The organism is Kitasatospora sp. NPDC001261 (assembly GCF_042896795.1).
GTDB lineage: Bacteria > Actinomycetota > Actinomycetes > Streptomycetales > Streptomycetaceae > Kitasatospora.
Genome location: NZ_JBIAXP010000007.1, coordinates 77,099 through 192,441, shown reverse-complemented (window position 1 = coordinate 192,441; position 115,343 = coordinate 77,099). Strand labels below are relative to the sequence as shown.

The following is a 115,343-nucleotide window of genomic DNA, read 5'->3' as shown; positions in this document are numbered from 1 at the left end:
CGTGCTTGATGATGCCGCCCTGCTCGTAGTCCTTGCCGACCATGTAGCCGGTGGTGTTGTGCAGGAACAGCAGCGGGGTGTTCCGCCGGTTCGCCAGCTGGATGAACTGGGCGGCCTTCTGGGACTCCTGGCTGAACAGCACGCCCTGGGCGTTGGCCAGGACGCCGACCGGGTAGCCGTGCAGGCGCGCCCAGCCGGTGGCCAGGCTGGTGCCGTAGAGCGGCTTGAACTCGTCGAAGTCGGAGCCGTCGACGATCCGGGCGATCACCTCGCGCGGGTCGAAGGGCACCTTGAGGTCGCCCGGGACGATGCCCAGCAGCTCCTCCTCGTCGTACCTGGGCGGCTCGGCGCTCCGGTCCGGGCCGGGGCCGGGCTTGCGGTGGTCGAGCCTGGCGACGATCCGGCGGGCGATCCGCAGCGCGTCCGCCTCGTCCGCCGCGACGTGGTCGGCCAGCCCGGAGACCCGGGCGTGCATCTCGGCGCCGCCGAGCGACTCGTCGTCGGCCTCCTCGCCGGTGGCCATCCGCACCAGCGGCGGGCCGCCGAGGAAGACCTTGGCGCGCTCCTTGACCAGCACGGTGTGGTCGGACATGCCGGGCACGTAGGCGCCGCCGGCCGTCGAGTTGCCGAACACCACGGCCACGGTGGGGACTCCGGCGGCGGAGAGCCGGGTGAGGTCGCGGAACAGGGCGCCGCCGGGGATGAAGATCTCCTTCTGGCTGGGCAGGTCGGCGCCGCCGGACTCGACCAGGTTGACCAGCGGGAGGCGGTTCTCCAGCGCGATCTCGTTGGCCCGCAGGGCCTTGCGCAGGGTCCAGGGGTTGCTGGCGCCGCCGCGCACCGTCGGGTCGTTGGCGGTGATCACGCACTCGACGCCCTCGACCACCCCGATGCCGGTGACCAGGGCCGCGCCCACCGGGTAGTCGCTCCCCCAGGCGGCCAGCGGCGACAGCTCCAGGAACGGGGAGTCCGGGTCGACCAGCAGCTCGATCCGCTCACGGGCCAGCAGCTTGCCGCGCCCGCGGTGGCGCTCCACGTACCGGGGGCCGCCGCCCGCCAGCGCCTTGGCGTGCTCGGCGTCGAGCTCGGCGAGCTTGGCGACCATCGCGGCGCGGTGCCCGGCGTACTCGGGCCCGGCCGGGTCGACGCGGGTGGGCAGGACGGTCACAGCAGGACCTCCGGGATGTCGAGGTGGCGGGCGCGCAGCCACTCCCCGAGGGCCTTGGCCTGCGGGTCGAAGCGGTGCCGGGCGGCGACGCCCTCGCCGAGCAGGCCGGTGAGGGTGAAGTTGACCGCCCACAGGTTCGGCAGCAGGTGCCGGGTGACGGGCAACTCCTCGGTCTCGGGCAGGAGTTCGCGCAGCTTCTCCACGGTGAGGACGTGCGCCAGCCAGCGCCAGCCGTCCTCCGAGCGGGCCCAGACGCCGAGGTTGGCATCCCCGCCCTTGTCGCCGCTGCGGGCGCCGGCCACCAGGCCGAGCGGGGCCCGCCGGGTCGGGCCCTCGGGGAGCGGTGCGGGCAACTCGGCTTCGAGCCGGTCGGGTTGGGCGGCGTGGCCGGTCACGGGCGCCGGCGGTACGGCGATCCGGCGGCCGTCCGGCAGGACGGCGGTGTGCTCGACGGCCTTCGGGTCGACGGACACGGCGCTGAACACCCCGTACGGCGTGCCCGGTCCGGGCGGGGCGGTGAGGTGGAAGCCCGGGTACCCGGACAGCCCCGATTCGACGGCGGCCTTGCCGAGTCGGCGCCCGACCTTGGCCGGGTCCTGGTCCCGGGCGGTCAGCCGCAGCAGCGCGGAGGCGGTCTCCTCGGTGGCGGCGTCCGGGTGGTCGGTGCGGACGAGGGTCCAGCGCAGTTCGGCGGGACGGGCGGCGGGCGGCAGCGCGTCGGCGAACTGCCGCCGCACCAGGGCGGCCTTGGCCTCGATGTCCAGGCCGGTGAGGACGTACACCACCTCGTTGAGGTGGCCGCCGAGCCGGTTGAGGCCCGCCTTCAGGGTGGGCGGCGGGGCCTCGCCGCGCACGCCGTCGATCCGGACCCGGTCCGGCCCCTCCTCGGTGAGCCGCACGGTGTCCAGCCGGGCCGTGACGTCCGGGCCGAGGTAGCGCGGTCCGCCGGTCTCGTACAGGAGTTGGGCGGTGACGGTGCCGGTGGTGACGGCGCCGCCGGTGCCCGGGTGCTTGGTGATCACGCTGGAGCCGTCGGCGCGCAGTTCGGCCAGCGGGAAGCCGGGGCGGGTCACGTCGTGCTCCTGGAAGAAGGCGTAGTTGCCGCCGGTCGCCTGGGCGCCGCACTCCAGGACGTGCCCGGCCACCACGGCGCCGGCCAGGGCGTCCAGGTCCTCCGGGGTCCAGCCGAAGCGGGCGATCCCGGGGCCGACGACCAGCGCCGCGTCCGTCACCCGGCCGGTCACCACCACGTCGGCGCCGCCGCTCAGGCAGGCGGCGATCCCGAACCCGCCGAGGTAGGCGTTGGCGGCCAACAGGCCGTCCGGCAGGCCGAGTTCGGCCCGGCGCGGGAGCAGTTCGTCGCCCTCGACGTGGGCGACGGCCGCCTCGACGCCGAGCCGCCGGGCCAGCGCGCGCAGCTCCTCGGCGAGCCGGGCCGGGTTGAGGCCGCCCGCGTTGACCACGATCCTCACGTCGCGCTCGCGGGCCAGGCCGAGGCACTCCTCCATCTGGCGCAGGAAGGTCCGGGCGTAGCCCAGCGACGGGTCCTTCAGCCGGTCCCGGGCGAGGATCAGCATGGTCAGCTCGGCCAGGTAGTCCCCGGTGAGCACGTCCAGCGGCCCGCCGGTGAGCATCTCCCGCACCGCGGCGAAGCGGTCCCCGTAGAACCCCGAGGCGTTGCCGATCCGCAGTACCGCGCCGTCGCGCACCAATGCGCCTCCCCTGCCGGTGAGTTGGGCGCACCCTTCGATGGGCGCCACCGCCAGCAGCGTGGCACCGCCCGCAGAAAAAAGCAATCACGCTTGCTTGTTTTCTGCGATCCGGTGTACCCCGCCCACGCCGCGCCCCGGTGTCCGTCCCGCGCCGGGCGCGCCCGCGGCGGCGGCGCGGGCGCGAGCGCGGGCGCCGGGGCGCGTCAGGCGGGCTGCACGGTGATCGTGCAGAGGCGCTTGGTGGCCCTGGTCAGGGCCACGTACAGGTCCCGCTCCCCGCCGGGGCGGGCCGCGGTGATCTCCTCCGGGTCCACGACGAGGACCCCGTCGAACTCCAGGCCGCGCGCCTCGGAGGCCGGTACGACGCGCGCGTGGTGGGCGACGCCCCGGGCCGTCAGCTCGCCCACCCTGGTGTCCGCGCAGACCACTCCCAGCAGCTCGCCCGGGTGCGCGGCGCCCTGGGCCTGGAGTTCCCGGAGGACGGCGGTGGCCAACCCGTCCGGGGGCGTGGTCACGGTGCGGGGGCTCTCACCGCCGCGCAGCGACCGGGTGGGCTTCTGCTCCGGGGCGATCCGCGCGAGCAGGCCCCGCACGCTCTCCAGGATCTCCTGCGTGGTGCGGTAGCTGACGGTCAGGTCGTGCAGCCTGAACCGCGGTCCGACGTGGGGGGCCAGCGCCTCCTTCCAGTCGCGTGCCGTCGCGACCGGGCCCGCCTGGGCGAAGTCGCCGACCAGCGTCATCGCCCGCGCCGGGCAGCGGCGGACGATCATCCGCCACTGCATGGCGGTCAGTTCCTGCGCCTCGTCGACGACGACGTGCCCGTACGTCCGCTCCGGAGGGCCGTCGACCAGGCTCGCCGCCTCGTCCAGCAGCGGCACGTCGGCGTCGGTCCACGGGGCGTCCGGACCGCGCAGCAGCAGGGACCGCTCCGGCGCGGTCAGCCGGGGCAGCTGCTCGGCGAGGGCGTCGGCGTCCGTCAGCAGCGCCCGCACCAGGTCGCCGGGCGCCAGCCGCGGCCACAGCGCCTCGACCGCCCGGTCGAAGCCGGCGTCGGCGAGGAGATCGGCCCGGAGGGCGTCCAGGTCCAGCTCGTGCGCCGGACCCGTGTCGGCCGCGCCCTCGCCTCGGTGCCGGCCGACCCCCGTGAACCGGTCGAGGTCCAGGCCCGTCATCGCGACGGTGTCGGCGTCGATCTGCTCCAGGACGTCGCCCATGTCCCGTTGCATCGCGTCGGTGACGGCGTCGACCAGGAGTTCCTTGAACACCTGGCGCGCGGGGTTGTGCCCCGGTACGGCCGCCGCGGCGGCGTCGCGTGCCGTGGCGACCTCCTCGTCGGACAGGTGGACCGGCTCCCGTCCGACCCGCACGGTGAAGTCGCCGGCGGGGGCCTGGTAGGCGCGCAGCAGGCCGGCCAGGGCGTCGGCGAGCTCGGCGCCGCCCTTGAGCCGCGCCGTGTCGAACCGGTCCGCCGCGGCCGGCGACACTCCGGCCAGCTCCCGGCAGGTCGCCAGGACGACGTCGTTCTCGCCGAGCGAGGGGAGGACCTGGGAGATGTAGTCGAGGAACCGGGCGTTCGGGCCCACCACCAGGACGCCCTCCTCCGCGGCGCGCGGGAACGCGTACAGGACGTAGGCCGCCCGGTGCAGGGCGACCACCGTCTTTCCGGTGCCCGGCCCGCCCTGCACCACGGTCACCCCGCGGTGGGCGGAGCGGACCACCTCGTCCTGCTCGGCCTGCAGCGTGGCGACGGCCGCCTCCATCCGGCCCGTGCGCCGTGCCGACAGCGCCTCGGTCAGCGGGCCGTCCCCCACGACGTCCTCCTCGGTCGGGGCGCTCCCGTCCAGCAGCTCGTCGCTCACCGAGACGACCGTGCGCTCCTCCAGGCGCAGGTGCCGGCGCCGCCGCAGGCCCATCGGGTGGACCGGCGTCGCCTCGTAGAACGGCCGCGCCGCGTTCGCACGCCAGTCCACGAGTAGGGGCAGGTCGTCCTCCTCCCGGTGCAGTCCGATCCGCCCGATGCGCAGGGCCGTGCCGTCCGCCCAGTCGATCCGCCCGAATACCAGGCCCTTTTCGGCGCCCGCCAGCCGGCCGATTTCCCTGGCCAGCCGATCGGCGGCGATTTCCCGCTCGTATGCCTCGCCGGCGCTTTCCGCCGGAGCCTTCAGCAGACCCGCCCGGTGCATTCGCGCCTCGGAAAGCCGCTCGGTGAGAAATTCATACAGGGAGGACACATAATTGCGCTCCGACGCAACCGCGCGCACAACGGGATCATTCGTATTCGACACGGGGGACTCCTTCGATTCGAGCCACACCCTACGGTCAAAGCCCCCTGAAGGTAAGTCTTGACTTACCTGGTGAAGCCATGGCCTCACCACCGATTCCAGGACGGCCGACCGTACGGCGCATTACGCATTCCACTGTTCCGCATATCGCCGATTTGCGTTCCCGATGCCCGTATGCCTTATGGGCGGGCCCGCCCCGGACACCGGTGACAGTGTGCCGCACCCGGGAAAAGGGGAGAAGATCCGGCGAGGCGGCCGGCGCCGAATCCCACGGACGGGCCGCGGCCCCGTTGACGGCCGCGCCGTACCCCTCTACAACGGAGCACAGGCCCCGGAGACGGTGGACCGTGCCCCGGCACGGCCCGCCCGGGGCACCCCGAGAGATCCTGAGGAGCAACACCATGGCTCCAGATCCAGACGTCAGCCGCTGCCCGGTGCTGGACATGACCGCCCGGGACCCGCACCGGCAGAACGCCGAGCTCCGCTCCGCCGGACCCGCCGTGCGGGTCGAACTCCCCGGCGGCATCATCGCCTGGTCCGTCACCCGCAGCTCGGTGATCCGCGCCCTCACCGGCGATCCGCGGATCTCCCGCGACCCGCGCAGGCACTGGCCCGGCCTGGCCTCGGTGCCCGAGGGCTGGCCGATGGGCCCGATCGCGTTCCAGCAGAACTTCTTCAACCTCTACGGCGGCGAACACCGCTCGGCCCGGCGCCGGATGGCGCCCTCGTTCGCGCCCCGCCGGGTGTCCGCGCTGCGGCCCGGGATCGAGAAGACCACCGCCGCCCTGGTCGGCGCGTTCCGCACGCTCGGCCCCGGCGAGGCCGTGGACCTGCGCCACGCCCTCTCGCGCCCGCTGACCATGACGGTGATCTGCGACCTCTTCGGCGTCCCCGCCGACATGCGGCCGCCCATCGGCACGGCGATGGACACCCTGCTGACGACGACGGCCACGAACGAGCAGATGACGCGCTCCCGCGCGGAGATCAACGTGGTGCTGACCGAGCTGCTGGCGCTCAAGCGGCGCGACCCCGGCCCGGACCTCGCCAGCGACGTGGCGGCCGTCGACACCGGCGACGGGACCGGCCGCAGCGAGGAGGAGTCCCGCGACATCCTCTTCCTGATGCTCGGCGCCGGGTACGAGACCGCGGTCAACCTCATCACCAGCGCCGTCCAGGCCCTCCTCGCCCACCCCCGCCACCTGGCCGAGGTCCGCGCGGGCACCCTCGGCTGGGAAGCCGTCGTCGAGGAGACCCTGCGCTACGAGAGCCCGGCGATGCACCTCCCGCTCCGCTACCCGCTGGAGGACGTCGACCTGGGCGAGGGCGTGGTCATCCGGCGGGGCGAGCCGATCCTGCTCGGCTTCGGCGCGGCCGGCCGGGACCCGGAGGTCCACCCGGAGCGGCCGGACGACTTCGACCCGACGCGCCCCGACAAGGAGCACCTGGCCTTCGGCTACGGCCCGCACTTCTGCCTCGGCGCGCCCCTCGCCCGGCTGGAGACCGAGGTGGCCCTGGAGGGCCTGTTCGGCGCCTACCCCGACAGCGCCCTGGACCCGTCCCGTCCGGCGCCGGCCCGGCTGGAGTCCGCCATCATCAACGGCCCCGCCGAGCTCTGGGTCGTCCCGACGCCCGCCCTGGCCGCCGGCGTGTGACGTCCCGCCCCGGTGCCACCCGGGGGCAAGCAGCCCGGCCCGGCGGCCGCTGCGGCACGTCCGCGCCGGGCTGCCCCCTTGTTGCCGGTAGTCGTGCCCGTGACCTGCACACCGGCAAGTGTGCGGACCACAGGAGGTATGGGGGACAGGACCATTGACCCGGAGTCAGCGGCTCCGGAAGTATTCGCGACCATGACTACGCGCGTAAACGTTCTGTCGCGGTGGCTGGTCGCCCCGCTGCGGTGGGCGGCCCTGCTGTCGCTGCTGGTGTCGGTCGGAGTGTTCTTCGCCGGTGCCGGGGCGGCCGAGGCGGCGCCCGCCTGCGGGGTGCTCTCCACCGGTGCGGCGCCGCAGGCGACCGCCGCCGTCCGCTCCGCCTGCGGGCTGATCGGCACCCCGTACTCGTGGGGCGGCGGCCACGGCTCGCAGCCCGGCCCGACGTACGGCCTCTGCGACCCCGCCAACGGCGCCCCCAACGACTGCAACGTCCGCGGCCTGGACTGCTCCGGCATGGTCCGCTACGCCTACGACCTGGCGGTCGGCGACGACGTCATCAACGGCACCACCCGGACCCAGTGGCCGACCTCCCGCGCCGTCGCCCGCTACTACCGGGCGGACGGCACCGCACCGCTGCTCCCCGGCGACCTGGTGTACTTCGGCAACACCGCCTCCACCATCCACCACGTCGCGATGTACCTCGGGCAGGGCTGGATAGTCGAGGCCCCCTACTCCGGCGGCTACGTCCAGGTCGCGGCGCTCTCCTCGCACGGCGACTACTACGGCGCCATCCGGCTGTACGGCCCCGGCTCCACCACCCCGCCGCCGACCACGCCCCCGTCGAACAGCGGCCAGTACTGGGTGGACACCCTCGCCAACGCGCCGGTGTACGGCTCCCCGACCTCCACCACCAGCACCGGGACGCTGTACCAGGGCACCAACTACGTCTACTGCAAGGCCTGGGGCCGCGAGGTCTCCAACGGCAGCGCCTTCAACCACTGGTGGCTGAAGACCGACCCGGACTCCGGCCCCGGCGGCCAGTGGGTGTCCGCGTTCTACCTCTCCCGCTGGGGCAACGACACCGCCAAGGACAACAACGGCACGACCATCCCCACCTGCCCCGGCGGCGGCACCCCGCCCGCCACCGGCAAGTACTGGGTGGACACCTTCGCCAGCGCGAGCGTCTACTCCTCGCCGACCTCCACCAACGCCACCGGGACGCTGAACCAGGGGACGAACTACGTCTACTGCAAGGCCTGGGGCCGTGAGGTCTCCAACGGCGGCAGCGTCAACCACTGGTGGCTGAGGACCGACGCCGACGGGGGCCCCGCCGGCCAGTGGGTGTCCGCGTTCTACCTCTCCCGCTGGGGCAACGACACCGCCAAGGACAACAACGGCACGACCATCCCCGACTGCTAGGAAGCCCCCTCCGCCCCGCGCCGGCCGTCTCCCCCGAGGCGGCCGGCGCGGTCGTTCCTCCCCGAGGAGCGCCCCGGGGAGCGCCCCGAGGAGCGCCGCGGGGAGGGACGGGAAGCGATCAGGATTCGAGAAGCGCGCGCCCGGGGTGCGCGCCTAGCGTTGCAGTCATGAGCGACCTCACCATTCACTGGACCTTCCTCCCGCACACCGACCCCGAGGCCTCCCTCGCCTTCTACCGCGACCTGCTCGGCTTCGAGGTGCGCAGCGACGTCGGCGGCGGCCCGATGCGCTGGATCACCGTCGGCCCGGCCGGCCAGCCGGACGTCTCCCTGGTGCTGGAGCCGGCCTCCGCCGACCCGGGCCGCACCGAGGAGGAGCAGCGGACCATCACCGAGATGATGGCCAAGGGCACCTACGCCCGGGTCGTCCTGGGCACCCGCGACCTGGACGGCGTCTTCGACCGGCTGAAGTCCGGCGGCGCCGAGCTGGTCCAGGAGCCGACCACCCAGCCGTACGGCGTCCGCGACTGCGCGTTCCGCGACCCGGCGGGCACCATGGTCCGCTTCAACGAGCTCAGCTGAGCCGGGCTGGGCCGGGACAAGCCCGGCCCGGCCCGAGGGCGCCGGGGCCCGTCCCTCCCCGCCGTCGGCCGCACCCGAAAGCCGTTCGATCCCGGCCGGATCGATGGTTGGATCGAAGGGTTCGAGCACACCGACGGCGGCCGCGGGGCGGGCCCGCCGGCCCCTCCCCCGGGAGAGACCCCGAGAGACCCCGAGAGACCGCCGAGAGCCAGGGAGCGAAGAGAACGATGCCCAAGCGGACGGACGCGCAGCCGCACGTCGCCGACAGCCACGACCTGATCCGCGTGCACGGCGCGCGCGAGAACAACCTCAAGGACGTCAGCATCGACATCCCCAAGCGCCGGCTGACGGTGTTCACCGGGGTGTCCGGCTCGGGCAAGAGCTCGCTGGTCTTCGACACCGTCGCCGCCGAGTCCCAGCGGCTGATCAACGAGACCTACAGCGCCTTCGTCCAGGGCTTCATGCCCACCCTGGCCCGGCCCGAGGTGGACGTCCTCGAGGGCCTGACCACCGCGATCATCGTCGACCAGCAGCGGATGGGCGCCGACCCGCGCTCCACCGTCGGCACCGCCACCGACGCCAACGCGATGCTGCGCATCCTGTTCAGCCGCCTCGGCACCCCGCACATCGGCTCCCCCAAGGCCTTCTCCTTCAACGTCCCGTCGATCAGCGGCGCCGGCGCCGTCACCGTCGAGCGCGGCGGCAAGACGGTCAAGGAGCGGCGCAGCTTCAGCATCACCGGCGGCATGTGCCCGCGCTGCGAGGGCCGCGGCAGCGTCTCGGACATCGACCTCACCCAGCTGTACGACGACAGCAAGTCGATCTCCGAGGGCGCGTTCACCATCCCCGGCTGGAAGACCGACAGCTGGTGGACGGTCGGCGTCTACGCCAACTCGGGCTTCCTCGACCCGGACAAGCCGATCCGGAAGTTCACCAAGAAGGAGATGCAGGACTTCCTGTACCGGGAGCCGACCAAGGTCAAGGTCAACGGCGTCAACCTCACCTACGAGGGCCTGATCCCCAAGATCCAGAAGTCGATGCTCTCCAAGGACAAGGAAGCGCTGCAGCCGCACATCCGGGCCTTCGTGGAGCGGGCCGTGACCTTCACCGCCTGCCCCGACTGCGAGGGCACCCGGCTCAGCGCGGCGGCCCGGTCCTCGAAGATCGCCGGGATCAGCATCGCCGACGCCTGCGCGATGCAGATCAGCGACCTCGCCGACTGGGTCCGCGACCTCGACGAGCCCTCGGTGGCGCCGCTGCTCGGCACGCTCCGGCAGGCCCTCGACTCCTTCGTGGAGATCGGCCTCGGCTACCTCTCGCTGGACCGCCCCTCCGGCACGCTGTCCGGCGGCGAGGCGCAGCGGGTCAAGATGATCCGCCACCTCGGCTCCTCGCTCACCGACACCACGTACGTCTTCGACGAGCCCACCACCGGCCTGCACCCGCACGACATCGACCGGATGAACCGGCTGCTGCTTCGCCTGCGGGACAAGGGCAACACGGTGCTGGTGGTGGAGCACAAGCCGCAGACCATCGCGATCGCCGACCACGTGATCGACCTCGGTCCGGGGGCCGGTGCGGCCGGCGGCACGGTCTGCTACGAGGGCGACGTGGCGGGGCTGCGCGCCGGCGGCACGGTGACCGGCCGCCACCTGTCCGACCGGACGGCGCTGCGCGAGGCCGTACGGAAGCCCACCGGCGCGCTGGAGATCCGCGGCGCGAGCACCCACAACCTGCGGGACGTGGACGTGGACGTCCCGCTCGGGGTGCTCACGGTGGTGACCGGGGTGGCGGGCTCCGGCAAGAGCTCGCTGATCCACGGCTCGATCCCGGTCGACGAGGGCGTGGTCTCGGTCGACCAGGGGGCGATCAAGGGCTCCCGGCGCAGCAACCCGGCCACCTACACCGGGCTGCTCGAACCCGTCCGCAAGGCCTTCGCCAAGGCCAACGGCGTGAAGCCGGCGCTGTTCAGCGCCAACTCCGAGGGCGCCTGCCCGACCTGCAACGGCGCCGGGGTGGTCTACACCGACCTGGCGATGATGGCCGGGGTGGCCACCACCTGCGAGGACTGCGAGGGCAAGCGCTACCAGCCGGCGGTGCTGGAGTACCACCTGGGCGGGCGGGACATCGCCGAGGTGCTGGCGATGTCGGTGACCGAGGCGGAGGAGTTCTTCGGCTCGGGCGAGGCGAAGCTCCCGGCCGCGCACCGGATCCTGGAGCGGCTGGCCGACGTCGGGCTCGGCTACCTGAGCCTCGGCCAGCCGCTGACCACGCTCTCCGGCGGCGAGCGGCAGCGGCTCAAGCTGGCCACCCACATGGCGGACAAGGGCGGCGTCTACGTGCTGGACGAGCCGACCACCGGCCTGCACCTGGCCGACGTCGAGCAGTTGCTGGGGCTGCTGGACCGGCTGGTCGAGTCCGGCAAGTCGGTCATCGTGATCGAGCACCACCCGGCGGTGATGGCGCACGCCGACTGGATCATCGACCTCGGGCCGGGCGCCGGCCACGACGGCGGTCGGGTGGTCTTCGAGGGCACCCCGGCCGAGCTGGTCGCCGCCCGGTCCACGCTGACCGGCGAGGCGCTGGCCCGGTACCTGGGCTGAGCCGTACCGACTCCGCGCCGCGCCTCCGCGGAGCCGGGGCCCTCCCGCCGGGCCGGTCAGTCCAGTGGGAGGGCCATCTCCAGGATCCGCGCCGAGGGGTCCAGCACGTACGGCGTGGACCCGCCGGTGTGGACGAACCCGCGCCGCAGGTAGAAGGCGGCGGCGCGGGGGTTGGCCTCGTGCACCCCGAGCAGCATCCGCCCGGCGCCGCGGACCCGCGCCCAGGCGAGCACCGCGTCCAGCAGGGCGTCGGCGACGCCGTGCCCGCGGCCGCGGTGCGCCGGGTCCACCCAGACGCCGATCAGGTCGAGCGCGCCGGGGTGCTCCCGGTTCGGGACGGACAGCATGGTGGCGACCCACTCCCCCGTGGCGTCCACCGCGACCAGGCCGAGCTTGTCGGGCTCGTTGACCCAGTTGCAGCGGGCCCGCCAGTTGCCCTCGCCCTGGTGGCTCGCGTACTCGTGGGTCTCGCCGAACGCCAGGGGCGTGTCGAGGAGTTGGGCCAGCCGTACCTTCCGCAGGCGCTGCCAGTCCTCGCGTCCGATCCGCTCGATCCGGTGGTCCATCGTCTCCCCGTCACACGGCGCTGCCTCCGCCGCCGGTGATCACCGGCGGCGGAGGCAGCGTAACCGGTGCCCGGACTACGGCTTGATGCGGACCACCTGCGGGTCGTGGTCGCTGGCCTGCTGGGCGAACTCGGCGTTGATGTGCACCACGTCGTACTTGGCGTAGCCGACCTCGGGGCTGACCAGGATGTGGTCCAGCACCTGCGAGTTGCCCTGGTAGACGTACGAGTACTGCTCGGTCTCCGGCAGCTCGTTCACCAGGTCGCGCAGCACGCCGTCCTTGGTGAGCGCGGCGAGCGCGGGCGAGAACTGGTAGTCGTTGAAGTCGCCGAGGGAGACGACCTTGGCCTCCTTGTCGGCGGCCAGCAGCTTGGCGACGAAGGACTGCTCGACGGTGGCCTGCTTGATCCGCTGCACCTCGGAGCTGCGGGTCGGCTGCTGGAAGCGGCTGTCGATGCCCTGGTCGCCGCCCTTGCTGTTGAAGTGGTTGGCGATGACGAAGACCTTCTTGCCGCGGAAGGAGAACTGGCCGACCAGCGGCTTGCGGCTGTTGGTCCAGGCCTCGTCGTTCGGCTCGATCCGGCCGGGCGAGGCGGTCAGCGCGGTGCCCGCGCCGGTGCCGGTCACGCCGACGGCGGTGGTGGCGCTGCCGCCGGGGATGTCGGTGAAGGACACCCGCTGCGGGTTGAACAGGAAGACCTGGCGGATGTTGCCGCCGGGCTCGCCGCCGTCCTTGCCGTCCTGCGGGTCGACCGAGCGCCAGTCGTAGGCCGGGCCGCCGGCCGCCTTGATCGCGGCGATGAACTTGGCGACGGTCTGGCTCGCGTCCACCGTGCCGTCGTTCTTGTTGCCGTTGTTGTCCTGGATCTCCTCCAGGGCGACGATGTCGGGCGAGCGCAGGTTGGTGACGACGCCCTGGGCCAGCTCTGCGAACTTGGCGTCCGGGTTGCCCGGGGCCAGGTTCTCCACGTTGTAGGTGGCGAGGGTGAGTTCGCGGTCGCCGGCCTGGGCGGTGACCTCGCGCTGGAGGTGGTTGTCCTTCAGGGTGCCCATGGTGCCGGCGACCAGGGTGTAGCCGCCGAAGTTGTTGTAGTCCAGCGGGCCGGTGGTGGTGCCGGTCAGCTCGTCGCCGACGTTGGCGACCGGGAAGGGCCGCTGGTTCACCGGGGCCTGCTGCTGGATCATCAGCCGGCCGACGTTGGGCTCCTTGTACGACTCGTACAGCAGGCCGCCGCGCTTGCTGCGCTGGTCCTGCTTGTCGGCGGCGACCCACAGCTCGTTGTACTTGTCGGTCGCCTGCACCACCCGGACGTCCTTGACCTGGACGAGCATGCCCTCCAGCGACTCGTAGAAGTCGAGGGTGTACTTCTCCGGCTGGAGCGTGCCGCCGTCGATGGAGCCGTCCGGGCCGGCCGGCGGGGCGTAGGTGCCGGGGATGTTGCGGGTGTCCACGACCACCGGGGCGGGCAGCGGGTTGCCGGCCGACAGGACGGTGATGCCGGGGGCGGTGATCTCGGTGATGGACTGCGAGCCGCCGCTGTAGTTCGGGTAGTACTCGGTGACCTTGCCGCTCACCAGCACCGAGTCGCCGACCTGCACGGTCGGGTTGCCGCCGGTGTAGACGAAGATGCCCTCGCTGGTGGCCGGGTCGGCGTCGGGGTTCGGGTCCTGGAGCCAGAAGCCCTTGACGCTGCCGTACGCGCGCACGCCGGTGACGATGCCGGGCACTCCGGTGACGGGCTTGCCGGCCTGCGGGGATATCCGGGTGCTGCCCTGGATGTCGTGGATCCGCAGCGGGCCGGCCTCGGTCGGGGCCGGGGTAGCGGGCGCGGCGGCGTTCGCCACCGGCAGCGGGACGAGCACCAGCGAGGCGGCCAGCGTGGCCGGGATCAGGGCGGCGCGCAGCAGGGTTCTGCGGGGGCGGGAGGCGGGGGCGGTGGTCACCGGGGCAGGGCTCCTAGCTCCGTCGTGCGGCACGGTCGTGGCACGGCGGTCCGGGCGGAGGCGCGCGTCGGGCGCGCGCTGCTCGCGTGGCGAAGAAGCGGAGGACGGTCTCCCGCCCCCCGCGGCGCCCCTCAAGATACGCGCGTAGAAAATGCCCCGACAAGACCCCGGCGGTGAACGGACGGTTCCCCGCAGGTGACGTGACGGCCGCTCAGCCCGGGTTTCTCACAGCCCGCTCCCAGCGGACTCCCAGGAAGCCTCGATCCGCTCCACGACCAGCTCGCACAGCTCGTGGGTGCGCAGCGCGTCGTGGGCGTCCAGGGTGCGCCCGGCGCGGACGGCCGCCAGGAAGGCGAGCACGCACTGCTCGATGCCGCGCTGACGGGCCACCGGCACCCAGTCGCCGCGGCGGCGGACGGTCGGCTGGCCGCGGTGGTCGACCACCTCGGCCAGGTTGTGCACCTCGCGCTTGGAGTCGCCGCCGGAGACCTCCAGCACCTCCTCGGTGGAGCCGGAGACCCGGTTCATGATGCCGAGGGCGGTGAAGCCCTCGCCGCCGAGGGTGAGCACCACGTGCTCGACCAGCCCGTCCCGGGTGCGGGCGCGGACGTCCACGTGCTCGATCTCGCCGGGGGCCAGGAACCGCAGTACGTCCACGACGTGGATGAAGTCGTCGAACACCAGGGTGCGGGCCGCCTCGGCCAGGCCCTCGCGGTTCTTCTGGAGCACGATCAGGTCGCGCGGGCGCTCCTTGGCCTGGGCGTAGCCGGGCGCGTAGCGGCGGTTGAAGCCGACCATCAGCGAGCGGCCGGTGCGGTCGGCGAGGTCGACCAGGCGGCGGGCGCCGTCCAGGGTGTAGTCGAGCGGCTTGTCGACGTAGACGTCCACCCCGGCGGTGAGCAGCTGCTCGACGATCGGGACGTGCTGGTCGGTGGCGGCGTGCACGAAGGCGGCGCGGATGCCGCTGCCGATCAGCGCGCCGAGGTCGGTGAAGCGGTGCTCGGGGGCGATCCGGTGGGTCTCGCCGAGCCGGTCGAGCTTGGCCGCGTCCCGGGTCATCAGCCGCAGGTCGAGCCCGGGCAGCGCGGTGAGCACCGGCAGGTAGGCCTTCTGGGCGATGTCGCCGAGGCCGATCACCCCGACCGGGAGCGGGGCGTCGGCGGCTGGCGTGCTGGTCATGAGGCCTCCCGGCATGCGGACGATCATCGGCGGACCCACCTTACGCACCGGCCGGCCCGGGCACGCCACCGCCCGCCGTCCGGTCCCGTCCGTGAACTGCTGACCATCCGTCACCAGTGGCTGATCACAGCCCCTTCGGACAACATGACATTGTACTGTCACATTGTCTGGGGTACGGTGATCGAGCGCTGACACCGGGGCCCGGTGTCACGGAACGGAGGGACGCGGCGGAAACCAGGGCTCCGAACGCCCCCGCGGCCGACCGCCCGTTCCACTCCTCGTGCCGCTCCACGCGTCCTCGCGGCCGAGACCCCCGCCGGACGTGTCCGCCGTGCCGCTCACGCGTCACGGCACCGCCGGCGGCCCCTCCGACGCCTCCACCGCACCAACGCCCCGCTGAACGCCGGAGGCGCGCGCACAGTCCTGTCCCGTCGCTTTCCCAGGAGCACGCTCATGACCGCCACCGCGCACGTCGTCAGGTCGGCAACGAACGAGATCGCCACCGAACTCACCGCCCGGACCCTGCTCCAGCTGGCCGAGCGCGAGATCGGCGCGATCCACGTACGCGGCTACTACCCCGTCGAGATCGCCGAGCAGGTCGCCCAGAAGGCGATCAACCACCAGGCGCTCGGGCACTACCACAAGCAGTACACCAGCAGTGTCGGACGGGTGTACATGCCGCACATCGACACCAAGTGGGACGCCGAGCTGACGAAGCAGTACCACGACAGCGCCCTGCCGGCCATCGAGGACGTCCGCTCGATGTTCCACCCGTACCTCTCGCCGATCGACCGGGTGCGCCTGGAGCTGCAGGAACTGTGGCCGGCCGGCGCCAACCTGCTGCGGCTGCGCGAGCGGGCCTGCTTCGTCGGCGCCTTCCGCGTCTTCCAGCCCTCGACCTCGAAGTTCTACCCGCACAACGACGCGATCGACCAGGAGACCGACGCCCCCGAAATCGCGGGCGTGCTCAACCAGTTGGTCGCCAACGTCTACCTCCAGGTCCCGAAGAAGGGCGGCGACCTGCACCTCTGGCTGCGCGAGCCGACCCCGGAGGAGACCGCGACGATCCTCGACGTCGAGGGCCTGCAGCCCGACTCCGTGGAGCCCCCGGTCCACGTGATCCACCCCGAGGCCGGCGACCTGATCATCTTCAGCCCCCGGATGCTGCACGCGGTGACCAGCGGCGAGGACGAACACCGGGTCGGCGCGGCCGCGTTCATCGCCACCAAGGGCCCGAAGGAACCGCTCGTCTACTGGAGCTGACGCCGCTCCCGCCACAGCCTTCGAATCGACCGTCGACACGCAGAGAGGACTTCGGCATGCTCCCGGCGCTCGTCCGCGCACACGCGCGAACCCACCCGCATCGAACGGCCGTCGTCGTGGGTCGGGAACGTCTGACCTACGCCCGACTCGCTTCCAGGGCGGACCGTCTGACGGACCTGTTGCGGGCGTCGGGCATCGGTCGCGGCTGTCTGGTCGGCATCCATCTCGACCGCACGGCCGACGCCGTGGTCGCCCAGCTGGCGGTCCTCGGCGCCGGCGCGGCCTTCACCCTCGTCGAGCCCACCGAACCGGTCGCCGAGGGGGCGAACCGGCTCGCCCTCGCCGCCCCCGACCTCGTGCTCGCCGAGCCGCGCCACCACGGCGAGCTGCGCCGGTCCGGACTGCGGGTGGCGGACGGGCACGAGGCCGGCGGCGGCCTCGTGCCCCCGCCGGCCCCCGCCGACGGGCCTACGGAACCCGGGCCCGCCGACGACGACACGGCCTACGTGCTCTACACCTCGGGCTCCACCGGGGTGCCCAAGGGCGTACAGGTCTCGCACGCCAACATCCGGCACTACACCGAGTCCCTGCTCCAGCGGCTCGACATCGCCGAACCGCTCTCCTACGCGCACGTCACCACGCTCGCCGCGGATCTCGGCAACACCTGCCTGTTCCTCCCGCTGTGGACCGGCGGCACACTGCACCTGGTGGACGACGCCACCCGGCGCGACCCGGCGGCGCTCCTGCGCTACCTCCAGGACCACCGGGTGGACGTCCTGAAGACCACCCCCTCGCACTGGAGCGTGGTCTTCCGGGCCTTCGGGCAGGACGGGACGACCCGGCCCGGGCTGCGCTTCCTGCTGCTCGGCGGGGAGTTGCTGGCGCTGCCGCTGGCCCGCCGGATCCTCGAATCCGGTGTCACCCGGAACCTCGTCAACCACTACGGGCCCACCGAGGCGACGGTGGGCGTCGCCGCGCACCGGCTGACCGCCGCGGGCGACCTCGACACCCTCGACGGCGCCTCCGTGCCCATCGGCACCGCGCTGGGCCGCACCCGGCTCCTGGTCCGCGCCGACGACGGGACCTTCCACGACCGTGACGCGGTGGGCGAGTTGTACATCGCCGGCCCGTCGGTGGCGCTCGGCTACCGGGACGACCCGCAGGCCACCGCGGCGGCCTTCACGGACGACCTCGCGCGGCTCGACCCGGCCCTCGGACGCGCCTACCGCACCGGCGACCGGGTGCGCGCCGACTCCCGGGGCGTACTGGAGTTCCTCGGCCGGGGCGACCGGCAGGTCAAGGTCAGCGGGTACCGGATCGAACTCGGCCACGTCGAGGCGGGCCTGCGCCGGCACCCGGCGGTCGCCGACGCGGTGGCCGTCCTGCTCACCAGGGACCGGGCAATGCTGGTCGCCGCCGTGGTGCCGGCCGCCGACGACCGTCCGGCGGTCCAACCGGCCGCGCTGCGACGGGAGTTGCGGGAGCTGCTGCCCGCGCACATGGTCCCCGACCGGATCGAGGCCTTCGACGCCTTCCCGCGCAACGCCAACGGGAAGACCGACCAGGCCGCCCTCCGGGAGCTGCTCGAAGCACGGCTCGCCGAGCGCACGCCCCGCCCGTCCGACCCCGCCGCCGACGGCGGCGACCCGGTGCTCGCCGACGTCCTCGCCTCCTGGCAACGGCACCTGGGCCACGGCGACTTCGCGGTCGACCAGGACTTCGACCAGGCCGGCGGCAGCTCGATCGACGCCATCCAGGTCATCGCGGACCTCCAGGCCAAGGGCTACCGGGTGTCGGCCGCGGCCTTCCTCGCCGAGCCGACGGCGGCCGCCCTGGCCACCCGGCTGCGGGAGGACCGCGGGGGCGACGACCACGGCCGCGCGTCCGCCGCCCGGGTCGTCGCGGACGACCGTGCGCTCTCCCCCGCCCAGACCTGGTTCTTCCGGCAGGAGTTCGCCCAGCCCGACCAGTGGAACCAGGCCCTGCTGCTGGAGACCGACAGCACGCCGCGGCCGGCCGAGCTGGCCGCCGCGGTCGCCGACGTGGTGGGCCTGCACCCCATGCTGCGCACCGCGTTCCGCCCGGGAGCCGACGGCCGGCGGCGCGAACTCGTCGATCCCGCCGACGCGTTCAGCTGGTCCCGGCTGCCCGAGGAGGACGGCCCGGCCGCCCGGACCGTCCGGGACGTCGCGGCCGCCCTCCAGCGGGAGATCCGCATCGCGGACGGCAACCTCTTCAAGGTGCACCTCTTCCTCGGCGACGGCCGGGCCGAACTGCTGCTGATCTGCCACCACCTGGCGATCGACGCGGTCTCCTGGCGCATCGTCGTCAGCGACCTCAGCCGCTGCTACAGCGAGCGGCTGCGCGGCGGCGAGCCCACCACCGCCCCCGGCCCGACCGGCTTCGGCCAGTGGGCCACCCACCTGCGCGACCGGACCGCGCAACTGCGCGGGGACCTCGCGCACTTCGACTCCCTGGCCCGGCTGCCCGCCGTCGCGCCACGGCCCGGCGCCCCCGGCGACAACCGCGAGGGCGACGCCCAGGCCCTCTGGTTCCGGCTGTCGCGCGCGCAGAGCGCCGCCCTGACCGAGGCCGCGGCCCGCTCCGGCATCCCCGCCCACGCGGCACTGCTGGGTGCCTTCGCCCAGGCGCTCACCGAGCAGCTCGGCACGGACGAACTCGTCGCGGACGTGGAGAGCCACGGCCGGATCTGCTTCGACGAGACGCTCGAAGTCTCCCGCGTGGTGGGATGGTTCACCTCGACGTTCCCCGTCAGCGTGCGCACCGTCGCCGGGGACCTCGCCGCCACCGGCAAGTCCGCGGCGGCGGCCCTGGCCGAGGTGCCCGCCCTCGGGGTCGCCTACGGCCTGCACGAGCAGCCGCAGCGGGCCGACGTCTGCTTCAACTACCTCGGCCCGTTCGCCCTGCCCTTCGGCGACGACCTGCACCTGCGGCCCTCGCGCCACCCGGTGGGGCCGGTCCGCGGCCCGGAGAACGACCGCGGCTACGGCCTCAAGCTCACGGCGCGCGTCCACGACGGGCAGCTGGTGGCCGACCTCTCCTACACACCCGCGCGCCACGACCCCGAGCGGATGCTCGACCTGGCCCGCGCCACCCGCGACCACCTGCTGCGCGGCGCTGGGCTCCCGCCCGCCGACGGCCGGTTCGTGCTGGAGTCGGGTTCGAGCACCGGGCTCCTCCCCCAGGTGCCGGGCGCCCTGGAGTGCGAGCCGCCCGCCGGGTCCGTCCGCGCGTACGGCACCGTCCTGCTCACCGGCGCGACCGGTTTCATCGGCGCGCACCTGCTCGACCTCCTGCTGGCCCGCACCCGGTCGAAGGTGGTCTGCCTGGTACGCGCGAAGGAGGGCCGGACACCCGCCGAGCGCCTGGCGGACGCCTACGCCTGGTACGTCCCGGACGGTCGCCTCGACCGGTACGCCGACCGGCTCACCGTGCTGGCCGGCGACCTCGCCGAGCCGGACTTCGGCCTCGCCGAGCCGGACTACCGACGGCTGTGCCACGAGGCGGAGGCGCTCTACCACCTGGCCGCCGACACCAGGCTGTTCGGCGACCGCGAGTCCTTCGACCGGCAGAACACCGAGCCGGTGCGGGCGATGATCCGGCTGGCGACCACCGGCCGGCCCAAGGACCTGCACTACGTCTCGACGCTCGCGGTCTGCGGCGCCGGCGCGCCGGGCGAGCCGGCCGTCTTCTCGGAGGACAGCCTGGACATCGGCCAGGAGTTCCTCAACGAGTACGAGCGCAGCAAGTACGACGCCGAGCGCCTCGTGCAGGGCTTCGCCACCCAGGGCGGCAACGCGTTCGTCTACCGCTCCGGCAACGTCAGCGGCCACTCGGTGTCCGGCCGCTTCCAGCGCAACGGCGGCGACAACCGGCTGGTCCAGCTGCTGCGGGCGTCGGTGCGGATCGGCCGGGTGCCCCGGGTCGGCGCCCTGACCCTCGCGCTGAGCCCGGTGGACGTGGTGGCGCGGGGCATCCTGGAGATCTCGCGCAGCGCGCTGGTGCGGGGCGGCACCTTCCACCTCGACACCCACCACGAGGTGTCCTACGAGCGGCTCTTCACGGTCCTGCGCGACCAGGGGTACGCCCTGGCCGAGGACGGGGCGGAAGGCTTCGCGGAGCTGTTCGGCCGCTACCTCGGCGACGGCGGGGAGCAGCTCTCGCTCGCGCACTTCTGGGCCGGCCGACCGGACCGCAACGTGCGGTACGACCACACCCGCACCCGGCGGCTGCTGGCCCGGCTGGGGGTGGAGTTCCCCGAGGTGACGGGCTCCTGGCTGCACGCCTTCTTCACCGGCCTCGGGCAGCAGGGCGAGCTCCCCTCCGCGGGCACCAGGTAACCGACATGGACGACAGACAGGGAACAGACATGGACGAGAAGCGGGTCGCCGTGGTCACCGGGGCCTCCTCCGGAATCGGGCGCGCGATCGCCGCGCGCTTCGCCCGGCAGGGCGTGCGGGTGCTGGCCACCGGCCGCGACGGCAGGAGGCTCGCCGACCTGGCGGCCGAGTCGGACCAGGCCCCGGGGGCGGTCCGGCCCTTCCCGGGCGACGTGACGACGCCCGGGCACGCGCGGGAGCTGCTGGCCGCGGCCGCGGCGGAGTGGGAGGCGGCGAGCATCTTCGTCGCCTGCGCCGGGCACGGCCTGCCGGGCACCGTGCTCGGCTCGGACCCCACCCGCTGGGAGCGGCTGATCGAGGTCAACGTCCTCGCCGTCCTCCACCAGCTCCGGGACGCCGCGGCCGAGTTCGTGCGGCAGGCGGAGCTGGACGGGGGGCGGCGGGTCCGCGACATCGTGGTCATCGGCTCGACCGTCGGACGGCAGGTCTCGGCCGCGAACCCGGTGTACGGGTCGACCAAGTTCGCCGTCCACTCGCTGGTCGAGGCGCTGCGCCAGGAGGTCTGCGCCCACAACGTCCGGGTGACCCTGATCGAGCCCGGTTTCGTCCGCTCGGGCTTCCAGGACGCCGCCGGCTACGACAGCGCGTGGTTCGAGGCGGTCGCCGCCGAGAGCGGGCCGCTGCTGACCCCGGAGGACGTCGCGTCGGTCGTCGAGTTCGCGGTCGGCCGCCCGACCCACGTGCACCTCGACGACATCCGGCTCCGCCCCACCCGTCAGAAGGTCTGAGTGCCCCGCACCACCCGGAGGAGCACGCCGCGGAGGCTTCCGCGCTGAGGCCGTCCGCCCGGCGGGCTCCGTCCGACCGACATGACGAGGAGGAACGTTGTCACAGCTCAGGCCGGTCGCCGTACTGGTCGACGCCTACACCTCCGGCGGCTACCTGCCACCGGAGTTCACCGCCCTGGGTGCGGACCTGGTGCACGTCCAGAGCACCCCCGGGCTGATGCCCTCCATGCCCGCCCCGGACCTGACCGTCTACCGGGCGAACATCGTCCACGAGGACCTCGACCGGACGGTGGCGGAGCTGGCGCGGTACGCACCGGTGTGCGTGCTCGCCGGACAGGAGCCGGGCGTGCTGCTCGCGGACCGGCTGTCGGAGCGGCTGGGCCTGGCGACCAACGGGACGGAGCTCTCCGAGGCCCGCCGGAACAAGTACCGGATGATCGAGGTGCTCCGCGCCGCCGGCCTGCACTGCGCCGACCAGTTCAAGAGCGGCGACCCGCAGGCCCTGGTGGACTGGGCGCAGCGCGCCGGGCGCTATCCGGTGGTCGTCAAACCGCTCGACTCCGCCGCCGGCGACGGGGTCGTCGTCTGCGCCGACGCCGAACAGGTGCGGTCCGCGGCGAAGGCCGTCCTGGACACCGAGACGATCTACGGCTCGCCCAACCGCGAGGCGCTCGTCCAGTCCTACCTGGAGGGGACGGAGTACGTCGTCGACATGGTCTCCCACGAGGGCCGGCGCTACGTGTGCGGCGTGTGGGAGTACCAGAAGCGCCTGCTGCCCTCGGGCCGCAACATCTACGACCGCGAGCGCCTGCTGTCGCCGGCCGAGCCGCCGGCGGCCGAGCTGACCGACTACGTGGACCGGGCGCTCGCCGCGCTGGGGGTCCGCCACGGGCCGAGCCACGCCGAGGTGATCGTCACCGCCGACGGGCCGGCGCTGGTGGAGGTCGGCTCGCGGATCGCCGGGAACATGCACCCCGGGTTCCACGACCGCTGCACCGGCGCCAACCAGGCGACGCTCAGCGCGCTCGCGTACCTGCGGCCCGAACGGTTCGCCGCCGAGTACGCGGGCCGCGGCTACCACAAGTTCGAGGAGGCCGTCTGCTGCACGACCTCCACCACGCTGTCGGGCGTGGTCGAGAGCGTCGACGAGCGTGCGGTGCGGCGGATCGCCGGGCTGGAGAGCGTGTTCGGCCTGAACCTGAAGCTCGGGCCCGGGGACCGGATCCGGCCGACCGTCGACCTCTACTCCAGCACGCTCAGGATCTTCCAGTGCGCCGGGACCGCGGACGCGATCCACCGCGACCACCGGCGCATCGAGGAGCTCAAGGACCAGGTCTACCGGTTGTCCGACACAGAGTCAGGTGAGAGATGAGCACCGTCGTCGTCGCTGTCGTCCCGGGCGCGGCCGTCGGCCCCGCCGCCATCGCCGCGGCGGTCCGGGCCCGCGGCCTCCGCCCGGTCTTCGTGGCCGTCGCCGGCGCCCTGGGGGCGCCGGAGCGGGCGGCGTACGAGGGGTTCGGGCCGGTCGTCGAGTGCGAGCCCGACGCGCCGGAGCCGGCGCTGGCCCTGCTGCGTCCCCACCGGCCCTGCGGCATCACCACGTTCAGCGAGCCGCTGGTCCCGCTGACCGCGCGGCTCGGCGACGGGCTGGGGCTGCTGTTCCACGAGGCCGAGACGGTCACCCTGCTCACCGACAAGCGGGCGCAGCGCGGACGGCTGGCGCGGGCCGGTGTGGACGCCGTCCGGTCGATCCCGGTGACGAGCCGGGAGGAGGCCCTGGCGGCGGTACGGGAACTGGCCGGTCCGGTGGTCGTCAAGCCGGTCCACAGCCACAGCAGCCGCGACACCCACCTGGTGGCGGACGCCGAGGGCTACCCCGCGGACCTGACGCCCACCGCCGAGCGCCCGTTCGTGGTCGAGGAGTACCTGCGCGGCCGGGACGAGGGCGACTTCGGCGACTACGTGTCCGTGGAGTCACTCGTCGCCGACGACGCGGTCCACACGCTCGGCGTCACCGGCAAGTTCCCGCTGCTCGACCCGTTCCGCGAGCAGGGCCAGTTCTTCCCCTCCCAGCTGTCCCCCGCCGAGAGCGGCGAGGTGGCCCGGCTGGCCACCGAGGCGGCCCGCGCCCTCGGCATCCGGCGGGGCCTGGTGCACACCGAGATCAAGCTCACCGCGCGGGGCCCGCGGATCATCGAGGTCAACGGGCGGCTCGGCGCCTTCATCGCCGACCTGCACCGGCGGACCACCGGCCTGGACCTGCTGGAACTGGGCATCGCGGTGGCCTGCGGACAGCCGGTCGAACCGTCGGCACCCGCCCCCGGGGACGTCGCCTTCCAGTACTGGAACCTGCCGCCGCTGGCCGGCGGCGCGCTCCGCCGGGTGGACGGGGTGCGGGAGGCCGAGCGGGAGCCGGGCCTCGTCGACTACGTCACCCGGGTGCCGGTGGGCAGCGAGCTCGAACCGAGCGTGATGACGATGCGGCTGGACTTCCTGCGCGGCGGCGCGGCGGACCACGCGGCGATGCTCCGGGCCCTGGACCGCTGCCTGGCCCCGCTGCGGTTCACCTTCGGGCAGCCGGACGGCACGGCCCGTACCTGGCAGGCCTCCCGGGGCGGGCTGTGCTCGCCCGCGTAGCGGCGGCGGCCCGGGTCAGGCCGCCCGAGCGGACCGGTGCGCTGCTCTCGGCCACCCTCGTGCTGTCCGTCGGCAAGGGGGCCTTCCTCGCCACCGTGATGGTCTACCTGCTGCAGATCGTCGGGCTGACGCCGCTGCTCGCGACGGCCGGCCTGACGCTCTGGGGGGCGGCCTCGGCGGCGGTGGCGGTCCCGACCGGCCTGCTCGTCGACCGGGGCCGGGGCCGCGCCGTCGGCAGCGTCGCCGCCGTCTGCGCGGCGCTGCTGGTCCCGCTCTCGGCCCGGGTCCACACGCCGTGGGCCCTGCTGCTCGTGCTCTGCGTGGCCGGCGGCTTCGACAGCGCGGGCAACGTGGTCCGCCGCGCGATGCTGGCCGGCGCCGGAGGCGACAGCGTCAAGGCGCTCGCCTGGGCGCGCACCGTCACCAACATCGGGTTCGCCCTCGGCGCGCTGTGCTCCGTACGGCTGCTGGCCTCCCGTTCGCCGTCCGCCTACGAGACCGCCTACCTGCTGATCGGCGGCGGCTACCTCGTCATGGCGGCGTGCTTCGCCACCACCTCGCTCGGCGCCGGCCGGCGCGGCTCCCCCTCCGTCCGCGCACCGGGGGTGGTCGGCGCGCGGAGTCTGCGCACCGGCGGCGCACTGGCCGCGGCGACGGGGATCCTGACGGTCCACACGACGCTGCTCAGCACCGTGCTGCCGCTCTGGGTCACCCGGCACGCCTCGGTGCCGGTGTCCGTGCTGGGCTGGCTGGTGATGCTCAACTCGCTGATCGCCGTGGGCGGTCAGCTGGCCGTGAGCAGGCGCGCGGCGACGCGCGAGGGAGCGCTGCGCTGCTTCCGGAACTCCGCGGTGTGGACCGCGGGCTGCTGCCTGCTGCTCGGCCTGGTCCGGTTCGCGCCGACCGGCTGGCAGGTCGTCCTGCTCGTCGCGGCCACGATCGCGCTGACCGGCGGCGAACTGCTGGAGGCCGCGGGCGAGTGGGGCCTGTCCGCCGTGCTCGCGGCGGCCGACGAGCACGGCTTCTACCAGAGCGCCTGCGTCCTCGGCGAGACCACCCAGGGCGCGGCCGGCCCGCTGCTCGTCGCCGGCCTGGTCACCGCCGCGCCGGTCGCGGGCTGGATCGTCCTGGTGGCGGTGCTCGGAGCCGGCCGGTACATCGCCGGGTTCACCACCCCGCCACCCCACAAAGCCATCGCCATCGACTCATGACACGTCTCAGGACACACGGAATCGGGAGCGGACGATGAAAGGCTCACCCAGCGTCAACCACCCGCGTTTTCGGGCCGTCACCAACTGGATCTTCCTGCGCGGTGCGGGCGGCGAGGGCCGCCCGCGGATCATCCCCCCGCGCACGGTCTTTCCCGAGGTACGCGCCCTGGAGGCCGTCTACCCCGCCGTCCGGGCGGAGGTGGACGCGCTCCTGAGCCGCACGAGCATCCCGACCTACGGGACCTTCGACCCCGTGCGCGCGGCCCAGGTCTCGGAGGACTGGCGCCTCTACTACGCCTACATGTACGGCCGGCCCAACGAGCTGGCCAGGAAGGACTGCCCGGCGCTGCTCGACTTCGCGATGTCCACGCCCAACGTGGTCAACGCGTTCATCTCGATCCTGGACCCGGGCGTCGGCCTGCCGGCCCACCGGGACCCGTACGCCGGTGTGCTGCGCTACCACCTCGGCCTGCGGATCCCGAAGGACAACCCGCCGCGGATCAGGCTCGACCGCGACTACTACACCTGGCGGGAGGGCGAGGGAACGGTCCTGGACGTCTCGTTCGAGCACGAGGTGGAGAACCACAGCGACGAGCCCAGGGTCATCGTGATCGTCGACTTCCGCCGCCCGATGGGGCCGTTCGCCGATCTGCTCAACCGGTACTGCCTGCGCCTGAAGCAGAAGTGGGCCCCGCAGTTCGTCGAGGCCTCGAAGTACGACGTGATGCACAGCTGAGCGGCCGCGGTGCCGCGTGGGTGTGGGGCGTCGGCCTGGCCGGCGCCCCGCACCCGTGTGCCCCGGCGGGCGGGGTGCTCAGCCCGACGGGCGGTGCAGGGCGGCGAGGAAGGCCGCGCCCGCGGGGAGCAGCGGCGGCAGCGGGGCGGCGGCCGGGTGCCAGGGCGCCTCGTACTCCCAGCAGACCCAGGTGTCGGGCGGCAGCAGGCGCAGGCAGTCGGCGATCGGCAGGACGCCGGCGCCGAGCGGGAGCGGGGTGCGGTCGTGCGGGCCGGCGATGTCCTTGACCTGGACGTGGCCGAGGTACGGGGCGAGCGCCGCGTGGGTCCCGGCCGGGGTCTCGCCGGCCAGGTGGGTGTGCATCAGGTCCCACAGGGCGCCGACGGCCGGGTGGGCGACCCGGGCCAGCAGCCCGGCCACCGCCCGGCCGCCCCGGTGGGAGTCGTGGGTCTCGACGAGCACCCGCACGCCCAGCCGCCGGGCCTCCTCCGCGACCTCCGCGAGCCGCCGGACGGCCCGGTCGTCGGCCTCGGTGCGCGGGCCGTCGCCGCCGCGCGGGAAGACCCGCAGGCCGGCCGCGCTCAGGTCGGCGGCGAGCCGCAGGTGGGTGCGGAGCGCGTCGGTCACCGGGCGGTCCGACCCGGGGGCGGCGACGCCGACGTAGGAGGCGAGCGCGAGCGGGGCGAGGCCGTGGGCGCGCAGGACGCGGGCCGCGGTACGACGCTCCCCCAGGGTCATCGCCGGGTGGACGGACTCGCCCTCGGCGCAGCGCAGTTCGAGCCCCTCCCAGCCGTGCTCGGCGGCGAGCCGGGCGGCCCCGGCCAGCGGGAGCCCGGGGAGGCCGAGCGTGGAGAAGGCGAGCGGCACGGCGGCTCCGTCGTTCGTCGAGCGCCCCGGGCAGGGCAGGGCGGGCAGGGCGGGCAGGGCGACCCGCGTGGGCACGGAGGGCAGGGCGGGCCGGGCCAAGGATATATTCAAGCTGAGACAAAGTCCTGACCGTCCGGGCCCGGCCCGGTCCGAGGAGCGCGCGATGCCCCCGAGCCGTACCCCCGCCACCGCCACGACGCAGACCGTCGCCCAGGTGAACCAGACCGTCCTGCTGGAGGTGCTGCGGCGGCACGGCACGCTGTCCCGGCAGCGGCTGGCCGCCGAGAGCGGACTGAGCACCGCGACCGTGCACCGGCTGGTGGAGGTGCTGCGGGCCGAGGGGCTGGTGGAGGTGGAGACGGAGCGGGCGCCGTCCAGCGGCGGCCGGCCGCCGCAGCTGATCCGGTACAACGCCCGCGCGCAGACCGTGCTGGCGATCGCGGTGCGCCCGCGCCGGATCGTCGGCGTGGTGGCCGCGCTGGACGGCACGGTGCTGCACGAGGCCGAGCACCACTGGGTGTTCCCCGGCCCGGACCGGCCTCGGGAGATCGCGTCCGACGAGCTGACCGGCCCGCTGCTCGCACTGGTGGACGGCCTGCGGGACTGGGCCGGGCGGCACGCGGGCGCCCCCCGCGCCCTCGTCGTGGGCGTACCCGGGGCGGTCCGGGACCGCACCGGGCTGGTCGAGTTCGCGCCCGCGCTGGACTGGCCCGGGCTGCGGCTGGGGGTGCTGCTCCAGGAGCGCTACGGCGTCCCGGTGGCGGTCGAGAGCAACGTCAACCTGGTCGCGCTGGCCGTGCGGGAGTCGCCCGCCGCGGCCGGGGTGGGCGACCTGGCGGCCGTCGTGGTGGGCATCGAGGTCGGCGCCGGGATCGTGCTGGACGGCCGGCTGCACCGCGGCCGGCTGGGCGCGGCCGGGGCGCTGGGCCACCTGATGGCCGGGCACGCGGCGCTGGACCGGCCGCTCGGGCGGACCGGCGACACCCAGGCGAGGATCGGCGACCACGCGGTGGACCGGCGGATCACCGAGGCCGGTCTGACAGTGTCCGGCACCCCGGCCGAGCGGGTGGCGGGGCTGTTCCGGCTGGGGCGCGAGGGCGACCCGGCGGCGGTCCGGCTGATCGGCGAGCTCACCGACGACCTGGCGCTGCTGGTGGCCAACCTGAGCACGGTGCTGGCGCCGGAGCTGATCGCCCTCGGCGGGCGGCTGTTCTGGGAGAGCGGGGGCGAGCTGCCGGCCGCGATCGAGAGCCGATTGCAGGGGCGGGTGCCGGTCCTGCCGCGCCTGGTGGTCGTGCACAGCACCACCACCGAGCTGGTCGGCGCGGCCGCGGCGGCGGTCCGGCTCGCGGACGGGGCGACGTTCATCACCCGCTGAGGACCGGGGCCGACCAGCCCTACCGCCTCCTCCCACTATTTCTCACTGTGATAGAAACTCCTTGTGCGTCAGCGACCCGAGGAGAACCGGATGCCCACCGCCGCCTTCGCGATGGACCCGGAGCGCTTCCCCGACGTGTACGGCCCGCGGGCCCGCGCCCGGGTCGCCGCCCGGGCCGAGGTGCTGGCCGACCCGGCCTCGCCCGACGGGGTGTGGAGCGCCGAGCGGCTGGCCGCCGCCGCGCCGGAGGCGCTGCGGGCCGTCGAGGTGCTGTTCACCGGCTGGGGCGGGCCCGTCCTGGACGCCGCCGCCCTGGCCCGGCTCCCCCGCCTGCGGCTGGTGCTCTACGCGGCCGGCTCGGTGCGCCGGATCGCCGGCGAGGCGTTCTGGGCGGCGGGCGTCCCGATCGTCACCGCCGCCCACGCCAACGCCGTCCCGGTCGCGGAGTTCGCCGTGGCGCAGATCGTCTACGCCCTCAAGGGCGGCTGGCGCCACGTCCTCGACGCCCGGGCCGCCCGCGCCGCCGTCCCGGCCGCCCGCACCCCGGGCGGGTACGGCTCCACGGTCGGCGTCCTGTCGCTCGGCGCGGCCGGGCGCCTGGTCTGCGAGATGCTGCGCGGCTACGACGTCGAGGTCCTCGCGCACGACCCGTACGCCCCGGTGCCGCCCGGGGTGCGCGCCGTCGGCCTGGACGAACTCTTCGCCGCCGCCGACGTGGTGAGCGTGCACACCCCGCTCCTCCCGGCGACCCGCGGCCTCGTCGACCGGCGGCTGCTGACCTCGATGAAGCCCGGCGCCACGCTCGTCAACACCGCGCGCGGAGCCGTCCTGGACGAGCCCGCGCTGCTGGCCGTCCTCGCCGAACGCCCGGACCTCTTCGCCGTGCTGGACGTCACCGACCCCGAGCCGCCGCTGCCCGGCTCACCGCTGTTCACCCTGCCCAACGTGGTCGTCACCCCGCACCTGGCGGGCAGCCGGGGGCTGGAGCGCCGCCGCCTCGGCGACCTGGTCGTCGGCGAGTTCGAGCGCTGGCTGGACGGGGCCCCGCTGCGCCGGGCGCTCGACCCGCACACCTACGAACGGATGGCCTGACCCGTGCCGGATCCACAGAGCCCCGACGTCGTCCTGGTCCTGACGGACCAGCAGACCGCCGACGCGATGGGCGCCGCCGGGAACCCGTACCTGCGCACCCCCGCGATGGACGCGCTGGCCGCCGCCGGCACCCGCTACCCCAACGCCTACTGCGCCCAGCCGCTCTGCACCCCCTCCCGGGCCAGCCTGATGACCGGCCGCCTGCCCAGCACCGTCGGCGTCACCGGCAACACCGGCGGCCCCGAGGACCCGCTGCTCGGGCGCCTGTTCACCGAGGCCGGGTACGACTGCGGCTACGGCGGCAAGTGGCACCTGCCGGAGCTGGACCTGCCCGCCGACCGGGGCTTCCGCCGGATCCACCCGGCGGGCGGGGACGACGCCGGACTCGCCCGCGCCGCCGCCGGGTTCGTCCGCGCCCCGCGCGAGCGGCCGTTCCTGCTGGTCGCCTCCTTCCTGGAGCCGCACGGCATCTGCGAGTGGGCCCGCGGCCAGGACCCGCGCACCGGCCCGCTCCCGCCCGCGCCGCCCGTCCCCGAACTCCCGCCGCTGCCCGCCAACTTCCCGGTCGGGCCGTACGATCCGGCGCTGCCCCGGCTGGCCCGGCTGGCCCAGCCGCACACCCACCCGACGGAGCAGTGGCGGGAGGACGACTGGCGCCGCTACCGGCACGCCTACTACGCCCTGGTGGAGCGGGTGGACCGGCACATCGGCCTGCTGCTGGCCGCGCTGGCGGAGCGCGGCGGCGACCGGGAGACCGTGGTGGTGTTCAGCTCCGACCACGGCGACGGCGCGGGCGCCCACCGCTGGAACCAGAAGTGGGCCCTGTACGAGGAGTGCGTGCGGGTGCCCCTGGTGGTCACCGGCCCCGGGGTGGCCGCCGGCGCGGTCGACGAGCGGCTGGTCGCGGCCGGGCTGGACCTCATCCCGACGCTCTGCGACCTGGCCGGGATCGAGGGGCCGGACGGGCTGCCCGGCCGCAGCGTCCGCGCGCCGCGGCCGCACGACAGCGTGGTGGTCGAGACCCGCTGGGAGATCCCCGGCTTCAACAACGCCCTGGGCCGGATGGTCCGCGCCGGGCACCACAAGTACGTCTGCTACGCCTGGGGCGACCACCGGGAGCAGCTCTTCGACCTCGCCGCCGACCCCGGCGAGCTGGTCAACCTCGCGGTCGACGCCCGGCACGCGGCGCTGCTCGACCGCTTCCGGGGCCTGCTGGCCGGGCACTGCGCTGAGGTCGCCGACCCGTTCGCGCGCTTCGTGCCGCACACCGCGCGCTGACGCGAAAGGGGCCGGCCCGCCCGGGCCGGCCCCTTCCCTCGCGGTCGTTACGGCCGGACGGCGATCAGCTCGCGCCCGCGCAGCGTGTAGAGCACGCCGTGCTCGTCCGCGGCCAGCCTGGCGCCGCTGTACCACTCGGCGTCCAGCCCGACCAGCACGGTGGCGGCCAGGGTCTCGCGGTCCAGCCGGAACAGGCTCCGCTCGCTGACCCCGTACAGGGCCCCGCCGAGCGCCAGCAGCCGCGGGTTGGCGCCGGAGACGGCCCCCAGGTCGGCCCGCCGCCCGATCACCGGCACGAACCCGGCCCGCCGCGAGCCGCACAGGTCGACGGTGAACGCCCGGCCGTTCACGGTCAGGCCGTACAGGGTGTTCCCGAGCACGGCGAGGCTGCTGACGCCCGCGCCGAGGTCGGTCGCGGTGCGCCACAGCTCGCGGCCGGCCACCGGGTCCCAGGCGGCCAGGTCGCCGCGCGGGCCGGTGGGCCGGGCGTTGTCGCCGCCGAGGAAGGCCTGGCCGTGCCCGGCGGCGACGGCGCGCACCAGCTGTTCGGGGCCGAGCGGGTCGGTGTGCACGGTGGGCCGGCCGCTGCCCGGGCGGTAGGTGACGAAGGAGCCGCCGCCGGTGGTGTCGGCCTGGACGCCGAGCAGCAGCAGGCCGCTGTCCGGGTCCCGGCGGATCACCTGCGGCCGGTTCTGCTCCTGCGGCAGCGCGGCCTCCTTGACGGGTGCCGGGTCGCTTCCCGGCCGGTAGCGCCAGATGCCCTGCGAGGAGTAGACGCCCAGGTAGAGGGTGCCGTCGTCGAGGACCACGGTGTCCTTGGCCTCGCCCGGCACCGGGAGCTTGCGGACGGTCCCGGCGGCCAGGTCGTGCAGGGCGAGCGAGCCGTTGCCGCCGACGTAGACCCGCCCGGCGCGGGCGGCGACCGACATGCCGAGCTGGGCGGCGGCGGGGGCGCCCGCCTCGACCAGGTCCCGGGTGGCGACGGCCCCGGTGCCGAGGTCGAGGGTCCAGACGGTGCCGCCCTCGGTGACGCCCGCCAGGGTGTCGCCGAGCCGGCCGAGGCCCCAGGAGTTGCCGTCCGGCACCGGCACGGCGAGCTGGTCGAGCGCGCCGGTGGCGAGGTCGTGGCGCCACAGCACGCCGTGCTCGGTGGAGGTGAACCAGAGGGTGTCCCCCCGGCGCTGGAAGTTGGTGACGCTCTTGGTGCCGGGGACGGCGAAGGAGCGCAGCACCCGGTGGTCGGCCGGGTCGAGCAGCGCCACGTGGGCGGGCGCGCCCTCGGTGGAGACCGCCAGCAGGTCGTCGCCGAGGACGGTGATCCGGCGGATGATCGTGTCGCCGCGCAGGTCGGGCGGGGTGATGTCGGTGACGGCGCCGGTGGCCCGCTCGACGGCGTACAGGCCGGCCCGGGTCGCCCCGCCGCCGCCCGCGAGGTTGCTGCCGACGCCGAGGTAGGCGTGGGTCGCGGTGGCCGCGACGGCCCGGCCCTGGGTGGCGTTCGGCGCCGGGGAGGCGACCTCGGTGACGGCGCCGGTGGCCGGGCTCCAGGCGTAGAGGCCGGGGCCGGCGGCCCGGCCCTTCTGCCGTCCGGTCGCGTAGACCGTCCCGTCGGGCGCGACGGCCACGTCCCGGACGTCGGCGCCGGGGACGCTGCCGAGCGCGGTGAGGGTGCCGTCGTAGCGGTAGAGGTTGGCCGCGCCCGGGGCGTCGGTGACGCCGAGGTGGAGCACGCCGCCGTGGGCGGCCGAGCCCTGGACGAAGTTGCCGGTGGGCAGGTCGACGGTGGCGGTGACCCGGCCGGTCGGCAGGTGGTAGCCGATCACCCGGGCGGGGGCGAGGTTGCGCGAGCCGATCCACAGGGTGTCGTCGACCAGTGTGGCGCTCATCAGGGGGAAGTCGCTGTTCCCGGGGCCGAGTCCGGTCACCTCGGGCTCGCGGGCCGCGGGCGCGGCGGGGGCCGCCGCGGCGGCGGGCGGGCCGAGCACCGAGAGCGCGGCCACCGCGCCGGTGCCGAGCAGGAGTTGGCGGCGGGAGGGGTTCACGGCAGGCATGGGGCTCCAGGGTCCGGTCATGGGCGGGGCGGTTCGGGAGCGCCGGCGGCCGCCAGCAGCTCCCGGGTGTACGGGTGCGCGGGGGCGGCGAACAGCTCGGCGGCGGGCGCCCGTTCGACCACCCGGCCGTGCCGCAGCACCAGCACCTCGTCGCAGAGGTGCCGGACCAGCGCGAGGTCGTGCGAGATGAACACCAGCCCCACGCCGTGCTGTTCGCGCAGGTCGGCGAAGAGGTTGAGGATCTGCGCCTGGACCGAGACGTCCAGCGCGGAGGTCGGCTCGTCGGCGACCAGCACCTGCGGGCCGACGGCCAGCGCCCGCGCGATCGCGACCCGCTGGCGCTGGCCGCCGGAGAGCCGGTGCGGCCGGGCGTCGAGCACCGCCTCCGGCAGGCCGACCAGCTCGCACAGCCCGCGCGGGTCGCGGTCCCGCAGCCCGTGGGTCGTCAGCGGCTCGGCCAGCGCCTCGCGCACCGTCATCCGGGGGCTGAGCGAGGCGTACGGGTCCTGGAAGACCAGCTGCACCCGGCGCCGCAGTTCGCGTTCCTCGGCGCGGTCGGCCCCGGCCCAGGAGCGGCCGTCCACCCGGACCGTCCCGGCCTGCGGGCGGACCAGCCCGAGCAGCGCGCGGGCCAGGGTGGACTTCCCGGAGCCGGACTCGCCGATCACCCCGACCGCCCGGCCGGGCGCGGCGCCCAGGCTGACGCCGTCCAGCGCCGGGGGCCGGCGGCGGCCGTAGCGGACGGTGAGGCCCTCGGCGACCAGGACGGGCTCGGCGGCCCGCTCCACCCGTCGCACCTCGACAATCTGACGTTCTGTCACTACCGCCTGCGCCACCGGACGATGGCAGGCGAAGCCGGAGTCTCCGGTGTCGGTCCACTCCGGCGCCGAGTCCGTGCAGCGGTCGGCGGCGGCCGCGCAGCGCGGTGCGAAGGCGCAACCGGTCAGCACCTCCCCCGCTGCCGGCGGGCGTCCGCCGATGACGGTGAGCGGCGCGCCGGGCGGGCCGTCCAGCCGGGGCACGCCGGCCAGCAGCCCGGCGGTGTACCGGTGCCGGGGCGCGGCCAACAGGCCTGCGGTGGGCGCCCGTTCGACGATCCGTCCGGCGTACATCACCTGGACGGTGTCGCAGCTGCGGGCCACCACGCCGAGGTCGTGGGTGATCAGCAGGACGGCCGTGCCGGTCTCGTCGCGCAGCCGGACCAGCAGGTCCAGGATCTCCACCCGGGTGCTCGGGTCGAGCGCCGTGGTCGGCTCGTCGGCGATCAGCAGCTCGGGGCGGTTGGCCATCGCCATGGCGATCAGCACGCGCTGGCGCATGCCGCCGGAGAACTCGTGCGGCCGGTCGCGGTAGCGGCGCGCGGGCTCGGCGATGCCGACCAGGTCGAGGAGTTCGAGCGCCCGGGTCCGGGCTTCGCGGCGGCCCGCGCCGTGCACCAGGGCGGCCTCGGCGAGCTGGCGGCCGACCGGCATCCGGGGGTTGAGGTGGGCCAGCGGGTCCTGGAAGACCATGCCGATGCGCCGGCCGCGCACCGCGCGCACGGCGGGCTCGGGCAGGGCCAGCAGGTCGGTGCCGTCGAAGCGGACGGTGCCGCCGGTGGTACGGCAGCCCGGCGGCAGCATCCGGTTGACGGCCAGCGCGGTGAGCGTCTTGCCGGAGCCGGACTCGCCGACCAGGCCGAGGATCTCGCCCGGCCGCACGGTGAGGTCCACCCCGCGCACCGCCTCGCCGCCGCCCGCCGTGACGCGCAGGCCGCGCACCTCCAGCAGCGGCGGGCCCGGCACGGCAACGGCGCTGCCGGCCTGGGCCGTTGTGAGGGCATCGGTCGTGGTCACCGCAGTCTCTCCCGGTTGAACGAGTCGGCGAGCAGGGTCAGGCCGAACACCAGCAGGCCGAGCAGGACGACCGGCGCCAGGGCGTAACCCGGGTGGAGGAAGAGGTACTTGGAACCGGTGTTGATCATCGTGCCGAGCGAGGGGGCGGGCGGCTGGATGCCGAGGCCCAGCACGCTCAGGCCGCCCTCGGTCTTGACGGCGTGCGCCATCGCGACGGCCAGCAGCGCGGTGGTGGCGTCGACGACGTTCGGCAGCACGTGGCGGCGCAGGATCCGGCCGCGCGGCACACCGAGCACCCGGGCCGCCACCACGTGGTCGCGGGCCAGCTGGGCGAGCAGGGCCGCCCGCGCCTGGCGTCCGAAGGAGGGCAGCGCGCTGAGCACGATGGTGGCCACCACGGTGCCCAGCCCCGGGCGCACCAGCAGGGCGAGCGCGAGGCCGAGCAGGACGCCGTGCAGGCCGAGCAGCAGGTCGAACAGCCGTTGGACGGCCTCGCCGAGCAGCCGGTTCAGCCCGCCGAGCAGGCCCAGCGCGGTGCCGAGCACGGCGGCCGCGGGGACGGCCAGCAGGCAGACCAGCAGTTCGGTGCGGATCCCGGCCAGCGCCCGGGCGAGCAGGTCGCGGCCGACCTCGTCGGTGCCCAGCAGGTGGGCCGCCGACGGCCCGGCCAGGGCGTCCGGGCCCTGCCGGTAGGGGTCGGCGGCGAACAGCGGGCCGAGCAGCCCCAGCAGCACCACCAGGAGGACGAGGAGCGCGCCGGTGCGGCCGCGCCGGGTGCGCAGCGCGGCCGGGAGCGCGGGCGGGGCGAGCCGGCGGCGGCGTACGGCGAGGGTGCTGGTCACCGGTCCTCCCCGGTGCCGGCGCGGGCGATCCGCGGGTCGAGCCGGCCGACCAGCAGCTCCGAGCCGAGCTGGACGAGTACGGCGACGGCGACGGCGAGCATGATCAGGGTCTGGGCGACCGGGTAGTCCCGCTGGTTGATGGCGTCCAGCAGCAGCTGGCCCAGGCCGTGCCGGGCGAAGAGCTGTTCGGCGACCACCGCGCCGCCGAGCAACTCGCCCAGGTGCAGGCCGAATTCGACGCAGAACGGGGCCAGGCTGTTGGGCAGCACGTGGCGCGCCAGGACCCGCCGGGGCGAGGCCCCCTTGGCGACGGCCGTCAGCACGAACTCCTCCTGGCGGGTGCGGCGCAGCTCGGTGGCGAGCAGCCGGGCCAGCACCGCCGCCCCCGGCAGCGCGAGCGCGACGGCGGGCAGGGCGAGGTACTGGACGGCGAGGTCCGGCGCGGTGAACAGGTCCCGCTCGCCGCCGGCGGGCAGCAGGCGCAGCAGGACCGCGAAGACGAAGACGAAGAGCACGGCGGTGACGTACACCGGCAGCGCCAGCAGGGCGGTGGCCAGCGGGTCGAGCACCCGGGCGAGCCGGCCGCGGCGCTCGGCGGCCAGCGCGACGCCCAGCAGCAGGCCGAGGACCAGCATCAGCAGCCCGGCGACGAGGGCGAGTTGGACGGTGCTGCCGACGCTCTGGCCGATCAGCCGGGTGACCGGCTCCCGGTAGTGGAAGGAGCTGCCCGGGTCCCCGGTGAGCAGTCCGTGCAGCCAGCCCAGGTACTGGACGGGCATCGGCCGGTCCACGCCGAGGCTGCCGGCGAGCCGGTCGCGCTGCTCCTGGTCGGCCTCGGCGCCGAGCGCGGCGGAGACCGGGTCGCCGGGGGCGAGGCGGAGCAGCAGGAAGACGGCGACGGAGGCGAGCCAGAGCGTGGCCAGCGCGCCGGCCGCCTTTCTGGTCCAGTAGGGCACGGGGGTACTCCAAGGGGGTCGGAGGAGCCGCCCCAGGGCGGTGGGGGTCGCCCTGGGACGGCCGTCAGGCGGTGCGTCCGACGGTGCGGCGCGGCGACGGCGCCCGGCGGTACGTCCGGCGGTGTGTCAGGCGGTGTGTCAGGCGGTGCGCCGGGTGTCGTCGAGCCGCAGGTAGCCGAGCGCGCTGGTGGCCACGCCGCGCACCGAGGAGGCCAGGGCGTAGGTCTCCCAGGCGTGCGCGAGGGTGATGTGGAAGGACTCGGTGAGCAGGTACTCGGACAGGTCGTGGTTGACCTCGGCCCGGGCCTGCTCGTCGGCGGCGGCGAAGGCGCGGGACTGGAGGTCGGCGTAGGCGGGGTCGGTGACGTGCGAGGTGTTCCGGCCGACCTGGAGCGGCCCGGAGACGGTGATCCCGCTCAGCGGGGAGACGCTGACCATGCCGTGGTTGGCGATGAACAGCCCGTCCAGCGTGCCCTGTTGGATCTTCGGCTGGAGCGCGGCGTTGTCCAGCAGCTGGACGTCGACGCCGAACCCGGCCTGCTCCAGGTCGTACTTGACCAGTTCCACGAGGGAGGCGAAGACCGGCGAGTTGGCGGCGGTGAGCGGCACCCGGGCGCCCTCGGCGCCGGCCTCCCGGAGCAGTCCGCGGGCCTTCTCCGGGTCGTGCGGGTAGCGGGTGACCTGGTCGGGGGTGACGCCGGGGGTGTTGGAGGGCCAGGGCAGGCTGCTCGCCTCGGCGTGGCCGCCGTACACCTGGGCAACGATGCGGTCGCGGTCCACCGCGTACTGGAGGGCCTGGCGCACCCGGCGGTCGCCGAAGGGGCCGCTGGTGACGTTCACGCCGAGGAACGCCTGCTGGTAGGAGGACCTGGCGGACTGCACGGTGAAGGCCGGGTTCCCGCCGAGCACCTTGAGGTCGCGGCCGGGCACCGCGCCGATCAGGTGGGACTGCCCCGACTGGAGGGCGGACAGCGCGGCCTGGCTGCTGGTCACCGACCGGACGGTGATCCGCTCGAAGTGCGGCCGGCCGCTCTGCCAGTAGTGGTCGTAGCGGGCCAGGTCGAGCTGGTTGCCGCCCTTGAACGCCTGCCAGGTGAACGGCCCGGTGCCGTTGACCCTGTCGGCGGCCTTGCCGTCGACGTAACTGCGGGCGTCCACCACGGGGTTGAAGGCCAGCGCGTCGAACAGGTTGCTGGTGGGCTTGGCGAGCGTGAGGGTGACCTCGTTCGGGGCGCTCGCCCGGATGTCGGCGAGCCGTTCCAGCAGCGGCTTGACCTGGGAGGACTTGGCCGCGCCGGTGAGCGAGAAGACGACGTCGTCCGGGCTGAGCGGGCGGCCGTCGTGGAAGGTGACGTCCTCGCGCAGCTTGAGCACGAGCCTGGTGCGGTCGGCGCTCCACTCCCAGGAGGTGGCGAGCCAGGGCACGGGCTGGAGGGTCTGCGGGTCGAGGTCGACCAGTCGGTCCAGCACCAGGTTGACGAATACCGGGGTGTCCGGGCCGCGGTGGAGCAGCTGGGTGGGGTCGGGGGCGGCACCGTAGACGATCTGGAGGTCCGGCGCGGAGGCGGTGGCGGGGGCCGCGGCCCCGCCGGCGGCGTCCTCGGTGGCGGAGCGGCAGCCCGCCGCCAGCAGGACCGCTCCGGCGCTCAGGCCGAGGAAGCCTCTTCGGGGCAGGCCGTGGTGGCGGGCCGCGTCGCTCATGGTGGTGCTACCTCTTCGGTTCTCGGGGTCTCGGTCGGCGGGTGCGGTGTCAGTACCTGGTCACGACGACGCTGTCGCTCCAGGCCACCACGTCGGGGCCGCCGGTCGGGTAGGGGATGTTCTTGGCCGGGTTCCAGTTGGCCCGGTAGATGCCGGTCTTGAAGTACGGCGACTGGTTCTGGTGGTAGTTGTTGAGGCCGCTGTACGCGCCGACCTGCGCGCCGTCCCGGTAGACGGTGACGGCGCCGGGGGTGGTGTCGGTGGACCAGGTGATGTCGAAGGCCCACTGGTTCCAGTGGCCGAACTGCACGTCGCCGAGCGGGATCACCGCCTCCTGGACGGTGCTCGGGTCGGTCAGCCAGTGCACCTTGAGCCGCCAGCTGCCGTCCTTGACGGTCAGGGCGACCGGCGGCTTGGTGTCGCTGCCGTCGGCGAGCGGGTAGCCGTGCCACTGGGCGAGGATCGTCTCAGTGGACGTCCGCACCCAGTCGGCGGGCAGGTAGTCGGCGAGGGCGAAGCGGTAGCTGCCCCAGCCGAGGGAGTTGACGGCGACCTCGGAGCGGTAGGAGGCGCCGTCGTTCGGGACGCTGAAGCGGGCGGCCTGGCCGGTGCCTCCGGCGGGTGCGGGGGCCACGGTGATGCTGCCGTTGCCGTCGACGCGCTGACGGGTCCAGGCGGCGAGGGTGCCGGATTCGAAGTCGTCGGCGAAGACCTCGGTGGCGGCGGTCACGGCCGCGGGGGCGGGTGCGGGGGCGGCGGCGTGGGCGGGAGCGGCGGCGGTCACGGCCAGGGCGGCGGTGAGCACGGCGCCGGCGAGGCGGCCGGGGAGTCGGGACACGGGTTCTTCTCCATCTCGGGTTCGGGTACGGGCGACCGGTGGTCGGGGCCGGCTGACGGGATCAACCGGCCCTAGCGACAGGAGCCGGCCGGTCCCACCCAGGTCGGGCTGGACCAGGCCCACTGGTCGTTCACCTGTCGTACCCTCACGTGGTAGAAGTCCCCGTCGCCGCCGGGGCGTTCGTCGGTCAGCTCGAACTCGGCGGTGGTCTCCCGGTCGGGCACGGCCCGGTCGAAGCGGTAGGCGCCGGAGACGAACCCGCCGGTGAAGCCGGTCCGCGCGCCCGCCAGCAGCTCGCCGACGGCGTGGGCGGTCTCGACGCCGTTCACGACGGCGACCAGCCTGGTCCGCTCGTCGCCCTCGATCCGCAGCGAGAAGCCCTGGGTACTGTCGGTGGCGGTGTTGGGGTTGCCGTCGGTGACGGTCCGCAGCCGGACCTCCCCCGGCCCGGTGCGCTCCCAGTGGGACGGCCGGTAGGTGTCCGGCTCGGCTTCGGCCGGCGCGACCGTCTCCGGGCCGCGCAGCCGGGGCTGGACGTCCAGCAGCCGCCCGCCCTCGATCCGCAACTCCACGTCCCAGTGCACCGGTTCGCCGCGCCGGCCCCAGCCGACGGCGAAGCCCAGGGTGCCGGTGAAGGTGTCCTCGGCGGCGGCGCGGGCGAGCAGTTCGGGGCGGCTGACCCGGTGGACGGGGACGCCGTTGCGCAGCAGTTCGACGTGGTCGAGCGCGTCCCGGCCCTGGACGGTGACCTGGATCCGGCGCCGGTCGGCGGAGGGGGCCTCGGCGCCCATCGGGGCGCCGTTGACGGAGGTGGCGAGCAGGATGCGGTCGCCGGTGATCGCGTAGGTTCGGCGCTGCTGGACGGCGGTCCAGATCCCGTCGCGGGTCAGCTCCGGGGCCCAGACCGCGACCCGGCCGTGCCCGTGGCTGCCGGGGAAGGCGCTGTGGTGGTCGGTGGAGCCGATCAGCCCGAAGCGGTGGCCCAGCCGCAGGCCGTGGACGGCCGTCCCGGCGGCGGCGCGCGGGCCCATGGTGTGCAGGTAACCGCGCGGCGCCTCGTCGGACTCGGCGCAGCCGTGCATCGACACCATCTCCACCACCGGGGCGAACTCCTCGGTGTAGGAGGCCCAGTCGATGCCGCGGCGGGCCGGCCCGTAGCCGATGTGGTGCGGCAGGGCCCAGGTCCGTACGCCCTGGGCGGCGAGCTCCCGCAGCCGGGCGCGCAGTCGCTCCAGGTCCGCCGCCCGGATGATCTCGCCGCGCGGGCCGTCGAAGTACACGCAGTGGTCGCCGTAGGCGAGGCTGTGCCACTCGAAGGACTGGAAGGTGACGAAGCGGCCGTCCTCGTGGGCGGCGGCGGTGACGTCCTGGACGTGGTCCCAGAGCCGGGCCAGCCGGGCGAAGCCCTCGGTGTGGTAGTCGACCAGGCTGGCCAGTTCGGGGGTGCGCTCGGGCAGGTCGGGCCACCAGCCGTGGCCGGTGACGCTGGCGAAGTCGAGCTGGAGCCGGGCGTTGGCGTAGGCGTCCTCGATGCTCCCGTGGCCGTAGCTGATGCCGCAGTGGTTGTGGAGGTCGCCGACGTACAGGCCCAGACCGGCGTAGCCGGGCGCGTCGGTGGTGGGGGCGGTCATCGGGGCGGGGCTTCCTCGGGTCGGGGTCGGCGGTGTTTGATCGACTCTGAGAAGAAGCTAGCCGTGATCTCCGGGGGCCGGTCAAGGCCCAGCCGGTCGGTGTCGTGCGATCGCCATCGGGCGAAACATCGGCTTCACAGACATCCGGCAGGTGGGAGCGGGAAGACGCAGGCCAGCCGACCGGGTCCGGCCTACCGCAAGCCGCTCGGACTTTTGATCGATCTGATAGAAACTCTTCTCATCCCCTCCCGACCCCTTCGAAGGACGGTCCCGTGCCGCACCCCGCCGCTCTGCCCGCCGCGCCCGACCTGAGCACCTCCCACCTGGTCCGCGCCCCCGAGCGCGCCGAACCCGGCTACTGGGCCGGCTGCCCGGGCGTCCGGTACGAGCCGGACCGCGACCGCTTCCTGCTCACCTACCGCGAGCGCCGCCCGCGCGGCGCGGCGGGCGGGCCCGACCGCGGCTGGCGCTGCGCCGTCGCCGAGAGCACCGACGGCATCGCCTTCCGGGACCTGTGGTCCGTCCGGAGCGACGACCTGGGCTCCCCCTCGATGGAGCGCCTCGCCCTGCTGCGCCGCGACGGCGGCTACCTGCTCCACCTCAGCCACGTCGACCCGGCCGACAACCGCTGGCGCATCGACGCCCTGAGCGCCGACACCCCCGAGTCCTTCGACCTCGGCGCCCGCACCCCCGTCCTGACCGCCGCGACCACCGGCACCGAGGGCGTCAAGGACCCGTACCTGCTCGAAACCGACGCCGGCGTCCACCTGTTCGCCACCGTCTCCCGGGCCCGGCCGTTCACCCCCGAGGAACGGGCCCGCGCCCACGCGAGTGCCGACATCCACACCACCGGCCTCACCGTCCAGCCCACCGCCCTCGCGCTCTCCCCGGACGGGCTGCGCTTCACCGCCCCGCCCGGCCGCGCCGCCGAGGCCCTGGACGTCGGCCCGGCCGGCGCCTGGGACGGCTACGAGTCCCGGATCACCACCGTCCTCCCCGACGGCCGGGGCGGCTGGCTCGCGCTCTACGACGGCTCGGCGGACGCCGCCGGCAACTACGAGGAGCGCTGCGGCCTGGCCGCCTCCGCCGACCTGCGCGCCTGGCACCGCCTCACCCCGGACGGCCCCTGGCTGGACGTCCGGTACGCCGACCTCGTCTCGGCCCGCGGCCGCTGGTACCTCTACTACGAGCAGAGCCGCGCGGACGGCGCCCACGAACTGCGGGTGGCCGTCCTGGACGAGTTCGCCGGGGTCCGCCCCGACGGCGGCCCGGCGACGGCCCCCTGCGACTGAGACGCCCGGCTCACGCGCCCGCGGCGGCCGCCTCGGCGAGGGAGTCCAGCACCGGCCGGACCAGCGGGTGCCCGTCGGCGCCGGCCCGGACGGCGGCGAAGACCCGGCGGGTGGCGAGCTCGCTGTCCACCGGGCGGACCGCGACCTCGCCGAGGTCGACGCCGCGCAGCGCCGAGCGCGGCACCAGCGCCACCCCGAGGCCGGCCGAGGCGAGCGCGACCACGGCCCGGAAGTCGTCCGAGGAGTGCAGCAGCCGGGGCTGGAACCCGGCGTGCTCGCAGGCCAGCAGCACCACGTCGTGGCAGGGGTTGCCCGGGTACGGCCCGATCCACGGCTCGTCGGCCAGCGAGGCGACGGCCAGCGGGCCGGACTCGGCGGCCAGCCGGTGGCCGAGCGGCAGCACGGCCTCGAAGGGCTCGGCGTACAGCGGCACCCTGGTCAGCCGGGCGTCGTCGGCGCGCGGGGCGCCCCGGTACTCGACGGCCACCGCGAGGTCGGCCCGGCCGTCCAGCACCATCGGCAGGCTGGCGTCGCCCTCGGCGTCCAGCACCTTGAGCCGCACCCCGGGCGCGCGCCCGGCGAGCAGGCCGACGGCCGGGGCGAGCACGGAGGCGATGGCGGTCGCGAAGGAGGCGACCGTCACCTCCCCGGAGACGCCCGCGCTGTACGCGGCGAGGTCGGCCTCGGCGCGCTCCAGCTGGGCGAGCACCACGTCGGCGTGGCCGAGCAGGATCTCCCCGGCGGCGGTCAGCCGCACGCCCCGGCCCTCCCGGGCGAGCAGGTGGTGGCCGGTCTCCTGCTCCAGGGCGGCCAGCTGCTGGGAGACCGCGGAGGGGGTCAGGTAGAGGGCGGCCGCCGCGGCGGTCACGGTGCGGTGGTCCGCCACGGCCCGCAGGGTCCGCAGCCGTCGTGCGTCGATCACGGACCAATTCTGCCAGCGCGGCACGGCGCACCCGACCGCAGCACTGTTCCGCCGGGGCCGCCGACGGCCGCGCGGGCCGGTCAGGACGGCTCCCGAACGGCTCCCGTCCACCGACCATCCGCCCGTACGGCGGGACGGTTGTACCGGCGTGGGAGATTTCGGCCGGAGATACGACCGGTGAGGTATTTCCGGACGAGATCGCTCCTGTCCGTTGACCGGACACCCGCACGGCGCTTGGCTCTTCCCCAACCGGGCCACGGGGGTGTCGACGGCCCGGCACCGTCATCAGGGGAGGATGATCCATGACCACCGCACGCACCCGCCGCCGACTGGCCCGTACCGCCGCCGTCCTGGTGGCCGTGGCCGTGGCCGGCGCCGCGATGCCCGCCGCCGAGGCCCGCCCGCCCAAGGGCGACACCGCCCGGGTCAGCGAGGGTGCCAAGGGCGAGCCGCTGAACGGCACCTCCCTCGCGCTCGGGCTGAGCGGCGACGGCCGCTACGCCCTGTTCTCCTCGGCGGCGACCAACCTGCTGCCGGGCGGCGCCGGGGTCCTCGGCGACGTCTACGTGCGGGACCTGCGCAACGGCCACACCGAGCGGGTCAGCGTCGCCGACGACGGCTCCGCCCTGGACAACGGCAGCAACGACGCGGCGATCAGCGGCAACGGCCGGTACGTGGTGTTCAGCAGCTACGCCTCCAACGCGGTGCCCGGGCAGCCGAAGCACCCCTCGGACGTCTTCGTCCGGGACCGCTGGACCGGCCGCACCGAGCTGCTCTCCGCGGGCGACGGCGTCTCCGGCGCGGGCGACGACCAGAGCATCCGCAACGCCTTCAACGCCGCCATCAGCGCCGACGGCCGCTACGTGGTCTACTCCTCCGACCGCACCGACCTCGCCCCCGGCGTGCGCCGCGGCAAGTTCAACGTCTTCCTCGCCGACCGCTGGACCCACACCACCCGGGTGGTCAGCACCGGCGCGGACGGCACCCCGGCCGACAACAACTCCTTCCGCCCGACGATCAGCTCGGACGGCACCGTCATCGGCTTCACCTCGCGGGCCGGCAACCTGCTCCCGGCCGAGCAGACCCCGCCCGCGCTCGCCGCCGCTTCCGCCGCGGACCCCGCCGACGGCACGGACCTCGCCGAGGCCGCGCGGGCCCCGCGGACCGCCTCCGCCCGCGCCGAGCTGGCCGCCATCCGCGCCTACCCGTACTACGTCTGGGACGCCCGCACCGGGAAGATCACCGGCGCCAGCTACAACGAGGCCGGCGAGTTCGTCAACAGCGGCAACGACGGGCGGATCAGCCCCTCCGGCCGCTACGCGGCCTACACCGTCTTCGAGGAGGGCGGCCGCCCCGGCTCGCACGGCCGCCACCAGGACGTGTACGTCCGCGAGCTGGCCACCGGCACGACCACCAAGGTCAACAAGCCACTGTCCGGCACCACCCCGCGCGACTCCTCCTACGACCCGGTGATGCCGATGAACGACCGCTGGGTGTACTTCGTCTCCGACGTCGCCGACCTGGTGCCCGGCGACACCAACGAGCAGGCCGACGTCTTCCGCACCGACCTGCGCAGCGGGCACACCGAGCGGGTCTCCCTCGCCCACGACGGCTCCCAGAGCACCACCTCCGCCGCCTTCCCGCAGGTCGACGCCGACGACACGACGCTGCTGTTCAGCGCCCAGGACGGCAACCTGGCGCCCGTCGTCGACAGCGACCTCACGGACGTCTTCCGGCGCCGCCTGTGACACCCCGACTCCCTCGGTGACGCCCTGACTCCCTTGCCGGATACGCCCGTTGGCGTATTTCCCGGCGGGACCACCCCCGGCCGTTGACCACCGGCCCTCCCGACGGTTGGCTCTGCGAAAGCCCGCCGCCGGGAGGGAGCCCGGCCGGGCGATCCCAGGGGAGGAAGACCTCATGCCCACCGCACGCACCCGCAGGTGGCCGGCCCGGACCGCCGCCGTCCTGGCCGCCACCGCCCTGGCCGCCGGCGCCGCGCCGCCCGCCGCCGAGGCCAAGCCGCCCAAGGGCGACACCGCCCGGATCAGCGAGACCGCCAAGGGCGAGCAGCTCGACGGCCCCTCCAGGGCGCTCGGACTGAGCGAGGACGGCCGCTCCGCCCTGTTCACCTCCGCCGCGACCAACCTGCTGCCCGGAACAGGCACCCCCAACTCCGACGAGGTCTACGTCCGCAACCTGCGCAACGGCCACGTCGAGAAGGTCAGCGTCGCCGACGACGGCTCCCCGCTGAACGCCCCCACCACCGACGCCTCGATCAGCGCCGACAGCCGGTACGTGGCCTTCAGCACCACCGCCACCAACGTGGTGTCCGGCCAGCTGGCCCACCCCAGCGACGTCTTCGTCCGCGACCGCTGGACCGGCCACACCGAACTGGTCACCGCCGCCGCCCTGCCGGGCGCCGAGGACCAGAGCGGCTTCGGATCCACCAGCCCCAGCATCAGCCGGGACGGCCGCTACGTCGCCTACGTCTCCAACCGCTCCGACCTCGCCCCGGGCCCCGTGCGGCGCGGCAGGAACAACATCTACGTCACCGACCGCTGGACCCGCACCAGCCGCCTGGTCACCGTCGGCGCGGACGGCGAGCCCGCCAGCAACTACTCCCTCGATCCGATGATCAGCGCGGACGGCTCCGCCATCGCCTTCACCTCCCGGGCCGGCAACCTGCTCCCGGAGGCTCCGGCCGCCCCCGCCGGCCCCGGTTCCGACGAGACCGGCTCCGACGCCGGGTCTCCGGGAGTGACCGGCGGGCCCATGCACCACCCCTCCTACGTCTGGAAGGCCGCCACCGGCACGATCGTCGCCGGCAGCGTGGACGGCACCGGGCAGCTGAGCGGCAGCAGCGACGGCCGGATCAGCCCCGACGGCCGCTACGCCGTCTACAGCGTCGCCGTCTACGGCACCGGCCTGCCCGGCCACGGCGGCGTCCGGCTGGACGTGTACGTCCACGACCTGGCCACCGGCAAGGTCACCGAGGTCAGCGCCGGCCTGCCGGGCACCACGGCGAACGGGTCCTCCTCCGGCGCCGTCATGACGGCCGACGACCGCTGGGTCTACTTCGACTCCTCCGCCGGCAACCTGCTCCCCGACGACGTCAGGAACCAGAGCAGCGTCTACCGCCGCGACCTGTGGACCGGCCGGATCGAACGGGTCAGCCTCACCCGGGACGGCGCGCCGAGCACCTCCCCCTCCTACAGTCCGTCCGTGGACGCCACCGGAGACGCGGTGCTCTTCACCGCCGACGACGGCGACCTGGTCCCGGGGGACACCAACGCCGTCACGGACGCCTTCCTCCGTCGCCTGTGACGGCCTGACCGCCACTCATCTCCCTTATGGCATACGACCGGTGGCGTATTTCCGCCCGAGATCGCCGCCGGTCGTTGACCGATGATCCGTACGACGCTTGGCTCTCCTCAAACCGGGCCGCGGGGGTCGTGGGCCCGGGACCGCCACCAGGGGAGGACGATCCATGACGCACACACCCGCCCGACGCCGGCTCGCCCGCGCCGCCGCCGTGCTGGCCGCCACCGCCGTGGCCGCCGGCGCGGCGCTGCCCGCCGCCGAGGCCAAGCCGCCCAAGGGCGACACCGCCCGGATCAGCGAGACCGCCAAGGGCGAGCAGCTCAACGGGGACTCCGTCGCGCTCGGACTGAGCGAGGACGGCCGCTCCGCGCTCTTCACCTCGACCGCGACCAACCTGCTGCCGGAACCCGGCACCCCGAACTCCGACGAGGTCTACGTCCGCGACCTGCGCAACGGGCACGTCGAGAAGGTCAGCGTCGCCGACGACGGCTCCCGGCTGAACGCGCCCACCAGCGAGGCCTCGATCAGCGCCGACGGCCGGTACGTGGCCTTCAGCACCAGCGCCACCAACGTGGTGCCGGGCCAGGTGGTGCGCAGCAGCGACGTCTTCGTCCGCGACCGCTGGACCGGGCACACCGAGCCGGTCGGCCCGGGCGGCTCCCCCGACGGCGCGTTCTCCGCCGAGCCCTCGCTGAGCCGGGACGGCCGCTACATCGCCTACACCTCCAACCGCACCGACCTCGCCCCGGGCTCGAATCCGCGCTACTTCAGCGTCCTCGTCACCGACCGCTGGACCGGCACCACCCGGGTGGTCACCACCGGCGCGGACGGTGAGGCCCCCAACAACTCCTCCTACGGTGTGACGATCAGCGCGGACGGCTCCACCGTCGGCTTCAGCTCCCGGGCCGGCAACCTGCTCCCGCAGGACCCGGCCGCCACCGAACCGGGCGCCGGCACCGACGGCACCGACGCCGGTGCGCCCGGACTGGCCAAGCCCCGCTTCTACCCCTACTTCGTCTGGAAGGCCGACACCGGCAAGGTCTCCGGCGCCAGCGTGGACGACCAGGGCTACCTGCGCGGCACCAGCATCGGCCCCCGGCTCAGCCCGGACGGCCGCTACGCCCTCTTCGGCCTGCCGGTCCACATCGGCCGGCCCGGTTCCTACCGCTACCGGATGGACCTGTACGCCCGGGAGCTGGCCACCGGCAAACTGACCTGGCTCAACGCCTTCCTGCCCGGCACCACGACCACCGAGGGCGCCCACTACCCCGCCATGACCTTCGACGGCCGCTGGGTCTACTTCGACTCCAGCGCCGACAACCTCGTCCCCGGCGACACCAACGGCGTCAGCGACATCTTCCGCCGCGACCTGAGGACCGGGGCGATCGAACGGGTCAGCCTCACCCGGGACGGCGGGCAGAGCACCACCGGCTCCACGGCCCCGTTCGTCGACTTCGCCGGCGACACGGTGCTCTTCACCGCCGGTGACGGCAACCTGGTGCCGGGCGACACCAACGGCGCCGCGGACGTCTTCCTGCGCCGCCCCTGATGGCCTGATTCCCTTGCGGCATACGTCTGTTGACGTATTTTCGGCCGAGATCACCCGAGGACGTTGACCCCCCTGCCCTCCCGACGGTTGGCTCTGCGAAAGCCCGCCGCCGGGAGGGAGCCCGGCCGGGTGATCAGAGGGGGGAAGACCTCATGTCCCGTACCACCCGGACGACCCGCAACCGGTGGCTGGCCGGTGGCGGCGGCATCCTGGCCGCGGCCGCCGTGCTCGCCGTCACCGCCGCCCCGGCCCAGGCCGCCCCACTACCGCGCGGCACCACCCAGGTCAGCGTCGGGCCGAACGGCGCGGCGCCCGACAACCTGTCGACCACCCAGGGCATCAGCGCGAACGGCCGCTACGCCCTGTTCACCTCCCGGGCCACGAACCTGCTGCCCAACCCCCCGGTGGGCTGGAGCAACGCCTATGTGAAGGACCTGCGCACCGGCCGCCTCGAACAGGTCAACCTGTCCGACGCGGGCGGGGCGCTGAGCGGCTCGACCGACCAGGCCGGGATCAGCGCCGACGGCCGCTACGTCGTCTTCGACAGCGAGGACGAGAACGTGGCGCCCGGCGCGCAGGTCAAGAACCGCACCGAGGTGTACATCAGGGACCGCAGGACCGGCCGCACCGAGCTGGTCAGCGACAGCCCCACCAACACCGACGCCGACCAGTACCACGGCTCGTACAACGCGCAGGTCAGCGGCAACGGCCGGTACGTGGTCTTCGTGTCCTCCCGGAAGGACCTGGACCCGACCGTCGTGGAGCCGGAGCCGGAGCCCGGCTCCGGCACCGCCCCCTCGCTCGCCAGGCCCTACACCTGGAAGATCAACGTCTACCTCACCGACCGCTGGACCCACACCACCCGGCTGGTCACCCGCGACGTGCACGGCAAGCCGGGCGAGAGCACCTCCTTCCGGCCGACGATCAGCGCGGACGGCCGCACCATCGGCTTCGGCTCCATCTCCAACCTGCTGCCGGACGAGCAGGCGCCCGGACTCGCCGCCGCGACCACCGCCTCGGCCGCCGCTCCCGCCGACGTGGACCTCACCCCGAGCGCCGCCGAGGCCGCACGCCAGAACGTCCCGCAGAACGCGGCGCAGCCGACCCTGGCCCGTCCGAACGCCGCTCCCTACTACACCTACGACGTACGGTCCGGGAAGATCACGGCGGTGAGCGCGGGCCTCGACGGCCAGATCGGCAGCGCCAGCTTCGAGGCGACGATCAGCCCCGACGGACGGCACGCGGTCTACACCCTGGCCGAGCCCGGCGGCTCGACCGGCGGCCATCGCTCCCACACCGTGCTCTACGTCCGGGACCTCAAGAAGGGCACCGTGACGAAGGTCAGCGGCGGCCTGCCGGGGACCAGCTCGGTCGGCTCCTCCGACCACGGCTCGATCACCGCCGACAACCGCTGGATCTACTTCGAGTCCGCCGCCGACAACCTGGTGGCCGGCCCGCAGCACCCGGGCTGGGACGTCTACCGCCAGGACCTGCGCACCGGCCGCACCGAGCGGGTCTCCACCGCGCCGGACGGCTCGTTCGGCAACGGCTCGTCGCGGGACCCGGTCGTGGCCGCCTCGGGCCGGACCGTGCTGTTCGACTCGACCAGCGGCAACCTGGTCGCCGGCGCCGACGGCCCGGCGGCGGAGGAGAACACCCAGGTGTTCGCCAAGCCCGCGGGCCGCCACCAGGGCCTCGACGCCGCCCAGGACGACGACGGCCAGGGCGACGACCAGGGTGACGGTCAGGGCGAGGGCTGGGACGACTGACCGGCCACTGCCCGAAAACCGCGACGGGGGCGGGACGTCGGCTGGGCCGGCGTCCCGCCCCCGCAGCGGGAGGGTGGGGCAGGTGGTCTCTGGTCCCTACGGCACGGGGCGGATCGATTCGCCTGCGCCGCACGGCGGTTGGTGAGCCCGTGGGCCGGTCCGATTCCGAGCGGTCCGGCCCACGGGCGGCCTGGGTGGAGGTCAGTCCTCCAGGGCGGCGCGCGCGTCCACGAAGGCCGCGACGGCGCGCTCGACGTCCTCGGTGGAGTGCGCCGCGGACAGCTGCACCCGGATCCGGGCCTGGCCGTGCGGCACCACCGGGAAGGAGAAGCCGATCACGTACACGCCGCGCTCCAGCAGCAGCTCGGCGAGCCGGCCGGCCTTGGCCGCGTCGCCGATCATCACCGGGGCGATCGGGTGGTCGCCGGGCAGGATCTCGAACCCGGCCTCGGTCATCTTCGCCCGGAACAGCGCGGTGTTGGCCGCCAGCCGCTCGCGCAGCTCGGTGGACTTCTCGACCAGGTCGAGCACCTTGAGCGAGGCGGCCGCGATCACCGGGGCCAGCGAGTTGGAGAACAGGTACGGGCGGGAGCGCTGGCGCAGCAGGGCGACGATCTCCCGGCGGGCGGCGACGTAGCCGCCGGAGGCGCCGCCGAGCGCCTTGCCGAGGGTGCCGGTGATGATGTCGACGCGGTCCGTCACGCCGTGCAGCTCGGGGGTGCCGCGGCCGTTCGGGCCGACGAAGCCGACGGCGTGCGAGTCGTCCACCATGACCATGGCGTCGTAGCGGTCGGCCAGGTCGCAGATCTCGCGCAGCGGGGCGACGTAGCCGTCCATCGAGAACACGCCGTCGGTGACGATCAGGCGGCGGCGCGCGTCCTGGGTGTCCTGGAGCTGCTTCTCCAGGTCGGCCAGGTCACGGTTGGCGTACCGGTGGCGGCGGGCCTTGCTGAGCCGGATGCCGTCGATGATGCTGGCGTGGTTCAGCGCGTCGGAGATGACGGCGTCCCGGTCGTCCAGCAGGGTCTCGAAGACACCACCGTTGGCGTCGAAGCAGGAGGAGTAGAGGATCGTGTCCTCCTGGCCGAGGAACGCCGAGAGGCGGTCCTCCAGCTCCTTGTGGACGTCCTGGGTGCCGCAGATGAAGCGGACCGAGGCCATCCCGTAGCCCCAGCGGTCTAGGGCGTCCTTGGCGGCGGAGAGCACCTCGGGGTGGTCGGCCAGGCCGAGGTAGTTGTTGGCGCAGAAGTTCAGCACCTCGCCGGGCAGGCCGCCGGCGGTCACGGTGACGGCGGCGCTCTGCGGGGTGCCGATCACCCGCTCGGGCTTGAACAGCCCGGCCTCGCGGATCTCGTCCAGGGTGGCGGCGACGTCGGCACGCACGTTGTCGAACACTGCGGTCTCCTCAATCAGTTCGGCGGGGCGGTTCGGCGGGTTCGGCGGGTTCGGCGGGGGAGCTTCGGCGGGGCTGAGCCGGGCTCAGGCGGTCCAGTCGAGGATGATCTTGCCGCAGTTGCCGCTCGCGGCGTCGTCGAAGGCGGCCTCGAAGTCGGTGGCGGCGTAGCGGCCGGTGATCACCGGGGCGAGGTCCAGGCCGCCCTCCAGCAGCACGGACATCGCGTACCAGGTCTCGAACATCTCCCGGCCGTAGATGCCCTTGATGGTGATCATCGAGGTGACGATCGAGGCCCAGTCCACCGGGAACTGCTCGGCGGGCAGGCCGAGCATGGCGATCTTCCCGCCGTGGGTCATGTTGGCGATCATCGACTGCATCGCCTCGGGGCGGCCGGACATCTCCAGGCCGACGTCGAAGCCCTCGCGCAGGCCGAGCTTCTGCTGGCCCTCCTCGATGGTGTGCTGCGAGACGTCCAGCGCCAGCGTCACGCCGACCTTGCGGGCCAGGTCGAGGCGGTAGGGGGAGACGTCGGTGATCATCACATTGCGGGCGCCGGCGTGCTTGGCGACGGCGGCGGCCATGATGCCGATCGGGCCGGCGCCGGTGACCAGCACGTCCTCGCCGACCAGCGGGAAGGACAGCGCGGTGTGCACGGCGTTGCCGAACGGGTCGAAGATCGCGGCCACGTCCAGGTCGACCGGCACCCGGTGCACCCACACGTTGGAGGCGGGCAGCGCCACGTACTCGGCGAACGCGCCGTCCCGGTTCACGCCCAGGCCGACGGTGTTGCGGCACAGGTGGCGGCGGCCGGCCTGGCAGTTGCGGCACTTGCCGCAGACCAGGTGGCCCTCGCCGCTGACCAGGTCGCCGACCGCGATGTCCGTGACACCGGCACCCAGCTCGGCGACCTCGCCGACGAACTCGTGGCCGAGCACCAGCGGGGTCCTGATGGTCTGCTGCGCCCAGCCGTCCCACTTGCGGATGTGCAGGTCGGTGCCGCAGATGCCGGTCCGCAGCACCTTGATCAGCACCTCGCCGGGGCCGATCTCGGGCATGGGGACGTCCATCAGCCAGAGCCCGGGCTCGGCCTGCTGCTTGACGAGTGCCTTCACGGCGGCTCCTGACGTGCGGGTGGGACGGCCTGCGGGTACGGGGGCAGGCCGAGGAGGCCCGGTTCGGCCGCTCCTGGCGGACGCGCTCCGGGCAGGCAGAAATCTGCCTGGTCGGAGGGGGTGCGGTCCATCGAGGAATTCTTAAGGGCGGCCACAGCTGGGCTGAACGATCGTGCCCGAGCGGTGGTCGGCGGCGGGTGCGCGAGCGGGCGCGGCGTGCCGGTGCTCACCCGTCCGGCCGAGCGCGGGCCCGGCGCCCCGACCCCGCGCGGCGGCCGGCCGGCCGACCCACCCCGGGCCGGTACTCGACCCTTGGAGTGGACGACCACCGGCCGCCAGCCGGGCGGGGCACTCGGCTGACGGTGCTCCCGTTCGGTCCAGTCGGCCGCCGACCCGCGCGCGGCGGTACGAGGCGGGTGCTTACGGTGACGACGTTCCCCCACGGCCCCGTGGAGCAGCGCTCCGGCCCGGCCGAGCCGCGCTCCGGGGCCCTTCGCCACGGGGCCGTCCGCCCCAGAGAGGCGCCTGCGCCGATGACCGACACCCGACGGCCGCGACCGTCCGTTCCCCGCTCCGTTCGCGTCCCCCGCTCCGTCCGGGCGGCCTCCGCCGTGCGGGTGGCCTCCGCCGCCCTCGCGCTGACCGGCCTGCTCGCCGTCTCCGCCTGCTCCGGGGAGTCGAAGCCCGCACGGCAGGCCGGTCCGGCGGTGACCGCCGAACCGGCCGCGCTCAGCCCGTCCGCCACGCCGGGCGGCAGCCCCTCCGGCGGGGTGGTGCCGCTCACCACGGCCGTCACGACCCAGCTGGACGACGCGATCAAGCAGGTGATGAGCCAGGTCGCCATCCCCGGGGTGATCGTCGACTACGCCACCCCCGACGGCAGTTACCAGCGCGCCTTCGGCGTCGCCGACAAGGACGCGGGGACGCCGATGACCCCCGACCTGTACATGCGGATCGGCAGCGTCACCAAGACCTTCACCACCACCGCCGTCCTGCGGCTGGTGGACCAGGGCAAGCTGGGCCTGGACGACCCGGTCTCCAAGTACGTCCCGAACGTGCCCGGCGGCGACGGCATCACCCTGCGCCAGCTCGGCGACATGCGCAGCGGCCTGTTCAACTACACCCTGGACTCCGACTTCCAGCAGGCCTTCTTCAACGACCCGAGCCGCCCCTTCACCCCGGACCAGCTGCTCGCGTACGCGTTCAAGCACCCGGCGAACTTCCAGCCGGACGCCCAGTTCGAGTACTCCAACACCAACCTGATCGTGCTCGGCCTGGTCGTCGAGAAGGTCGGCGGGCAGCCGCTCCAGGACTTCCTGAACCAGCAGGTGTTCACCCCCGCCGGGCTCACCAAGACCAGCCTGCCGACCGACGCCGCCTTCCCCGACCCGCACGCCCACGGCTACACCAACCAGACGCTCACCGGCGCGGTCGAGGACGCCACCACCTGGAACCCGTCCTGGGGCTGGGCGGCCGGCGCCGCCATCTCCACCATCGCCGACTTCCGGACCTGGTCGAAGGTGCTGGCCACCGGCGAACCGCTGCTCAAGCCCGCCACCCAGGCGGAGCGGCTGAAGACCAAGGCCACCGGACCGACCCCTGACCTCGGCTACGGCTTCGGGGTGTTCACCACCCACGGGTGGATCGGCCACAACGGCTCGCTGCCCGGGTACGAGAGCGTGGTGCTCTACCTGCCGCAGGCGCAGGCCAGCCTGTCCATCATGCTCAACACCGACATCCTGCACGACGGTTCGGAGCCCTCGACGTTCGTGGCACGGGCGATCACCCAGATCGTCTCGCCGAACAACGTCTACACGCTGCCCACCCCGCCCGCCTCGGGCTCGGCCTCCGCGTCCGCGTCTCCCACCGCCTCCCCCACCGCTTCGCCCTCGGTTTCCCCCACGGCCTCCCCGACCGCCTCCCCCACGGCCTCGCCGTCCCCGACGGCCTCGCCCACCGCGGGCGCCACCGCCACGCTGCACATCTCCTGACCCACCCGCTCGGACCGCACGGGAGGCCCGACCCGGCTCACCGGGTCGGGCCTCCGTCACGTCCTCGGATCCCCAGCACCCTGCCGAGGTCGTACGAGACCGGCTCCTCCAGCTGCGCATAGGTGCAGCTCTCCGGCGTGCGGTCCGGGCGCCAGCGGCGGAACTGCGCGGTGTGCCGGAACCGGGTGCCCTCCATGTGGTCGTACGCGACCTCGACCACCCGCTCGGGGCGCAGCGCGATCCAGGAGAGGTCCTTGCCGCCGGTCCAGCGGCTGACCGCGCCGGGCAGCCGGCCCTCGGCGTGCGCGGCCTCGTCCGCCCAGCCGCCCCACGGGTGTCGGGACAGGTCGTCCATCCGCAACGGGGCCAGTTCCTCGGCGAGTTCGCGGCGGCGGGCCATCGGGAAGGCGGCGCAGACGCCGACGTGCTGCAGCCTGCCGCTGTCGTCGAAGATGCCGAGCAGCAGCGAGCCGACCACCGGGCCGCTCTTGTGCTCGCGGTAGCCGGCCACCACGCAGTCGGCGGTGCGCTCGTGCTTGATCTTGTACATGCTCCGCTCCCCCGGCCGGTACGGCTGGTCCAGCGGCTTGGCGACCACCCCGTCCAGCCCGGCGCCCTCGAACTCGGCGAACCAGGTCCGGGCGAGGTCGAGGTCGGTGGCGGCGGGGGCGGTGAACACCGGGTCGGCGGCGTCGGCGAGCGCGGCCTCCAGGGCCGGGCGGCGCACCGACAGCGGCTCGTCCACCAGGCTCTCGTCCCCGAGGGCGAGCAGGTCGAAGGCGACGAAGGAGGCCGGGGTCCGCTCGGCGAGCAGCTTCACCCGGCTCGCGGCCGGGTGGATGCGCTCCAGCAGCTCCTCGAAGCGCAGCCGGCCGTCCCGGGCGATCACCACCTCGCCGTCCAGCACGCAGCGCGGCGGCAGCTCCCGCCGGAACGCCTCGACCAGCTCGGGGAAGTACCTGGTCAGCGGCTTGCCGGTACGGCTGCCGAGCTCCACCTCGTCGCCGTCGCGGAACACGATCGAACGAAAGCCGTCCCACTTGGCCTCGTACTGCATCCCGGGCGGGATCTTGGCCACCGACTTGGCGAGCATCGGCGCCACCGGTGGCATCACGGGCAGGTCCATGCGAACGATCCTCGCCCGCTTCGCCCCGGGGCGCGCGCCGGGCGCCCGGCCCTTAGCGTGAAGGGCATGGGCTCAGCCGTGGAACTGGAAGTCGCCGGGCGCACCGTCCGGCTGTCGAACCCGGACAAGGTGTACTACCCCGAGCGCGGCTTCACCAAGCTGGACGTCGCGCAGTACTACCTGGCCGTCGCCGACGGGGTGCTGCGCGGACTGCGCGACCGGCCGACCACCCTGCAGCGCTTCCCCGACGGGGTGGACGGCGAGTTCTTCTACCAGAAGCGCGCGCCCAAGGGCCTGCCGGAGTGGCTGCCCACCGCCCGGATCGAGTTCCCCAGCGGCCGCTCCGCCGACGAGATCTGCCCCACCGAGCCGGCCGCCGTCCTGTGGGCCGCCAACCTGGGCTGCCTCACCTTCCACCCCTGGCCGGTGCGGCGCTCCGACACCGGCCACGTCGACGAGCTGCGCATCGACCTCGACCCGCAGCCCGGCACCGACTTCCACGACGCCGTCCGCGCCGCCCACGAACTGCGCGCCCTGCTGGAGGAGTACGGGCTGCGCGGCTGGCCCAAGTCCTCCGGCGGGCGCGGCCTGCACGTGTACGTGCCGCTGGTGCCCGAGTGGACCTTCACCGACGGGCGGCACGCGGTGATCGCCCTCGGCCGGGTCCTGGAGCAGCGGATGCCCGGGAAGGTCACCACCGCCTGGTGGAAGGAGGAGCGCGGCGAACGGATCTTCGTCGACTACAACCAGATGGCCCGCGACCGCACCATCGCCTCCGCCTACTCCCTGCGCGCCCGGCCCCGCGCCACCGCCTCCGCCCCGCTGCGCTGGGAGGAACTGGACGACGCCGCCCCCGAGGACTTCGACCTGCGCACCGTCCCCGCCCGCTTCGCCGAACTCGGCGACCTCAACGCCGGGATGGACGGCCAGGCCTTCCGCCTGGAGCCCCTGCTGGAGCTGTACGACAAGCAGCTCCACGACGAGGGCCTCGGCGAACTCCCCTACCCGCCCGACCACCCCAAGGCCGCCGGCGAACCCACCCGGGTGCAACCGAGCCGGGCGAAGAAGAAGTAGGACGCTCCGTCCGCTCCGGAGCCTCAGCCCCGCGCGCCGACCGGGGCCAGCTCGGCGACGATGCGGACGGCCTCGGCGATCTGCCCGTCCGTCAGGTCGCCCCGGGCGGTGAGGCGCAGGCGGGAGATGCCGTCCGGGACGGACGGCGGGCGGAAGCAGCCGACGGCGAGGCCCGCGCGGCGGCAGTCGGCGGCCCAGGCGACGGCGGCCTCCGGGCCCGGGGCGCGGACGGAGACCACCGCGGCCTGCGGCTCGCAGGCGTGCAGCCCGGCGGCGGTGAGCTGCCGGGCCAGGGTGCGGGCGACCTCGCGGGCGCGCTCGGCGCGGGCCGGCTCGGCGCGCAGCAGGCGCAGCGCGGCGAGGGCGGCCCCGGCGGCGGCCGGGGCGAGGCCGGTGTCGAAGATGAAGGTACGGGCGGTCTCGGTGAGGTGCCGGATCACCCGGCGCGGGCCGAGGACGACGCCGCCCTGCGAGCCGAGCGACTTGGACAGGGTGGCGGTGGCGACCGTGTCCGGCTGCCCGGCCAGCCCGGCCGCGGCGAGCGCCCCGGTGCCGCCGGGGCCGAGCACGCCCAGCCCGTGCGCGTCGTCCACCAGCAGCGCGGCGCCGTGCGCGCGGACGGCCTGCGACAGCGCGGGCAGCGGGGCCGCGTCGCCGTCCACCGAGAACACCGAGTCGGTCACCACCAGCGCCCGCCGCTGCGCCCGCCCGGCGAGCACCTCGGCCACCGCCGCCGGGTCGCTGTGCGGGGCCCGGTGGACGTCGGCGCGGGAGAGCCGGCAGCCGTCGATGAGGGAGGCGTGGTTGTAGGCGTCGGAGACGATCAGGGTGTCCGGGTCGGTGAGCGCGGTCAGCGCCGCGAGGTTGGCCGTGTACCCGGAGGAGAACACCAGCGCGGCCTCCACCCCGCAGAACTCGGCCAGCTCCTCCTCCAGTTCGCTGTGCAGCGCCGTCGTCCCGGTCACCAGCCGCGACCCCGTCGAGCCCCCGCCCCACCGCAGCGCCGCGTCCGCCGCCGCCCGGGCGACCACCGGATGCCTGGTCAGCCCCAGGTAGTCGTTCCCCGCGAGGTCCAGCACCGCGTCGTCCGCCCCCCGACTGCGCAACGTCCGCGTCAGCCCCGCCTCCGCCCGCATCGCGGCCGTCTCGTCAAGCCAGTCGAAGACGTGCGCGGGGGCGGGAGCGGCGAGGACGGAGGGGCGCGGCTCGGCCGCGAGCGGATGGTTCATGCCCGGCACTCTGGCATGCCGCCGCGCGTCGGGCAATGTGCGGATCGGCACATATCGACGGGCCACTCCTGTCGCGATTCACCAGTTGTTAACCACATATCAATATCCAATTCATCGAATTCCTCGCCGCATAAATAGTAAGATCCATGCCGATCTTTACCTGGGGGGTATGGAAAAATGACCGACCTCGAATTCGAGCGCCGCATGAATCCGTGGCTCTTCGACGACAAGGGCAATCTGACCGAAGCCGCGAAGAAGCAGTTCCCGGACCTCGCCGGGGCCAACGCCGCCCCGGTCTCACTGGCCCCGGCGGGCGGCGGCAAGACCATCGCCGTGAACGCCGGCGCGCTCCAGCAGGCCGCGCAGAACGCCTTCGCCCTGCGGGACTCCGTCAAGACGGAGTGCGACCAGCCCGGCGAGCACGTCAACGCCGCCGCCGCGTCGCTCAAGGGCTGGAACCTCGGCGGCACGCTCACCGGCACCTGGGGCACCTGGAGCAACCAGTCCGCGAGCCTCCAGACCACCGTCGGCGAGGTCGGGACCAACCTGCAGACCACGGCCCGGAGTTACAGCAGGACCGACTCCGACATCCAGGCCAACTTCAACCAGACGCAGGGCGCAACCAGCTAGTCACAGCACACACGGGGGAAGCAGCACCACCATGGTGACGTACAGTCAGCTCAATCAGGTCGACCTCGGCAGCCTCGCCTCCGCGGCGGGCGACTTCGAGAGCCTCGTCCGCAAGTGGGACCTCACCCAGCGGATGCAGAACGAGGTCATCGGCACCATCCAGCAGTCCGGCTGGCACGGCGACGCCGCCGGGCTCGCCAACGCCAAGCTCACCTGGGCCCGCGACCAGATCCACGCCGCCTTCGAAGAGGCCTCGGCCCTGGCGAAGACACTGCGCGACGCCCACACCGAGATCACGGCCGCGAAGAACGACCTCACCACCGCGGTCCGGAACGCCACGGACGCCGGCCTCACCGTCGACGGCGAGGGCGCGGTCCACTGGCCGCCGCCCACCAACCAGGCGGACAAGAAGGACGCCGAGTACGCCAAGAGCTGGAAGGCCAAGGCCGAGACCGCCGCCAAGGCCATCGGTGACGCGATCGACCGCGCCACCGAGGCCGACCTCGACGCCTCCAGGGCCCTGGGCGACGACACCGGCAGCGACGGCACCGCGTTCAACGCCAACCCCGTCGGCGGCATCCCGGAGGAGGAGGCCAAGGCGGCCACCTACATCCTCAGCCTGGGCGACCAGGCCTCCGACGCCCAGCTCAAGCACCTCCAGGACATCCTGGACCACCACAAGAACGACCCGCGGTTCGCCACCTCCTTCTACGGCAACCAGGACCCGGCGACCTTCATGGCCAAGTACGGCGCGATGGCGCAGAGCGGCGACTACGCCAACAGCTCGGCCCGCACCGCGGCGATCAAGGGCATCCAGCAGGACCTGGGCCTCACCCTGGCCACCGCGACCGACACCAAACAGCCGCTGCACGTCTCGGACGAATGGGAGAAGAGGTTCCGCGCCGCCGGGGCCACCCAGATCCCGCTCCGGCCCGGTGCCGACCCCGCGAAGAGCCCGTACGGCTACCAGATCATGGCCAACCTGCTGCGGAACGGGTCGTACGACGCGCACTTCCTGAACCCGGTCGCCCAGCACATCACCCAGCTCACCCAGGAGAACCCGACCCGCTGGGAGGTCCCGGCCTACCGCAGCGGCGGCTACCCGTTCGACGAGTTCAAGTTCATCGGCCAGCCGGACAAGGACGGCAACCTCAAGGGCTTCAACCCGCTGTCCGGCATCCTGGACGCGTTCGGCCACAGCCCCGAGGCCGCCACCAAGTTCTTCAACGACCCGGTCACCACCTACAACCCGGACGGCAGCGTCAAGAGCACCGGCGGCCAGAACACCTACTTCAAGCTGTTCACCGACTCCGGGAACAACTCCGTCCTCGTCGACATGAACTACCCGCTGCGCCCGCTCGAAGGCGGCCCGGCCGACCCGTCCAACGTCGGGCCGCTCGGACACGCCCTGGAGGCCGCCGCCACCGGCCGCGCCTGGGACGACACCCAGGGCAAGTACCCGCCGCACACGCCGGAGATGAGCGCGGTGATGCAGCAGGTCGTGCAGCGCTTCGGCAACGGCGACGGACCGAGCCTGCTGCACGGCGGGGTGTTCGCCGACCTCAACGGCAGCGTCGGCAACATGACCGCCAACTACATCGCGGACATCGAGAACTCCCTGGAGGGACCGGGCGCGAAGGAGCCGACTCCGGGCGTGGCACCCGCCCCGGGTGTCGCCACCGAGTTCGCGCAGAAGGACGTCCAGCGGCTCCTGCTGGCCGTCGGTCGGGACACGGACGCGTACGCCTCCATCGCCACCGCCCAGCAGGCCTACCAGACCGCCCAGATCCAGCAGGTCATGGCCCACCCGGAGCTCCACAAGGACCTGGGCATGTCGATCGAGAACGTGACCAAGCCGGGTGGGATCGTCACCGGCCTGATCACCAGCGCCATGTCGGACGAGATCTTCCACAACCACGCGGTCTCCGACCAGGAGGTCAACGACGCGATCGACGCGAAGAAGGACATCGCCAAGACCGTCTGGGACTACACCGGCGGCGTCGCGGCCGAGAAGATACCCAAGGTCGGCGGACTCATCAACGACCAGGTCGACGAGATCATGACCAACGTGGCGAACAGCTACCACGTCGACACGACCAACCAGGCGGCGGACGACGCCGGAACCAAGGTGGCCACCTCGGTCACCGGTTCCCAGCAGGCGGTCGTCGACGCCGTCAAGAGCGCCGGCCGCGACGCCGGGCTCGACCCGAACTACCTGAGCGAGCTGGCCCGCCAGGGCTCGGCCAGCCTCGACGCCGGCTGCAACACCGGCCATCGCCTCTTCCAACAGCAACAGGCGGCAGCAGCCGCCGCCAAGGAGTGATGACCCGTGGTCGACGTCGCACACGTCATCCCGCGTTCGCCCGACGATCCTCCGCCACCGCCACCGTGGTGGCGGCGGCCCCGGGTGATGCGGCCCCTGGCCGGGGGCCTCGCCGTTGCCGCCGTCGTGGGGGGCGGGCTGTGGGCCTGGCAGCCGTGGCGGTCGTTGGAGATCGCGCAGAGTGCCTGCTGGTCCGCGCTGTCGAGGGACGACCTGAAGCCGCTGGCCGGGCGGTACGGGAAGGTGTACGAGACCGTGCCGCGGGCCCGGATCCAGACGCCGACCGCGCCGGACGAGCCCGGGATCCGCAGTACCGACTGCCGCGTCGTCTGGAATCCGGACGACGGCTCCGGAGGCTTCCTCCTCGAAGCCCAGGTCGCCCCCGCCTGGGACGGTGTCGACGCCGACCGCGCACGGGACACCGGGCAGCACCACGCCGTCGTCGACCTGGACTTCGGACCCGGCGCGGTGGGGCTGGCCGGCGGCGACCCGGATCACCCCGTCCGGCTCTACGTGCGGTGCGACTTCCAGGTCCCCACGGCGGACAAGCCCGACCGCAAGGCCCCGCCGTACATCCGCGTCGAGGTCGGTGGCGAACCGGTCGACGGAGTCTCCCCGGCCAAGGCACGCCAGGCGTACGCCGATGCCGCATTGAAGATCGCCCGGGTCGCCGCCGCCGAGTACCAGTGCACCAACCAGGTGCAGCTGCCCAGCGCCGCCCCGGCCGTGCCGGCGCTGCCGAAGGAGAAGGCCGATGGCTGAGCGTCCGCGCCGCCGCGGAGTCCTGCCGATCGCGCTCGGCGCGGCGGTGCTCGTGGCCGGGGTCGGCGGCGGGCTCTGGTACGTCAAGCCCTGGCAGGGGGTGGACGTACCGCAGAGTGCCTGCTGGAACGCGTTCACGCACGACGACCTCGCCACGCTGTCCGGCAAGGGCCACAAGACCCTCGCCTGGCAGGACGAGAAGGCGCTCACGGACCGGGAGTTCACCTACGACCCCGCCTGCAATGTCAGGTGGAAGGGCGACAACTCGCTGAGCCATGCGGTCGCGAACATCGCCACCCGGATTCGAGACGAGAAGTTCCAGCGGGCGAAGACCAAGGCCGAGGCGACGGGCTGGGAACCGAACCTTCCCGTGTCACTGGACTTCGGCCCGGGAGCCCAGGGCTGGTTGTTCCACGAGGGCACGGTGCAGCTGCTGCTGCGCTGCGACTACCTGGAGCAGAACGGACAGCCGTCCAGTTGGCCGTACCGCGAGATCACGATCACCGGCGACCGCTGGTCCTCGGACACTCCTGTCACCGAGGTCCACCGGATCCGCGTCGCCGCCGCCCTGCGCACCGCGAAGGCGATCGTCCGCACCCAGGGCTGCACGAACGCGCCGCAGCTGGCCGAGCAGCCGCCCACCGCTCCCTTCTGACCCGTCAGTCGCTGCCCCTCGGGTGGCCTCGCCGGTCATCCGCTCCGGCGGCTGTTCGGGAGTGCTCCCGAACAGCCGCCGGAAGAGGCGGTCAGAGCGGCAGGCTCTGCCAGGGGTCGAAGGTGGTGGGGGTGGTGGCCGTGCGGAGGTACACCCGGCCGTCGGTGCCGATGGCGAAGAGGTGGAGGACGCCGGTGCCGTCGGTGAGGGCGGCCGGGTGGTCGAGGACGGTGCCGCCGAGGTCCTGCCAGGGGCCGTAGCCGCTGTCAGGGGCGGTCTGGGCGGTGGTGCTGACGCCGCCGGCGGCGTTGCGTTCGAACAGGACGACGCGGCCGGCGAGGGTGGCCGTGGCCGGTTCGCCGACGCCGCCGTGGCCGCCGAGGGGGGCCGGGGTCCGGCTCCACGGTCCGCCGGGCCGGGTCTGGTAGCTGACCAGCACCGCGCCGGTGCCGACCTCGCGGTAGGCGAGCTCGATGCGGCCGTCCTGGTCGAGGGCGGCCTTGGGCGGGCTGGCCGGGCGGGCGTCCGGGATCGGGTCGGGGCCGGTGAGGGCGCCGTTCGGGGTGCTCTGGTGCCAGCCGAGGACGGCGGTGCGGGTGGCGGCGAACACCTCGATCGCCCCGGCGCCATTGCGGATCGCGGTGACCGGGTCCTGGAGGTCGGTGCCGCCGAAGTCCGTCCAGGTGCCCGTCCACACCCCGCCCGGGGTGGTCTGCCGGATGCCGCTGAGGCCGCCGCCGCCGTTCTTGACGAAGAGTTCCAGCCGCCCGTCCAGGGAGTTGGCGACGGCGGGTACGCCGACCTGGTCCTCGTTGCCGAGTCCGGTGTTGGGGTTGCCGTGGTCGGCCCAGCTGTCCCACCAGCGGCCGTTGGGCACGGCCTGCGGCAGGGAGAGGAGGTGGTGGTCGGTGAGGCGGCGGGCGAAGACCTCCAGTCGGCCGTCGGCGTTGGTGCCGACGGCGATGCCGGGGGCGATCCGCCCGCCGGGGTCGGCCATCCGGAGCGGGCCGCCCCAGCTGCCGTCGGCCTGGCGCCAGTAGGTGTGGAGGGCGCCGGCCCGGACGACGAAGACCTGCGGGCGGCCGTCCTGGTTGAGCCCGGCCCAGGAGGTGCCGCGCGACCAGCGGTAGTACATCCGGGAGAACCAGAGGGCGGAGTAGTTCCCGTCGGAGTGGTCGTGGCCGGCGTACTCGGAGAAGTACACGCCCTTGGCGCCGGCCGTCGCCGGGTCGAGGTTCACCGGGGCGTCGCCGATGTTGTAGTCCCGGTAGTTCACCTGGATCAGGTTGCCGCCGTAGAGGCCGGCGGCCTGGCCGGCGAACTTCGCGGCGGCGACGTGGTCGGAGTGGTCGCCGGAGTAGCGGCGGTCCGGGAGTTCGTCCTGGGCCCGGAGCACGGTCGGCCGGTAGGTCGCCATCAGCTGGCGCAGTACTTCGACGACGTCCGCGGCCGTGTAGGTGGACGGCCCGGACAGCGGGCTGTCCTTCGGGACGACGGTGGTGTCGGTGCCGCCGTTCAGCACGCCGCCGAGCCGGGCGTCGTGCAGGTTGAGGAAGATCAGGTGCACCGGCCGGCCCTTGAGGACGTACCGTTCGACCTGCTTGCCGGCGACCGTCCAGGCCTCGGCCGTCCAGTGGCCGACCTCGTCGGTGGCCGGGTCGGTGTCGCCGACCCCGGTCATCCGGGAGTAGGCGTTGACGGCGCCCATCTGCCGGTTCCAGGTGCGCAGCGGTTCGCCGGCGGTGTCCCAGCAGACGGTGGAGCACGGGTCGCCGGTCGCGTTCCCCGCGGTGACGAAGACGGTGACGGACGGCGTGCCGTCGGCGAGGGCGTTGGAGAGGTCCGGGTTCATGAAGAGGATGTCGTCGTCCTCGTGCGCGACGATCTGCATGAACAGCGGTCCGGAGCCGGTGGCCGCGGCTCCGGGTACGGCTGCGGCTCCGGGTTCGGCCGCGGCCGCGCGGGTCGCCGTCGCCTTGGTCAGGACGGGTGCGGCGAGGGCGGTGAGCGCGACGGAGGCGAGGAGTTGTCGTCGTCCGATTGCCATGGGATCCCCCAATTCGAGATCGGGACGTGAGCATGCCAGAAGGAGGTTAACCCATCCCCGCGTCCACAATGCCGTGCTCCGCATTCCGTGAACGTGTCGTACTGGAAAGACAGTTGACGCACGCTCAAACGTCTTCACCCACTTCCTTCCCGGTATCCTCGTTTCCGGACGAACCCGTTCCTCCGTCGGGCCGCGCACCCCGGCCGACCACGGCCTTTCCCCCGTTCCCGCCGGTTTCCCTCCGCTTTCCCGCCGGTCCGCCGCACGGTTTCCCGCCGGCTTTCCACCGGCTTCCCCCTGGTCCACCGCGCGCTTTACCGCCGGTCCGCCGCGACGCCCCGGAGCGGGACGGACGCCCCGCCGCCGTCCCGCACCGCCTGATCGACGTCCGCGGAACCCCCTCCGGCCCTCCCCTCGCGGCACCGGGCTTTGCCCGGGGTGGCGGCGAGCAGGCAAGATAGCCGGGTGACCCTCCTTGATCTGATGCCGAAGCCCGCCACCCCCGACGCGCTGTACGAGACGTTCGCAGCCTGGTCGGAGGAGCGCGGGATCACGCTGTACCCGGCACAGGAGGAGGCGCTGATCGAGCTGGTGTCGGGGAACAACGTGATCCTCGCGACGCCGACCGGGTCGGGCAAGAGCCTGGTGGCGGCGGGGGCGCACTTCGCCGCGCTGGCGGAGGGGAAGCGGACCTTCTACACCGCGCCGATCAAGGCACTGGTCTCGGAGAAGTTCTTCGACCTGGTGAAGATGTTCGGCACCGAACAGGTCGGCATGATGACCGGCGACGCGAGCGTGAACCCGACCGCGCCGATCATCTGCTGCACCGCCGAGGTGCTCGCCCAGATCGCGCTGCGCGACGGCACCCGGGCGGACATCGGCCAGGTGGTCATGGACGAGTTCCACTTCTACGCGGAGCCGGACCGCGGCTGGGCCTGGCAGATCCCGCTGCTGGAGCTGCCGCAGGCGCAGTTCCTGCTGATGTCCGCGACGCTCGGCGACGTCCGCCGCTTCGAGGAGGACCTGACCCGCCGCACCGGCCGGCCGACCACGGTGGTGCGCAACGCGACCCGCCCGGTGCCGCTGTTCTACGAGTACCGCCGCACCTCGATGCACGAGACCCTGGAGGAGCTGCTGCAGACCGGCCAGGCCCCGGTCTACGTCGTGCACTTCACCCAGAAGGAGGCGGTGGACCGGGCCCAGTCGCTGATGAGCATCAACATGTGCTCGAAGGCGGAGAAGGAGGCCATCGCCGACCTGATCGGCGGCTTCCGCTTCACCACCAAGTTCGGCCGCAACCTGTCCCGTTACGTGCGCCACGGCATCGGCGTGCACCACGCGGGCATGCTGCCGAAGTACCGCCGGCTGGTCGAACGCCTCGCCCAGGCGGGCCTGTTGAAGGTCATCTGCGGCACCGACACGCTCGGCGTCGGCGTCAATGTGCCGATCCGCACGGTGCTGTTCACCGCCCTGTCCAAGTACGACGGGCAGCGCGTGCGCATCCTGCGCGCCCGCGAGTTCCACCAGATCGCCGGCCGGGCCGGCCGGGCCGGCTTCGACACCGTCGGCCAGGTGGTGGCCCAGGCGCCGGAGCACGTGATCGAGAACGACAAGGCGATCGCCAAGGCCGGGGACGACCCGAAGAAGAAGCGCAAGGTCGTCCGGAAGAAGGCCCCGGAGGGCTTCGTCGGCTGGACCGAGGAGACCTTCGACAAGCTGATCGGCGCCGACCCGGAGCCGCTGGTCTCCCGGTTCAAGGTGAGCCACGCGATGCTGCTGTCGGTGATCGGCCGCCCGGGCAACGCCTTCGAGGCGATGCGCAAGCTGCTGACCGACAACCACGAGGACCGGGCCGCGCAGCGCCGGCACATCCGCACCGCGATCGCCATCTACCGCTCGCTGCTGGAGGGCGGCGTGGTGGAGCGGCTGCCGGAGCCGGACGCCGAGGGCCGGATCGTCCGCCTCACCCTGGACCTCCAGGAGAACTTCGCGCTCAACCAGCCGCTGTCCACCTTCGCGCTGGCCTCCTTCGAACTGCTCGACCCGACCTCGCCCTCGTACGCGATGGACGTCGTCTCCATCGTCGAGGCGACCCTGGACGACCCGCGCCAGATCCTCGCCGCGCAGCAGAACAAGGCCCGCGGCGAGGCCGTCGGCGAGATGAAGCGCGACGGCATCGAGTACGAGGAGCGGATGGAGCGGCTCCAGGAGATCACCTACCCGAAGCCGCTGGAGGAGCTCCTCACCCACGCCTACGAGGTGTACCGCCGGGCGCACCCGTGGATCGGCGACCACCAGCTCCAGCCGAAGTCGGTGGTCCGCGACCTGTACGAGCGGGCGATGACCTTCTCGGACTACGTCGGCTTCTACGAGCTGGCCCGCACCGAGGGCATCGTGCTGCGCTACCTGGCCGGCGCGTACAAGGCGCTGGAGCAGACCGTCCCCGAGGACGTGAAGACCGACGACCTCAAGGACGTCATCGCCTGGCTCGGCGAGCTGGTCCGCCAGGTCGACTCCAGCCTGCTGGACGAGTGGGAGCAGCTGGCCAACCCGACCGAGCCGCAGGCCGCCGAGGTGCGGCTGGACGACAAGCCGGCGCCGGTCACCGCCAACGCCCGCGCCTTCCGCGTCCTGGTGCGCAACGAGATGTTCCGCCGGGTCGAGCTGTGCGCGCTGGAGCACTACGAGGAGCTCGCCGACCTGGACGGCGAGTACGGCTGGGACGCGGACCGCTGGGCGGACGCCATGGACGGGTACTGGGAGGAGTACGACGACCTCGGCACCGGCCCGGACGCGCGCGGCCCGAAGATGCTGCTCATCGAGGAGGAGGACTCCTCCTGGCGGGTCCGGCAGATCTTCGACGACCCGGAGGGCGACCACGACTGGGGCATCAGCGCCGAGGTCGACCTGTACGGCTCGGACGAGGAGGGCCGCGCGGTGCTGCGGGTGACCTCGGTGGACCGGCTCGGCGGCTGAGCCGGCTGTACGTCGACGCCGGATGTACGTCGACGCCCCCGGAGGCTTCGGCTTCCGGGGGCGTCGTCACGTCAGAACGGGCCGCTGTCACAGCCGGGGAGCGCCGTCACATCCAGGCGAACGGCGACCCCGCCGCGTAGGAGAGCGCCCGGGTGGCCTCGTCCAGGGTCTGCTCGGTGCTGGGCGCCGCGCCGGTGGCCGGCTGGCCGGGCGTGGTCGGCGCCCCGGTGCCGCTCGGGGCGGAGCCCGCCGGGCGGCCGTCGCCGGGCCGCGAGCTGGTGACCGTCACGTAGTGCCCGACCGCCTCGACCCGCGGGTCGCCGCCCTGCTTGGCGCCCGGGGCCTGGACGGGGCCGGTGGTGGTGTCGGCGAGCATGAAGGCGACCGCCCCGGGCTTGGTCCGCAGGGCGTCGGCGGCCCTGGCGGCGGAGGGCTGGTCGGGGAAGCGCAGCAGGGTGACGCTGCTGAGCACCGGGTGGTCCTGGCCGCTGAAGCTGACGGTCAGGTAGCCCTGGCAGCCGGTGTCCTTCAGCGGGTCCTGGCCGCGGTCCTGGAGCACCTCGACGCAGTTCTCGCCCTGCCGGACGCCGTTGCGCCGCGCCTTGAAGGCGCCGACCTCGACCGGCCGCTGGGCGGGGAAGAGGTTGTCGACGTTGAGGGCCTCGGGGTCGGTGCGCGGCGGCGGGGCGCCCACCACGCGCGGCGTCGCGGACGAGTCCTTGGTGGACGGGCCGAGCCCGGGTATGTAGTCGCCGGGCATCGGGCGGGTGATGAGCCATCCGCCGGCCGCGACCACTCCGACGACGACGATCCAGCCGGCCGCTCGACGGCCCGTCAGCCGGCGGCCCCGCCTGAGGTCCGTCCCCCCGTCGGTGTCGGCGCCCCCGCCGGTCCGCTGCCCTGCCCGGTCGTCCCGGCTTTCTCCCGGAGTCGGGGTGTGCTCCCCCTGCGTGGTCATGGCGCAGAGTCTAAGCACCCCCGGCGTGGCGTGGATCACGGGGTCGGGGGTTGTGGATCATCGTCCGCCGGAGGCCGCCACCGGCCCGCCGCCGGTCGGCCGCCGACCGTCCGGCACCCCGCTCGCCGTCCCGGTCGCTACCGGCCGGTAACCGGAGGTCCGGCCCCGCGTCAAGCTCGTGACCAGCGGCGGAGCCGTGACCTTCGACACTGTGGCAATCGGCACATCCTCACACCGATCTTCTGGCGGGTTTGCTCTGGCGCCGCTCGATCGCCACCAGGCAGGATCGCCCCATGGATCTGCTCGATACCCTCACCGCCAAGGGCCTGCGCGGCGAAGTCCCGACCCGCGAGGAGGCCCTGGCCGTCCTCGCCACCACCGACGACGAGCTGCTCGACGTGGTCGCCGCCGCCGGCAAGGTGCGCCGCCGCTGGTTCGGCCGCCGGGTCAAGCTCAACTACCTGGTGAACCTGAAGAGCGGGCTCTGCCCGGAGGACTGCTCGTACTGCTCGCAGCGGCTCGGGTCCAAGGCCGAGATCCTCAAGTACACCTGGCTCAAGCCCGACCAGGCCGCCGACGCCGCCCGCGCCGGGGTGGCCGGCGGCGCCAAGCGGGTCTGCCTGGTCGCCAGCGGCCGCGGCCCGACGGACCGCGACATCGACCGGGTCACCGACACCATGGCCGCCATCAAGGACGCCGACCCCGAGGTCGAGATCTGCGTCTGCCTCGGCCTGCTCTCCGACAACCAGGCGGAGCGGCTCAAGGCGGCCGGCGCCGACGCCTACAACCACAACCTCAACACCTCCGAGGGCACCTACGGGACCATCACCAAGACCCACACCTACGCGGACCGGGTCGACACGGTGCAGAAGGCGCACGGCGCCGGGCTGTCCGCCTGCTCCGGCCTGATCGCCGGCATGGGCGAGAGCGACGAGGACCTGGTCGACGTCGTCTTCGCGCTGCGCGAGCTGGGCTCGGACTCCGTCCCCGTCAACTTCCTGATCCCGTTCGAGGGCACCCCGCTCGCCAAGGAGTGGAACCTCACCCCGCAGCGCTGCCTGCGCATCCTGGCGATGGTCCGCTTCGTCAACCCGGACACCGAGGTACGGATCGCGGGCGGGCGCGAGGTGCACCTGCGCTCGATGCAGCCGCTCGGCCTGCACATCGCCAACTCCATCTTCCTCGGCGACTACCTGACCAGCGAGGGCCAGGCCGGGCAGACCGACCTCGACATGATCAAGGACGCCGGCTTCGAGGTCGAGGGCGCCGGCGAGGCCACCCTGCCGCGCCACCGCGCGGACGTCGCCGAGGCCGCCCAGGCCGGCCACGCCTCCGGCGGCTGCGGCAGCGCGGCCTCCGCGTGCGGCAGCGGCGGCGGCTGCGGGCCGTGCGGCGGGCACGCCCACGGCCCCTCCTCGTCGGCCTCGCCCGCCGAGGAGGCCGCCGAGGACGCTGCGGACGCCCCGGACGACGAGCTCCGCAGCGACCTGGTGAAGGTCCGCCGCCGCGGCGCCGGCACCGAACTCGCGCCCAACGCCTGACGCCTGACGCCTGAACCCCACGGGAGAACCGCACCACCATGCCCCAGCCGTCCACCGACACGCTGCTCGCCCTCGACCGCGCCCATGTCTGGCACCCGTACGGGCCGATGCCCGGGACCGCCACCCCGTACGTGGTCGAGTCCGCCTCCGGGGTGCGGCTGCGCCTGGCCGAACCGGTCGCGGGCGGGCGGCGCGAGCTGGTCGACGGGATGTCGTCCTGGTGGGCGGCGATCCACGGTTACCGGCACCCGGTGCTGGACGAGGCCGTGCGCGACCAGCTGGGGCGGATGAGCCACGTGATGTTCGGCGGGCTCACCCACGAGCCCGCCGTCCGGCTGGCGGCCACGCTGGTGGAGATCACCCCGGAGCCGCTGCGGCACGTCTTCCTCGCCGACTCGGGCTCGGTGGCCGTCGAGGTCGCGATGAAGATGTGCCTCCAGTACTGGCAGTCCACCGGGCGGCCGGCCAAGCGCCGGCTGCTCACCTGGCGCGGCGGCTACCACGGGGACACCTTCCACCCGATGTCGGTGTGCGACCCGGACGGCGGGATGCACCACCTGTGGGGCGGGGTGCTGCCCGGCCAGCTGTTCGCCCCCGAGCCGCCGGCCGGGTTCGACGCCCCGCTCGACCCGGCGTACGCGGCGCGGTTCGAGGAGCTGATGGCCCGGCACGCCGACGAGCTGGCCGCCGTCATCGTCGAGCCGGTGGTCCAGGGCGCCGGCGGGATGCGCTTCCACTCGCCGGCCTACCTGCGGATGCTGCGCGACCTGTGCGACCGGTACGGGGTGCTGCTCGTCTTCGACGAGATCGCCACCGGCTTCGGGCGCAGCGGCGCGCTGTTCGCCGCCGACCACGCGGGCGTCTCGCCGGACGTGATGTGCCTGGGCAAGGCGCTGACCGGCGGCTACCTGACGCTGGCCGCCACGCTGTGCACGAGCGAGGTCGCCGACGGGATCAGCCGCGGCGAGGTGCCGGTGCTCGCCCACGGGCCGACGTTCATGGGCAACCCGCTGGCCTGCGCCGCCGCCAACGCCTCGCTGGAGCTGCTGCTCGGGCAGGACTGGTCGGTGGAGGTCAAGCGCATCGAGTCCGGGCTGGCCGAGGGCCTCGCGGCGGCGGCCGGACTGCCGGGCGTGAAGGACGTACGGGTCCAGGGCGCCATCGGCGTCGTGCAGTTGGACCGTCCCGTGAACGTCCCGGCGGCGACCGAGGCGGCGGCACGCGAAGGCGTGTGGCTGCGGCCCTTCCGGGACCTGATCTACACCATGCCCCCCTATGTGACGGAGGACGAGGACGTGGCACGCATCGCTGCCGCCGTGACCGCGGCGGCGGTGGCCGGATGAGCGCGCGCATCCTGTTCGTGACGGGGACCAACACGGACGTCGGCAAGACCGTCGCCACCGCGGCCGTCGCCTCGGCGGCGCTGCGGGCCGGACTGAAGGTCGCGGTGCTCAAGCCGGGGCAGACCGGCGTCTCACCCGAGGAGCCCGGGGACGCGGCCGAAGTCCGGCGCCTGGCAGGCGAACTGACGATCCGTGAACTGGTGCGCTACCCCGAGCCGCTGGCACCCGACACCGCCGCCCGACGGGCCGGGATGCCGTACCTCTCCCCCGCCGAGGTGGTGACCGAGGTCGCCGAACTCGCCGCCACCCACGACCTGGTACTGGTGGAGGGCGCGGGCGGACTGCTGGTCCGCTACGACGACGAGGGCCGCACGCTCGCCGACCAGGCCCGGGCGGTGCTCGACGCCGGGCTCCCGGCCGAGGTGCTGCTGATCGCCTCCGCCGGTCTCGGCACGCTCAACATCGTCTCCCTGACGGCGGAGGCCCTGGCGGCCCGCGAACTCCCCCTCGCGGGCGTGCTCGTCGGCTCCTGGCCCGCCGAACCCGGCCTCGCCGAGCGCTGCAACCTCGCCGACCTCCCCCGCTCCGCCGGCGCCCCCCTCCTCGGCGCCCTCCCGGAACGCGCGGGCCGCGCCGAGGACTTCGCCGCTCTCGCCGTCACCGCACTCGCCCCCGCACTCGGCGGCACCTGGAACGCCGAGCGGTTCGCGCACGCCCACCGGCCCGACTAGGCCGGGCCTCGTCGAGGGCGCGAAGCCGATCCCGGAACCTCCCGCGGTACGGCTGTCAGCCCAGTGCCGCTCCAGTGCGCCACCTGCCCGATCACAAACCCGTCAGTTCCGTCAACGAGGCGATCACCCGGATACCTGCGTCCACGGCACCGGGCCCTCGGGAAACCGAGCGGTCCAGCCAGATGGCCCGCAACCCTGCGTCCCGCGCTCCGACCGCGTCCTTCTCGTAGTCGTCACCCACGTAGGCCACCTCGGCGGGCGCCAACCCCAGGGCCTCGCAGCCCGCCAGGAAGATGCTCGCCGCCGGCTTGGCGGCACCGTGTTCCTGGGAGCAGACCAACGGCTCCGTGAAGTAGCCGAGCAGCCCGATCGCATCCAGCTTCGCGCGCTGGTGCGCGGTCACCGAGTTCGATACGACGCCGAGTCGGAACCGACCCGCCAACGCGCCCAGCGTCGGTTGGGCATCGTCGAACGCCCGCCGGACCGCGTCCCTCCGTACCGCGTAGCTCGCGAACCACGCCGTAGCCGCCTCGTCCGTCACCTCAAGTGCGCCGACCACCCCGGCCTGGGCGAGGAATCGCCGTATTCGTGCGGCCTTCTGGGCGGCGAACGTCAACTCGCCGCTCAGGAAGCGCGGGTACTCCTCCTCCCTGACTTCCCGCCACACACGCAGCGCCTCCGCCGGCGACTCGAACCGGTCGGAGAGCTCTTCGGCCACCAGGTGTTCGTGAAGACCGAACTCCTCGGCCTTCTCGTAGTCGTACAGGGTTCCATCGACATCGAACAGCACTCCACGGATCGTCATGTCGATCATTCTGGCGGAACGGGCGGGCCGCGCCGAGGACTTCGCCGCCCTCGCCGTCACCGCACTCGCCCCCGGGCTGGGCGGCGGCTGGGATGCGGAGCACTTCGAGGGCGCGTACCGGCCCGAATAGGGCCCGCTTCGCTCGAAGGGGTGATCCCGGCTTCCGTCACTGTCGGAAGCCGGGATGGCTCAATACCGTTCTTCCATGACAGACGGGCTCACCGCAGACGAGGCCCTGCGGGCCTTGGCCGCCCTGGAGGCGGCGTTCAAGGACGACGACGAGGCACTGACCGCCCTGGCGGCGAGCGGGCCCGGTGAACGGCCGCTCCCGGCGCTGGTCGCCGCGTACGGCGAGCACGCCATGGACACCCTGATGGCGCTCGCGTTCGGGCTGCGCGCCACCATGAGCGACGAGGAGATCGCGGAGATCTCCGACGCCGTCAGTTCCAACATCGGTGCCCGGATGAGCGCCCTGCTCACCCAGACCCTCAAGGCCTGGGGCACCCTGGCGCCGTCGGAGGACCTCCCCGTCATCAAGATCATCGCCCACACGGTGATCGACGCGATGCGGGCCGTCACCGAGGACCCGAGCAAGACCGAAGTCCTGCCCCTGCTCGCCACGTTCCGCAGCTACGCCCTCAACGGCACCTGAGGGACGGGGAATTCGGCGCGGGCTTCGAGACGACTCGAAGCCCGCGCTGCTATGCACGTACTCTCATCCAGCCCGCCACGAGCATGAACGCGCCCGTCGAGGCGGCGAGGAAGACGAGGACGAACACCAGGGCGCTCGCCACCGGCGGTACGCGCTCGGGAATCAGCAGGAGGACCGATGCCGCGAACACGAGGCTTCCGGCGGTGATGACGCCGGCTCCGGCTACGGCCGCATACCTCTGCGGAGAACGACGACCAGCCGCTCGATGACGTCCGGCCGGGCGGCCCCGAGGTCGATCAGGATGACGCCGGTGGCCTTGGCCGAGCGCCAGTCGATGCCGAGGGACGGGAGTTTCACGTCGGCGGCGTTCAGGACGGCCTGGAGGTCGTCGAGGACGTCGGCCGCGGCGCGACGGTCCTCCGCCGTGATCTTGTCGATCATGCTGCTCATGGGGCATCTCACTGTTCGGTGTCGGTGAGCCAGCGCGCTTCGGTGTCCCACTCGACGCCGCCGCCGAGCGGCCGGAGGTAGGCGCGGCCGTGCTGCCACCCCATGAAGGCGGCCCAGCGGCCCGAGCGGACGTCGAAGACCCGCTCGCCAACGGTCGAGGGCCGGTAGGGGGTGGTCGGCGGCGGCACCCGTCGCACGGGCGGCGCCGCCGGGGTCATGGCGGAGGCGTTCATCCGCGCCTCGGGGATGGCGTCGCCGCACTGCGCGCATCGGCACGGCGGGAAGTTCCGCCGCAGGACGAGGCTTTCGCCGCATTGACTGTTCGTCATATCCACCGATTAGTTCCTCTCTGTTGCTATCCCCTCACCAAGAGTGGCCAATCACGGCTAGCATCGGAAGAGCTTCACTTTGACAGCGAGCACTGTGGAATCGGGTAATCACCATGCCCCATCGGGAAGTAGACCCCACCTCGTCGCCGGACGCGGCCATCGGCGTTCAGCTCCGGCGCTTCCGCAAGGCCAGGGGGCTCACGCAGGTCCAGCTCGGGCGGCGGACCAACTACAGCGATTCACTCATCTCCATGATCGAGAACGGCGACCGCCCCGCGCCGCTGCCCCTCGTTCGGCGGTGCGACAAGGAACTCGACACCTGCCAAGCGCTTGAGCTCCTGTACTGGACGGCCAAGAGCAGCACCTTGATCGGCGGGTTCCTCGCCTACATCGAGCACGAGGGCAAGGCCACCGCCCTCAAGATCTACGAGATGAACGTCATCCCCGGGCTGCTCCAGACGCGGGCCTACGCCTCCGCGCTCATCTACGCCGCGGCCCGGCGGGGCGAGATCCCCGAGGAAAAGGCCATCGAGCGCCTGAATGTCCGGATGGCGCGGCAGGCCCTGCTGTACCGGGACCCCGCTCCCTCCGTCCACATCATCATGGAGGAGAGCTGCCTGCGGCCCATCGGCGGCCCCTTCGTCATGGCCGAACAGCTTCGTCGGCTGGAGAGCATCGCCGGCCTTCCCCACGTCATGCTGCAGATCGCGCCGTCCAGCCTCGGTGAAGACCTCCCTTCGACGTGGCCGTTCACGCTCCTGACCTCGCCGGACGGGGACTGGATGGCCTACCTCGAGACCATCCAACGGGGCTACGTCGAGCGGGACGACAAGGACAAGATCCGTTCCCTGTCAAGGGTTTACGATTGGCTCCAGGCCCAAGCCCTCTCATGTGCGGACTCGCTGGCGCTCATCCGCACCCGGCTCAAGGAGTTCCAAGCCATGTTCCCCATCGCGACGGTCAAGCCCGCCTCCTGGTTGAAGTCCTCGTACAGCAACGGTGGTGGTCAGTGCATCGAGGTCGCCCCCGGCCTCCCGGGCGTCCTCCCCGTCCGCGACAGCAAGGACCCTGACGGCCCGCAGCTCGCCTTCGGTACGGACGCCTGGCAGTCCTTCATCGCGGGCGTCAAGTCCGGCGAGTTCGGGAGCGTCTGACTCCCTCGCCGCCCTGCCGCTTCGGCAGGGCGGCGGCACCACCGCTCAGCGGGCCCCGGCGACGAGGAAGCGGCCGGAGCGCCAGTGCAGCCGGGCCGGGCCGCCGGTGGGCCAGTCGTGGTTCAGGTGGCGGCGGTCGCGGCCGAGGGCGCCGAGGGCGTGGGGGCGCAGGGTGCCGCTCCTCAGGCCGGTGGCCTCCTCAGGGGTCACCGGCATGATCGTCACGTACTGGGCGTCGTCCCCGCCCATCCAGTCGACGACCTCGGTGAAGATCCACACGAACCGCTGCGAACACCCCAGGCAGCGCCGCAGGTTGACGGCGAAGCGCGAGCCGTCCACCACTTCCGCCTCGTGCTCGAAGCCCTCCCGCTGCCGCCCCCACACCGCCCGTTCGTCCTCGCCGTAGCACTTCGCGCAACCGAACTCCGCCATCGGCCTACCCATCGGTCGACTCCCTGTTCCGCGACGTCCCGTGTCGCGGCCCATGATGCCCGCAGGGCCCCACCGACCGGCCGCACCGTCACCCGACCGGGGAACAATTCACGGGCCGTTCCCGCGCAGTTCGCGCCCCAGGGCGGACATCCGCACGGCGGGTTGACGCACCCGGGGCCCGGCCCGAGCCGGTTCGCCCCGGCTCGGGCTTCGGGCCGCACACCTCGGAGTCCAGGCCGACCGCCCTCGCGCCCGAACGGGTCTTCACGGCGAAGGGTGACACGGACATGTCCCAGATTTCTGGGATTCTCCTCGCCCACCGACCTCGCACAGAATCGGCGTCAGGCACCCCGGTGAGCACGGGAGCCCGCCAAACCACCCGTCGGAGAGGGGAGTTGATCAGCGATGTCACGCTCCTTCAAGCGCGCCGATGACAAGGCCTGGCGGACCCACTCCCGGTCGCTGACGCTCGGCTGACGAACGACCCTGACCCCGCACCCCACCCCGCCCGGCGCGCCGCCTCCGCGGCCGCCGGGGGGATCAGGGTCAGGGCAGGGGGCGCGCCGGCCGGAGTCCCGGCCGGCCGCCCCCGTCAGTCGGTCTCCAGCAGGAGGGCCGGGAGGGCTTCCTCCCGCACCAGGTCGCGCGGCAGGGTGAGGCCGAAGTGGCGGCCGAGCACCTCCAGGCAGGTGCGGTGGAGGTCGTCGCCCGCGCGGTCGTGGTCGGGCAGGCCGACGGCGGCCAGCTCGGCCGTCAGGGCGGCGGCGGTGGCCGGCTCACCCTGGACGTCGCCGGGGCCCCAGGAGGGGTCCAGGTGGAGGTTGAGGGAGCAGATCTCCCGCCCGTCCTGGTGGGCGCTGAAGAACGGCGGCACCGGCTTGCCGTTCTCCTCCTCGAACTCCAGGTGGTAGACCTCGGCGCCGCCGCGCGAGACCTCCGGCCGGACGCTCAGCTCCCCCTGCCAGTAGCCGTACGCCACCGCGAAGGCGAGGTCGCCGCTGCGCCCGTGGTGCAGCGCGATGTCCTCGATGCCGCCGGCGAACTCCAGCTCGTACTCCTCCACCAGGTCCTCGGCGGTGAGCTCGTCGAGCGGCCGCGCCGTGCGCTCCGGGAGCCCTTCGGCGAGCCGGGCCGCCAGTTCCTCCGGCTCCAGGCCGCGGGCGAGCACGACGCTGTAACCTCCGTAGGCGATCGATTCGGATTCGGCGAGCCAGGTGAGTGCGTCCGTCATGATGATCATCCTGCCGCACCCATCCGCTCGTTCGGTATTCCGAACGATCCGACCGTCCATCGAACCGCCCGCCGAGCCGGCCACCGAACCGCCCGCCAGGCCGTCCGATACCGGAGCCCCAGCGCCGGAGCGTCAGTGCCAGAGCCCCCACGCGGCCGGCCGGACCGGCGAGGCCTCGGCGAGGTGGCCGTGCTGCTCAGCCCGGTACTGCAGCACCAGCACCGAGCGGACCGGCTCGCCGTCCAGCGCGGTGTAGGCGTGCGGGAGCGCGGCGTCGAAGCCGATGTAGTCGCCCGGGCCGAGCTCGATCTCGCGGCCGTCCACCCGCACGCCCAGCCGGCCGGCCTGGACGACGGTGTGCTCGGTGCCGGTGTGGCCGCCGGACTCCTGCGCGGCGCCGGTGCGCACCATCTGGTCGTAGAGCTCGAACACGGTGTCCCCGGACTCGATCCGGCGCAGCGGCCGCAGGTCGACGCCCCGCCCGCTGAGCACCTCGGCCTCGGCCGCCCGCACCACCGTCACCTCGCCGGCCGGCCGGGCCTCGACCAGGTCGGAGATCGGCACGCCGAGCACCCTGGACAGCCCGAGCACCGTCTCCAGGGTGGGATTTCCGGCCCCGGACTCCAGCTGGGAGAGCGTCGCCTTGCCCACCCCGGCCCGCCGGGACAGCTCGGACAGCGACAGTCCGCGCTGGGCCCGCACCCGCTTCAGGTTGGCGGCGAGGACGCCCCGGACGGATTCCTCGGCGTCGTTCACGCTGGGCCTCTTCTCTTGCGGCAGTGTTCGATATACCGTACGGGACGCACACCGACGGACGGGGCAGCGTAGCGAAACACCCCGCTGCCCTCACCCTCACCAGGAGACCGCAGTGACCGAGCCCGCCGAGACCATCAAGTACCGGAAGAACGGCCTGACCCGCGGGGTCACGGACGAGCTCGCGGAGAGCATGAAGCAGGGCTGGGCCGACACCGAGCGCACCGCCCTGGAGCCCGTCCCCCAGGCCGCGCACACCGCCCGCCGCCGCGCCGCGCTGTCCGCCGCCTTCCCCGGCGAGCTGCTGGTCGTCCCGGCCGGCAACCCCAAGGTGCGGGCCAACGACACCGACTACCCGTTCCGCCCCTCCTCCGACTACGCCTACCTGACCGGCGACCAGTCCGAGGACGGCGTCCTGGTGCTCGCCCCGACCGGGGACAGCGGCCACGAGGCCGTGCTCTACCTGCGCGACCGCTCCCGCACCGACAACGGCGAGTTCTGGCTGGACGGCCACGGCGAGCTGTGGGACGGCCGCCGCAACAGCCTGACCGAGAGCGAGCGGCTGTTCGGCCTGCCCTGCCGGGACGTGCGCACCGCCCGCGCGGACCTGCGCGCCGCCACCGGCCCGGCGCGCGTGCTGCGCCGCCACGACGCGGGCGTCGAGGAGGCCCTCGCGGACCGGATCACCGCCGAGCGGGACGAGGAGTTCGAGGTCTTCCTGTCCGGACTGCGCCTGGTCAAGGACGCGTTCGAGATCGAGGAGCTGCGCTTCGCCTGCGCCGCCACCGCCCGCGGCTTCGAGGACGTGGTCCGCGTCCTCGGCACCGACTCCGAGACCGCCGAGCGGCTGATCGAGGGCACCTTCTTCGTCCGCGCCCGGGTCGAGGGCAACAGCGTGGGCTACAGCACCATCGCCGCGGCCGGCCCGCACGCCACCACCCTGCACTGGGTGCGCAACAACGGCCACGCCCGCCCCGGCGACCTCCTGCTGCTCGACGCCGGCGTGGAGACCAACCACCTCTACACCGCCGACGTCACCCGCACCCTCCCGGTCAGCGGCCGCTTCACCGAGCTCCAGCGCAAGGTCTACGACGCCGTGTACGCGGCCCAGGAGGCCGGCATCGCGGCCGTCCGGCCGGGCGGGCGGTTCCGCGACTTCCACCACGCCGCCCAGCGCGAGCTCGCCGAACACCTCACCGCCTGGGGCCTGTTCGGCGACCTGAGCGCCGACAAGGTGTACGAGCTGGGCCTGCACCGCCGCTTCACCCTGGCGGGCACCGGCCACATGCTGGGCATCGACGTCCACGACTGCGCCCACTCCCGCACCGAGGAGCACGTCGACGGCCCGCTGGAGCCGGGCATGGTGCTCACCGTCGAGCCGGGCATCTACTTCCAGGAGAACGACCTGACGGTGCCGGAGGAGTACCGGGGCATCGGGGTGCGGATCGAGGACGACATCCTGGTCACCGAGGACGGCAACGAGAACCTCTCCGCCGACCTCCCGCGCCGCTCCGACGAGGTCGAGGCCTGGCTGGCCCGGCTGCGCGGCTGAGCAGCGGAAGAGCGGCACCGGGGCGTACCCGGTGCCGCTCGCGCCGTACGACTACCTGAGCCGCTCCGGCTACTTCAGCTGCTGCAGCGCCACGCCCACCCGCCGCACGGCGGCCTCGACGTCGTCGGGCATCCGGCTGGTGAAACAGAGCCGGAAGAAGCCGGGCTCCGCGTTGTGCATGGTCCCGCCGGGCAGCAGGGAGACCTCGGTGGGCTTGGCGGCGAGGTAGCGGAACAGCCACTCCTCGTTCGGGTCGAGCCCGTCCGGCCCGATGGCCGGCAGCCCGTTCACGTGCTCGCCGGGCGCGCGCTTGCCGAGGTACCTGGTGAGGTCGAGCCAGAAGAACATCGCGGCGTTGTCGCCGTCCTGGTGGACGTACTCGATCCCGGCGGCGTCCAGGGCGTCCTTGGTCCTGCGGAAGCTCGCACTCAGCAGCGTGCGGTACTCGCGCATCGCGTACACCGGGTAGGGCTCCCCGTCGACGGTGGCCTTGAACAGCTCCCCGATGACGTAGGTCTTCAGCGAGTCGAACGGGGTGAACCAGGGCAGCGCGCGGGTCTGTTCGGCCGGGTCGTCACTGCCGAGCATGGCGCGGTGCACGGCCTCGTTCTTGGAGATGACGAACCCCGTGCGGAAGCCGGACAGCCCGAAGTCCTTGGCGAAGCCCCAGACCACGTGGACCCGGTCGGCGTGCTCCTGGTACGCGTCCAGGGCCACCGCGCTGGTGAACGGCGTCGTCCCGGTGTCGAGTTGGGAGTGGCAGTAGATCTCGTCGGAGATGATGTGGAGGTCGGTGTGCGCGAGCGCCCAGCCGTAGATCTCGTCGAGCAGTTCCTTCGGGTAGTTGACGCCCAGCGGGTTGTGCGGATTGGTGAGGACGAGCAGCCGCGGGTTGTGCCCGGCCTCCTTCCGCGCCTCGTAGGCGTTCACGACCAGGTTCAGGGTGAGCCGGTAGCGGTCCTCCCCGTGGGTGGGCAGGTGCACCGGGACGCACTTCAGCTTGGGCCGTTCCTGGAACGACCAGTTGAAGCCCTGCCAGTACGGCGCCGGGATCAGCACCTCGTCCCCCGGCTTGAGCGGCACACCGCCCGTCCCCTGCCGCCGCATGAGCCCGTAGGCGATGCACTCCAGCGCGGAGGAGACCCCGGCGCAACCGAAGACGTCCTCCATCACGACCGTGCGGCCGAACGCCCGGGTGAGCAGGTCCGCCGCCTGCTGACGCAGCCACGGGATGCCGACCGGGGCCATGTACTTGATGTTCAGCTCGGGGATCAGCCGGATCTTCTCGAAGACGTCCCGCTGCATCGAGTCGTGGTAGAGCAGGACGTTCTCCGCGACGGACAGGTCGACGGCGGTGTCCGGCGCCAGGTGCTGGTGGTAGAAGGCGAGGGCCTGCTCGAAGTCGGGCAGGCCGGCGTGCAGGTCGGCGATCGCCTGGGGCGAGGCGATCCTGAGTCCGTTCTCGGTGATGGTCATGGTGGGTCCCCTGTCGGGTGGGCGGGTCCGGCAGCGCGCCAGCAAGGGTGCCGGAAGGGTGCCGAACGGCGCCGGACACGGCCGGACGATGCCGTTCGCACACGCATCGGCCCCAGCCGACCACGCCCCTGACCCGGCCGCCAGCGCTCGGCGGCCGTCCGGACGGCGGGCGCGCCCCGGCCCGCCGTCCGGACCGGGGACCCGCCTCAGCCCGTCGCCCGTGATGCCGGTGCCCTTGGCCGGTCAGCCCAGTCGCCACACCGTCGTGGTCTTGACCGCGGTGTCCTCCAGGTCCGCGACCACCGGCACCTGGTACGCCGCCACCGCGGTGAACCGGTCCCGGGGCAGGTAGGCCCGGCCCGGGTCGCCGACGACGACGGTCGCGCCGCGCGCCACGGCCCGCTCCAGGAAGGGCAGGAAGCGGGCGGCCATGGCCCGTTCGTAGAAGACGTCGCCCGCGAGCACCACCTCGGCGGGCCCGCCGTCGCCGTCCACCAGGTCCACCAGGGCGCCGTCCACCCGAACCCCGTTGGCCTCGGCGTTCAGCCCGATCGCGGCCACCGCGTAGGCGTCGATCTCGGCGGCGCGCACCTCCGTCGCCCCGCGCAGCGCGGCGGCCACCCCGACCAGCCCGGAGCCGGCTGCGACGTCCAACACCGTACGGCCGTCGACCAGTTCGGGGTGGTCCAGCACGTAGCGGGCGACCGCCACCCCGCCCGCCCAGGCGAAGGCCCAGAACGGCGGCGGCAGCCCAGCCCGCCCGCGCGCCCGTTCGGTGGTCTCCCACAGGGCGATGGCGTCCTCGGCCATGTGGAGGCTGATCTCGGGCACGAAGGGGACGGGCTTCAGCTCGGTCTCCCGCCGGATGAAGGCGAGGTCCTCGGCGGTCCGAGGATCGGATGGGGGATCGGGCTGAAGGGCGGGCGGGAGAGCGGATCGGAGAGTGCGCAGCTCACTCGGCATGTCCGCAGCATAGGGCCCGCACGGGGGTGCTCCCCGCCACCCGCCCGGCGGGACGCCCCCGCGCGTGTGCCCGACGGCCGGGTTCACCACCGCTCGTTCACCTCCGCTCGTTCAACCCCGCTCGTCCACCACCCGCTTGATCTTCCCGACCGAGCGCTCCAGCGTGTACGGGTCCACCACCTCGGCCGCGACGGTGATCCCGACCCCGTCCTTCACCGCCCGGACGATCTCCGCCCGCGCCGCCTTCCGCAGCTCCGCGGGGGCCTCCGGCCGGGCCTCCACCCGGACGGTCATGGTGTCCAGCCGCCCCTGCCGGCCGAGCCGCAGCTGGAAGTGCGGCGCGACGCCCGGGGTGCGCAGCAGGATCTCCTCGATCTGGGTCGGGAAGACGTTCACCCCGCGCAGGATGATCATGTCGTCGCTGCGCCCGGTGACCTTCTCCATCCGCCGGAACGCCGGCCGCGCGGTGCCGGGCAGCAGCCGGCTGAGGTCGCGGGTGCGGTAGCGGATGATCGGCAGCGCCTCCTTGGTGAGCGAGGTGAAGACCAGTTCGCCGCCCTCCCCCTCGGGCATCACCTCGTCGGTGAACGGGTCGACGACCTCCGGGTAGAAGTGGTCCTCCCAGATGTGCAGCCCGTCCTTGGTCTCCACGCACTCCTGCGCGATGCCGGGGCCGACCACCTCGGAGAGGCCGTAGATGTCGACGGCGTGCAGGTCGAGCCGCTCCTCGATCTCGCGCCGCATCTCCTCCGTCCACGGCTCGGCCCCGAAGATGCCGATCCGCAGCGAGGTGCTCCGCGGGTCGACGCCCTGCCGCTCGAACTCGTCGAGCAGGGTCAGCAGGTAGGACGGGGTGATCATGATGATCTCGGGCTCGAAGTCCAGGATCAGCCGCACCTGGCGGGCCGTCATGCCGCCGGAGGCCGGGATGACGGTGCAGCCGGCCCGCTCGGCGCCGTAGTGCGCGCCCAGGCCGCCGGTGAACAGGCCGTAGCCGTACGCGATGTGCGCCTTGTGGCCAGGTCGGCCGCCGGCCGCGCGGATCGAGCGGGCGACCACGTCGGCCCACATGGAGAGGTCGTCGTCGGTGTAGCCGACCACGGTCGGCAGTCCGGTGGTGCCGCTGGAGGCGTGGATCCGGCGGACCCGCTCCACCGGGACGGCGAACATGCCGAAGGGGTAGCCCTCGCGCAGGTCGGCCTTGGTGGTGAAGGGGAAGCGGGCGAGGTCGTCCAGGGTGCGGCAGTCCTCGGGGCGGACGCCGGCCGCGTCGAACTTGCGACGGTAGAGCTCGACGTTGTCGTACGCGTGCCGCAGGGTGGCCCGCAGCCGGGTGAGCTGGTGGGCGCGCAGCTCGTCCGGACCCATCCGCTCGCCGGCGTCCAGGAGCTCGGGCGGTAGCGGCTCCCCGAGGTGTCGGCGCGGGACGGGTGCGGTGCCGGTCATCGTCGCTCCTTCGCTGCTGTGCCGATTTCGCTGCTTTGCCGATCTCGCTGCTCTGCCGAGGTTCGCCCGCGTCGAGGACGCCCAGGCCGAGATCGCCGACCGATCGTTCGGTCAGCCCCCCTGCGCTCCATTGATCCAGTACCCGAACCACCTGTCAAGGGATCGCGCGGACCTTCCGGAATGTGAGGTTCCGACCGCTTCGCGGCGACTTCGTGTCGAGAGCTTGGCTAGCCGATATGAAAATCATTACAGAAGTTTGACTTGCTTCCGCCCTTCACCGCCCCGCCCCCATGGTTCAGTAGTGCGGTTTCTGTCCCGCACCCCGGAGTGATCACCGTGCCCACGACTCCCGCCCTGGTCAGCGCGCTGCGCGAACTCGGCGACCGACCCGCCGTCGTCGCCGACGGGCGCGCGATCAGCGGCATCGGCCTGCTGCTCGGCGTCTCCCCGCCGGGCGGACTCCCCCAGGCCCTCGCCCGCCGCATAGCCGAGCACGCCGCCCTGCCGCCCTCCGCCGCGCGGGCCGCCGAACAGCGGCTGCGCTACTGGGCCGGCGTCCTCGGCGCACCCCCGATCCGGCACACCGTGCTGCACCCCGTCACCGACCTCGCCGTCGACCTCGCCCTCGCCACCCTGCTCGCCGGCGGCACCGTCCACTGCGGCGACCCCGACCAGCGGCCCGAGCAGCAGCTCGAAGCCGTCGCCACCGCCCGGGCCACCCACCTCAGCCTGCCCTCCGCCTTGCTCTGGCGGCTCAGCGGACAGCCCGGCCTCGCCGCCCACGACCTCGCCGCGCTGCGCCTGGTCCTGCACGTCGGCCCCGAACCCCGGCAGGAGGACGTGTACGCCGCCGTCGACGCGCTCGGCGCCGTCCTCGCCCACGTCCGCGCCCCGGACAGCAACGCCGAGGCCGCCGACCGCCGACTGCGCGCCGACGCCGCCAACGCCTCGGCCGCCGCGTGGAAGTACGGCATCGGCGTCACCGCCGAGCAGGTCCACGACTTCGGCGCCCAGCTCGACCGGGCCGTACTCGCCGCCCTCCTGCACACCCTCCAGCAGAACGGCGTGCTCACCGACCCCGCCCGCGGCTACCCCGAGGCCGAGGTCCTCGCCGCCGCCATGGTCACCCCCGCCCAGCGCCCCCGGGTCGTCCGCTGGCTGGACGCACTCGCCCGGCACGGCCTGCTCACCCGGCGGGACGGCGGGGCCCAGGGCCCGGTCTTCCGCGGCGGGCCCGGGCCGGACGCCGCCGAGGTCCGGGAGGCCTGGCGCCCCGCCGCCGAGACCTGGGCCGACGGGCTCGGCCCGGCCGCCGCCCTGGACCGGGTCCGGCGCGGCGCCCTGCGGCTGCCCCGGCTGATCACCGGCCAGGAGGCCCCCCGGCCGGACGCCTCCCCCGTCCGCTGGGCCGCCTCCCGCGGCTTCCTCGGCGCCGCCCTCGGCGCGCTGGTGCGCGGCACCGCCGAGGCCCACCAGGGCCCCGGGCCGCTGCGCGTCCTCGAACTGGACGCGGAGGGCGGCGAGCCCGCCGTCGCCCGCGCCCTCGCCACCCGGCCCCGGCCGCACACCGAGCACCACTCGGCCCCCGACGGCGGCCGCTACGACGTCGTCATCGCGAGCGCGGGCGGGGCGGCGGTGGCGGGCGCGGGCGGGGGCGCGGTGGCGGGCGCGGGCGGGCTGGCGGTGGAACCGGTGCAGGACGTCCCGGCGCTGGTCCGGCTGCTCGCCCCCGGCGGCCGGATCCTGCTGCTCGCCCCCACCACCGAACAGCTCGACCTGCTGATCACCGGCGACGCCCACGGCCTCACCGCCCGCCCGGCCGAGCAGTGGCGGGCGGCGCTCACCACCGCGGGCTGCCCGACGGTGCTGACCCTGCCGGAGGACGGACACCCGATGGGGCTGCTGGGGCAGCGGCTGTTCGCGGCCCGGGTGGACTGACGGGCGGGCGGGGGTGTGGCTGGCTACGCTCAAAAGTCATGACCACTTCCGCGCGTCCGGTCCGGCCCGCCCGCGGGTCCGTCGGCTCCATCGGTTCCCTCCGCTCGATCCGCTCGATCGTGTCCGTCCGGTCGATCGACTCGATCGGGTCGGTGCTGTCGACCGGCTCGATCGGATCCGCCCTCTCCATCGGCTCGATCGGCTCGGTGCTGTCCATCGGCTCGATCGGGTCGGTGCTGTCCATCGGTTCGATCGGCTCCGTCCTCTCCCTCGGCTCGATCGGCTCGGCCTGGTCGACCCTCGGCGTCCTGTCGGCCGGCTCCCGGCGCGGTCTCGGCCCGCTGCTGTCGGAACGTTCCCTCCGGCCGGTGCTGTCCCGGCGGCTCCCCTACCGGCCCGCCGTGGCCGGGCGGTGAAGTCCGGATCACGCACCGCCACCCGATCCGTACCATTTCGATACCGAAGCCTGGATGAGCTGCGGAGATCCTCGCCGCCCGGGCCCGTCCCCGGGTAGGCTCCGCTTGTCCTCCGGCCCTCGCGCAGGCGGCCCCCTGCCGCCCTGCCGCGTTCTCCGGGGGCGCACCCCCGCGGGCCATTCGGTGGGCACCGCGCACTCGACACCGCGCGCCAGGGCAGTCGCGCGAACGGCGAAGGGCATCGCATTGGCGGATCGGCTCACCGGAGGAGACTCCTCGCTGCTGCGGCGGATCAACGCGGCGGTCACGCTTCGGGCGCTGCGGAACGGCCACTCCGTGACCCTCACTCAGCTCGTCGGCGAGACCGGGCTCTCCCGCCCGACGGTCGAGGGCGTGATCGAGGGCCTGGTCGAGACCGGACTGGTCGCCGAGGTCGAGCAGCCGAGGGAGGACGGCCAGCCGGGCACCGGCCGCCGCGGCCGCCCCGCCCGCTGGTTCCGCTTCCGCGCCGAGGCCGGGCACATCCTCGGCATCGAGATCGGCGTGCACGACATCCGGGTCATCCTCGCCGACCTCACCGGCGAGGTGGTGGGCAGTCACTTCAAGCCGGTGGACGAGACCCTCGACGCCGAGGACCGGCTCGCCGCCGTCCGCACCGCCGTCGCCGAGGTGCTGCGCAAGGCCGGCATCTCCCGCGACAACCTGTGGGCGGTCGGCATCGGCACCCCCGGCATCGTCGACCGCGAGGGCACCGTCCAACTGGGCACCGCGATGCCCGGCTGGACCGGCCTCGACCTCGGTGCCAAGCTGCGGCGCTCGTTCCGCTGCCCGGTCCTGATCGAGAACGACGCCAACCTGGCCGCCATCGCCGAGCACTGGCAGGGATCGGCGGTCGGCGCCGACGACGTCGTCTTCGTGATGGCCGGCCTCAGCCCGGGCGCCGGCTCCCTCATCGGCGGCAGGCTGCACCGCGGCTTCGGCGGCGCGGCCGGCGAGATCGGCGCCCTGCACCTGCTCGGCCAGGAGGTCACCCCCGAGCGCCTGCTGTCCACCACCGGAAAGCCCCTCAACCCGCTGGACGAGGCCGCCGTGGCCCGCGTGCTGCGGCTGGCCCGGGAGGGCGACGAGGTCGCCAAGGTCGCCATGGACCGCTTCCTCACCCGCCTCGTCCAGGGCGTCGCCGCACTCGTCCTGGCCATCGACCCCCAGCTGGTGGTCATCGGCGGCTGGGCGGCCGGCCTCGACGGCGTCCTGGACCCGCTGCGCGAACGCCTGGCCCAGTTCACCCTGCGCGCCCCCGAGGTCGCCCTGGCGGCCCTCGGCTCGGAGGTCGTGGCGATGGGCGCCCTGCGCGTCGCCCTCGACCACGTCGAGGAGCAGCTCTTCGCCGTCGACCCGCCCCGGGCCTGACGCCGCGCTCAAGGAGCGGGGGTCACCTCAGGGCGCGAAGTCCGGGTCGGTCAGGTCGAGGGTGAGCGTGCTGCCCCAGTCGTTGACGAAGTGCGCCAACGGCCAGTCGACGGACGCCCCGACGAACGGGTTGCCGGTCGACGTGGTCAGGAGCCACCGCAGTCCGCGGTCCGGTCCGAGCCGACCGATGAAACCAAGGTGCCCGAGGCCGCTGTCACCGTGGACCACGTAGCCCAGCCCGTCCGGCAGTTCGACCTCGTCGATGACCTCGACGCTGCCCGCGTCCCACGGAGGATCGGCCACCAGAGCTGCCACGTCCACCGGCCCGCCCAGCTCCAGCCGGAGGTGCTCCGGCCCGTCGATATCCGCCTCCCGGGCCGTGCCGTCCGCGCCCGGAACAGGCAGTCGAAGGCCAGCACCTCCGACTTCGCCCACGATGCGAGGACCGCGTTCACCGGTCACCCCCCGTCCTCACCCGTTGCGTGGCTGTGCCACTGCCACGCGGACGCTACCAGGCGACCCGGCCCGGTTTACCGCAGGGCCCCAACGGCAAAGGCCCGGACGCCAGTTGGCGCCCGGGCCTCGACCTGAGGGTTTCCGGAAAATGGTTCAGGGGCTTCAGGGGTTCAGGGATTCACGGGTGGTGCGTCAGGAGGCGGTACGGACCTCGGCCGTCGCACCGACCGGGGTGACCTCGACGAGTCCGGCCTCGCCGAAGGTCAGCTTGCAGGTGTCCGCCCGATAGGTGGCCACCGCCAGGGCCACCAGCCGGCCGGCCGAGGCGTACTGGGTGGTCATGACCAGGACGGGCGCGCCCGGCGGGCGCTCCAGCAGGGCGGCCTGCTCGGCCTCGGCGACACCCAGCTCGACCGAGCGGGACTCGCCGTCCACCTCCAGGCGCTCCAGCTGGCGCAGCACCGAACGGGCGCGGTCGCTCTCGGCGCGGAAGCCCGGCAGGTGCGGCAGCGCGGCGGCCGGGACGTGCAGCGACTCGCTGGCCACCGCGCGGCCCTCCACCAGGCGGACCCGGCGCACGGTGTGCACGGTGGCGCCCTCAACGATGCCGAGGCCCTTCGCCAGCTGCGCGGAGGCGGGGGCGGTGGTGCAGTCGACCGTCCGCCAGGCCTGGTTGCGCGCGGTGCCGGGCCAGCCCTCCTCCTGCCGGTTGACCGGGACGCCGACCCGCGGGGCGGCGATCAGGGTGCCGATCCCCCGGCGGCGCACCAGGCGGCCCTCCAGCTCCAGCTGGTCGAGCGCCTGACGCAGCGTGGCCCGGGCGACGCCGAAGCGGGCCGAGAGCTCGCGCTCGTTGGGCAGCACCTGACCGGTGGAGAACTCCGAGTCGATGGCCCGCAGCAGCACCGTGCGCAGGTGCCAGTACTTCGGCTCCGGCACCGCCGAAAGCTGTCCTGTCGTCCCCACCGCGTCCTCCACCCGTGAGTTTGTCCGCCCTGCGACAAGGAGGGCGGATCCCGAGCCCACTGTCCGCAGTCGCGGCAGGTGGGAGAGCGGGCCTTTATCCGTCCTTCTTTATTAAAGGTCCTTGCAGTAAGTGACCCTAGGTGCTCCGTCCGGAGATGGTCAAGACCAATGGCGGGGCTCGATGGGACTCCCGCACATCTTCATGCCGCGTTCACGACAGCTCCCGTCAGCCGCTGCCACCACCATCGACACCCTCCGACGGGACCCGCCCGACCCCGCGCGTCACGGTTCGGGCCGGGAACGCCCAGTCGGTAGGCTGCTCGGGTGATCGTGGTGACGAGTGTGAACGTGAACGGAATCCGGGCGGCGGCCAGGAAGGGCTTCGTCGAATGGCTGGCCGGCACCGAGGCGGACGTAGTCTGCCTCCAGGAGGTGCGCTCCGAACCCGAGCAGCTACCCGTCGAACTGCGCGACCTGGACGGCTGGCACGCCATCTGGGCCCCCGCCGCCACCAAGGGCCGGGCCGGCGTCGCCGTCCTCTCCCGCGCGGAACCGCAGCGAACGGCGATCGGATTCGGCTCGGACGAATTCGACAATTCGGGCAGGTACGTCGAAATCGACCTGCCCGGCCTGACCATCGCCAGCCTCTACCTCCCCTCCGGCGAAGTCGGCACCGAGCGCCAGGAGGAGAAGGAACGCTTCATGGCGGAATTCCTCCTCCACCTCACCGCCCTGCGCGCCCGCGCCGCCGCCGACGGCCGCGAGGTCGTCGTCTGCGGCGACTGGAACATCGCCCACCGCCCCGAGGACCTCAAGAACTGGAAGGCCAACCAGAAGTCCGCCGGCTTCCTCCCCGAAGAACGCGCCTGGCTCTCCCGCATCTACGACGAGGCCGGCTACGTCGACGTCGTCCGCGCCCTCCACCCCGACCGCACCGGCCCCTACTCCTGGTGGTCCTACCGCGGCCGCGCCTTCGACAACGACTCCGGCTGGCGCATCGACCTCCAGGTCACCACCCCCACACTGGCCACCCGCGCCACCGACGCCCGCGTCGAGCGCGCCGACACCCACGCCGAGCGGTGGAGCGACCACGCCCCGGTCACCGTGGCCTACGACGTGGACAACTAACCGGCTTGTCACACCACTTGGACAGCCCAGAGGTGCCCCGGCGCGCGGTTGTACCGCACACCGGGGCACCTCCTCACCCCGCCGTCCCCAAGCGTCTTCGACCCGGGAACCTCCACCGTGCCCCTGGTCAGCGTCAGCCCGCCTGCGAAGTCCCGCTCGCCACTTGCCATCCAGTCCACCATCACCACAAGGCCAGCCAACTCCACCACCAACACCCCATGAGCTCCACTATGGATAGCCAACCGAATCGCACTGAATCAAATAGCGCTCGCTGAAGCGAATCACCGCAGGTCAGCAAGCGTCGGCCCCGCGCTCGCGGGGGTTGCTCCTCCACCACCGCTCCTACCGCTTGGCCCACCGCGTCGGCCCCGCGCTCGCGGGGGTTGCTCCGCCAGCGTGGACTTCCCGATGCCACCCTTACCGTCGGCCCCGCGCTCGCGGGGGTTGCTCCGAGGCGACGACCGTACGGATCGTGGCCGGGTTGTCGGCCCCGCGCTCGCGGGGGTTGCTCCCAGAAGGGAATCTGAGATGAGCGACCAGCAGGGTCGGCCCCGCGCTCGCGGGGGTTGCTCTCTTCTGGCGCCGCAGGCGGTCGCTCGCCGAGGGTCGGCCCCGCGCTCGCGGGGGTTGCTCCCCGGTCCGCGTCGCGTGCGAGCTGTGCGACTGGTCGGCCCCGCGCTCGCGGGGGTTGCTCGGTCGAGCCGATCCCCGACCACCGGCCGGTGCTGTCGGCCCCGCGCTCGCGGGGTTGCTCCTCGCGCCTCCTCACAGAGGCCCAGGCGCTTCGGTCGGCCCCGCGCTCGCGGGGGTTGCTCCGGCATCCGGATGTAGCCCACCACCTGCTCGCGGTCGGCCCCGCGCTCGCGGGGGTTGCTCCTCCGACACCGCCGACGTCCTGCTGCGCGAGGCGTCGGCCCCGCGCTCGCGGGGGTTGCTCCCTCTACCTGGTCTGCGCGATGCCCCCCGCCAGGTCGGCCCCGCGCTCGCGGGGGTTGCTCCGAGCCCTGGGCCCTGCGCGCCGAGGCGCCGTAGTCGGCCCCGCGCTCGCGGGGGTTGCTCCCTGGTGTACGTGCGCGCCGAGCTCCGCGCCGCGTCGGCCCCGCGCTCGCGGGGGTTGCTCCCCTCCGGGTCCTTCACCTACGGGAGCACCACGGTCGGCCCTGCGCTCGCGGGGGTTGCTCGGCGGTCATGACCGCCAGCGACTCGGTCGAGGTGTCGGCCCCGCGTTCGCGGGGGTTGCTCCCGCCGCTTTGCGGGACTAGCCACCGAGTTGGGGCCGGCCCCGCGTTCGCGGGGGTTGCTCGTCGGCGCCCGGCCACAGTCCGTCCTCGCCCGCGTCGGCCCTGCGCTCGCGGGGGTTGCTCCGGCCTCGTTGCGGACGCGCGTTGCCTCGGCCGGTCGGCCCCGCGCTCGCGGGGGTTACTCCCAGCGGCCCTTGTAGCTGGGACAGGACGGCCGCGTCGGCCCCGCGCTCGTGGGGGGTTACTCCCGGCCAACCCCCGGCTCGACCCGCCCACTTCGTCGGCCCCGCGCTCGCGGGGGTTGCTCGGGCTGCCCCGGCATCGCCAGCCTCACCACCCGGTCGGCCCCGCGCTCGCGGGGGTTGCTCTGGGCGGGCGCCCGCGTAGGCGGCCATGCCCTTGTCGGCCCCGCGCTCGCGGGGTTGCTCCATGAACTCGGTGATCGCCGCGTTGACCTGCACCGGGTTCTCCAGGAATCCCAGGTGCCCGCAGTCGGCGACTTCCCGATAGTGGCAGCCACCGCCGCAGGGGCCGCCAGGGCCTGACTCCGGACGCACGAAGGCCATTGAGCCGTGGGGGGCGTTGCGTCCCCCGCGGCCCCGCGGCCCCTTCGCGCCGCTCAAGCGGCCTCCGCCTGGAGGACCTCGGCCACCGGACGGCGGGCCCCGGCACGGGCCGGGAACGAGGTCAGCAGTGAGATCAGCGCGATCGTCCCGACGACCACGGCCAGCAGGACGACCGGGCTCGGCGGGTGCGCCGGCCCGCCCTTGCCCGCACCGCTGAGGAGCGCGATGCCGCCGGCGTGCCCAGCAGGGCGCCGACCGTCACCGGGATCGCCTGCGCCTAGACCAGACTGGCGCTCACCTGGCCCGCGTTGGCGCCGAGTGCGCGGGCCACCGCCGAGGAGCGGCGCGCATCGAGGACCGTCGCCCAGACGATGAAGACCGCGTTGATCGAGGCCAGCACACCGATCACGACCGTGATCACCAGCATGGTCTGTCCGAGTCGTTCGGACAGCGGGTCGGCCAGCGCGTCGGGCCCGGAGAACTCCTGGGAGGCGACGCGCAGACGGGCCGTCAGCACCGCGACGATGCCACTGACAGTGATGGCGGTGCTCGCCGCGGCTAGTACCGCCCGTCGGGGCCGCAGGGCCGCAGGGCGAGCAGCACCGGCACCGGCAGTCGCGTGAACAGCGCTATCAGCCCGCCGCGGCTTCGGCGCCCGTGCCGTTTTCGCCAGCGCCTGTACGGTGCTGGCCCTGACCGCCCGCACGGTCGGGACGAAGGTCGCGACGACCGCCACAGCCAGGGTCTCGGAGACCACGACCGCCGCCTCGGCCACGGTCACCGGCGGCGCGCCGGAGGTGCCGAGCAGGCCGGCCATGCCCCCGGTGAGTTCGGGTGCCAGAAGCGCGCCGACGCCGATACCGGCCCCGGCCGCGACCAGCGCCACGACCACGTACTCGGCCGACAGCACCATCGCGACCAGCCGCGGCGTCCCGCCGACCGCCTTGAGCAGTCCGACCCGACGGGTCCGGTCGGCCATCCGGCCGCCGACCAGGACAGCCACGCCGGCGACGGCGAGCAGGCCGAGCAGCGAGCTGCCGACGAGCAGGTCCGCGAGCACGGTGTCGGTCGTCCGGGCGAACCGGCGCTGGACGTCCGGCCAGGCGTCGGCGCCGAGCACGGAGTCGGCCTTCATCGGGTCGTCGAACCTCACCTGGTCGGCGAACGCCGCCGCGGCGCTGGGGTCCGCGAGTTTGAGGTTCATCAGGTAGTACAGCGGGTGTCCGGGGCTCGAAAGCGCCCGGGTTGCCCAGATCAGGCCGCCGTTGTCATGCTCGGACTTACCCGCGGTCAGTTCGCAGCCGGTCAGGCAGGCCGCCGGGAACGGAGCGATGGCGGCGCTCACCGCGAGCCCGGAGACAGTGAATTCCCTGTCGGAGACGGTGATCCGGTCGCCGACGCCGAGTGCCTGGGCGAGCGCGGCCTCCATGACCACCGAGCCGTCCGGTCCGACCCAGCGGCCGGCGGTCAGCCGCGGCTGGTCCACGACCGCCGGGTCGGCGTCCCGGGCCAACACCTGGGCGCCGGTCGAGTGGCCGTTGGCCCGGACGACACCCCAGGTCGAGGGATACGGGCCGCTGTGGGCGGTGACGCCGGGGCGCTGCGCGACCTTGCCGACAACCGGAGCACCACGTCCGGTCCGGCGGTGGCGGCCCTCGTCCGTTCGAAGGGCCGGCTGGTGACGTCGCGCAGTGACAGTCCCAGGGCCAGGGTCGTGCTCGCGGCGGTGATGACCAACAGCAGCAGGGCCGCCTCGGCGCGACGGCGGTGAAGGTCCCGGAAGGCCAGCCGCAGGATGAGTCGGAGCCGTCCCACGCCTCAGCCCTCCTAACGGACGACCGCCGCGAACCGGTTGGCGCCCACGGCCGCGGCCCGGGTCTCCTGCACGATCCGGCCGCCACGCAGGCCGACGGCCCGGTCAGCGGTCGCCGCGATCTGCCGGTCCTGAGTGACCATCACCAGTGTCTGTCCGGCTTCGCGCAGGCTGTCGAAGAGGCGGAGCACGTCACCGGTGGCCTGGCTGTCCAGGTTGTCGGTGGGCTCGTCGGCCAGGACCAGGACCGCTTCGTTCATCAGCGCCCTGGCGACCGCGACGCGCTGCCGCTGCCCTCCGGACAGGGCCGAGGGCACATGTCCGGCCCGGTCGGCGAGCCCGACCCGCTCCAACAGTCCGCCCACGCGCTTGCGGGCCTTGCCGGGCGAGCGGCCCGCGAGCAGGGCGGGCAGCTCCACGTTCTCCACCGCGCTCAGCTCGTCCATCAGCTGGAACGCCTGGAAGACGAACCCGACGGTCTCGCAGCGGAACCGTGGCCAGCACACGCTCGCTCCGCCGGTCCACCCGCGTACCGGCGATCGTGATCTCGCCGCTGCCGGCGCGGTCCAGCCCGCCGAGCAGTTGCAGCAGGGCGGACTTGCCGCCGCCGGGCCCGGTCACCCTGGCCTACGACGTGGACAACTAACCGGCCTGCAAGACCATTTGAGCAGCCCAGAGGCGCCCCGGTGCGCGGCCATACCGCGCGGGGCACCTCTCTCACACCGCGCCTGGCTGGGCGACAGGCTGGCTTGGGTCGAGCGGTGTCGGGGGTGTCCCGGCTGAGGCCAGGCTTGGAGCATTGGTGTCACATACTCCAGAGTCATCCTCGCGCATGGCGGGGCAGAGGTGATGCTACCTCTGCCCGTCACGTCCGTTCAGGGGCGGGGGCCGCCCTGTCGTACCAGTACCAGCCCGCAGCCGTACGCCCGGCCGGATCCGAGGCCGTCCGTCAGAGTGCGATGGAAGGCCTCGGGGTCGGCCACCACCAGTTGCCCCCGCACCTCGGAGCGGGTGATCTTCAGCCCCGCGTGGTGGTGGCTCGTCACCGGCGGCAGCATCCGGATGGCGAGCGAGCGCCGGTCGATCTCCGCCCCGATGAACCGCACGCCGCTGTCCGCCGTACTGCCCGGCCCCTCGACAGTCGGCTGCGACCGCTTCGTCAGCCAGGCGCGGACCTGGTCCGGCCTGACCGCCGGGACCTTGCGGGAGCGGCCCGTCCCGGGCTTGCCGTCGGAGCGGGCAGTCAGTGCACTCAGGACCGTTCGGAACGTGAACTGGTCGCCCTTGAACAAGGGTTGGTCGACGCTGAGGGTCTCGATCCTTCTGGTGAGCGCCTCCCGGGGGATAAGCGACCAGTCCGGGGGAACCTTGGACTGAACGACCAGGAGCAGGGTGTCGGTCTTGAGGTCCACGCTCCACGTCGACAGGATCCCCATCTGCGCGCGCGGGTCCGACTGGCCCTCCTCCAACCAGCCGTAGAAGCCGCTCATCACCAGGCGGTGCATGTCCTGGGCATCGAGCAGGCTCCGCGCCGCGACGGGATGCCGGGCGTCCAGGGCGATGATGCTGTGGCAGGTGATCAGTCGGATCGTCATGGGATCAGGTCCTCCCAGCGGATGGCGGGGTCCGGGTCGGGTGTGAGGCGGGAGCGGGTCTCCCAGCGGACGGCGTGCATGCGCCGCTCGGGGTCGAAGGTGACGGGCTGATCGGTGGCCCGGCTCGCGCCCCTGGTGCCCGGCGGGACCTCGCACCAGAACCACGGCGGCTTCGCCGTGGCGTTGGGCAGTGGGGCCGTGGACCGCAGGACCGTCTCCAGCGTGCCCGGGTGCACCCCGCCGGCGATGGTTCCGGACGGCGGGCAGGACTTCCGCCCGAGCCAGAGCAGCCTCTTCGGTTGCTCCAGCGCGCTGGCGATCCGCTCGAGCAGTTCGCGGTCACGGCTCTCGAAGGCCGCGACGAAGGCGGCGTCCGCCAGGTACCAGCGGTAGGTCTGCATCGGTTCACGGCGGAGGTTCCCGGCGATGAGGACCCCGGTCCGCTCGTCGGGTGCGATCTCCTTGGGCGCGCCGTACCAGGAGGCGAGCGCCGTGTCGGCGGACCGGCCGAAGGTCGGACCGCGCTCTCTGTCGAGCCACGCGGCGGCGGCCTCGGCGCGCCGGTGGTCCGTGATCAGGTCGCGCGGCCGGAGCGGCATCGGTCCGCCGCCGACGACCTGGTAGTCGTGGACGGGCGTACCCGGGCGGTCCGCTCGGACGCCGAACCGCAGCGCGGCCAAGTGGCCGATGTCGTCAGCGTGGTTGAGGCCGAGGGCGGCGGCGACCATTCCGACGCACCCCGACTTGGTGGGGCGCAGTTGGGTGTCGCGCCGGTCGAAGTGCGAGCCGATCCCCCAGGACTGGAGGGGCGCCGCGAGCCGTGCGAGGAGGACGGACTCCGTCACGGTCGGGTCAGCTCCTCGATGGTGTCGACCGCCACGCCGGGCAGGTTGTCCTTCTCCGCCTCTTCACCGAGCAGCCGCTCGACCGCGAGGTCGTAGGTGAGGAGGCGGGCCGGACTGATGTCGTCGCGCTTGCGCAGGACGAGGGCGTGCTGGGCGAGGAGGCGGCGGGTGGCCTCCAGGGAAGCCGGGCCGTCGGCCTCCTCGAAGACGGCGTTCTCGAACGCCAGGCCGTAGTTGAACGGGCGCTTGCCGTCGAAGGCCATGACGAGCTTCGGCAGGGAGCCGGTCGAGGCGGTGGTGTTGGCCTTGGCCCTCGGCTGGGAGTTGACGAAGGCGTCGACCACCTCCAGCTCGGCCGCGGCCGCGGCCGCTTCGATCCGCTCGGCTGTCATTCCGGCGGCCTTCAGGTTGGCGCGCAGCCTGTGGCGGTCCAGGACCGCATGACGGTAGAAGGTGCCGGAGATCAGCGACTGGTACCCGGTCATGCCCGCGCCGGAGTCCTCGGCAGCGTCCAGGTAGTCCAGGGCGTTGGCGCGGGATCGGTTCCTGCGGTCGAGCTTGGCGTCGTCGGCGGCCGAGTAGAAGTCGTCGATGTGCTCGGCGGGCTGGACGGTGAAGGCGTGAGCGGTCTGGACGGCGCCGTCGACGTCGGGCGAGTCGGCGATTCCGGCGAGGAAACGGCCGTAGAGGGCGATGTCGATCGCGTCACCAGGGGCCAGGGCGGTGAGGACGGCGGAGCGCAGGTCCTTCGGCAGAGCGGGCAGCTTCTCGCCACCGCTCTCCTCGGGCTCGTCCGCGGGCACCCGCCCCTCCTTGCGGTCCTTGGCCTGGGCGCGGCGTTTGGCCGCGACCTTCGCCTTCCTCTCTGCGGCGGCGTCCTGGGCCGCCAGGTACGCGCTGCTCCACTCGGCGACGGCGTCGCGGTGTTCGAGGAGCTTGTCGGCGAGGACCTTTCCGGCGTTCTCGGGGGCGAACAGCAGCACCTTGGTGAGGTCGGCGGTGTTGGGCTTGTCACCGAACTTCAGGCCGATGCCGCTCAGTAGGGCCTTGGCCGTGGCCAGGGCTGTCCCCGGCTCCCAGCCCCCGGCTTCCAGCTCAGCGGCGGTGATCTTCGCCCACTCACGGGTCCGCAGCCCCATCGTGTAGCCGGCCAGGGGCCCGTCGCCGGTGTTGGCACGGTTTCGGGAGTAGGTGCGTTCCGCGCGTCGGCGGGCCTGCGAGGTGATCATCGTCCGGAGGTCGCCGCCGAGGCTGATCGACTTGGGCATGCCGTTCTCGTCGCGTACCGGCAGGACCGCGACCATCGTCTCCAGGAGGTGCAGGGAGAGGTACTGCCCGCCGGTGAAGTCGGCAACTTCGGCGGTCGGCGACGCGGCTTCAGCGGTCGAGGGGGTGGCTTCGGCGGTCGAGGGCTCTACGGTGCTGGTCACTTGCTGTCTCCGATCGGATCGGCGGCGGGCGCTGCCCCGCGCGGCCGGGGCGTACTGGTCGGGGTCTCGGGAGTGTAGGTCGGGGTGTAGAAGGAACGGGCCCACCGGTACTGGACCGGCCGCCCCCGGGCGGACCATCCGGCGAGGTCCTCGGTGAGGACCTCCCAGGACGGGGGGACGGTGTCGCAGGACCTGGCGCGCTCGACCACGTGCTGGAGGTGGCGCCAGGGGACCCTGCGCGAGGCCACGACGCGGTCCAGCAGCCGCACCGCGCCAGGGTTTGCCTGGCCCCGTCCCACCCCCGTGCCGATGCGACCGAGGGCGGCCCCGATGTCGCCCCGACCCGGCGACGGGTCCAGCCGCCCGGCGTGGTAGCGGGCGAAGAGGAACGCGACGTGCTCGAAGGCCGGCCGGGTCTCCTCGGACGGCGCGAAGTTCGCAGCGATGAGACGGGCCTGCGTCACGGCGACCGGACGGCGCAGGTCGGCCAACTGCCCGTACTGCCGGGCGCGGACGAGGCCGCAGAGCCAGGCCGTGAGCTGCTTCCCGGGAGACGGCTCGGGGAGTGCCTGTTTCCCGACGGGCGAGTCAGAAGGGCCTGCCACCTCTGCGGGTGGTTCCGGGAGCACCGGTGCGGGGTCGATCACGGGGTGGTCTCCTTCAGCGCGTTCGGCGCATCGGGGTGGTCCAGGACGTCCTGGAGCCGCTTCAGGGCCAGCGTGTGCGCCTTCAGCTCCCGGCCGGCGAAGCGGAGGCTGTCCAGCTTGGCCTTCAGGGCGTCCGTGGCGAGCCTCCTGATCTCGGTCCCGAACCGGGACAGCGCGTCCGCGACCGGGTGGCCCTCGGCGACTGCGTTGAGCAGGGCGTGGAACTCGGCACCGGCTCCCGCCCACATCTCGGGCTCGCCGTTGAAGCGGGCCAACTGAGCGGTCCGGTCGGCGGGTTTGGCGCTCGGGTAGACGTACTCGCAGGTGGTGGCGGCGGCGGCTCGAAGCGCGGTTGCCGCGTACTCGGCGATCGCCGATCCCTGTTCGCTCGCCTGCCGGAGGCCGGCCTCGCGTCCGGGGACGAACGGGAAGCGGTCGTCCACCCAGGCGACCGGCTGGCCCTGGTCTGCCAGCAGGCCGACGGCCCACAGCTCCGGACGGTCGCTGCGCAGCATGGCGAGGCGCCCGTACAGGTCGTTGCCCTTGACGCGTTCGGCGATCGCGGCGTACAGCGCGTGCGACTCGCGCCACAGCTCCCGCGAGGCCTGCGGCTTGAGCGTCACCGGCTTGCCTGCGCGGATGACCATCACCTCGTCCTGACGGTAGACGTCGGGGAGTGCCGCGAGCGTCTCCCCCGGTCCGACGAGGACCCGATCGACCCCCGGCTCACCGTTCGCCATCACCACGGCGCGGAGTACGACCGAGCGGCCGAGAACGGTGTGGAGGTCAGCGGGGCCATCGGGCCGGCGAGTCTCATGGGCACCGGTGCGACGGAACGGCCGGCGGGGACGGTCGCCCCACGTCAGGTTGAGGGCGTCCGGCTCCCCGTCCCAGGGGGCGAGGTTGAGCCGCAGTGTGTCGCCGAGCGTGGGGCCGAGCGCGAGGACCCGGATGCGCGAACCCAGGCGGCAGGTAGACAGGTTGGTGAACGGAGCCGGCAGGCCCATCTCCTTGGCCTGGATCCGGGCTCGACGGCCCTGGCCGAAGGCATGCTGGGTCAGCATGGCGCGCCAGGCTTCATCGGCCGGGAGCGGTTCGGGGTGGTGCAGGTGGCGGCGGTCGAAGTGCTGGTTGTAGTCGCCGGCGTGCTCGATCACCAGTTGGGCCGGCCCAACACCGAAGGCGTCCAGGTGCTTCAGCAGAGCGGCGTTCTGGCCCAGCGGACGTTCCGCGTCGAACAGGTCCCACACGCCCTCGTGGCGGACGAGCCAGTCCGCAGCATTGGTGAGCGGTTCCCGCTTCTCCACCCAGGCCAGCCATTCGCCGTACGTCTCCGGGTAGCACCCGGCGGCGTACAGCACACCGAGCAGCCACTCGACCACCGCGGTGGTCTCCCCCGGGGTCCGCCCGTACACGGCGGCGATCCGGTCGGCGTACCGCAGTGCCTGGACGACGGAGACCTTCGCGAGGCCGGCCCGGCCCGACTCATCCCCGTTCGCCGGGGTGGACCGCTGCGGTTCGCCCTCGCCCGCAGAGCCGGCCCGAAGCGGGACTTCGTCGATTGTCAGTACCGGGATACATGCTTGGTGGCGTGGATCCCATCGCATGTCCGCTCCTTCCCACCACGGGGTCGCGCCGCACCGGCGAGCCGGCGTGCGCGAGACATCACTGCAATCACAAACTCCGTTGGGTCTGTCTTCGCGGCACGACAGTAACAGCTCCCGGAGGCACGTCTTGACACATCGACAGTCCATCAACATTCCGGCACACCAAACGATTTGGGGAAAGACCGACCAGTCGCGCCGATCCCGCGGAACCGGCGGTCCGGCATGGAACCCGCTCACGGCACACGTCCTCGACACGGCCGCGTGCGCCGGACAGTTGTGGGACCGATACCTCACGCCCGGGATGCGACTGCGGCTCACGGAGTCCTTCGGGGCCGGCGACGAGGAGACCGCTCGCAAGACCACGATGCTGCTGGCCGGATTGCACGACCTGGGCAAGGGGGCCGGCTGCTTCCTCCGCACCTTCGGAACGGGCCGCAATGACGACGTGATGCTCAGAGGCCGCGAGTTGGGAGCCTGGCGGGACCAGGCGTCCACGGCTGGACTCCCCAGTGACGCTCATCCCGACGGTCAGGCCGACGCCCGGCACGAGCACATCACGGCAGCGCACCTGCCCCGGATCCTCGGCTGCGACTGCGAACGCTGCGGAGGAGACGGGGCCGAGTCCCCCGGCCTGCACACCGTCGCCCTGCTGCTGGGCGGCCACCACGGCCACATCCCCGACCTGGACACGGTCGAGCGGGCCTCCGGCGCCGCCCCGATCGAGGTATGGGAGCCCGTCTATCGCAGCCTCGTCACGGAGGCCGCCGAACTCATCGGCGTCGCCCTCGCTACCCTGCCGGCCCTCGTCAGGCCCGAACGCCCCTCCGTCCTACCGATGTTCACCGGTCTCGTGATCCTGGCCGACTGGATCGCCTCCAGTAACGACCACTTCGCCTACCGCCGGCTCGGCACCCCTGTGGCCGACTGGTGGTCCGCATCCCAGTGCCAGGCCCGGGACGCGATCTCCGACCTCGCACTCGACCGGTGGCGTCCGGTACCCCGGACCTGGCCCGAACTGTTCCCCGGCACCACACCCCGCCCGTTCCAGAGCGCCGCACTCGCCGCCCTCCCCGACGCCGGCCCGGCACTGGTCGTCATCGAGTCCGACACCGGATCCGGGAAGACCCGGTTGGCGTTCGCCATCGCCCACCACCTCGCCATGACCAATGGTCACCAGGGCCTGTTCATGGCCATGCCGACCCGAGCCGCCACCAACCAGGCGGCAGGCGAGCTGGAGAAGTTCGTCAGGAACTCGACCGACGGCGCCACGACCAGCAACCTCACCGTCGTCCACTCCGCCGCCGAGGCCACCGACCTGGTCCACCGGTTGATCGACGCCGCAGCCACCCGGCAGCAGAACGCCCTGCGCTCCCTACCCGACTCCGTCGCCGCAGCCTCGCACGACAGCGGCGAGCCCCGCGACGGCAAGGCCGACGAGGTCATCCTCAACCCCTGGTACCTGCGAAGCTGCCTCGGCCTGGTCTCGACGTTCGGGATCGGCACCGTGGACCAGGTCGTCCTGTTCCCTCAGCGGAACCGCCACTGGATGCTGCGCCTCCTCGGACTCGCGGGGAAGACGGTCGTCATCGACGAGGCCCACGCCTACCAACTCTTCCAACAGGGGATGCTCAACGCGGCAGTCGAATGGCTCGCGGATGCCGGGGCGTCCGTGGTCGTGCTCTCCGCGACGCTCCCCGTTCCGGTGCGGGAGACGCTCGTCCAAGCCTGGTGCACGGGGCAGCAGGCCGTCGCCCGGGACACCGGGGAGACCGGCCCCGTCACCGTCGTCGACCGGACCGGCACCGTACGCCGTGCCGGGGAAGCCGAGGACGGCGCGGTTCGCCACGCCGGGGACGGCGGTGTGGCGACTGTCCTATCTCGTCAGGTCGGCACTGACGTGCAACTCCAGCCGCTGCCTGGACCGGTCGGCCTCGCCACCCAGCTGCTGCGCGAGACCGCGGACGGAGGCATCACCGCGGTGGTCCGCAACCGGGTCGCATCTGCGGTCGAACTGCACCGCACCGCGCGCGATTTGGGACTGCGGAACGGGTGGCGGAAGGACGAGATCATCCTGCTGCACGGTCGGCTGATGGGCCGCGACCGCCTCTCTCTCGAAACGCGTCTGGTCGACGCTCTCGGCCCCGGCCCGGACACCGGCGAGCCCAACCCCGGGCGCCCGCGCCGACTCCTCGTCATCGCCACTCAGGTCATCGAACAGTCCCTCGATATCGACTTCGACCGGCTCTACACCGACCTCGCCCCGATCGACCTGCTCATCCAGCGCTACGGACGCCTCCACCGGCACCACCGGAACGCCCGGCCCCCGTGGTTCACCGAGCCCATGCTCACCGTGCTGTGGCAGCCCGACGGCGCTGGGCTGCCCGTCGTCGACCCTCCGGAGCCGGACAACGGGAGGCCGCACGGAAACCCCGATGGGAGTGTCTACGCGCCGTACACGCTCGCCGCCACCTGGCACGCCCTCGACCTGCGAGCGGGAAAGGCCGGCCGGTTCGCCCTGAACGCCCGCGAGCACAGCGCCCTCATCCAGGAGGTCTACGGCCCCGCCTCCCCGCAACCCGGTGCGCTCGGGCAACTCCTGGCCCGAACCGCGCAGGACTGGCAAGCCGCGATCACCAACGAGTACGGAGAGGTCACCGCCCGCCCGATCCGCCCCTACGGCCGGCGGGGCCGGACGCCAGCCACCGCCTACGATCTCGCGTCGGGCAGGGCCCACGGCTGCGGCCGGAACATCGGCGCCCCGGGCATCGCTGCGCTGTCCCGCCTCGGCACACCCTCGATTGACTGCCTCGCCCTCTACCAGCAGTCCAACGGGGCACTCACCTACGACCGCGTCGGCCTGCTGTTCGCAGACACTCGTTATCACCCGGCGGACAGCGGCGAGCGCCGGAGGCAGCAGAAGGACTTCCTCCTCAACACCCTTTCTATCCCGATGACCTGGGTGTCGGACCGCAACGGGGTCCCGCGCCCCAGCACCTGGCCCACCCTCGACCGCCCCGCCCTGCGCTATCGCCGTACAGCCCTCCTCGACCCCACAACCGGCAGGTGCATCAGCGGGCCCCTCGGCATCACCTACACCCCGGAGGAGGGCCTCAGCCGATAGTCCCGGACGCTCGGGTGGAAAGCCGCCCGCGCACGGCGGGACGGCGCACCTGGAACTTGGAACTGACTTGATTGGTCTACCCGGAGACGAAGTACCCCGGGTCAGGAAACACCAGCCTCGCACACGCGGGAGTTGCTCCGCGCCGTCACCGCGCTGACCGAACCGGCTGGCGTCGGCCCCGCGCTCGCGGAGGTTGCTCCCGGCGTGCTTGTACGGCGCCTTCGGCCAGGGCGTCGCCCCCACGGTGGCGGGGGCTGCTCCGACCCGTCGAACAGCCCGGGGGCATACTCGCGGTCGGCCCCTGAGCTCCATCCCCGCGAAGACCGACGCCAGCATCAGGAAGACCTTGACCAGACCAGGACCTTGTGGTTCTCCTCCCCCTGGTAGGCGACATCGGCGCCGTCCTTGGCCGACCGGAACGCGCGATCGACCGTGGCCTCACACCATCGCGTCTCACTCGCCCTGCCGCTCGGTGCGCCACAGCCCCAGGTCCGATCGCTTCCCGGGGAGTGATCGGCGGAGACGTCCGGATCCTCAAAGGGATCGACGATCTCCCACTCCTTCAACAGCGCGTGCGGCGTCGCGGACGCGAGCCGGCCTCCGCCCGAACCGGCGCCAACGCCGTCATAGTGCTCACAGGGTATCCCCTGCCACTCAGGCCAGCAGGCACCCTCGAACAGGCTGCGCTCGAATGGGTGGACCTATTTCGAAAGGTGTCGTTCCGCTGGCGCATCGGCCTCCAGGTCACTACCCCCACGCTGGCCGCCTGCGCCACCGACGCGCGTGTCGAGCGCGCCGACACTCACGCCGAGCGGTGGTCCGACCACGCCCCGGTCACCGTGGCCTACGACGTGGACAACTGACCGACACGCAGCACCACTTGGACAGGCTAGAAGTGCCCCCGGTGCGCGGCACGACAGCGCACGGGGCGGCACTCCCACTCCCCCGGCACCGCCCATCCGACGGGCCGTTTCCCTCACGTTTCGCAGGCTTGTTCCCGATGTTGCCGCCGGTCCCGAAGCCCCTCTGCCCCAGGAACCTCCGCCAGTTCCCTGGTCAGCACGGGGCACGCCAGCGAAGTACCGCTCGCCACTTGCTATCCAGTCCACCATCACCACAAAGCCAGCCGACTCCACCACCAACACCCCATGAGCTCTACTATGGATAGCCAACCGAATCGAACTGAATCAAATAGCGCTCGCTGAAGCGAATCACCGCAGGTCAGGAAGTGTCGGCCCCGCGCTCGCGGGGGTTGCTCCGCCTGGCCGTCGCACGGACCATGTACCGCATGGTCGGCCCCGCGCTCGCGGGGGTTGCTCGACGCCGGCGTTGACTTCAACCATCCAGCGGGTGTCGGCCCAGCGCTCGCGGGGGTTGCTCCGGCTTAGCGGTCCTCGGCCTGCTGCTGGCGGACAGGTTCGACCTGAGGTCCATCGGCACGGTCAAGGCGGCGGTGGCGGCGCTGCCGACCTCGCTGACCGTCCTTAAGGGAGGCGTTCGAGGCCACCGTCGGCGGCTCGAACTCTGCGACTCTGCTTACCCCGAACCGCCAGTGACGAGCCCGGCCCCGGCTGCGGACTCCTTCACGACGATGGAAACGAACCTGGCAGAACTCCGTAGCGAGCTGAGATCAACGGAACGCTGCGCCTGCTCCAGCAGTCCGACCGCCAGACCGGGCAGACTCTCGCCGACCACGAGCGGCACCCGGTCGAGGGTGAGCGGGCCCGGACTGCGGCCGACGAAGTGCGGTAGGCGGACCGGCGACAGGTGCAGCCGGTGTCCTCGGTCGTCGGGATCATCTCGGGCTACTGGCCGCGCTGGTGGCTGTCCTCGCTGGGCTCCGCCTCTGAACTACCGCGCCCCCGCTCGGCTTCGGCCGGGCGGGGGCGCGTTCGTCGTGTGGTCGGTCGGCAGCTACCCGAACGGCAACGTCGCGGTGCTGCGGGCCGTCAGGGTACGCGAGTACTCGGCTGCCGAGGCCGTCAGGGCCCGGTAGTTGATCACCGGGTCACCTGCGGCGACCAGGGCGGTGGCGCACCCCAGGCACCACGGCCGAGGGGGGTCCACGTCCAGGTCCTCGATGACTGCATCCGCCGTGCAGCACTCGGCGCAGATCGGCATGCTGCCGTCCTCCTGCTTGCTCAGGCCCAGGTCGAGCCGCACTGGGTGCAGCCCCACCGGCCGTCCATGGTCTGGTAGGTGGCGCCCGACCCGCACATCGGGCAGGCCATGGCGGCCGCGGGCTGGTCGCTGTGCGGCAGGCTACCGGGCTGCGAGGTGTCGTGGGCCGGATTCTGCACCTCGGGGCGGTCGAGCAGGGCTGCACTCATGACGCACTCTCCTCTGGGTGAGAGGTGGATGGGGAGGCGCCCGGCCGGGGCACTCACCAGGCTTCCCGTCCGTCAGCCGCTCAGGGAGGCATGGAGGCGGCTCCCGCACGCCGTGTGCGTGCTCCGCACACCCTGTGCACGCCCTGCCTGTGGGCGCGGTCCTGCCGATACGGTGGCGGCCCCGCGTAGTCGGAGGGGGCGTCGTGTCGCGTCAGCGCCAACGTCAGCTCGGGACGGCCATCAGGTCCGCCCGGTGCGCACAGCGGATGACTCAGGCTCAACTGGGCCAGGCCTGCGGCTACTCGGCGTCCGCGATCAGCCGGGTGGAGGCGGGCCTGCTGCGGCCGGCCGACCACTCGCTCGCCGTGATCGTCCAGGTGTTGGGTCTGCAGCTTGACGCCCTTAGCCTGGGTGGAGCGGCTACTCTGGCGCGAGATGTGACCCCGGATCAGGAGGATGTCATGCTCCGCAGGCAGCTGCTCGTGGCCGGCATGGCAGCCGCCGGAGCCTCGGCACTCCCGGCAACGGCGACGGCCGCGGCCCGGCCGGATGCGTCGACCCGGATCGTCGGGGCGCTCTACGAGCCGACAGCTTCGGTGCCTGTGTCGCTGCAGGAGCTCGGCCGAGCGCTGGCCGCAGCGCGCTCGCAGTTCACGGCGGCCCGGTACGAGGATCTCGGTGCCGCTCTGCCTGGCCTGCTGAGCACGGCCCAGGCGACCCGGGACGCGTCGGCCGGCCGGGCCCGGGAGGACGCGCATGCGTACGTGGCCCGTGCCTGGGTGCTGGCGACGGAACTCGCGTTGAAGGGCCATTCGGACGTCGCCTGGCCAGCGGCGGACCGGGCTCTCGCTGCGGCCCAGGCCAGCGGTGACCCCGTGGTTCAGGGAGAGGCGGCCCGCGTCCTGGCGATCACGATGCGGCGCGCCGGCCGCCCGGCCGCCGCGGTCGACCTCCTGCGCCGCACTGCCGGATCGCTTGGCCAGGGCCCGGGCGACACCTCCCGGGCGGTGGCGGCGACGCTGCTCATGACAGCGGCCTACACGGCGGCGTGCGGGCACCGCCGCACGGACGCCCTCGATCTGATGGCGGGCGCCGAGGACGCGGTCGGCCGCTTGGCGGACGCCACCACTCGGCCGCGATCCCAGCTGTTCACGGTCGACGCCACCACCGCGCAGGCCGACCTGTACTGGATCGGCGTGCACACAGCGCTGGGCACCCCGGATGAGGGCGTCCCGTACGCGGCACGGATCACCCCGGGACGGCTGCCGACAGCAGAGCGCCGGGCCCGGTACGGCACGGACTGCGCGCGCATGTGGCACCACCTCGGCGACCACCGCCGCACGTTCGCAGCCCTGACGTTCACCGAGCAGGTCGCCCCCGAGGAGGTCCGCCGGCCAGCCCTGCGAGCGCTGACGGCAGACCTCCTGTACGCGCCCATGACAGTGGCAGGCGTGAGCGAACTGGCCGCGCGTACCGGCGTCTCGTAGAGAGAGCCATCCCCGCGTGTGCGGGCCGACCCAGTAGACGTGGTGCCGCCCGTCGGCGAGGCCGGAGCCATCCCCGCATGTGCGGGGCCGACGTTGTAGGAGTCGGCGTCCTGACCCCACTCACCGGTGCCCTCCAGGAGACGGCGCCACTCCGCGTTGACCATCCGCTTGCCGTGCAGCAGCGTGACCTGGTCCTCCAGGCCGTCGCCGACCTCGCGCAGCCACGACCGGACCTGGGTGAACATCGGGTCCGCAGTCGCCTGGGTCGGCATACCCAGGAACACTCCGTCCGCGCCATGACGGGCGGCCATCAGCTCGGCCGCCGCCAGCGCCGCCTTCGTCTTCCCCTCCCCCATCGGCGCCTCGACGATCACCAGGCCCGGCCCGCCCATCCGGCACACCACGTCGAGGACCAACTCCTGCGAATGATGAGGATCTTCGAAATTGGCTCTGACCGGAGTTCCGTGATGCTCATGGTCGGGTGAGGATCCGGGTCCGTAGGAGGCGGAACGAGGCCCGGCCGTACATGGCTCTCTTGAGCGTTTTGATCCGATTTACGTTGCCTTCGACCTTGCCGGAGCTCCATTCGAGGGTGAGGCCGGCGGTGACGGCCTTGAGGTCCTGGCGGAGGAAGCCGGCGAACGACCGGACGGGCGCGGGGGCGTCCTGCTCGGCCTCGCGGATCCACTCCGGAAGGAGGCTGCCGAGTCGGTTCGTCATGAGGTCGTGGAAGCATCGGGCCAGGTCGTAGGCCCTGGCGATGTCCGGGCAGGCGATCCGGACGCCCAGCAGCTTCTCCTGTTCGTGCTCGGTGAGCGTTCCGGTCGGTCGCATGATCCAGGAGGTGATCCGGCGGGGGCTGGGGATGTCGGCGCGGACGGGTTCGGCGGTTCCTTCGCGAAGGGAGGCGACGTGGCGGCGGACCACCTGGACGCTGCCCTGGTAGCCGCGCTCGCGGATCTCCCGGAACAGCTGCTGGGCGCTGGTGCACCCTGCGGTGAAGCGGCTGTTTAGGTAGGGCTTGAACGGGTCGATCAGGCCGCGTCTGGCGGCTCCGAAGTCCTGCGCGGAGGCGAGGAGTTCGTCCAGTGGGGTGGTCTTGAACCTCCGGACGGTCTTGCGGTCGAGGCGGAGGTGGCGGGCGATGGCGCTGATCGTCCACTTCTGGTCCAGCAGCCGGTGCACGTCCGCGTACCGGCCCCGGGTTCGCTCGATGATCGGCGTGCGGGGCAGCTGCAGCAGCGGCAGGTCGATCGTCGGCGGTTCGGGCGGCGGCTCTTCCTGTTCGACGTGTTTGCGCAGGCAGGAGCGGTGCTGGTGGCAGGTCTTCTCGACTGCGGCGGACAGGTTCTGGAGCAGGTGCCAGCGGTCGGCGACCTCGATCGCGTCCGGTGCGGCTTCCTTGATCGCCCGGGTGTAGGCGGTGGCGCGGTCGCGGCAGATGATCTCCGCGCCGGGATGCTCGCGCAGCCAGGCGGCGAAGGTCTCCGAGGTGCGGTCCGGGAGCACGTCCACGACGCGGCCGGCCTCGACGCCGACGAGGACGGTCCCGTAGGTGCGGCCCTTGCGGAAGGCGAACTCGTCGACGCCGAGCACCCGCGGCGCCCGCTCCGGAACCTCGGGCGCCTCCAGCAGCCCGAGGAGGCGGGTCCGGCCGGCGGCGATGCTGAGCTTGTGGCACAGCCGTTCGCCGGCCCGGCCGCCCAGCTCGACGGCGACGTCCCGCAGCCACTGTTTCAGCCCGATGCTGGAACGCAGGTGGCGCTCGCTCAGTCCGGGGACCTGCTCGACGAAGGTCGTTCGCCGACACCGGGCGCGATCGCAGAAGTAGCGCCGCACACGAAGGCGTATCGCCAACTTTCTTCCTGCCAGCGGGCGTTCGGCAAGAGTTCGCCAGTAGGTGGAATGCCTCCGTCTTCCCGGGCTTCCGCAGCTTGGGCAACGGGCCGGCGGGCCGCACGCGGCCACCTCCACCAGCACGGCCCCTGGGTCGGCGGTCAGCCGTTCCAGTTCAACATCGACTCCGGGGAACAGCACATTTTCGATCGAGCGGAGAGCCACGCGCAGGTCATCCCGCAGGGAAACGATCCTGCATGCATGCCGCTGACCTGGGATTTCACGGAACTCCGGTCAGAGCCAAATTCAGAGAGCGTCATCACGAAGGCCTGGGCCCGTGGCCGAAGCGGTCCCGGAACGCCTCCGGACCAGGTACCGGCAGCGCTCCCCACCCACCGCGCAGACCGAGCCGCGCCCACGCTGCCGCGGCCCGCTGCCGCACCTGCGGCATCGTCACCGCCGCCAGGTCCGGCACTCCCTGGAAGTGCCGCTCGTCGCTGGCGATCCAGTCCGCCATCACCACGAAGCCGGCCAGTTGGAGCTGCATCGCTCGGCTCGGCACCTCCAGAGGTTCGACGGCGACAAGCGGCGCCTCGCCCTCGTAGCCGAGCTCCCGAGAGAAGACCTCCACCAACGCCGACTGCGCGAGCTTCCAGGGCCGGCTGTTTCCCTGCAGCCTCTCGTTCCTCTTCGGCGGGCTCAGCTGCCCCAGTGTCGGGATCAGACCGTGGTGGCCGGCGACCAGCGGCCAGACCCAACCGACCTGCTCCTTCGACCACGTCGCTTCGGTGAGCAGCGCCCTCAACACGCGGGCACCGGCTTTGTCGTGCCGCCAGGACACCCCCTTCACCGCGTACTTGTCCCAAGTCAGGCCCGCCTGGCGGACCGCGGCCTCGCCAGCGGGGTCGAGGCACTGGAACACCGGGGTGGCCTTGCCGCAGTCATGGATCCCGCACAGCCAGGCGAACAGCCGTCGCCCCTTGCCCGGCCCGCCCGCGACGGCGTCCAGACGCCGCCGCGTCACCGGCGGCAGGTATCGGTCCCAGACGATCTCCGCCACGGCAGCGGTGTCCAGCATGTGCGACAGCAGGAGGTTGGCCGTCCCTCCGGCCCGCCCGGCAGACTTGCCCCACAGGGCACCCAACCAGCCCTCTACCTCAGGCGGGTACCACTGCCAGCGGTCATCGACCATCGCCTCGACCTCCATGTCCGAGTACGCTTCGGAGCCTAGGTCGGGGCACTGACAATCCACCCTGGATTCACGAAGAGACAACGATCGGCGCATGAGGTCTGCTATGGGAAGCCAACCGAATCGAACTGAATCAACCGGCGCCAGTTGACGCAGATCACCGCAGGTCAGGAAGCGTCGGCCCCGCGCTCGCGGGGGTTGCTCCGGGCGGGTGATCACCTTCCCGGGCGGCGACCAGTCGGCCCCGCGCTCGCGGGGGTTGCTCCCGCCGCCATCGGCCGCCACGCCGACGGCACCGGTCGGCCCCGCGCTCGCGGGGGTTGCTCCTCCAGCGCCAACCGCGGCAGGGAAGTGGTCAGGTCGGCCCCGCGCTCGCGGGGGTTGCTCCGGCGTTGTGTCGTTCCAGCAGTTGATGGCCGAGTCGGCCCCGCGCTCGCGGGGGTTGCTCGGCGGGCGTGCACCTGTCGATCGCGCTCAGCGGGTCGGCCCCGCGCTCGCGGGGGTTGCTCTCCCGTTCCTGCGCTCCGCCCTCGACCAGCTCGGTCGGCCCCGCGCTCGCGGGGGTTGCTCCGCCGGCACCAACAGCCGGACGCGCCAGGCCATGTCGGCCCCGCGCTCGCGGGGGTTGATCAGTGCCCCCCCTCTGGCTCGCCAGGGCGGGGGCAGTCGGCCCCGCGCTCGCGGGGGTTGCTCCCCGGACCAGATCCGCTCCGCCGAGAAAGCTCTGTCGGCCCCGCGCTCGCGGGGGTTGCTCCGAGCCGCCCACCGCTGGCATGCCGACCAGCCTGTCGGCCCCGCGCTCGCGGGGGTTGCTCCAGGCCGCCCGTGAACGCGCCGCCCGCCCGACCGTCGGCCCCGCGCTCGCGGGGGTTGCTCCGGCATTCCACTCATGCGGTGATCTCCTTGGGCGTCGGCCCCGCGCTCGCGGGGGTTGCTCCCTAGGCCCGCCGGGTGTCGCTTCAGGTGGTGCGTCGGCCCCGCACTCGCGGGGGTTGCTCCTGGGCCCAGTCGGCACTAACTCGCTCCGTGGAGTCGGCCCCGCGCTCGCGGGGGTTGCTCCCTAGGCCCGCCGGGTGTCGCTTCAGGTGGTACATCGGCCCCGCACTCGCGGGGGTTGCTCCTGGGCCCAGTCGGCACTAACTCGCTCCGTGGAGTCGGCCCCGCGCTCGCGGGGGTTGCTCCCACCCGGCCGCCCCCGCCCGGCTGTTCCGCACATCGGCCACGCGCTCGCGGGGGTTGCTCCACACCGAAGGCGAGGACCTGGAGACCTCGAGGATCGGCCCCGCGCTCGCGGGGGTTGCTCCAAGTACGCGCTCAAGAGGGCGGACTGGCGGCAGTCGGCCCCGCGCTCGCGGGGGCTGCCCTGGATCCGGGTAGCCGCTGTTTCGTGCTGAGGCCGGCTCCGCGCTGGTGTGCGTTGCGGCCGGCGGCCCCGGTCCGCCGTGGCGCTGTGGGACTTCGTCCGGACTCCGCGGCGGGCTTCGGCCAGCGCGGGCAAGGCGGTGTCCAGGCGTCACACCTGCGGGGGCCGAGGCCGTGACCGATCCCGGCGGGTCGGAGTTGCAGGGGCATGAGCAGTGCGTTCACAAAGTGGGGTGCGTCTTGACCACCAGCCCGGCGAATCCGCGCGAGGTTTCCGACGGTGACTCCCCCGCGCCCGGCCAACCGGAGTTCTCTGCCTGCCCGTTGATCTTCGATCCGCAGTGCCCGGAGCTGCCCGAGGACGTGCTCGGCGGGCTGCGGGAGCAGGCGCCCGTCGTGCGGATCACCCTGCCCGGCGGGCTGCCGGCGTGGATGATCACCCGGTTCGACGACGTCCGGGCCGGGCTCGGGGACCCGCGGCTGGTGCAATCCCCGCTCTCCGTACCGGGGTTCACCGGCGAGGACCCCCGCATGGCGCAGATCCGGTGGCTCGGCCTGCCGGAGCGGATGAACCAGTACCTGCTGCGCGCCCTGCTGGACCTCGACGCGCCCGACCACACCCGGCTGCGCAAGGCGGTCGCACCGCACTTCACCGCGCGCCGCATTCACGCGTTGCGACCCCGGGTGGAGCAGATCACCGACCGGCTTCTGGACGAGCTGCCCGGACGGGCGGCCGCCGACGGCAGCGTCGACTTCATCGAGGAGGTCGCCTTCCCCTCTCGATCACGGTGATCTGCGAGATGGTGGGCATTCCCGAGCAGGACCGCCCGCTGTGGCGCCGCTGGGCGGACGACCTCAACGGCCTGGACACCGACCTCGTCCGCGACTCCGCGCCCGCCCTCGTGGACCACGTGCTCGCGCTGATCGAGGAGCGTCGGCGCACCCCCGGCGACGACCTCATCAGCGCGATGGTGACGCCCTCCCCGGACGGTGAACCTCCCCTCCCGGAGCGGGACATCGTCACGATGACGATGCTGGTGACGAACGTCGGCTACGAGAACACCGCCTACTTCCTCGCCAACGGCCTCGCCGCCCTGCTCGCCCACCCCGACCAGCTGGACCTGCTGCGCGACGACCCCGTCCTGCTCCCCTCGGCCGTGACGGAGTTGCTGCGCTGGGGCGGCTCCGTCCCGGCGACCCGGCCGCGCTTCGCCGCTCAGGACATCGACCTGCACGGCACCCGCATCCGGGCCGGCGAGGCCGACGTCCTCTCCCTCCTCGGTGCCAACCGCGACCGCCGGTACCACCCCGACGCCGACCGGCTCGACATCACCCGCTACCAGGACGCGCAGGACGACCACGTCGCCCTCGGCCACGGCGCCCACTTCTGCCTCGGTGCCGCCCTCGTCCGCCTTGAGACGCAGGTCCTGCTCGGCGCGCTGACCGCCCGGTTCCCCGGCCTCCGGCTGGCCGTCGCCCCGGACCGGCTGGAACGCGTCCACGTGCCGGGCGTGGGCCGCCGACTCACCCGCCTCCCGCTCCACCTGTGAGCGCCCGGCGGGCCCGGGCCCCGGACGTCCTTCGTCTCCCGGGAACCCTCCGCCGCAGAGATGTCCGACCGCCTCAGAGAGGCCCGACCGGTGCCCGAGGCACCGGGCCGCCCCGGAAAGGGACGACGCACGATGCCGAACGACCAGGCGGTAGCACCGCCGGCACCCGTACCAGCGCCGGTACCTGCACCCGCACCCGTACTCGCCGAGCACGCCGGCGAGTGTCCGGTCCGCGAGAGCCGGATGCCCGACGGGTCCATGGGCTGGGTGGCGTCCGGCTTCGCCGAGGTCCGCGATGTCCTCACCGACCCCCGCCTGACCAGCGCACCCTCCGCCCTCGCCGCCGACGGCTCCCCCGACCCGCGCATCGCCGGCCTGACCGCGCTCGGGCTGCCGCCGGAGACGCACCACTACTTCCTCAACGCCATCGTCGACTTGGACCCCCCGCGCCACACCCGCCTGCGTCGGCTGGTGTCCCGCGAGTTCACCGCCCGCCGCATCCAGCTCCTCGCCCCGTCGATCGAGCTGATCACCGACCGCCTGCTCGACGAACTGCCCGACCACCGTGACGAGTTCGGCGTCGTCGACCTCGTCGAGCACTTCGCCTACCCGCTGCCGGTCGCCGTGATCTGCGAACTGGTAGGCGTCCCGGAGCCCGACCGGCACCTCTGGTCCGACTGGAGCCGGAACCTGACGGCCGGCCACACCGAACGGCTGCGGACGGCAACACCCGCCCTGGTCCGGCATGTCCGGGAGCTGATCGACCGCCGCCGCGCGGAGCCCGGCAAGGACCTCATCAGCGGGATGCTCCAGGCGCGAGACGACAGCGCGGACGGCGGCCCGGACAGCGGCCCCTCCAACGCGACGATGAGCGAGGACGAGATGGTCAGCATGACCCTCATCCTCGTCCTGGCCGGCCACGAGACCACCGCCCACCTGATCGCCAACGGCACCCTGGCCCTGCTCACCCACCCCGACCAGCTCGCCCTGCTGCGCCAGGACCGCACGCTGCTGCCACACGCCGTCGAGGAACTGCTGCGCTGGTGCGGCCCGGTACCCTCCGCCCGCCTGCGGTACGCCGACCGCGACCTCGTCCTGCGGGGCGTGCACATCCGCAGGGGCCAGGCCGTCCACCCCCACCTCGACGCCGCCAACCTCGACCTGCGGCACCACGACCGCGCCGAGCGGCTCGACCTGACCCGGAAGCGGGCCGCCCAGGCCGACCACCACCTCTCGTTCGGGTACGGCATCCACTTCTGCCTGGGCGCGGCGCTGGCCAGGCTGGAAGCGGCCATCGCCTTCGGGCGGCTCCTCGACCGCTACCCCGGACTGTCACTCGCGGCCGCCCCCGGCACCCTGATCCCCGGCGACCGCCCGGTCGGCTGGGAGCTGAACCACCTGCCGCTGCACCTGGGGCGGGTCTGACGGACCGTCCGGCGACGGACGGTGGGCCCCGGATCGGTCGGCGCTGGGCGGCGTCCGGACGGAGGGGGGTTCCGTGCGGACGCCGCCCGGCACCGGTCGGGGTGGCTCAGGTGGTGGGGTGGGTGAGGGTGGTGAGGTGTTCCGCCACGGTGGTCGGGCTGGGCATCGCCGCGATTTCGGTGCTGACCTCGCGGGCGGCGCGGGTCAGGGTGTCGTCGGTGGGAGGCGGTGGAGCAGGGCCGGGGTGATCTCCTCGGCGGTCGCGCTGAGGCCGGCTCCGCGCTGGTGGACGGCGGCCGCGGTGATGAAGCGGTCGGAGCCATCGGGCGGGACCAGCTGGGGGATGCCCGCGTCGGGTGCGCCGAGGGCGGTGCTGCTGCCGGGTACCACTGCCAGCGGTCACCGACCATGCCTCGACGCTCCATGTCCGAGTACGCTTCGGAGCGTAGATCGAGGCACTGACAATCCACCCTGGATTCACAAAGAAACAACGATCGGCGCATGAGGTCTGCTCTGGGAAGCCAACCGAATCGAACTGAATCAACCGGCGCCTGCTGACGCAGATCACCGCAGGTCAGGAAGTGTCGGCCCCGCGCTCGCGGGGGTTGCTCCTTCTACGCGCCGAGCACCGGGTGGTTGCCGGTGTCGGCCCCGCGCTCGCGGCGGTTGCTCCTGCGAGAACGCGTTGACGACCGGCACGGTCTGGGTCGGCCCCGCGCTCGCGGGGGTTGCTCCAGGCCGGTGCGCACCACCGTGCTGCTCGCCGAGTCGGCCCCGCGCTCGCGGGGATTGCTCCGCCCAGCTCCTCACAGAGGCCCAGGCGCTCCGGTCGGCCCCGCGCTCGCGGGGGTTGCTCCGTGCGACGGGGGTCGTCCTCGGGGACGGTGGGGTCGGCCCCGCGCTCGCGGGGGTTGCTCCGTGGTGGGGATGACGCCGGCGTACACGGTGCCGTCGGCCCCGCGCTCGCGAGGGGTTGCTCCATCAGCGTCCAGATCCTGATGGACGACGCCGGGTCGGCCCCGCGCTCGCGGGGATTGCTCCGCCGAGGTGCTGCTGCGGATCAGCATCTGGCAGTCGGCCCCGCGCTCGCGGGGGTTGCTCCCGGTGCCACGACTCTGAGATGGCCGACCACCGGTCGGCCCCTCGCTCACCGGGATTGCTCGGCCTACCGCGACATCCGGGCCCTGCTCGACGGGTCGGCCCCGCGCTCGCGGGGATTGCTCCGGGTCGGGGGTGAGGCCGGCGAGCAACATCGTGTCGGCCCCGCGCTCGCGGGGGTCACTCCCCCGACCTCGGCGGCCACCTGCTGTCCGTCCCGTCGGCCCCGCGCTCGCGGGGGTTGCTCATCCTCGGAGTTCGGCTGGCGCAGTACGACGTTGTCGGCCCCGCGCTCGCGGGGGTTGTTCCCGGCTGCTGGAGAATGGCACCCCCTACCGGGAGTCGGCTCCGCGCTCGCGGGGGTTGCTCCGGTGCGCCACCGTCGCGGGCACCGCAGTCCTCGTCGGCCCCGCGCTCGCGGGGGTTGCTCTCTGGAGTCGGCCATCGCCCAACTGCGCGCCCAGGTCGGCCCCGCGCTCGCGGGGGTTGCTCCGAGAACGCCGTCGCCACGGGCCCGCACTTCGCGTCGGCCCCACGCTCGCGGGGATTGCTCCGCGGAGGTCACGGAGCGCGGGGACGTGGTGTAGTCGGCCCCGCGCTCGCGGGGATTGCTCTCGGTGTCGGACACCGGCCCATCGTAGGTCGCAGTCGGCCCCGCGCTCGCGGGGGTTGCTCCGACATCCCGGCGCCGACGGGTGGCCGCGGCACGTCGGCCCCGCGCTCGCGGGGGTTGCTCCTACGACCTGCCCGACTCCCGGGGCGTGCTGGAGTCGGCCCCGCGCTCGCGGGGGTTGCTCTCCGTACGCGCGCGCCAATGTGCTCACTGTTCAGTCGGCCCCGCGCCCGCGGGGGTTGCTCCGCCTCGGCGACGACGTCGTGCACTTCGGTCGAGTCGGCCCCGTACTCGCGGGGGTTACTCCTGACTGACCTACTCGCCAGGTTCGCCGACGTGGTCGGCCCCGCGCTCGCGGGGGTTGCTCGATCGTGTTCGCGCGGGCCAGCTCGGGCTGCTGGTCGGCCCCGCGCTCGCGGGAGTTGCTCCAGTTCGGCCTGCCCTCCCGTCACCTGCTGCATGTCGGCCCCGCGCTCGCGGGGGTTGCTCCCTTGCCTGACAGGCACTCGCAGAAGGGGGCCTTCGGCGTACGTCGGCAGGCGGGCGTAGGGATCGCGACGCAGGCTCTCGGAAGTTGCCGGGCCAGAACGCGCGTTGGCGTCGGGGGGGGGGCCCCCCGGGGGGGGGGGGGGGGGCGCCCCCCCCCCCCGGGGGGGGGGGGGGGGGGGGGGGGGGGGGGGCGGGGGTGTTTGTTTTTCTCCAACCTGTGTGGG

87 protein-coding genes, 1 pseudogene and 3 CRISPR repeat arrays (1 of these 91 cut by a window edge) are annotated in these 115,343 nt (G+C 73.3%); of the genes and pseudogenes, 44 read left to right on the top strand and 44 right to left on the bottom strand.

Going from position 1 to position 115,343, the window contains the following annotated elements:
• The 3 genes from ACFY4B_RS12045 to ACFY4B_RS12035 all read right to left on the bottom strand — a co-directional run.
• Nucleotides 1–1,168, bottom strand: the 5' portion of a protein-coding gene (locus ACFY4B_RS12045; protein WP_380778345.1) for an acyl-CoA carboxylase subunit beta. Its footprint begins 431 nt before the window's first position; the window shows 1,168 of its 1,599 coding nt (coding positions 1–1,168); its start codon is at nt 1,166–1,168; its stop codon lies off the left edge, out of view.
• Nucleotides 1,165–2,877, bottom strand: coding sequence for an acyclic terpene utilization AtuA family protein (locus ACFY4B_RS12040; protein WP_387967506.1), 1,713 nt, complete (start codon nt 2,875–2,877; stop codon nt 1,165–1,167). Before ACFY4B_RS12040 ends, ACFY4B_RS12045 begins: the two co-directional genes overlap by 4 nt.
• 206 nt (nt 2,878–3,083) lie before the next feature.
• Nucleotides 3,084–5,063 (bottom strand): HelD family protein, encoded by a 1,980-nt coding sequence (locus ACFY4B_RS12035; RefSeq protein WP_387967504.1) that lies wholly within the window; start codon nt 5,061–5,063, stop codon nt 3,084–3,086.
• Nucleotides 5,064–5,563: 500 nt separating this feature from the next.
• Between ACFY4B_RS12035 and ACFY4B_RS12030 the strand changes: the two genes are divergently transcribed.
• From ACFY4B_RS12030 to ACFY4B_RS12015, 4 genes are all read left to right on the top strand, one after another.
• Nucleotides 5,564–6,814, top strand: coding sequence for a cytochrome P450 (locus ACFY4B_RS12030; protein WP_387967501.1), 1,251 nt, complete (start codon nt 5,564–5,566; stop codon nt 6,812–6,814).
• A gap of 192 nt (nt 6,815–7,006) precedes the next feature.
• Entirely contained in the window at nt 7,007–8,230 is a 1,224-nt protein-coding gene (locus ACFY4B_RS12025) for a C40 family peptidase (protein WP_117486669.1), read from the top strand.
• A gap of 167 nt (nt 8,231–8,397) precedes the next feature.
• On the top strand, nt 8,398–8,811 hold the full coding sequence (locus ACFY4B_RS12020; protein ID WP_049650434.1) for a VOC family protein: 414 nt from the start codon (nt 8,398–8,400) through the stop codon (nt 8,809–8,811).
• Between the two features lie 227 nt (nt 8,812–9,038).
• Nucleotides 9,039–11,414: an ATP-binding cassette domain-containing protein gene (locus tag ACFY4B_RS12015; protein ID WP_387967498.1), complete on the top strand. Its 2,376-nt coding sequence runs from the start codon at nt 9,039–9,041 to the stop codon at nt 11,412–11,414.
• A gap of 56 nt (nt 11,415–11,470) precedes the next feature.
• Here ACFY4B_RS12015 and ACFY4B_RS12010 read toward each other — a convergent pair whose 3' ends face one another.
• The 3 genes from ACFY4B_RS12010 to ACFY4B_RS12000 all read right to left on the bottom strand — a co-directional run bounded on the left by ACFY4B_RS12010 (nt 11,471) and on the right by ACFY4B_RS12000 (nt 15,103).
• Entirely contained in the window at nt 11,471–11,980 is a 510-nt protein-coding gene (locus ACFY4B_RS12010) for a GNAT family N-acetyltransferase (protein ID WP_387967496.1), read from the bottom strand.
• Nucleotides 11,981–12,055: 75 nt separating this feature from the next.
• Nucleotides 12,056–13,924, bottom strand: coding sequence for an endonuclease/exonuclease/phosphatase family protein (locus ACFY4B_RS12005; protein ID WP_375873637.1), 1,869 nt, complete (start codon nt 13,922–13,924; stop codon nt 12,056–12,058).
• Nucleotides 13,925–14,149: 225 nt separating this feature from the next.
• Nucleotides 14,150–15,103, bottom strand: coding sequence for a Gfo/Idh/MocA family protein (locus tag ACFY4B_RS12000; protein ID WP_387967494.1), 954 nt, complete (start codon nt 15,101–15,103; stop codon nt 14,150–14,152).
• Between the two features lie 453 nt (nt 15,104–15,556).
• Here ACFY4B_RS12000 and ACFY4B_RS11995 point away from each other — a divergent pair, with 453 nt between their 5' ends.
• From ACFY4B_RS11995 to ACFY4B_RS11965, 7 genes are all read left to right on the top strand, one after another.
• The gene (locus tag ACFY4B_RS11995; RefSeq protein WP_049650437.1) at nt 15,557–16,366 is read left to right on the top strand and encodes a 2OG-Fe(II) oxygenase; all 810 of its coding nucleotides are present in this window, start codon (nt 15,557–15,559) and stop codon (nt 16,364–16,366) included.
• Nucleotides 16,367–16,422: 56 nt separating this feature from the next.
• Nucleotides 16,423–20,727, top strand: a complete 4,305-nt coding sequence (locus ACFY4B_RS11990) for an amino acid adenylation domain-containing protein (protein ID WP_387967492.1) — start codon at nt 16,423–16,425, stop codon at nt 20,725–20,727.
• 5 nt (nt 20,728–20,732) lie between these two features.
• Nucleotides 20,733–21,515 carry an SDR family oxidoreductase gene (locus ACFY4B_RS11985; protein WP_387967490.1) on the top strand — a complete coding sequence of 261 codons (783 nt, stop codon included), beginning with the start codon at nt 20,733–20,735 and terminating at the stop codon, nt 21,513–21,515.
• Between the two features lie 97 nt (nt 21,516–21,612).
• Nucleotides 21,613–22,887, top strand: coding sequence for an ATP-grasp domain-containing protein (locus ACFY4B_RS11980; protein ID WP_049650440.1), 1,275 nt, complete (start codon nt 21,613–21,615; stop codon nt 22,885–22,887).
• Nucleotides 22,884–24,152, top strand: coding sequence for an ATP-grasp domain-containing protein (locus ACFY4B_RS11975; RefSeq protein WP_049650441.1), 1,269 nt, complete (start codon nt 22,884–22,886; stop codon nt 24,150–24,152). The genes ACFY4B_RS11980 and ACFY4B_RS11975 overlap by 4 nt, the downstream gene beginning before the upstream one ends.
• Nucleotides 24,137–25,363 (top strand): MFS transporter, encoded by a 1,227-nt coding sequence (locus tag ACFY4B_RS11970; RefSeq protein ID WP_074003740.1) that lies wholly within the window; start codon nt 24,137–24,139, stop codon nt 25,361–25,363. The genes ACFY4B_RS11975 and ACFY4B_RS11970 overlap by 16 nt, the downstream gene beginning before the upstream one ends.
• Before the next feature lie 34 nt (nt 25,364–25,397).
• On the top strand, nt 25,398–26,099 hold the full coding sequence (locus tag ACFY4B_RS11965; protein WP_049650443.1) for an aspartyl/asparaginyl beta-hydroxylase domain-containing protein: 702 nt from the start codon (nt 25,398–25,400) through the stop codon (nt 26,097–26,099).
• A gap of 78 nt (nt 26,100–26,177) precedes the next feature.
• Here the strand turns inward: ACFY4B_RS11965 and ACFY4B_RS11960 are convergent, their stop codons facing one another.
• A complete protein-coding gene (locus ACFY4B_RS11960; protein WP_387967658.1) occupies nt 26,178–26,966 on the bottom strand; it encodes a sugar phosphate isomerase/epimerase family protein in 789 nt (262 codons plus the stop codon).
• A gap of 163 nt (nt 26,967–27,129) precedes the next feature.
• Between ACFY4B_RS11960 and ACFY4B_RS11955 the strand changes: the two genes are divergently transcribed.
• The 3 genes from ACFY4B_RS11955 to ACFY4B_RS11945 all read left to right on the top strand — a co-directional run bounded on the left by ACFY4B_RS11955 (nt 27,130) and on the right by ACFY4B_RS11945 (nt 30,714).
• Nucleotides 27,130–28,344, top strand: a complete 1,215-nt coding sequence (locus tag ACFY4B_RS11955; RefSeq protein ID WP_387967488.1) for an ROK family protein — start codon at nt 27,130–27,132, stop codon at nt 28,342–28,344.
• Between the two features lie 63 nt (nt 28,345–28,407).
• Entirely contained in the window at nt 28,408–29,436 is a 1,029-nt protein-coding gene (locus ACFY4B_RS11950) for a hydroxyacid dehydrogenase (RefSeq protein WP_387967486.1), read from the top strand.
• A 3-nt stretch (nt 29,437–29,439) separates the two neighbouring features.
• Nucleotides 29,440–30,714: a sulfatase gene (locus ACFY4B_RS11945; protein ID WP_387967484.1), complete on the top strand. Its 1,275-nt coding sequence runs from the start codon at nt 29,440–29,442 to the stop codon at nt 30,712–30,714.
• Between the two features lie 47 nt (nt 30,715–30,761).
• On the opposite strand, the gene ACFY4B_RS11940 is transcribed toward ACFY4B_RS11945, so the two are convergent.
• The 7 genes from ACFY4B_RS11940 to ACFY4B_RS11910 form a co-directional block, all read right to left on the bottom strand.
• Nucleotides 30,762–32,765, bottom strand: a complete 2,004-nt coding sequence (locus ACFY4B_RS11940) for a hypothetical protein (protein WP_387967482.1) — start codon at nt 32,763–32,765, stop codon at nt 30,762–30,764.
• Nucleotides 32,766–32,782: 17 nt separating this feature from the next.
• Nucleotides 32,783–34,600 carry a dipeptide ABC transporter ATP-binding protein gene (locus tag ACFY4B_RS11935; protein ID WP_387967480.1) on the bottom strand — a complete coding sequence of 606 codons (1,818 nt, stop codon included), beginning with the start codon at nt 34,598–34,600 and terminating at the stop codon, nt 32,783–32,785.
• Nucleotides 34,597–35,442 carry an ABC transporter permease gene (locus tag ACFY4B_RS11930; RefSeq protein ID WP_387967478.1) on the bottom strand — a complete coding sequence of 282 codons (846 nt, stop codon included), beginning with the start codon at nt 35,440–35,442 and terminating at the stop codon, nt 34,597–34,599. Before ACFY4B_RS11930 ends, ACFY4B_RS11935 begins: the two co-directional genes overlap by 4 nt.
• Nucleotides 35,439–36,398, bottom strand: coding sequence for an ABC transporter permease (locus ACFY4B_RS11925; protein WP_074003745.1), 960 nt, complete (start codon nt 36,396–36,398; stop codon nt 35,439–35,441). Before ACFY4B_RS11925 ends, ACFY4B_RS11930 begins: the two co-directional genes overlap by 4 nt.
• Before the next feature lie 138 nt (nt 36,399–36,536).
• Nucleotides 36,537–38,099: an ABC transporter substrate-binding protein gene (locus ACFY4B_RS11920; protein WP_387967476.1), complete on the bottom strand. Its 1,563-nt coding sequence runs from the start codon at nt 38,097–38,099 to the stop codon at nt 36,537–36,539.
• A gap of 49 nt (nt 38,100–38,148) precedes the next feature.
• Complete coding sequence (locus tag ACFY4B_RS11915; protein WP_387967474.1) at nt 38,149–38,937, bottom strand: polysaccharide lyase; 789 nt, start codon at nt 38,935–38,937, stop codon at nt 38,149–38,151.
• A gap of 71 nt (nt 38,938–39,008) precedes the next feature.
• Entirely contained in the window at nt 39,009–40,568 is a 1,560-nt protein-coding gene (locus ACFY4B_RS11910; RefSeq protein WP_387967472.1) for a DUF3604 domain-containing protein, read from the bottom strand.
• A gap of 272 nt (nt 40,569–40,840) precedes the next feature.
• Between ACFY4B_RS11910 and ACFY4B_RS11905 the strand changes: the two genes are divergently transcribed.
• The gene (locus ACFY4B_RS11905; protein WP_387967470.1) at nt 40,841–41,860 is read left to right on the top strand and encodes a hypothetical protein; all 1,020 of its coding nucleotides are present in this window, start codon (nt 40,841–40,843) and stop codon (nt 41,858–41,860) included.
• A 10-nt stretch (nt 41,861–41,870) separates the two neighbouring features.
• Here the strand turns inward: ACFY4B_RS11905 and ACFY4B_RS11900 are convergent, their stop codons facing one another.
• A complete protein-coding gene (locus ACFY4B_RS11900) occupies nt 41,871–42,782 on the bottom strand; it encodes a LysR family transcriptional regulator (RefSeq protein ID WP_049651227.1) in 912 nt (303 codons plus the stop codon).
• Between the two features lie 302 nt (nt 42,783–43,084).
• On the opposite strand from ACFY4B_RS11900, the gene ACFY4B_RS11895 reads away from it, so the two are divergent.
• From ACFY4B_RS11895 to ACFY4B_RS11880, 4 genes are all read left to right on the top strand, one after another.
• Nucleotides 43,085–44,530: a hypothetical protein gene (locus ACFY4B_RS11895; protein ID WP_387967468.1), complete on the top strand. Its 1,446-nt coding sequence runs from the start codon at nt 43,085–43,087 to the stop codon at nt 44,528–44,530.
• Nucleotides 44,531–44,702: 172 nt separating this feature from the next.
• Nucleotides 44,703–46,109 (top strand): TolB family protein, encoded by a 1,407-nt coding sequence (locus ACFY4B_RS11890; protein ID WP_387967466.1) that lies wholly within the window; start codon nt 44,703–44,705, stop codon nt 46,107–46,109.
• A 163-nt stretch (nt 46,110–46,272) separates the two neighbouring features.
• Nucleotides 46,273–47,655: a TolB family protein gene (locus ACFY4B_RS11885; RefSeq protein WP_387967464.1), complete on the top strand. Its 1,383-nt coding sequence runs from the start codon at nt 46,273–46,275 to the stop codon at nt 47,653–47,655.
• A 152-nt stretch (nt 47,656–47,807) separates the two neighbouring features.
• Complete coding sequence (locus ACFY4B_RS11880) at nt 47,808–49,424, top strand: TolB family protein (RefSeq protein WP_387967462.1); 1,617 nt, start codon at nt 47,808–47,810, stop codon at nt 49,422–49,424.
• Nucleotides 49,425–49,625: 201 nt separating this feature from the next.
• On the opposite strand, the gene ACFY4B_RS11875 is transcribed toward ACFY4B_RS11880, so the two are convergent.
• Both ACFY4B_RS11875 and tdh read right to left on the bottom strand, forming a co-directional pair.
• Nucleotides 49,626–50,819 carry a glycine C-acetyltransferase gene (locus ACFY4B_RS11875; RefSeq protein WP_049651232.1) on the bottom strand — a complete coding sequence of 398 codons (1,194 nt, stop codon included), beginning with the start codon at nt 50,817–50,819 and terminating at the stop codon, nt 49,626–49,628.
• A gap of 84 nt (nt 50,820–50,903) precedes the next feature.
• Nucleotides 50,904–51,932, bottom strand: a complete 1,029-nt coding sequence (gene tdh / locus ACFY4B_RS11870; protein ID WP_049651233.1) for an L-threonine 3-dehydrogenase — start codon at nt 51,930–51,932, stop codon at nt 50,904–50,906.
• A 533-nt stretch (nt 51,933–52,465) separates the two neighbouring features.
• Between tdh and ACFY4B_RS11865 the strand changes: the two genes are divergently transcribed.
• Nucleotides 52,466–53,923 (top strand): serine hydrolase domain-containing protein, encoded by a 1,458-nt coding sequence (locus ACFY4B_RS11865; RefSeq protein ID WP_387967459.1) that lies wholly within the window; start codon nt 52,466–52,468, stop codon nt 53,921–53,923.
• A gap of 37 nt (nt 53,924–53,960) precedes the next feature.
• On the opposite strand, the gene ACFY4B_RS11860 is transcribed toward ACFY4B_RS11865, so the two are convergent.
• Nucleotides 53,961–55,049 carry an ATP-dependent DNA ligase gene (locus ACFY4B_RS11860; RefSeq protein WP_387967457.1) on the bottom strand — a complete coding sequence of 363 codons (1,089 nt, stop codon included), beginning with the start codon at nt 55,047–55,049 and terminating at the stop codon, nt 53,961–53,963.
• A 66-nt stretch (nt 55,050–55,115) separates the two neighbouring features.
• On the opposite strand from ACFY4B_RS11860, the gene ligD reads away from it, so the two are divergent.
• Complete coding sequence (gene ligD, locus ACFY4B_RS11855) at nt 55,116–56,123, top strand: non-homologous end-joining DNA ligase (protein ID WP_181970480.1); 1,008 nt, start codon at nt 55,116–55,118, stop codon at nt 56,121–56,123.
• A gap of 23 nt (nt 56,124–56,146) precedes the next feature.
• On the opposite strand, the gene ACFY4B_RS11850 is transcribed toward ligD, so the two are convergent.
• On the bottom strand, nt 56,147–57,352 hold the full coding sequence (locus tag ACFY4B_RS11850) for an 8-amino-7-oxononanoate synthase (protein ID WP_387823892.1): 1,206 nt from the start codon (nt 57,350–57,352) through the stop codon (nt 56,147–56,149).
• 177 nt (nt 57,353–57,529) lie between these two features.
• Here ACFY4B_RS11850 and ACFY4B_RS11845 point away from each other — a divergent pair, with 177 nt between their 5' ends.
• The 4 genes from ACFY4B_RS11845 to ACFY4B_RS11830 are packed head-to-tail and all read left to right on the top strand — an operon-like array spanning nt 57,530 to nt 61,722.
• Complete coding sequence (locus ACFY4B_RS11845) at nt 57,530–57,982, top strand: hypothetical protein (RefSeq protein WP_387967455.1); 453 nt, start codon at nt 57,530–57,532, stop codon at nt 57,980–57,982.
• Nucleotides 57,983–58,013: 31 nt separating this feature from the next.
• Complete coding sequence (locus tag ACFY4B_RS11840; RefSeq protein ID WP_387967453.1) at nt 58,014–60,305, top strand: hypothetical protein; 2,292 nt, start codon at nt 58,014–58,016, stop codon at nt 60,303–60,305.
• A 6-nt stretch (nt 60,306–60,311) separates the two neighbouring features.
• Nucleotides 60,312–61,067 carry a hypothetical protein gene (locus tag ACFY4B_RS11835; protein ID WP_387967451.1) on the top strand — a complete coding sequence of 252 codons (756 nt, stop codon included), beginning with the start codon at nt 60,312–60,314 and terminating at the stop codon, nt 61,065–61,067.
• Nucleotides 61,060–61,722: a hypothetical protein gene (locus ACFY4B_RS11830; RefSeq protein WP_387967449.1), complete on the top strand. Its 663-nt coding sequence runs from the start codon at nt 61,060–61,062 to the stop codon at nt 61,720–61,722. The genes ACFY4B_RS11835 and ACFY4B_RS11830 overlap by 8 nt, the downstream gene beginning before the upstream one ends.
• 91 nt (nt 61,723–61,813) lie before the next feature.
• Here the strand turns inward: ACFY4B_RS11830 and ACFY4B_RS11825 are convergent, their stop codons facing one another.
• Nucleotides 61,814–63,769 (bottom strand): PIG-L family deacetylase, encoded by a 1,956-nt coding sequence (locus ACFY4B_RS11825; protein ID WP_387967447.1) that lies wholly within the window; start codon nt 63,767–63,769, stop codon nt 61,814–61,816.
• Between the two features lie 483 nt (nt 63,770–64,252).
• On the opposite strand from ACFY4B_RS11825, the gene ACFY4B_RS11820 reads away from it, so the two are divergent.
• The gene (locus ACFY4B_RS11820; RefSeq protein WP_369808340.1) at nt 64,253–66,745 is read left to right on the top strand and encodes a DEAD/DEAH box helicase; all 2,493 of its coding nucleotides are present in this window, start codon (nt 64,253–64,255) and stop codon (nt 66,743–66,745) included.
• Nucleotides 66,746–66,851: 106 nt separating this feature from the next.
• Here the strand turns inward: ACFY4B_RS11820 and ACFY4B_RS11815 are convergent, their stop codons facing one another.
• Nucleotides 66,852–67,703, bottom strand: coding sequence for a hypothetical protein (locus ACFY4B_RS11815; protein WP_387967445.1), 852 nt, complete (start codon nt 67,701–67,703; stop codon nt 66,852–66,854).
• Nucleotides 67,704–67,996: 293 nt separating this feature from the next.
• Between ACFY4B_RS11815 and bioB the strand changes: the two genes are divergently transcribed.
• Genes bioB through bioD form a run of 3 tightly spaced genes read left to right on the top strand, consistent with a single transcriptional unit; the run spans nt 67,997 to nt 71,318 of the window.
• A complete protein-coding gene (gene bioB, locus ACFY4B_RS11810; RefSeq protein WP_387967443.1) occupies nt 67,997–69,244 on the top strand; it encodes a biotin synthase BioB in 1,248 nt (415 codons plus the stop codon).
• A 38-nt stretch (nt 69,245–69,282) separates the two neighbouring features.
• Nucleotides 69,283–70,587, top strand: a complete 1,305-nt coding sequence (locus tag ACFY4B_RS11805) for an adenosylmethionine--8-amino-7-oxononanoate transaminase (RefSeq protein ID WP_387967441.1) — start codon at nt 69,283–69,285, stop codon at nt 70,585–70,587.
• On the top strand, nt 70,584–71,318 hold the full coding sequence (bioD, locus tag ACFY4B_RS11800) for a dethiobiotin synthase (protein ID WP_387967439.1): 735 nt from the start codon (nt 70,584–70,586) through the stop codon (nt 71,316–71,318). The genes ACFY4B_RS11805 and bioD overlap by 4 nt, the downstream gene beginning before the upstream one ends.
• Nucleotides 71,319–71,409: 91 nt before the next feature.
• Here bioD and ACFY4B_RS11795 read toward each other — a convergent pair whose 3' ends face one another.
• The gene (locus ACFY4B_RS11795; protein ID WP_375873608.1) at nt 71,410–72,123 is read right to left on the bottom strand and encodes an HAD family hydrolase; all 714 of its coding nucleotides are present in this window, start codon (nt 72,121–72,123) and stop codon (nt 71,410–71,412) included.
• Here ACFY4B_RS11795 and ACFY4B_RS11790 point away from each other — a divergent pair.
• Complete coding sequence (locus ACFY4B_RS11790; RefSeq protein WP_387967436.1) at nt 72,122–72,253, top strand: hypothetical protein; 132 nt, start codon at nt 72,122–72,124, stop codon at nt 72,251–72,253. The genes ACFY4B_RS11795 and ACFY4B_RS11790 overlap by 2 nt on opposite strands.
• A 75-nt stretch (nt 72,254–72,328) precedes the next feature.
• Nucleotides 72,329–72,775 (top strand): hypothetical protein, encoded by a 447-nt coding sequence (locus ACFY4B_RS11785; protein ID WP_074003766.1) that lies wholly within the window; start codon nt 72,329–72,331, stop codon nt 72,773–72,775.
• 222 nt (nt 72,776–72,997) lie between these two features.
• Here the strand turns inward: ACFY4B_RS11785 and ACFY4B_RS11780 are convergent, their stop codons facing one another.
• Both ACFY4B_RS11780 and ACFY4B_RS11775 read right to left on the bottom strand, forming a co-directional pair.
• Entirely contained in the window at nt 72,998–73,225 is a 228-nt protein-coding gene (locus ACFY4B_RS11780) for a hypothetical protein (RefSeq protein ID WP_049653014.1), read from the bottom strand.
• Nucleotides 73,226–73,233: 8 nt separating this feature from the next.
• Nucleotides 73,234–73,554, bottom strand: a complete 321-nt coding sequence (locus ACFY4B_RS11775) for a hypothetical protein (RefSeq protein ID WP_387967434.1) — start codon at nt 73,552–73,554, stop codon at nt 73,234–73,236.
• Between the two features lie 113 nt (nt 73,555–73,667).
• Here ACFY4B_RS11775 and ACFY4B_RS11770 point away from each other — a divergent pair, with 113 nt between their 5' ends.
• Nucleotides 73,668–74,708 (top strand): Scr1 family TA system antitoxin-like transcriptional regulator, encoded by a 1,041-nt coding sequence (locus ACFY4B_RS11770; protein WP_387967433.1) that lies wholly within the window; start codon nt 73,668–73,670, stop codon nt 74,706–74,708.
• Between the two features lie 45 nt (nt 74,709–74,753).
• Here the strand turns inward: ACFY4B_RS11770 and ACFY4B_RS11765 are convergent, their stop codons facing one another.
• The 3 genes from ACFY4B_RS11765 to ACFY4B_RS11755 form a co-directional block, all read right to left on the bottom strand.
• The gene (locus tag ACFY4B_RS11765; RefSeq protein ID WP_375873604.1) at nt 74,754–75,152 is read right to left on the bottom strand and encodes a hypothetical protein; all 399 of its coding nucleotides are present in this window, start codon (nt 75,150–75,152) and stop codon (nt 74,754–74,756) included.
• 580 nt (nt 75,153–75,732) lie between these two features.
• Nucleotides 75,733–76,371 (bottom strand): DUF6461 domain-containing protein, encoded by a 639-nt coding sequence (locus tag ACFY4B_RS11760; RefSeq protein ID WP_387967431.1) that lies wholly within the window; start codon nt 76,369–76,371, stop codon nt 75,733–75,735.
• 132 nt (nt 76,372–76,503) lie between these two features.
• Nucleotides 76,504–77,127, bottom strand: a complete 624-nt coding sequence (locus tag ACFY4B_RS11755; RefSeq protein WP_387967429.1) for a helix-turn-helix domain-containing protein — start codon at nt 77,125–77,127, stop codon at nt 76,504–76,506.
• Nucleotides 77,128–77,239: 112 nt separating this feature from the next.
• Here ACFY4B_RS11755 and ACFY4B_RS11750 point away from each other — a divergent pair, with 112 nt between their 5' ends.
• A complete protein-coding gene (locus ACFY4B_RS11750; RefSeq protein WP_387967426.1) occupies nt 77,240–78,676 on the top strand; it encodes an aminopeptidase P family protein in 1,437 nt (478 codons plus the stop codon).
• Nucleotides 78,677–78,745: 69 nt separating this feature from the next.
• Here ACFY4B_RS11750 and ACFY4B_RS11745 read toward each other — a convergent pair whose 3' ends face one another.
• The 3 genes from ACFY4B_RS11745 to paaK form a co-directional block, all read right to left on the bottom strand.
• Complete coding sequence (locus tag ACFY4B_RS11745) at nt 78,746–80,152, bottom strand: pyridoxal phosphate-dependent aminotransferase (RefSeq protein WP_387967425.1); 1,407 nt, start codon at nt 80,150–80,152, stop codon at nt 78,746–78,748.
• Nucleotides 80,153–80,395: 243 nt separating this feature from the next.
• Nucleotides 80,396–81,115: a class I SAM-dependent methyltransferase gene (locus tag ACFY4B_RS11740; RefSeq protein WP_387967423.1), complete on the bottom strand. Its 720-nt coding sequence runs from the start codon at nt 81,113–81,115 to the stop codon at nt 80,396–80,398.
• Nucleotides 81,116–81,226: 111 nt separating this feature from the next.
• Nucleotides 81,227–82,561 carry a phenylacetate--CoA ligase PaaK gene (gene paaK, locus ACFY4B_RS11735; protein WP_387967421.1) on the bottom strand — a complete coding sequence of 445 codons (1,335 nt, stop codon included), beginning with the start codon at nt 82,559–82,561 and terminating at the stop codon, nt 81,227–81,229.
• 336 nt (nt 82,562–82,897) lie between these two features.
• On the opposite strand from paaK, the gene ACFY4B_RS11730 reads away from it, so the two are divergent.
• From ACFY4B_RS11730 to ACFY4B_RS11720, 3 genes are all read left to right on the top strand, one after another.
• Nucleotides 82,898–84,499, top strand: coding sequence for a hypothetical protein (locus tag ACFY4B_RS11730; protein ID WP_387967420.1), 1,602 nt, complete (start codon nt 82,898–82,900; stop codon nt 84,497–84,499).
• Between the two features lie 38 nt (nt 84,500–84,537).
• Complete coding sequence (locus tag ACFY4B_RS11725; RefSeq protein ID WP_387967419.1) at nt 84,538–84,915, top strand: hypothetical protein; 378 nt, start codon at nt 84,538–84,540, stop codon at nt 84,913–84,915.
• A gap of 246 nt (nt 84,916–85,161) precedes the next feature.
• Nucleotides 85,162–86,325, top strand: a complete 1,164-nt coding sequence (locus ACFY4B_RS11720) for an ROK family protein (protein ID WP_049649337.1) — start codon at nt 85,162–85,164, stop codon at nt 86,323–86,325.
• Between the two features lie 27 nt (nt 86,326–86,352).
• Here ACFY4B_RS11720 and ACFY4B_RS11715 read toward each other — a convergent pair whose 3' ends face one another.
• Both ACFY4B_RS11715 and ACFY4B_RS11710 read right to left on the bottom strand, forming a co-directional pair.
• Complete coding sequence (locus ACFY4B_RS11715) at nt 86,353–86,646, bottom strand: hypothetical protein (RefSeq protein ID WP_387967417.1); 294 nt, start codon at nt 86,644–86,646, stop codon at nt 86,353–86,355.
• 327 nt (nt 86,647–86,973) lie between these two features.
• Nucleotides 86,974–87,747 (bottom strand): GntR family transcriptional regulator, encoded by a 774-nt coding sequence (locus tag ACFY4B_RS11710; protein ID WP_049649342.1) that lies wholly within the window; start codon nt 87,745–87,747, stop codon nt 86,974–86,976.
• Between the two features lie 324 nt (nt 87,748–88,071).
• Here ACFY4B_RS11710 and ACFY4B_RS11705 point away from each other — a divergent pair, with 324 nt between their 5' ends.
• Nucleotides 88,072–88,875: an exodeoxyribonuclease III gene (locus tag ACFY4B_RS11705; RefSeq protein WP_387967415.1), complete on the top strand. Its 804-nt coding sequence runs from the start codon at nt 88,072–88,074 to the stop codon at nt 88,873–88,875.
• A gap of 300 nt (nt 88,876–89,175) precedes the next feature.
• Nucleotides 89,176–90,538: direct repeats of the CRISPR family, unit length 21 nt; unit sequence GTCGGCCCCGCGCTCGCGGGG.
• 421 nt (nt 90,539–90,959) lie between these two features.
• Here ACFY4B_RS11705 and ACFY4B_RS11700 read toward each other — a convergent pair.
• Nucleotides 90,960–92,198, bottom strand: coding sequence for an FtsX-like permease family protein (locus tag ACFY4B_RS11700; RefSeq protein WP_387967413.1), 1,239 nt, complete (start codon nt 92,196–92,198; stop codon nt 90,960–90,962).
• Nucleotides 92,199–92,261: 63 nt separating this feature from the next.
• Here ACFY4B_RS11700 and ACFY4B_RS11695 point away from each other — a divergent pair, with 63 nt between their 5' ends.
• Entirely contained in the window at nt 92,262–92,453 is a 192-nt protein-coding gene (locus tag ACFY4B_RS11695; protein WP_387967411.1) for a hypothetical protein, read from the top strand.
• Nucleotides 92,454–92,509: 56 nt separating this feature from the next.
• On the opposite strand, the gene ACFY4B_RS11690 is transcribed toward ACFY4B_RS11695, so the two are convergent.
• From ACFY4B_RS11690 to ACFY4B_RS11665, 6 genes are all read right to left on the bottom strand, one after another.
• Complete coding sequence (locus ACFY4B_RS11690) at nt 92,510–93,001, bottom strand: ABC transporter ATP-binding protein (RefSeq protein WP_387967409.1); 492 nt, start codon at nt 92,999–93,001, stop codon at nt 92,510–92,512.
• A 369-nt stretch (nt 93,002–93,370) separates the two neighbouring features.
• Nucleotides 93,371–94,090, bottom strand: a complete 720-nt coding sequence (locus ACFY4B_RS11685; RefSeq protein ID WP_387967406.1) for a type I-E CRISPR-associated protein Cas6/Cse3/CasE — start codon at nt 94,088–94,090, stop codon at nt 93,371–93,373.
• The gene (gene cas5e / locus ACFY4B_RS11680; protein ID WP_387967403.1) at nt 94,087–94,935 is read right to left on the bottom strand and encodes a type I-E CRISPR-associated protein Cas5/CasD; all 849 of its coding nucleotides are present in this window, start codon (nt 94,933–94,935) and stop codon (nt 94,087–94,089) included. The genes ACFY4B_RS11685 and cas5e overlap by 4 nt, the downstream gene beginning before the upstream one ends.
• Complete coding sequence (locus ACFY4B_RS11675; RefSeq protein ID WP_387967401.1) at nt 94,932–96,365, bottom strand: type I-E CRISPR-associated protein Cas7/Cse4/CasC; 1,434 nt, start codon at nt 96,363–96,365, stop codon at nt 94,932–94,934. Before ACFY4B_RS11675 ends, cas5e begins: the two co-directional genes overlap by 4 nt.
• Nucleotides 96,362–97,012, bottom strand: coding sequence for a type I-E CRISPR-associated protein Cse2/CasB (gene casB, locus ACFY4B_RS11670; RefSeq protein ID WP_387967399.1), 651 nt, complete (start codon nt 97,010–97,012; stop codon nt 96,362–96,364). Before casB ends, ACFY4B_RS11675 begins: the two co-directional genes overlap by 4 nt.
• Nucleotides 97,009–98,619, bottom strand: a complete 1,611-nt coding sequence (locus tag ACFY4B_RS11665) for a type I-E CRISPR-associated protein Cse1/CasA (RefSeq protein WP_387967398.1) — start codon at nt 98,617–98,619, stop codon at nt 97,009–97,011. Before ACFY4B_RS11665 ends, casB begins: the two co-directional genes overlap by 4 nt.
• On the opposite strand from ACFY4B_RS11665, the gene cas3 reads away from it, so the two are divergent.
• Nucleotides 98,618–101,740: a CRISPR-associated helicase Cas3' gene (cas3, locus tag ACFY4B_RS11660; protein WP_387967396.1), complete on the top strand. Its 3,123-nt coding sequence runs from the start codon at nt 98,618–98,620 to the stop codon at nt 101,738–101,740. The genes ACFY4B_RS11665 and cas3 overlap by 2 nt on opposite strands.
• A 725-nt stretch (nt 101,741–102,465) precedes the next feature.
• Nucleotides 102,466–102,603 (top strand): annotated as a pseudogene (locus ACFY4B_RS11655) (exodeoxyribonuclease III); the annotation flags it as partial.
• Between the two features lie 1,051 nt (nt 102,604–103,654).
• On the opposite strand, the gene ACFY4B_RS11650 reads toward ACFY4B_RS11655, so the two are convergent.
• Nucleotides 103,655–103,918 (bottom strand): hypothetical protein, encoded by a 264-nt coding sequence (locus ACFY4B_RS11650; protein ID WP_380741996.1) that lies wholly within the window; start codon nt 103,916–103,918, stop codon nt 103,655–103,657.
• Nucleotides 103,882–104,070, bottom strand: a complete 189-nt coding sequence (locus ACFY4B_RS11645; protein ID WP_074006003.1) for a hypothetical protein — start codon at nt 104,068–104,070, stop codon at nt 103,882–103,884. Before ACFY4B_RS11645 ends, ACFY4B_RS11650 begins: the two co-directional genes overlap by 37 nt.
• Before the next feature lie 134 nt (nt 104,071–104,204).
• On the opposite strand from ACFY4B_RS11645, the gene ACFY4B_RS11640 reads away from it, so the two are divergent.
• Nucleotides 104,205–105,557, top strand: a complete 1,353-nt coding sequence (locus ACFY4B_RS11640; RefSeq protein ID WP_387967393.1) for a helix-turn-helix domain-containing protein — start codon at nt 104,205–104,207, stop codon at nt 105,555–105,557.
• A gap of 471 nt (nt 105,558–106,028) precedes the next feature.
• Here the strand turns inward: ACFY4B_RS11640 and ACFY4B_RS11635 are convergent, their stop codons facing one another.
• Both ACFY4B_RS11635 and ACFY4B_RS11630 read right to left on the bottom strand, forming a co-directional pair.
• The gene (locus ACFY4B_RS11635; protein ID WP_387967655.1) at nt 106,029–107,525 is read right to left on the bottom strand and encodes an ISL3 family transposase; all 1,497 of its coding nucleotides are present in this window, start codon (nt 107,523–107,525) and stop codon (nt 106,029–106,031) included.
• Between the two features lie 187 nt (nt 107,526–107,712).
• Nucleotides 107,713–108,600, bottom strand: coding sequence for a CRISPR-associated endonuclease Cas3'' (locus tag ACFY4B_RS11630; protein WP_387967391.1), 888 nt, complete (start codon nt 108,598–108,600; stop codon nt 107,713–107,715).
• Between the two features lie 158 nt (nt 108,601–108,758).
• Nucleotides 108,759–109,947: a CRISPR direct-repeat array (repeat unit 27 nt; unit sequence TCGGCCCCGCGCTCGCGGGGGTTGCTC).
• Nucleotides 109,948–110,184: 237 nt separating this feature from the next.
• Here ACFY4B_RS11630 and ACFY4B_RS11625 point away from each other — a divergent pair.
• The 3 genes from ACFY4B_RS11625 (at nt 110,185) to ACFY4B_RS11615 (ending at nt 112,919) form a co-directional block, all read left to right on the top strand.
• Nucleotides 110,185–110,736, top strand: coding sequence for a hypothetical protein (locus ACFY4B_RS11625; RefSeq protein WP_387967389.1), 552 nt, complete (start codon nt 110,185–110,187; stop codon nt 110,734–110,736).
• An 8-nt stretch (nt 110,737–110,744) separates the two neighbouring features.
• A complete protein-coding gene (locus ACFY4B_RS11620; protein WP_387967387.1) occupies nt 110,745–111,494 on the top strand; it encodes a cytochrome P450 in 750 nt (249 codons plus the stop codon).
• Between the two features lie 243 nt (nt 111,495–111,737).
• On the top strand, nt 111,738–112,919 hold the full coding sequence (locus ACFY4B_RS11615; protein WP_387967384.1) for a cytochrome P450: 1,182 nt from the start codon (nt 111,738–111,740) through the stop codon (nt 112,917–112,919).
• 204 nt (nt 112,920–113,123) lie between these two features.
• Here the strand turns inward: ACFY4B_RS11615 and ACFY4B_RS11610 are convergent, their stop codons facing one another.
• Nucleotides 113,124–113,309, bottom strand: coding sequence for a nucleotide disphospho-sugar-binding domain-containing protein (locus tag ACFY4B_RS11610; protein ID WP_387967382.1), 186 nt, complete (start codon nt 113,307–113,309; stop codon nt 113,124–113,126).
• Nucleotides 113,310–113,502: 193 nt separating this feature from the next.
• Nucleotides 113,503–115,120: direct repeats of the CRISPR family, unit length 29 nt; unit sequence GTCGGCCCCGCGCTCGCGGGGGTTGCTCC.
• Between the last annotated feature and the right edge of the window lie 223 nt (nt 115,121–115,343).

What these genes read in the sequence shown, in the direction of transcription:
- ACFY4B_RS12035 (WP_387967504.1), bottom strand. Translation starts at nt 5,063, where the DNA reads ATGCACCGGGCGGGTCTGCTGAAGGCTCCGGCGGAAAGCGCCGGCGAG.
- ACFY4B_RS12030 (WP_387967501.1), top strand. Translation starts at nt 5,564, where the DNA reads ATGGCTCCAGATCCAGACGTCAGCCGCTGCCCGGTGCTGGACATGACC.
- ACFY4B_RS12025 (WP_117486669.1), top strand. Translation starts at nt 7,007, where the DNA reads ATGACTACGCGCGTAAACGTTCTGTCGCGGTGGCTGGTCGCCCCGCTG.
- ACFY4B_RS12020 (WP_049650434.1), top strand. Translation starts at nt 8,398, where the DNA reads ATGAGCGACCTCACCATTCACTGGACCTTCCTCCCGCACACCGACCCC.
- ACFY4B_RS12015 (WP_387967498.1), top strand. Translation starts at nt 9,039, where the DNA reads ATGCCCAAGCGGACGGACGCGCAGCCGCACGTCGCCGACAGCCACGAC.
- ACFY4B_RS12010 (WP_387967496.1), bottom strand. Translation starts at nt 11,980, where the DNA reads ATGGACCACCGGATCGAGCGGATCGGACGCGAGGACTGGCAGCGCCTG.
- ACFY4B_RS12000 (WP_387967494.1), bottom strand. Translation starts at nt 15,103, where the DNA reads ATGACCAGCACGCCAGCCGCCGACGCCCCGCTCCCGGTCGGGGTGATC.
- ACFY4B_RS11995 (WP_049650437.1), top strand. Translation starts at nt 15,557, where the DNA reads ATGACCGCCACCGCGCACGTCGTCAGGTCGGCAACGAACGAGATCGCC.
- ACFY4B_RS11990 (WP_387967492.1), top strand. Translation starts at nt 16,423, where the DNA reads ATGCTCCCGGCGCTCGTCCGCGCACACGCGCGAACCCACCCGCATCGA.
- ACFY4B_RS11985 (WP_387967490.1), top strand. Translation starts at nt 20,733, where the DNA reads ATGGACGACAGACAGGGAACAGACATGGACGAGAAGCGGGTCGCCGTG.
- ACFY4B_RS11975 (WP_049650441.1), top strand. Translation starts at nt 22,884, where the DNA reads ATGAGCACCGTCGTCGTCGCTGTCGTCCCGGGCGCGGCCGTCGGCCCC.
- ACFY4B_RS11965 (WP_049650443.1), top strand. Translation starts at nt 25,398, where the DNA reads ATGAAAGGCTCACCCAGCGTCAACCACCCGCGTTTTCGGGCCGTCACC.
- ACFY4B_RS11955 (WP_387967488.1), top strand. Translation starts at nt 27,130, where the DNA reads ATGCCCCCGAGCCGTACCCCCGCCACCGCCACGACGCAGACCGTCGCC.
- ACFY4B_RS11940 (WP_387967482.1), bottom strand. Translation starts at nt 32,765, where the DNA reads ATGCCTGCCGTGAACCCCTCCCGCCGCCAACTCCTGCTCGGCACCGGC.
- ACFY4B_RS11920 (WP_387967476.1), bottom strand. Translation starts at nt 38,099, where the DNA reads ATGAGCGACGCGGCCCGCCACCACGGCCTGCCCCGAAGAGGCTTCCTC.
- ACFY4B_RS11910 (WP_387967472.1), bottom strand. Translation starts at nt 40,568, where the DNA reads ATGACCGCCCCCACCACCGACGCGCCCGGCTACGCCGGTCTGGGCCTG.
- ACFY4B_RS11895 (WP_387967468.1), top strand. Translation starts at nt 43,085, where the DNA reads ATGACCACCGCACGCACCCGCCGCCGACTGGCCCGTACCGCCGCCGTC.
- ACFY4B_RS11890 (WP_387967466.1), top strand. Translation starts at nt 44,703, where the DNA reads ATGCCCACCGCACGCACCCGCAGGTGGCCGGCCCGGACCGCCGCCGTC.
- ACFY4B_RS11885 (WP_387967464.1), top strand. Translation starts at nt 46,273, where the DNA reads ATGACGCACACACCCGCCCGACGCCGGCTCGCCCGCGCCGCCGCCGTG.
- ACFY4B_RS11880 (WP_387967462.1), top strand. Translation starts at nt 47,808, where the DNA reads ATGTCCCGTACCACCCGGACGACCCGCAACCGGTGGCTGGCCGGTGGC.
- ACFY4B_RS11865 (WP_387967459.1), top strand. Translation starts at nt 52,466, where the DNA reads ATGACCGACACCCGACGGCCGCGACCGTCCGTTCCCCGCTCCGTTCGC.
- ACFY4B_RS11860 (WP_387967457.1), bottom strand. Translation starts at nt 55,049, where the DNA reads ATGGACCTGCCCGTGATGCCACCGGTGGCGCCGATGCTCGCCAAGTCG.
- ligD (WP_181970480.1), top strand. Translation starts at nt 55,116, where the DNA reads ATGGGCTCAGCCGTGGAACTGGAAGTCGCCGGGCGCACCGTCCGGCTG.
- ACFY4B_RS11850 (WP_387823892.1), bottom strand. Translation starts at nt 57,352, where the DNA reads ATGAACCATCCGCTCGCGGCCGAGCCGCGCCCCTCCGTCCTCGCCGCT.
- ACFY4B_RS11845 (WP_387967455.1), top strand. Translation starts at nt 57,530, where the DNA reads ATGACCGACCTCGAATTCGAGCGCCGCATGAATCCGTGGCTCTTCGAC.
- ACFY4B_RS11840 (WP_387967453.1), top strand. Translation starts at nt 58,014, where the DNA reads ATGGTGACGTACAGTCAGCTCAATCAGGTCGACCTCGGCAGCCTCGCC.
- ACFY4B_RS11830 (WP_387967449.1), top strand. Translation starts at nt 61,060, where the DNA reads ATGGCTGAGCGTCCGCGCCGCCGCGGAGTCCTGCCGATCGCGCTCGGC.
- ACFY4B_RS11825 (WP_387967447.1), bottom strand. Translation starts at nt 63,769, where the DNA reads ATGGCAATCGGACGACGACAACTCCTCGCCTCCGTCGCGCTCACCGCC.
- ACFY4B_RS11820 (WP_369808340.1), top strand. Translation starts at nt 64,253, where the DNA reads ATGCCGAAGCCCGCCACCCCCGACGCGCTGTACGAGACGTTCGCAGCC.
- ACFY4B_RS11815 (WP_387967445.1), bottom strand. Translation starts at nt 67,703, where the DNA reads ATGACCACGCAGGGGGAGCACACCCCGACTCCGGGAGAAAGCCGGGAC.
- bioB (WP_387967443.1), top strand. Translation starts at nt 67,997, where the DNA reads ATGGATCTGCTCGATACCCTCACCGCCAAGGGCCTGCGCGGCGAAGTC.
- ACFY4B_RS11805 (WP_387967441.1), top strand. Translation starts at nt 69,283, where the DNA reads ATGCCCCAGCCGTCCACCGACACGCTGCTCGCCCTCGACCGCGCCCAT.
- bioD (WP_387967439.1), top strand. Translation starts at nt 70,584, where the DNA reads ATGAGCGCGCGCATCCTGTTCGTGACGGGGACCAACACGGACGTCGGC.
- ACFY4B_RS11790 (WP_387967436.1), top strand. Translation starts at nt 72,122, where the DNA reads ATGTCGATCATTCTGGCGGAACGGGCGGGCCGCGCCGAGGACTTCGCC.
- ACFY4B_RS11795 (WP_375873608.1), bottom strand. Translation starts at nt 72,123, where the DNA reads ATGACGATCCGTGGAGTGCTGTTCGATGTCGATGGAACCCTGTACGAC.
- ACFY4B_RS11785 (WP_074003766.1), top strand. Translation starts at nt 72,329, where the DNA reads ATGACAGACGGGCTCACCGCAGACGAGGCCCTGCGGGCCTTGGCCGCC.
- ACFY4B_RS11780 (WP_049653014.1), bottom strand. Translation starts at nt 73,225, where the DNA reads ATGAGCAGCATGATCGACAAGATCACGGCGGAGGACCGTCGCGCCGCG.
- ACFY4B_RS11775 (WP_387967434.1), bottom strand. Translation starts at nt 73,554, where the DNA reads ATGACGAACAGTCAATGCGGCGAAAGCCTCGTCCTGCGGCGGAACTTC.
- ACFY4B_RS11770 (WP_387967433.1), top strand. Translation starts at nt 73,668, where the DNA reads ATGCCCCATCGGGAAGTAGACCCCACCTCGTCGCCGGACGCGGCCATC.
- ACFY4B_RS11765 (WP_375873604.1), bottom strand. Translation starts at nt 75,152, where the DNA reads ATGGGTAGGCCGATGGCGGAGTTCGGTTGCGCGAAGTGCTACGGCGAG.
- ACFY4B_RS11760 (WP_387967431.1), bottom strand. Translation starts at nt 76,371, where the DNA reads ATGACGGACGCACTCACCTGGCTCGCCGAATCCGAATCGATCGCCTAC.
- ACFY4B_RS11745 (WP_387967425.1), bottom strand. Translation starts at nt 80,152, where the DNA reads ATGACCATCACCGAGAACGGACTCAGGATCGCCTCGCCCCAGGCGATC.
- ACFY4B_RS11740 (WP_387967423.1), bottom strand. Translation starts at nt 81,115, where the DNA reads ATGCCGAGTGAGCTGCGCACTCTCCGATCCGCTCTCCCGCCCGCCCTT.
- paaK (WP_387967421.1), bottom strand. Translation starts at nt 82,561, where the DNA reads ATGACCGGCACCGCACCCGTCCCGCGCCGACACCTCGGGGAGCCGCTA.
- ACFY4B_RS11725 (WP_387967419.1), top strand. Translation starts at nt 84,538, where the DNA reads ATGACCACTTCCGCGCGTCCGGTCCGGCCCGCCCGCGGGTCCGTCGGC.
- ACFY4B_RS11685 (WP_387967406.1), bottom strand. Translation starts at nt 94,090, where the DNA reads ATGACGATCCGACTGATCACCTGCCACAGCATCATCGCCCTGGACGCC.
- cas3 (WP_387967396.1), top strand. Translation starts at nt 98,618, where the DNA reads ATGTCCGCTCCTTCCCACCACGGGGTCGCGCCGCACCGGCGAGCCGGC.
- ACFY4B_RS11665 (WP_387967398.1), bottom strand. Translation starts at nt 98,619, where the DNA reads ATGCGATGGGATCCACGCCACCAAGCATGTATCCCGGTACTGACAATC.
- ACFY4B_RS11645 (WP_074006003.1), bottom strand. Translation starts at nt 104,070, where the DNA reads ATGAGTGCAGCCCTGCTCGACCGCCCCGAGGTGCAGAATCCGGCCCAC.
- ACFY4B_RS11630 (WP_387967391.1), bottom strand. Translation starts at nt 108,600, where the DNA reads ATGGAGGTCGAGGCGATGGTCGATGACCGCTGGCAGTGGTACCCGCCT.
- ACFY4B_RS11620 (WP_387967387.1), top strand. Translation starts at nt 110,745, where the DNA reads ATGGTGGGCATTCCCGAGCAGGACCGCCCGCTGTGGCGCCGCTGGGCG.
- ACFY4B_RS11615 (WP_387967384.1), top strand. Translation starts at nt 111,738, where the DNA reads ATGCCCGACGGGTCCATGGGCTGGGTGGCGTCCGGCTTCGCCGAGGTC.